Origin of the sequence: Azospirillum lipoferum 4B (genome assembly GCF_000283655.1) — a bacterium.
In the GTDB taxonomy this organism is placed as follows: domain Bacteria; phylum Pseudomonadota; class Alphaproteobacteria; order Azospirillales; family Azospirillaceae; genus Azospirillum; species Azospirillum lipoferum_C.
In genome coordinates, this window is the sequence record NC_016622.1 from 1,777,144 (window position 1) to 1,891,156 (window position 114,013).

A 114,013-nucleotide genomic window follows, 5' to 3' on the forward strand; every position below is an offset into this window, starting at 1 on the left:
GGACCGAGCGGCCGATGGCGGTCAGCCCTGGAAAGCCCAACCCCACCGGTGGCGGAACCGAAACGATGCTGAAGCCGTCGAAGGGATAGGCGCCGATGCGGGCGGCCCCGGCGGCAATCGCCTGCTCCGACAGGGCGAGATAGCCGTCGGCCAGCCCGGTCTGTTCGGGATGGCGGTAGAGACGCAGGCGCAGGGCTCCGGCCATCCGTTCCTCGACCGTCCAGGGGCCGGCGAAGACGGACGGCTCCTCGACGCTGCGGCTTTCCTCGAACACGGCGCGGTAGCCGGCGGCATCGCGCCCCTCCTCCACCAACCGCCCGGTGGCGACGGCGACATAGGGCGCCGGCACCCGCACCGACAGCCGCCAGCTGGGCGGCCCGTCCGCATCGGCGGCCGGCTCGGCTCCGGCGTCAGGAAGCCAGCCGCCCTGCCCCGGCAGGAAGGCGCCCTCCCGGTCCGACGCCACCCCGATCCCGGCGGTGAAACCCGGCAGACGGCCGCCATAGCGGATGGTCACCGCCCCGCCCCCTTCCGGCAGATTCAGCCGTAGCCGATCGCCCCGACGATCGACGTCAACAGGGCGGTCGCCGATCCGCACCTCGTGCAGGGTCAGCGCAGGGTCGAGCCGCAGCGTCCGTGTCCCGCCCGGCAGGGTCAGGCTGTCCACCGCCTCCATCCTGCCGGCGGCGGGATCGAGCGTCAGCTCTATGTCGTGGTGAAGCGGCGCGGCACCGGCTGGGGCGACGACGCCCAGGACCAGCGCCGCCAGGGCCATGGCCCGGAGTCGCGAGATCGTCATCATGCCCACGACTATAACGCCGAAACGGCCAGGAGCCAGCGGCAGCCGGCTCACTGCCCGTTCGTTGGAGGCTCAGGCGGCCCGGATGTTGGCGACGAAGCCTTCGACCTCGCCGCGCAGCTTCTCCGCGACCCCCACCAGCCGGTCGGCTTCGCCGAGCATCGCCTCGGCCTTGCCGCCGGCATCGACGGAAGCGTCGTTGGCACCGGCCACGTTCAGCGACACCATCTGGGCGCCCTCCGCCGCATTGTGGACATTGCGCGAAATCTCCGAGGTCGCCGCCCCCTGCTCCTCGACCGCGGCGGCGATGGTGCTGGCGATGCCGGTCATCTGCCCGATGATGCCGCCGATGTCGCGGATCGCCACGACCGCCGCGTCGGTCGCCTGCTGAATCTCCGAAATCTTCCGCTGGATGTCCTCGGTGGCTCGGGCGGTCTGGCCGGCCAGCCCCTTGACCTCGCTGGCGACCACCGCGAATCCCTTGCCATGCTCTCCCGCGCGGGCGGCCTCGATGGTTGCGTTCAGGGCGAGGAGATTGGTCTGGCCGGCGATGGAGTTGATCAGGCTGACGACTTCACCCACCTCGTTGGCGGCACGCACGAGGCCGTCCATGATCTGGTTGGTCTTGGTCGCTTCGTCGACCGCGCGATGGGCAATCTCGCTCGACACGCCGGCCTGCTTCCCGATCTCGCTGATCGAGCTGGTCAATTCCTCGGCGGCTGCGGCGACGGAACCGATGCTCGCCTTCGCCGAATCGGCGGCCTGGAACGCGGCGCTGCTGCGGTCGGTGGCGATGCCGGCGCTGTCGGTCAGGGTTCTCGCCGTCACCCGCATGGTTCCGGCCGAGGCCGTCACCAGCCGCACCACCTCGCCGATCGAGCGCTCGAAGGAATCCGCCAGCGAGGCGAGCAGAGCCGCGCGGTCCGCCTGCGCCTTCACCCTGATCTCCTCCTGCTGGAGGCGCAGGCTATGGTTCTCTGCGGCGCGATCCTTGAACACGCTCATCGCCGCTGCCATCTCGCCGATCTCGTCACGACGGCCGGAATCGGTCACTGTTACGTCGACGTCGCCGTCGGCAAGGCGGCGCATGACCTGGGTCAGCCGCGTCAGGGGCTTGGTGATGGAGCGGGCGATCAGCAGCGCCATGAGCGCCGCAATGCCGCCCAGCAACGCCGCGATCAGAGCGGCTTCGAGCGCATGGGCGCGGAAATCGGCCTCGATGTGGTCGACGAAGACGCCGGACCCTACCACCCACTTCCATCCGGGCGACATCGCCGCATAGGCAACCTTCAGGAGCGGCGCTTCATCCGCGTTCCTCTGCCAGGAAAAATAGACATGTCCGCCGCCGGCGCGTGCCGCCTCGCCCAGCATCCGGGCATAGGGTACGCCGTTCACATCGCGGACCCCACCGAAGTCGCGCCCCTCCAACTGCGGTTGAACCCCGTGAACCAGCAGCTTGTTGTCCGGGCTGGTGATGAAGAAATAGTCGGATCGGCTGCCATACCGCATGGAGCGGATGACATCGCGCGCCTTCGTCTGGGCGTCCTCGACGGACATTTCCCCCTTGGCCGAGCGATCCTCGAAATAGCGGACGACGCCCATTGCCACTTCCACCACGGCGCGGACCTTGTCCTGGTTGGCCACCTCCTGGGAGGTCCGCATCGACTGCAGCAGAAGCGCACTCCCCGCGACGAAGACCAGCAGCATAACAATCGGCAGGCTGATCAACTTCCTGTTTATAGTAATTCTCAATGTCATCTGAGACTCTCGTCAAAGGTCGTGCGTTTCCCAATCATCATAAACGCCCTCGACGCCCACGATGAAGATGCTTGAAACCCCAATTTTTGACAGAATCCAAGGGCGAAGACGTCTGGACGCGACTTTTGAATATACAGGCAATATTTTCTTATCCGTCAGCAGTACGAATCTGCTCCAACGCAAGGGTCAGAAGCCGGGCAAGCCTGTCGTCCCGGATCCCCAGATCATCCAGATGCCGGACCGTATTCGCGAGATAGTCGATGTTGGGACCGCGCTCACCGCAGCAGCCGCCGATCCGACAGACGACCGCAGCCTCGTCCAGGCCGCGGCAATATTGCGGATGATCGCGGTCGACGACGAAACAACAGGCGCGCACCGCCTCCAGCCCCTCGACCGACCGGCCGTCGCGCAACCGCACCTGCAGCAGCTTCGGCCGATAGACGCGGTTGATCATCTCCCGGTCCCACAGACAATCGAGCGTGGCCGGCACGTCGGCCGCCGCCACCCGGAATACCATGCCTCGGCAAGAGCCGCCGCGGTCGAGCCCGAGAACCAGCCCCGGCCGCTCCGGCGTGCCTCGATAACGGTGGGAGGCGACGCAGAAACTGCGGTGATAGCCCGGCAGCGTCGCGGCATGCCGCTCGACGAAGGGAAATTCCGGGTTCCACATCAGGGAGCCATAGCCGAACACCCAGAGGTCGCTGCCGGGTTCGACCGCGATGTCGGCGGACCAGGCGGGACGCGGAAGCTGCGAATCGGGAGCCATCGGGTATGGAGACTGTCCAGAGGCGAATCGGCGATGCCCAAACCTAGCATGCGCCTTCCGGGGTCGCTATAAGGGTACGGAGATGGAACGGACATGCCACCGATGCGACCCAACGCCACCACCTCCGCGCCGCGCCGCCTGCTGACCGGGCGCAGGATCGCCATGATCCTGATGCTGATGGTCCTGTTGCTGCCGGCCGTCGTCTATACCCTGTGGTGGTGGCAGGCGGCCCGCGCCGTGCGCGGCGGGCTGGAGGACTGGATCGCCGCGCAGCGCGACAACGGGACCGTGGTGGAGCATGGCGGCCTGACCGTCGGCGGTTTCCCCTTCGCCCTGCGGGCGGAACTGGAGACGCCGCATCTCGCCACCCGCGGCGCCGAATGGCAGGGCACGCGGATGGTGGCGGAGGCGGCTCCCTGGAACCCCACCCGGATCGCCCTGACCTTTCCCGGCGAACAGCGCCTGTCGGTGGTGCAGCCCGGCCAACCGCCAATCGACATCCTGGCCCCGCAGGGCGGCAGCGGCGACGTGACCATGCGGATGTCGGGCACGCTGGAGCGGCTGGCCCTGCGCTTCACCGGCCTGACCGCGCAGGTCGCCGGACAGACGGTGCCGGTCGCAGCATTGGATGTCGCCGCCGCCCAGCCGGACCAGCCGCCGGCCGAGCGCACCACCGCCGGCCTGACGCTGACCCTGTCCGCCGACGGCCTGACCCTGCCCGACGGCTTGCTGCCCACGCTGGGCCGCGAGGTGAAGCGGACGGAGCTGACCCTGCGCGTCATGGGCACCCCGCCCCGCCCCGAACCGGCCAGCCTGTCGGCCTGGAGCCGCGACGGCGGCACGGTCGAGGTGGACCGGCTGGCGCTGGACTGGGGGCCGCTGGGAGCGGTGCTGTCGGGCACGCTGGCGCTGGACGCGCAGTTGCAGCCGCAGGCGGCCTTGACAGCCGAGATCCGCGGCGCCCCCGCCATTCTGGACGCGGTGAAGCCGATGATGCGCCCGAACGAGGCCGCCATCGCCCGCACCGTCCTGACCATGCTGGCCCGCCCGACCGGCCCGAACGGCGAGCCGGTGGTCACCGCCCCCGTCACCGTGCAGGACCGCGCCCTGTTCGTCGGCCCGCTGCGCGTCGCCGCCCTGCCCAGGGTCGTCTGGTGACAAAAGCGGGGCATGCCCGCGCGGAACCGGCGGAAATGCAACACCTGCCCGGACCGATGACGAATTCGTGACTCCGCCCCCTTGTTTCACACTCCGCATCGGGTCAAATTGACGCAGTTCCTGTCGCGGCTGCCATGGTGCGTCGGTCGATGTGTCGGTTCCTTGCCTATTGCGGCGAACCTGTGTTCCTGGAAACGCTGGTCTGCACGCCCTGCCATTCCCTGATCGAACAGTCGATGCACGCTGCGGAGGCGAAGACCGAGACCAACGGTGACGGTTTCGGCGTCGGCTGGTACAGCGAGCGGACCGAACCCGGCCGCTATTGCGAGATCCGCCCGGCCTGGTCGGACGAGAACCTGCAGTCGATCTGCAGCCATGTCCGCTCCCACCTGTTCTTCGCCCATGTCCGGGCCGCCACCGGCACCGCGGTGAGCCGGGCCAACTGCCACCCCTTCAAGGCCGGGCGCTTCCTGTTCATGCACAATGGGCAGGTCGGCGACTGGCCCCGCCTGCGCCGCAAGGTGGAGGCGATGATCCCGGACGAGCTGTATGGCGCCCGCACCGGCACCACCGACAGCGAGGCGATCTTCCTCGCCGCTCTCGGCCAGGGGTTGGAGCGGGATTCGGTCGGCGCCTTCCAGCGCGTCCTGCACGCCATCCGCGACGAGATGCGGGCGCTGGACATCGCCTCTCCCCTGCGCTTCACCGCGACCTGGACCGATGGCGAGCGGGTGTGGGCGGTGCGCTGGGCGTCGGACGACAAGCCGCCCAGCCTGTACTGGCGGCGCGGCGACAACGGCCTGATCGTGGTGTCGGAGCCGGTCGATTCCCAGCGCGACCAGTGGCGCCCGGTCCCGCCCGGCGGCGGGCTGGTCGCACGCATCGGCGCGGCGCCGGAGATGTTCGTGTTTCATTGAGGGAATGCGGGAGCGGATGCCCCCTCCCTCCCACGCCTTCGGCAGGAGAGGGTGAGTTTACGAAGCGGCGGCAGTCCCCTCTCCCTCGAAGAGGTGGAGGGTTAGGGAGGGGGCAAATCCGCTGCCAAACCTTCACCCCCCCAGCAACCGCTCCTTCGGCAGCAGGATCGTCACCGCCGTCCCCCGCCCCGGTGCGCTGTCCACCTCGACGCCGCCGCCATGCAGCTCGGCGAAGCGCCGGACGATGGGCAGGCCCAGCCCCACCCCCTCATGCTGGCGGACCAGCGAGCGTTCGGCCTGGGTGAAGGGGTTGAAGATGCGGCCCATCAGCTCCGCCGGGATGCCGGGACCGTCGTCGCGCACGGTCACGCCGACGAAATCGCCGCGGTCCTCCACCGCCAGCGCGACATGGCCGCCGGGCTGGGTGAACTTCACCGCATTGTCCAGCAGGTTTAGCACCATCTCGCGCAGCCGGCGGCGGTCGAGGCGCATGCGGAAGGCCGGACAGGGATGGACCGTCACCGCCAGCCGCTTGGCGGCCGCCTTCGGCGCCAGCAGGTCGGCGCAGCCGGCCAGCAGCTGGGGGACGTCGACGTCGCTCTCCTGGATCTCGATCGAGCCGGTCGAGCCGCGCGTGTAGTCCAGGATGTTGTTGACCATGGTCAGCAGCGACCGGCCGCTGTCCTCGATCAGCTTCACATATTCCAGATAGTCGGGATGGCCCAGCTTGCCCATCCCCTCCCCCGCCAGCACGTCGGCGAAGCCGATGATGGAGTTCAGCGGCGTGCGCAGCTCGTGGCTGACCACCGCCAGGAAATCCAGCTTGGCGCGGTCGGCCTTGCGCGCCGCCTCCAGCGCGTCCGACAGCTCGGCCGTGCGTTCCGACACCCGGCGTTCCAGCTCGCGGTTCTGCTCCGCGGCACGGCGGTAGAGCTTGCGGATCTCCACCATGTTGCGGACGCGGTGCAGCAGTTCCCAGGCGATGAAGGGCTTGGTCAGGAAGTCGTTGGCGCCAAGTTCCAGCGACTTGCGCCGGGTTTCCTGGTCGGTCTGGGCGGTCAGCACCAGCACCGGCACGTAATCGTCGCCGAAGACCGGCTTCAGCCGCTCCATCAGTTCGAAGCCGCTCATGTGCGGCATGCGGATGTCGATCAGCAGCAGGTCGAACGCCTCGGCCGCGCAGAGGTCCGGCACCTTGCGCGGATCGGTCTCGCCGAGAACGCGGGTGTAGCCGTCGTGACCGAGGATTTCGCGCAGAAGATCGACGTTGGACTGGTTGTCGTCCACGATCAGGATGCTGGCGTCCCTGACCTGCTGGGCGAGCGCCGGGTCGAACTGGCTCCTGTTCATTGGGGAGCTTGCACCTTTGACCATCCATACGGGCAAATAGATTTGCCTCCGAACGGATCAAATGCAAATGAAATGATCAGGAATGGTTGTCTGCGGCGCCACCCCGGTCAGGCACGCTTCTCCCAGCCGCCGCGCTCGGTCTGCTGCCAATAGGTCAGGGCGTGGCCGGCGGCCTTGCAGGCCTTCCAGCGCTGACGGGCGGCAAGCACCGCCTCGTCGTCGTTGCCGTCGAACAGGTCGCAGACGAGGTCGTAGCTGTCCATCCGGTCGCTGACGCAGCCGTCCACCGTGACCAGCACGGTGGCGCCGTTGGGGTTCTCGTCGGCATCGGTCAGCCACACCGGCTGCTTTTCGGCGAAGCCGTCGCGCGCCGCCCCGTGCGGCAAGAAGGAGCCGGGATCGTAGGTCCACAGATGCTGGTTCAGCATGTCCACCCGCTCCGGCGAACCGGCGAGCACGACGGCGCGCCAGCTCCGCTCAAGAACCTTCTCCAGGATCTTGGGCAGCGCCTGCTCCATCGTGCGCCGTTGCAGGTGGTAGAAGCGGACTTCGGTCATGGCTCCTTCACGCACGCCTGTCAGCCTTCGTGGAAATCCGCCACGAAGCGGTCGAGCAGGCGCACGCCGAAGGCGGAGGCGCCCTTCGGCACGGTCGCGCCGTCCTTCTTCGCCCAGGCGACACCGGCGATGTCGATGTGCGCCCACGGCACGTCGTTGACGAAGCGCTTCAGGAACTGCGCGCCGACGATGCTGCCGGCGCCGCCGCCCGACCCGGTGTTCTTCATGTCGGCGGCCGGCGATTCGATCTCCTTGTCATAGGCGTCGCCCAGCGGCATGCGCCACACCGGCTGGCCCACCTTCAGGCCGGCGGCCGTCAGGTTCATGGCGAGGTCGTCGTCGTTGGCGAACAGGCCGGCATGCTCATGGCCCAGCGCCACGATGACGGCGCCGGTCAGGGTGGCGAGGTCGATCATCAGCTTGGGCTTGTAGACGTCCTGCGCGTACCACAGGCAGTCGGCCAGCACCAGACGGCCTTCGGCGTCGGTGTTGATGACCTCGATGGTCTGGCCCGACAGCGAGGTGACGATGTCGCCCGGACGCTGCGCCGTGCCCGACGGCATGTTCTCCACCAGACCGACGATGCCGATGGCGTTGACCTTCGCCTTGCGGGCGGCGAGCGCATACATGGTGCCGATCACGGTGGCGGAGCCGCCCATGTCCCACTTCATGTCTTCCATGCCGGCCGCACCCTTGATGGAGATGCCGCCGCTGTCGAAGGTCACGCCCTTGCCGATGAAGGCGACCGGGCGCTTGTCGTCGGCATCCGGGTTGCCGTTCCAGCGCATGACGACCACGCGCGGCTCGAAGGCGCTGCCCTGGGCGACGCCCAGCAGGGCGCCCATGCCGATCTTCTTCAGCTTCTTCTGGTCGAGGATCTCGACCTCGACGCCGAACTGCTCCAGTTCCTTCGTCTTCTCGGCGAGGGATTCCGGATAGATGACGTTGGCCGGCTCCGACACCAGATCGCGGGTGAAGCGGATGGCGTCGGCCAGCGTGTCCAGCTTCTTGAAGGCGGCCTTGGCGGCACCCTCTTCCTCGACCAGCAGCGTCAGCTTGCGCAGGCTGGGCTTCGGCTCCTTCTTGTCGGCCTTGCGGTCGTTGGTCCGGTACTTGTCGAACTTGTAAGAGCGCAGCTGCGCGCCGAAGGCGATCTCGGCCGCCGCGGCGGCGGGCGACTGCGTGGCGCCTTCCGGCAGCTCGACCAGCAGCGCCGCCTCTTCGGTGGCCTTGTCCAGGGCGACGGCAATGGCGCCGCCGGCGGCCTGGAGGATCAGGTCGGTGAGGTCGGCACCCTTGCCGATGCCGACCAGCAGGATGCGGTCCAGCTCGGTCCCGGCCGGGGCGAGGAGCGTCAGCGTCTCGTCCTTCTTGCCGGTGAAGCGGCCGGCGGCCATGGCGCGGGCCAGCGCCCCGCCGGTCTTCTGATCGAGCTCGCGCCCGAGCGGGCCAAGACCGCGGTCGGCGGCGACGGTCACGGCGAGCACGCCGGAGGCAGGCAGGGACGGCTTGGCGAAGGAGAACTTCATCTGGTCCTCTTGGGAGGTGGGGCGGATATGCCCGGACGAATTCAGCGGCGGAAAGCCTACCCCACCGATAAGGAGCGCGCCACCCCGGCTGTCAAGGGTGGGAGGGTTCCTCGCGATGCCCCCTCCCTCCCGCTTCGCGGGTCCCTCCCTCCCCCGCTTTGCGGGAGAGGGTGGACTTGCAATGCGGCGGCAGTCCCCTCTCCCGTGATCGGACCGGCCTTCGGCCGGCCGAGAGCGGGGGAGGGTTAGGGTGGGGGCAATCGAAGCCGACGCCCCCACTCACTCACGCATCGATCGCCTTGCCCAGCTCGACCGGATCGACCTCGCCCTGCTCCAGACCGACGTCGGACACGTTCTCCTCCGACACGCTCTCCTCCGCGCGGCGTTCCAGCACGGCGGCGAAGAAGCCGTCGGTATCGTGCTTGGCCGGCGTCAGGCGCAGATACGGACCCTCGACCGGCGGGGCGCCGGCCTCCTCCTCCGCCCACACCTCGGCGACGGACTTCACGATGAAGTCGTGGTGGGTCTGCAGGAAGGCCTCGACCTGCGCTTCGTTCTCGTCATGCAGCATGGAGCAGGTGGCATAGATCAGACGCCCGCCCGGCTTCACCAGACGCGCGGCGCTGTCCAGGATGTTGGCCTGAAGCGGCAGCAGCTGTTCCAGCCCCGGGCCGAGCTGGCGCCAGCGGGCATCCGGGTTGCGGCGCCAGGTGCCGGTGCCGGAGCAGGGCGCATCCACCAGCACGCGGTCGAACTTGCGCTTGTGGCGCTTCACCCAGGGGTCGCGCTCGCTGGTCAGCGGATGGGCTTCGATGTTGTGCAGGCCGGCGCGGCGGAAGCGCTCGGCGGCGCGCTTCAGGCGCTTGTCCAGCACGTCGCAGGCGACGACACGCCCCTTGTTCTTCATCAGCGCGGCGATGGCCAGCGTCTTGCCGCCGGCCCCGGCGCAGAAATCGACCACCTGATGGCCGGGCTTCGGCGCGACCGCCAGCGCAACCAGCTGCGAACCCTCGTCCTGGATCTCGACCAGACCGTCCTTGAAGGCGTCGACGCTGCCCAGCGGTGGCCGGCCCTTCACCCGCAGGCCGAGCGGCGACCAGCGCGTGGTCTCCGCCGTGATCTGCGCCTTGGCCAGCGCCTTGATGGCGCTCTGCTGGTTCGCCTTCAGCGGGTTGATGCGCAGGTCGAGCGGCGCCGCCTCCAGCAGCTTCTCCATCTCAACCCCGAAGCGGTCGCCCAGCGAGGCGCGCATCGGCGCTTCCGCCCATTCCGGACACTCCACCCGCACCGTCTCCGGCATGTCGGGATGGTCCATCGTGTGGCTTTCCAGCTTGCCGACCATCGCCAGCTCGTCGTCGGTCAGGCGGGCGGGGGCGAATTTGCCGCCGCTGAACATCTCCAGCACCACGCCGGCGTTGCGGTTCTCTTCCAGCAGCAGATAGGCCAGCACGCGGGCGCGCGGGGTGGGACGCTCGTAGCCCGCCCACTCGATCCACCAGCCGAGCCGCGCGTGGCGCCGCAGGATCGCGTAGGCCATCTGGGCGACGGCAGTGCGGTCCTTCGACCCGATGTAGCGGCGGTTGCGGAAATAGGCGCTCATCACCGCGTCGGCGGGGCGAGGGGTCTCGTCGATCTCGGTCAGCAGATCGATGACCGCCTGGAGGCGGGCGGCGGGTGTCATGGCGTCTGGTCCCTTGGGGTGTCTCATGGCGGCGAACAGGACCGGGGCCGGCATGGTCCGGGTCGATGATCCGGGGTTCGGGCGGTCCTTCGCGTATGGGCTGTCGATACCGCGTTTGCCGCGCGCTGTCACGCGTCCCCGCCGCGCGGCTGCCCAGACCGCGACTCGGGAAGGCCGCTCGGCACCCTCCCCCGTGACAAGCGGCCGCGACCTATCCGAAAGTGCAGGTTGGATATTGACGACTCGGGGTAACCACCGGCACAAACGTTCGGGTGATGTGACCTTCGCGTGACCGGTGCGGCCCCTGCGGCCGGCGGGCGGCCGGGTCTTCGACGGAAATGATGGATCTTTGCGGCGGAGTTGCGCGATGGCGGCTGCGGCTGGGGTGGCGTGTGTGCGCGTGTTGAAGCGGGCCGGAAGGCTGTCGCTGGTCGCGGGCCTTCTGGCGACGCTGGCGGCCTGTGCCGGCACCACTCAGATGGTCGAGGGCCAGCGCCCGACGGCACAGCGCCCGACGCTGGATCAGGTGGCCCCCGACTTCCGCCATCTTGCCGGCTGGATCGACGACGACCATGCCCAGGCGGTCCCCGCCCTGCAGCGCACCTGCGGCTGGGTGAGGAACCAGCCGCCCGGCAAGCCGCTGGGGCCATTGCGCGCCGCCGGCACCACCGACGACTGGCGCGCCATCTGCGCCGCCGCCCGCGACCTGCCCCCCGGCGACAGCGAGGCGGCGCGCCGCTTCTTCGAGGCCTTTTTCGCCCCGCGCGACGTCGCCAACGGCGAGGATGGCCTGTTCACCGGCTATTACGAGATCGAACTGCGCGGCAGCTGGACGCGCACCGAGCGCTACAACGTCCCGCTCTACCGAATGCCGCCGCGCGGCAAGCGCGGCCTGCCCACCCGTGCGCGGATCGAAGCCGGCGCGCTGAAGGGCAAGGGGCTGGAGCTGATGTGGGTGGATGACCCGGTCGACGCCTTCTTCCTGGAAATCCAGGGCTCCGGCCGAGCTATCATGGCCGACGGGTCGGTGGTGGGCATCCATTACGGCGGCCAGAACGGTCACAGCTATTATCCCATCGGCCGCCATATCATCGACCGCGGCGACGCCACGCCGGAACAGATGTCGCTGCAGCTGATCCGCCGCTGGCTGAAGGACCATCCGGCCGAGGCCCAGCGGGTGATGAACCTCAACCCCTCCTACGTCTTCTTCAAGGTGAAGCCAGAGGTCGGTGCCCGCGGCGCCCGCAACATGGAGCTGACGCCCGGCCGCAGCCTTGCCGTGGATGCCGAGCATATCCCGCTGGGCGTGCCGCTGTGGCTGGAGGTGCGCGACGCCCCGGTGCCGGGCGGCGCGATCAAGCGGCTGGTTGTGGCGCAGGACACCGGCGGCGCCATCAAGGGCCCGGTGCGCGGCGACCTGTTCTGGGGCCACGGTCCGCAGGCGGAGGAAGGGGCCGGCGTGATGAAGGCGCGCGGCCGCTACACCATGCTGGCGCCGCGCAACCTGTCGGTCGAGACCGCCCAGCGGAAGTGAGGACGGCGGAAGCGATGACGGCTGGAGGGGGCATCCGGCTGGAACGGCTGACCGACCTGCCGGACCGGGAGGCGGCGCTGGCGGCGCTGGAGGAGATCTTCTTCGCCTCCACCACCCGGACGGAGTTCGCATCGGACGCGGATCGCGCCGCCTTCCTCGCCACTTGGACCGGCTGGTACGTGGCCGACGCACCGCGCGACATCTGGATGGCGGTGGCGGGCGACGGGCTGGTGGTGGGCTATCTCACCGGCTGCAAGGACAGCGCGGGCACGCCGGAGCTTGCCCGCCGCATTCCGAAATATGAGGTCTTCGCCGACCATTTTGCCGCCTATCCCGCGCATTTCCATGTGAATGTCCGGCCGGGCTGGCGGGAGCACGGGCTTGGCCGCCGGCTGGTCGACCGCTTCGCCGAGGATTGCCGGGGCGACGGCCTGCCCGGCGTGCATCTGGTCACCGCCGTCTTCGCCCGCAATGTCGAGTTCTACCGGCGCGCCGGCTTCACCGACGCCTGCCAGCGCGGACCGCTGCTGCTCCTGGGCCGGAACCTGAAGACCTGACTCCATCGGCACGGCTGTGCTAGGCAGAAGGCATCTCCCTGCCGGAAAGCCCGTTGCCATGACCCGCCCGCCCCTGCTGATCGAAAGCCCGCAGAACCCGCAGTTCAAGCTGTGGGAATCGGCGCTGGAAAGCCGCGGGCTGAAGAAGAACGGCAAGTTCCTGCTGGCCGGGCTGAAAACCGTGCCGGAGGCGCTGCGCCAGCATCCCGACCGGTTCGAGCGCATCCTGTTCACCGACCCGGCGCAGATATCGTCCTGGCGCCTGCCTCCCGGAGTGGAGCCGGTGCAGCTCGCGCCTGCCCTGTTCAGGACGCTCGACGTGTCCGGCACCGGCTTCCCGCTGCTGGTCGGCGCGGTGCCGAAGATGCCGGCCATCGATCTGTCGCAGCCGCCGCAAGGGCTTGAACTGCTGTGCGCGCTGGGCGATCCCAGCAATCTGGGCGCGTTGCTGCGCAGCGCAGCATCCTTCGGCGTGTCACGGATCGTGCTTCTGGAGGGGGCGGCGCATCCCTTCCACCCCAAATGCCTGCGGGCGGGGTCCAACGCGCAGTTCGCGCTGACCCTGCTGCGCGGCCCGCGCTGGGCGGCGGTGAACGAGGCGGCGGGGCCGCTCTATGCGCTGGACGGCGGGGGAGAGGATTTGACCCGCTTCGACTGGCCGGCGGACATGCGGCTGATCCTGGGCGAGGAAGGCCAGGGCGTGCCGGCCGACTGTCCGGCGACGCGGCTGTCGGTGCCGACGACCGGCGCGGTGGAGTCGCTGAACGCCACCGTGGCGGTCAGCGTGGCGCTTTTCGCGCGGTTTGCGGCGGTGCGAGAATAGGACGGGCCCCCGAGACCGTCACCTCGCCAATTCTGGAAAGGGCGTTTCAGGCTCGATGGGCTGCTCCACATGATCGATCCACCGGCCGCCTTTCGCCAGGAGGTCCCTCTGCCGGTCCACCGCGACCGGCGCGACGTGCGGGCGGTGGAGTCGTTGGCGCGGCCGTTCCGCCGCCATGCAAAGGCGCTGGCGGGAGGCTGACCGCTCAGCCGCGGCCGGCGATCAGGCTGTCGGCCGCTGCGCGGGCTTCCGCCGTGACGGTGGCGCCGGACAGCATGCGGGCGATCTCCTCGCGCCGCTCGTCGCCGTCCAGTTCGGCGACGCCGGTGGTGACCTGCTCGCCCTTCTGCGACTTCTGAACCTTCAGGTGGACGGCGCCGCGCGCCGCGACCTGCGGGCTGTGGGTGACGACCAGAACCTGCAGGCCATGGCCCAGCGTTTCCAGCCGTTCGCCCACCGCCGCGGCGACGGCGCCGCCGATGCCGGTGTCAACCTCGTCGAACACCAGCGTGCCGACGGTGGAGGTCTGAGCCAGCACCACCTTCAGCGCCAGCATGAAGCGCGCAAGTTCGCCGCCCGACGCGATCTTGTTCAGCGCACCCGGAGGGGAGCCGGGGTTGGTCGCGACCTGGAAGGCGACGCGGTCGATGCCGGACGCGTTCCATTCCGGCTCGTCAAGCGGCTCGACCAGCGTGCGGAACTTGGCCTTTTCCATCTTCAGCGGCGCCAACTCGCCGGCCACCGCCACGTCAAGCCGGCCGGCGGCCTCGCGGCGGGCGGCGCTCAGCGCCTCGGCGGCCTTGTGGAAGGTGGTGCGGGCCTGCTCCGCCTCCTTCGCCAGCTTGGCCAGCAGGTCGCCCTGATCCTCGATCAGCAGCAGGCGGCCTGCCATCTCCTCGCGCAAAGCGGCCAGCGCGTCCACATCGACGCCATGCTTGCGGGCGGCGGCGCGCAGCGCGAACAGCCGCTCCTCCAGCTTTTCCAGCGCCCGCGGATCCATGTCGACGCCGCTGGAGACGGCCTGCAGGGCGGCGATGGCCTCCCCCGCCTCGGTCGCGGCGCGGTCGAGCGCGGCGATCACCGGGTCCAGCGTGCCGCCGGCCCGGTCGGCGATGCGGCTCAGCGTGCGGATGGCGGAGGACAGCGCCCGTTCGACACCGCGGTCGCCCGAAAGCTCCGCATAGGCGGCGTTCATGCCGTCGACCAGCTTTTCCCGGTGCATCAGCACCGCGCGGGTCTCCGACAGCTCCGCCTCCTCGCCGGCCTTGGGGGCGAGCGCGTCCAGCTCGGCCACCGCGTGGCGGAGATATTCCTCTTCGGAGCGGGCACGGGCGATGTCGGCGGCGGCGGAATGGCGCGCGTCCTCGACCTGCCTCCAGGCGCGGTAGGCAGCGGCGACCTGCGCCGCCTGCGCCGACAGGCCGGCATAAGCATCCAGCACGCTACGGTGGGTCTGCGGGTTCAACAGGCCATGGGTGTCGAATTGCCCATGGACCTCGACCAGTTCGGCGCCGAGCGACTTCAGCAGGCCGACGCCGACCGGCTGGTCGTTGACCCAGGCACGGCTGCGGCCGTCGGTGTTGACGGTGCGGCGGATCACCAGCGAGCCGTCACCTGAATCGGCGTCCAGCCCCTGTTCCTTCAGGATGGCGAAGGCGGGGTGGTCGCCCGACAGCTCGAATTCCGCGGTGACGGAGGCCTGATCGGCGCCATGGCGGACCAGACCGGAATCGGCCCGCGCGCCGAGGGCAAGCCCCAGCGCGTCGAGCAGGATCGACTTGCCGGCTCCGGTCTCGCCGGTCAGGGCGCACAGGCCCTTGCGGAAGGACAGGCTCAGCCGCTCGATCAGGACGACGTCCCGGATCGTCAGCGACACGAGCATGGAGCGTCCTAGAACAGGGAGTTCCAGGCTTTGCTGATCCACGACTTCTCGTTTCGCTCGGGACGCAGATTGGCGTCCACCAGCAGTGCGTAGCTGTCCGTGTACCATTCGCTGCCGGGGAAGTTGTGGCCGAGCACGGCCGCGGCGGCCTTCGCCTCGTCGGTCACGCCCAGCGCCAGATAGCACTCCACCAGCCGGTGCAGCGCCTCCGCCACATGGGACGTGGTCTGGTAATTTTCAACGACGACGCGGAAGCGGTTGATCGCGGCGGTATACTGATGCTGACGCAGGTAGAAGCGACCGACCTCCATTTCCTTGCCGGCAAGGTGGTCGTTGGTCAGGTCGATCTTCAGCTTCGCGTCGCGGGCATATTTGCTGTCGGGGAAACGGCGCACCACCTCCGACAGGGCGTCGAGCGCCTGCCGGGTCATCCGCTGGTCGCGGCGCACATCGGTGATCTGCTCGTAATAGCACAGCGCCCGCATGTAATAGGCGTAGTCGACATCCGGGCTGCCCGGATGAAGCTGGATGAAGCGGTCGAGCGCCAGGATGGCGTCGTCGTACTTCAAATCCTGATAGTGGGCGTAGGCGGCAAGAAGCTGCGCCTTGCTGGCCGACTCGGAATAGGGATGCTGCCGCTCCACCTCGTCGTAGAGCTTTGCGGCCTTCTTGAAGGCCTCCTCGCGCATCGCCGCGTCGGCTTCCGACAGAAGCTGGTCGGCCGGACGTTCGACATACGCGTCCTCCTTGGTGGAGGAGCAGGCGGTCAGGGCGGCGGACAGGAGGATGGCCGTCAGCGGCAGGCGGTACGGGCGAGGAAGCATCGTCGTCTTGGGCGCTTTCGAAGTTGCCCCTGTATAGCACGCCGGGGTGAGGGCGCCGCAAGCGGTAACGCGGGGGTGGGCCGGGCAATCGGATTTGAGGAGCGCAGATTTGGTCGAGCCCGTCTCCCCTCGCGGGAGAGGGGTTGGGGGGAGGGGGCGCAAATCTGGATCGCCACCAGCCTTGCGGCCGGGATCCCCCTCATCCCAACCCGCGGGTCGGCAAAACGCCCTTGGCATTTGGCCGATCCCGCCCCGCCAGGGGAGAAGGGCTTTTTCTCCCCCTACCCGAACAGCGCGTCGATGTCGGCCTGGCTGATGTTGCCGCTGTCGGGGGTGGCTTCGGCCGGGCCGTGCAGGTCGAGATTGTCGTCCTTCTTGGTGACGGACGGCGGCAGCGGCATCGCCTCGAACTCGCGCTTGTTCCACAGGCCCATCATGGCGTCGACACGCTCCTCGATGAAGGACATGGCGCGGACGACCTTGGTGATGCGCTGGCCGGTCAGATCCTGGAAGTTGCAGGCCTCGTAGATGCGGACGATGACGTCGACCATGTCGTTGACGCGGTCGTTGTGATAGCCCTCCGGCAAGGACGACTTCAGCTCCGACACCACCTCTTCCAGCTCTTCGGCGCAGGCCATGATGGTGTTGGTCGCGGCCTCCGTCGCGGCGACGACGGCGCTCAGTTCCTGGCTGGCCTGCTCGAACTTGTCATCGCCGGCCAGCGGGTGGCGGATGGCGGCCATCTCCACCTTGGTCGCCTTGATGCGGCCGGAGATGTCGGCGATCTCGACCTGGATCTGGTCGATCTGCGCCGCATCCATGGCGAGGAAGCGGTCGAGCTTGGCGCCCAGTTCGCTGACGGCCCGCAGCACCTCGGTGTTGTCGGCCTGCACCACCTGGGTCGGCACCGGAAGCGCCGCGGCGGCGGCGCCGTCTTCGATCAATGCCTGGAACGGGTGCCCGGACTTGCGGGCTTTCTGAAGCTCGGCCATGAAGGGCTTGGTCATCTGCTTCATCCTCGGTCCCGCCTCTCGGAAACGGCCGCCTATGGCCTGGGTGGTGAATATGTGTGGGATGGTGGAATGTCTGGTTGCGTACCGGGTCTGCGTTCTGGAGCCGTCGACCGCGCCACATGGGGCCATCGGCCTGCAGGGCGGGTCAATCGGGGGAAACCTAGAGGAAGAGCCCTGCCGGACGGGCCGGCACAGCTTCCCCGCCCTATCCGAAGAGAGCGTCGATGGCCGCCTGATCGAGCGGCACCGGTGGCTCCGCCGCTGCGGGCGGCGGGGGCGGTGCGGCCGGCTTGGGAGCGGCCTTGGCCTTCGGCGCCGCGCCGGGCGGCTTCGGCACCGGCTTCTTCGCCGGGGCGGGTGCCGGGGCCGGGCTGTCGAACATGCTGTCGATGTCGGCCTGACTCGCCTGTACCGGTGCGGCGGCGGGCGCCGGGGCGTCGAACATGCTGTCGATGTCCGCCTGGCTCGACTGTATCGGAGCGGCGGGCGCGGGGGCGTCGAACATGCTGTCGATGTCGGCCTGGCTCGCCTTCACCGGGGCGGGCGGCGGGGGCGGAGGTGGCGCGGGGGCGGGCGCCGGAACGGCGGCCGGGCTGTCGAACATGCTGTCGACATCGGCCTGGCTGACGCCGTGACCGTCCAGCTGCGGACCGTTCAGCAGATGCGCATCCGGCCGGCTGTCGGTCTGCTCCTCCTTGACGACGATGCCGGCCAGCCCATCCTCGCCCCAGATGCTGATCATGGCCATGACGCGCTGCTCGATGTAGCGGAGCGCGTTGACCACCTTGCTGGTGCGCTGGCCGGTCAGGTCCTGGAAGGAACAGGCGGTGAAGATGTCGTTCACCTGCGTGTCGATCTCGCCGCACATGGCGGGATCGGCCCCGCTCGCGCGCAGCTTTCCCGCCAGATCCATCAGCCGTTCGGCCGCATTCAGGATTTCGAAGGACGCGCGTTCGGTCGAGATGACGATGGCATCGAGTTCGTTCGTGGCGGAGAGGATCTTGTCGCCCGACCCGTCGGGCGGCCGCAGTGCCGCAACCTCCCGCCGCGCCTGTTCGATCGACGCCGCCATTTCCATCAGCTCGCGGCGCAGGACGCCGACATGCTTGCCGGCCTCCACCGCTTCGTTCTGCCGGTTCCAGGAGTCGCGGAACTCCTGGAGCATGGCGCGCACCTCTTCCGTCGCGGCCCCGAGGGACCGCCGGTGAAGCCGCCGCAGAAACGCCCTGCCCTTCGCCGATCGGGCGATGGCGTCCTCGATCTGCTCGAACTCCTCATCGGACAGCTGCGGAAGCTGCTCCAAACCGGTCCACTCCCCAAACTGGATTCGCCAGCCGCCCCAAGGACCGGGCGCCGGGCGGCATGTGCCGCCGCCCACCCGGACCGGTCACGATAAGCTCCGATCGCCCCTTGCGGGATTTGCCCTCGCGGGATCAGCCGCCGATGACGGCCTGGATCTTCTGCTTCAGCGTGTCGGCGTTGAAAGGCTTGACGATGTAGTTGTTCACGCCGGCCTGCTTGGCGGCGATCACGTTCTCGGTCTTGCTTTCGGCGGTGACCATGATGAAGGGCGTCGCCGCCAGCTTCGCATCCGCGCGGATTTCCTTCAGCAGCTGGAGGCCGGTCATCGGCTCCATGTTCCAGTCGGAAATGATGAGGCCGAACTTGCTCTCACGCAGCTTCGCCAGCGCCGACACACCGTCGCCGGCCTCGTCGATGTCGGTGTAGCCGATCTGGGTCAACAGGTTCCGAACGATGCGCCGCATGGTGGCGTAATCATCGACGACGAGGATCTTCATCTAGACGTCTCCGCAATAATCCGTTGCCGGTGTCTGACCGGCCGTTACGCCCACCCGGCGCGGGGGCTGCGCCGTAATCCGGGAAGTGATGCCGACTGTAGTGCCCTAACTGCCGCCAAAAGTCATCCCCTTGGGACACACTGCATCAGCCTGGTAAAGAACGTGTTACCACGCGGGACATCATCTTGCCGAATCAGGGTCATCCCCACGGCCGATCGCGTCCGGGGCGGACGGCCGCACCCGATTCGATGCAGTATCGCCCCCGATCACAGCGGCGCCGTGGCCCCGGCGAGCCAGCGGCGGGCCGCCTCGTCCAGCAGCGGAGACAGCGACTCGCGTACCCGCGCATGATAGGCATCGACCCAGGCGGCCTCCGCATCGGACAGCAGCGCGCGCTCGATTGCCGAGCGGTCGATCGGCACCAGGGTCAGCGGCTCGAACTCCATCATCCGGCGCTCCGCGCCGGTCGGCATCCCGCGCTCCGCGCCGGCAAGCGCGCCCTGCGGCTCCACCGGCTGCACGACGATCAGGTTCTCGATGCGGATACCGTAGGCGCCGGTCTTGTAATAGCCGGGCTCGTTGGACAGGATCATGCCCGGCTGCAGGGCCACCGTGTTGCCGACCTTGGAGATGCGCTGCGGCCCCTCATGCACCGACAGGAAGCTGCCGACGCCGTGGCCGGTGCCGTGGTCGTAGTCGAGCCCCGCCTGCCACAGCGGCAGCCGCGCCAGCGCGTCCAGCTGGGAGCCGGTGGTGCCGTGCGGAAAGCGGACGGTGGACAGCGCGATGTGGCCCTTCAGCACGCGGGTGAAGCGGTCGCGCATCTCCGCGGCCAGTGCCGGGTCCAGTTCGCCGACCGCCAGCGTGCGGGTGACGTCGGTGGTGCCGTCGAGATACTGCGCGCCGCTGTCCAGCAGGAACAGGCTGCCCGGCTCCAGCCGGCGGTCGGTCTCGGGCGTCACGCGGTAATGGACGATGGCGCCGTTCGGACCGGCCCCGGCGATGGTGTCGAAGCTGACGCCGCGGAACCGCTCATTCTCCCGCCGGAAGGCCAGCAGCCGCTCCACCACCGCCAGCTCGGTCAGCCCGCCCTTCGGCGCCTCCTCCGAGAACCAGTGCAGGAAGCGGACGATGGCGGCGCCGTCGCGGGTGTGGGCGGCACGGGTACCGGCCAGCTCCGCCGGGTTCTTGCAGGCCTTGGGCAGGGCGCAGGGATCGCCGTCGCGCTCCACCTTCGCACCGGCCAGATGCAGCCGGTCGACGATCCAGGCCGAGGTGCAGGTCGGGTCGGCCAGCACGCGGGCGGAGCCGCGGGCGACGGCGTCCAGCGCCGGCCCGAACTCCTCCACCGGCCGCACCCGCACCCGGTTGCCCAGATGGGCGCGGGTCGGCGGCGCCAGCTTGCGCGGGTCGAGGAACAGGTCCACCGACGCATCGGCCGACAGGATGGCGAAGGACAGCGGCAGCGGCGTGCAGGGCACGTCGGCACCGCGGATGTTCAGCAGCCAGGCGATGCTGTCCGGCTGGGTCAGCACCGCGGCGGCGATGCCCGACTGCCCCAGATCGTCGGCCAGCCGGGCGCGCTTGTCGGCGGAGCTTTCGCCGGCGAAGGCCTCGTCCTGCGGCACCACGGGGGTGAGCGGGGCCGGCGGCTGGCCCTGCCACACCGAATCGAGCGGATTGTCCTCGCAGGCGATCAGCAGGATGCCGGCGCGTTCCAGAGCGGCGCGGGTCTTCTCCACCCAACCGATGGTGTGCAGCCAGGGATCGAAGCCGAAGCGCCCGCCTTCCGGCAATGCCGCGACGATCCAGTCGGTCAGCGGATCCTCGACCAGATGCTTGTACTCGTACAGGTCGGACGGAACCTCGCTGCGAACCTGCAGGGTGTAGCGGCCGTCGACGAAGATCGCGGCGCGGTCGGATGTCACCACCGCGTTGCCGGCGGACCCGGTGAAGCCGGTCAGCCAGCCCAGCCGCTGGGCGCGCGGCGGCACATACTCGCCCTGATGCTCATCGCCGCGCGGAACGATGAAGCCGTCGAGTTCCCGGCGCTTCAGCGCGGCACGCAGGTCGGCCAGCCGCTGGGCGGGTCCCGGCCGGGCGGCCGGCGCCTCCGCCGCCAGGACCGCCTTCAGCGCCTGGAGCTGTTCGGCCAATGCCGGCGGCAGGGTCTCGCCCACCAGCACCAGCCACGCCGCCGGGTCCTCCCCTTCCGGCGCCGCCAGCACGCCGGCCAGCAGCGCGCGGACATCCGCGGGGGAGCGGCCGGTCCCGGCCTCGGTCAACAGGGTCGCAAGGGCGTCGTCGCCACGGTAAGCGCCGGAGGGAGTCGCGCTGGACACGGAACGTGTTCCTCGGAAGGGTGGAGCCTGTGGTCCCAGGCTAGGCACCCGGCCGGTCCGGTGCAAGCGGCGGGGTGGCGGCTATGCCGGTTGGGGTGGGGGTGCAAAAGCGAATGCCCCCTCCCCATCCCTCCGCCGCCCTCGGCCGGCCAAAGGCGGTCCGATGGCGGTGGAGGGGGTTGGACGCTGGTCAGCGGAACGTAAATGTCGAAGCGGCGGCAGTCCCCTCTCCCTCGAAGAGGGGGAGGGTTAGGGAGGGGGCACCCGAAGCAACACCCTCAAGCCGGCAACCCCGCGTCGTCCGGCAGACCCAGCCGCTCCAGCACGCGCTTGCGGGCCTCGCCGCGTTCGATGTCGGAGACATGCAGCAGGCCGCCGATGCGGCGCAGCAGGCTGGCCTCCAGATCGTTCAACACGCCGTCAGCGTAGGCGACCTCCCACAGCATCTCGACGATCCAGACGCGGCTGCCCGGCGGGCAGCGGTCCATGATGACGCTGATATAGCGGTGGTAGGGCGACACGTCCTCGGTGTCGAAGACGGCGGCGGACAGCAGGTCCTGCGCCTCTTCCTCGGTCAGGTGGAAGTGGCGCCGGGCGACGGCGATGATGCGGTCGCGCTCCGCCTGGGTGATGGTGTCGTCGGTGCGCGCGGCCTCGACCATCAGGGCGGCGGCGGCGGCCTGCAGGGCGTCCTCGCCCGGCTCGGCGCCGTCGTCGTCGCCTGCGAACAAGGACCGGATGCGGTTCAGCATGGTGGCTCCCCAGGTGAATGTCGAAACATCGTCACTAGGGGAAGTCGCAACCCGGTCCTTCGGTTTCAACGGCGCCTCGCTTAACGCTTGACCACAAGAGTGGTCCATTCCCCGACCGGGATGCGCGCGACCAGACGCAGGCCCTGGTTGCGGTGGGCCTGGATGACGTGGCGCTCCTGCCGGTTCAGCAGGCCGGCCAGCACGGCATAGCCACCCTTCTTCAGGTGGCGGCGCAGCTGCGGCGCCATGCGCGACAGCGGGCGGGCCAGGATGTTGGCGGTGATCAGGGTGTAGGGCTTGTGCCGGCCGACGATCCGGGTGTTGTAGCCGTCGCCGCCCTGGGCGCGGATGCTGTTCTTCGCCCCGTTCAGCGCCGCGTTGATCCGGGTGACGCGTACCGCCTCGGGATCGATGTCGACAGCGGTCACGGCGACGCGCCAGCGCTTGGCCACCGCCAGCGCCAGGATGCCGGAGCCGCAGCCCATGTCGAGCGCGCCGCGCCGGCCGCCGCGCGGCAGCTTCAGATGGCGCGACAGCCGGTCGAGCGCCTGCAGGCAGCCGTTGGTCGAGCCATGCTCGCCGGTGCCGAAGGCGGTGGCGGCATCGACCAGCAGCGGGATGCTGCCGGCCGGCACGATGCCCTCATGGTGGGAGCCGTGGACGAAGAAGCGGCCGGCGCGAATCGGCGGGAAGCCCTGGTAGCTGTGCGACACCCAGTCGATGGGCGGCAGGTTCTCGACCGCCAGACGCGGCTCCTCGATCCCCAGCGCCTTGGCCAGCACGGCGACGCGCGACTGCAGCCGTGCCTCGTCCGGGGCGCCGTACAGCGTCGCCTCGACCAGCCAGTTGCCGCCCTCCTCCAGTTCGAAGGTCGACACCGCATCGGCATGGTCGCCCACCGCCTCGGCGAAAGCGGGCGCATGGGCTTCGGGGACGACCAGCGCGATGCGCCAGAGCGGGGTTTGCGACATGACAGGGGCTTTCCGACGACGACGCGAGAAGAAGCGGCGTTTTTAGCATCAAGCCGGAAAGAGACCAAGGATTCCGGACAATGGCGGAACCCTTATCCGTGCGCGTCTACCGCCCCGACAGCCGGTCGGCGATGTCGTGCATGCCCTGGGCGCGCAGGACCGACTGACGGTGGCGCACCAGGCGGCGCTCCAACGCCTTCTCCATCGCCGCCCCGCCGAGCAGCTCGCCGTCCGCCCCCTTCAGCCGGTCGGCAAGGTCGCGGGTCAGCACCCCTTCCGCCTTCGGGTCGCGGCGGTCGAGCGGCTGGTCGCCGGCGATGCTCTGGCGCAACCGCTCCAGCAGGACGGCCCGGCTCTGCGGCGCGCGGCCCTGCAGGGCGAGGCGGCAGACCTGACGCAGCGAGGCGGCCATCGGCGCCAGCGCCGGGTCGGGATCGCGGTCGAACAGCGCGTCGGCCAGCGCGCAGAGCCCGTCATGCAGGCTGGGCTGCGTGCCCAGCAGCTCCTTCATCGTGTCGGCGGACCCCATGATGTCGGCGATCACCCCGTCCAGCAGCGCCAGATGCCGCGGCCAGACATCGTCGTCGATCATCGCCAGCAGCAAATCGAGCTTGCCGGCCAATGTCCCGCCACCCTCCAGATGCTGGCAGAGCAGGACCAGGAACAGCCCATCATGCCCCGCCTCCCCCACCGACTCCTCGATCCGGTTGCTGGTGCCGGGCAGGTCGGCGGAGTCGAAGCGCGGCAGGCGGCGCCGTTCGGCCAGCGCGTCGCGGGCAGCCCCGGAGACCGCCTCCACCAACTGCCGCAACTCGCGGGCACGGGCGGCATGCGACACGCCGTGAAGATCGGCATGATGGCGGGCCACCGCATGGATGGCGGCGCCCAGCAGCGCGCCCTGCTCCTCCAGACGGCGGAACAGCGGCCAGGAATGCAGCAGCTCGGTCGGGGTGATGCGCTGGGCATCCAGATAGGGGCGCAGCAGCCGGCCGATGACCACCCGGCTTTCGAATTCGCGCAGGTCCTCCGGCTTGCGGCAGAGCGGCGCCCCTTCCGCCGTGCCGCCCAGGGTCAGCCCCTTGCGCGTGCCCTGGGGGGAGGTCTTGTGCAGGATCACCGTTTCCAGCGACAGGCCGGCGATGGTGCGGAACTTCACCACCTTCGCCTCCTCCACCCCGGAGGCGGCCAGTTGGGAGCGGGCGGCCGACAGGGCCGCCTCCTGGTCGGTATAGGCGCCTTCGATGAGCCAGCGCCCCTCGCGACGGCTCTGCACCTCGTAACTGACGCTGCCCGTTCCGAACACGGCGGATTGCCTCCGGCTCTGTTGCAATGCTGCAATACTGGCCGGTGGCGGGGGCTGCGGCTGTGACGGCCGTCACAGTGCGGCAAACCGTCAGCCGGCCCCCTCAACCTGCCACCCCTCAACCCGCCTTGTCGGCGGGCACGACGAAGCTGTCCATCACCTTCTTATTGCCGGAATGGTCGAAGTCGATCTCCAGCTTGTCCTCCGACACGGCGACGACGGTGCCGTAACCGAATTTCTGGTGGAACACGCGCGCGCCCTTGGCGAAGGGCGCATCGGGCCGCGGCCGCGGCGCCACGGCATAGGCGCCCTGGTCCAGCGTGATGGTCTTCGGCGCCGGCGCCTGCCGGGTGGAGCCGCGGAACTGGAAGCCGCCGGCACCCCCGCCATAGCCACCTGCTGCCCCGCCGCCGAAACCTCCGCCGAAGCTGCCGCGCCCGCCGCTGCCGGCGAACAGGCCGTTGGCCGCCTCGGCCTCGACATTGTCCTGCGGGATTTCCTCGACGAAGCGGGACGGCACGGCGCTGACCCAGTTGCCATAGAGCCGGCGGTTGGCGGCATGGCTGACATAGGCGCGGCGGCGCGCGCGGGTCAGGCCGACATAGGCCAGCCGCCGCTCCTCCTCCAGCCCGGCGATGCCGGTTTCGTCCAGCGCGCGCTGGTTGGGGAACACGCCCTCCTCCCAGCCCGGCAGGAAGACATGGTCGAACTCCAGCCCCTTGGCCCCGTGCAGGGTCATCACCGTGACCTGCTCGATCCCGGCGGCCTCGGCATTCTCCATCACCAGCGCGACATGCTCCAGGAAGCCCGGCAGGTTCTCGAACTCCGCCATGGCGGTGATCAGTTCCTTCAGGTTCTCCAGCCGGCCCGGAGCCTCGGGCGTCTTGTCCTCCTGCCACATGCGGGTGTAGCCGGATTCGTCCAGGATGGTGCGGGCAAGCTCGGTGTGCGGCACCGTCGCCATCAGCGTGCGCCAGCGGAAGAAGTCCTGCAGCAGCCCGCGCAGGGTGGCGCGCAGCTTCGGCTTCAGCTCGTCCGTCTCGGTCAGCGCCCAGCCGGCCTCGGTCAGCGAGATGCCTTGCGCCCGCGCCGCGGTGTAGAGGGTCTGCATCGCCGCCGGGCCGACGCCGCGCTTGGGCAGGTTGACGATGCGTTCGAAGGCGAGATCGTCGTCGCCGGAATTGACCACGCGGAAATAGGCCATCGCGTCGCGGATTTCCTGCCGCTCGTAGAAGCGCGGACCGCCCAGCACCTTGTAAGGCATCCCCAGGGTGATGAAGCGCTCTTCGAACTCGCGGGTCTGGAAGCCGGCGCGGACCAGCACCGCGATCTGCGCCAGCGACGTGCCCTTGCGCTGCAGCGCCTCGATCTCCTCGCCGACCCAGCGCGCCTCCTCCTCGCCGTCCCACACCGCCTTGACCTTGACCGGCTCGCCGCCGTCGGCCTCGGTCCACAGCGTCTTGCCGAGACGGCCCTGGTTGTTGGCGATCAGGCCGGATGCCGCCGCCAGGATATGGCCGGTGGAGCGGTAGTTCTGCTCAAGTTTAATTATAGTAGCACCAGGAAAATCCGTCTCAAATCTAAGAATATTTCCAATTTCCGCTCCACGCCAGGCGTATATCGATTGATCCTCGTCGCCGACACAGCAAATATTCTTGTGAGCCTGGGACAGTATCCTCAGCCAAAGATACTGCGCGACGTTGGTGTCCTGATACTCGTCCACCAGAAGATACTTGAACTTACGATGATACTCCGCCAGCACGTCCGGATGGTTCTGGAAGATGGCGAGGTTGTGCAGCAGCAGGTCGCCGAAGTCGCAGGCATTCAGGGTGCGCAGGCGCTCCTGATAGGCGCGGTAGATCGCCACCACCCGGCCGCCGGCCACGTCGCCGCCGTCGGCGTCGCTCAGCCGGTCGGGGGTCAGGCCGCGGTCCTTCCAGCGTTCGATGGCGCCCAGAACCTGCCGGGGCGGCCATTTCTTGGAATCGATGTTCTCGGCCGCCAGAAGCTGCTTGATCAGCCGCACCTGATCGTCGGTGTCGAGGATGGTGAAGTTCGACTTCAGCCCGACCAACTCGGCATGGCGGCGCAGGATGCGCGCGGCCAGCGCGTGGAAGGTGCCGAGCCACCAGCCTTCCGGCTCGATCCCCACCAGATGGGCGACGCGCTCGCGCATCTCGCGGGCGGCCTTGTTGGTGAAGGTCACGGCCAGGACCTGGAAGGCGGCGGCGCGGCGGGTCATCAGCAGATGGGCGAGCCGGGTGGTCAGCACCCGCGTCTTGCCGGTGCCGGCGCCCGCCAGAACCAGCACCGGCCCGTCCAGCGCCTCCACCGCCGCCCGCTGGGTCGGATTCAGCCCGTCCAGATAGGCGAAGCGCTGTGCCGCGCTTGGAAAACCCGTGGCCGAAGCGGCGGTGGGGGGAGCGGCATGGCTCAACGGATCGTCGTCGTACGCGTCTGACATGGGCGGCCCGGCTTGGGGAAAAGAGGAAAAATCGGCTCAAGCATGGGAATGCTGTCTTGCGGTCGGAACGTATATAGCACAGAGCGCAGCGGCACGAACCCCGCGACAGACCGCGTTTCCCATTCGGGATTGCGCGGTTGCACGGCCAAGCCCAGGCCGAAGGGACGCCGTTCGGGATATAGGACTCCAACCATCGGACGGGGGAACAATCCTCATGCGACATACGCCGGCCGGCAATGAAGTCCCGCCATATCGCATCCGAGAAACACGACCAAATCAGAGCCAGTCGGTTAACGATTTCCCCTTTTCTATCACAGGTCTTTATTCCACCCGACCATCAAAGTTCGAATTATGTCCGCATCTTGTCTTATCCAGGCTTACGACATATGCCCATTGCTCGACGCGAAATTTACCTAAGCGAAATTTTGCGCGGCGCAAATCGGGGGTATCTATGGATCACAACGAGGCACCCCGCACCCTGAGGGGGGAAGCGGGCCGAACGCGGGAGCGGGCGGTCGGGGATGCCTCGAAAGCGCCATTCGGCGCCACTTCGATCGGAACGGAACAAAAGGCGGGCTGAGACCATGGATGCCATCAACGTTTTCCTCATCGATGCCAACAAGCTTTTCCGTGAAGGCATGAAGCGCCTTTTCGAGAGCACGCCCTTCAACGTCGTCGGCGAGGCCGGCAGCCTGCGCGAGGGCCTGACGGCGCTCGGCACCGGCACCACCCCCGACCTGATCCTGATCGATCTGCCGAGTGGCGCCGACGAGGAAGTCGAGGCGATGCGCACGCTGCGTGAGGGACACCCGTCGATCCGGATCGTCATCCTGACCAACGACCTGGACACCCGCCGCCTGTCGGCCGCGCTGGGCGCCGGTGCCGGCGGCTACCTGCTGAAGGACATCGCCTGCGAGGCGCTGATGCAGTCGCTGAAGCTGGTGATGATGGGCGAGAAGGTGTTCCCGACCCATCTGGCCGAGCTGCTGGTCAGCGGCCGCACCGAAGACATGGGCACCGAGCTGCCGACCCGCCGCAAGGGCCTGTCGCAGCGCGAGGTGCAGATCCTGCGCTGCCTGCTGAACGGCAACAGCAACAAGATGATCGCCAACCACCTGAGCATCACGGAAGCCACCGTGAAGGTTCACCTGAAGAGCCTGCTGCGCAAGATCAACGCGTCCAACCGTACCCAGGCCGCCATCTGGGTGCTGAACAACGGCATCGGCGACCAGGCCGCCGAGACCGGCGTCGCCGCCACCGTCTGATCCCCTCCAACTCCAGCGTTTCGCCAAAGGTCTCGCCCGCTGTCCGTCCCGCCCGCCCCTTCCATCCGGGGCAGGCGGTCGGCGGAGCGGCGCGGTGCCGTTTTCCGATTCCGGCCCCTTTCCCGATTCCCGCGTCGCGGTTGCGGAAGGCACCGGCATAGAGGAAGCGGTCTAAGACCAAAAGCGAACTACAGCGTCGGATTGTCCGTGCCTATGTGAACGTCCGGGCCGATGACGCCATCCCGGTGTGCCATCGCCGCAACCTTCCTGGAAATGCCCGCGATGAACGTGCTGATCGCCGACGATCACCTGTTGTTCCGAGACGGTCTGCGCCGCCTGCTGGCGCAATTCGACGCCGACATGACATTCTTCGAGGCCAGCACCTATGACGAGGTGCGGGCGCTCTGCGACGGGACGAGGCCCTTCGACCTGATCCTGCTCGATCTCGGGATGCCGGGCTGGACCGGCTTCTCGGCGCTGGGCGACATCCATGCCAGCCTGCCCAAGGCCCTGCTGGTGGTGGTGTCGGGATCGGAGAAGCGCTCCGACCTTCTGGCCGCGCTGGAGAACGGTGCGGCCGGCTACATCCCGAAATCCTCCAGCGCCAAGGTGCTGCTGGGCGCGCTGCAGCTGGTGCTTGCCGGCGGCATCTATCTTCCCGAGCAGGCGATCCGCGGCGGCGACCGCGTCGACCAGATGCAGGGCGGCTACGGCGGCGGCTCTGCCGGCGACCAGACGGACGAGTCCGCGGCGCTGGGCAACGGCACCGGCGACCAGCTGACGCCGCGCCAGCGCGACGTTCTGGCCCGCCTGCGCGACGGCAAGTCCAACAAGCAGATCGCCCATGAGCTGGGGCTGACGGAAGGAACCGTGAAGGTCCACGTCACCGCCATCCTGCGGCATCTGGGCGTGCGCAACCGCACGCAGGCCGCCCTGACGGCGCAGAGCCTTTAGGCCGTTAAGCGTTTCTCTTCCACGGTCATGCCTGCGAAGGCGCTACGGGATGCACAGGTCCTGGAGCGGCATTAAGTCTTTGGAACCAAAGGGACTTTGCGTCATCCCCGCGAAGGCGGGGATCCAGGGTTTTCCAAGCAGAACCAATGGGCAAGCCTGGATCCCCGCCTTCGCGGGGATGACGCTGAAAGAAGTGCCGACCCCTTGGGAAACGGGCAAAGTCCTCAAAGTTAGCGCCTATGCGCCTTTGCGGGAATGATGACCGACAAACATTCATCCCGGCGCGATTCCCTACCTCTGCGCCCGCTCCACCGCGGAGACCAGGGCCAGCAAGGCGCCGCGCAGTTCGGCGGCATGGGTGCGCGGGCGGACAGCGGCGGCATCGGGCACCGCGACGACGGTCAGCGTCCGGCAGCCGGTCAGCCGGTTCTCCAGCAGGGCGAACAGTCCCGCCGGTTCGCTTCCCTGCATCAGGGTCACCGGCACCCGCACCGCCGGCAGCTCCGCCTCCAATTCGCCGAGGCGGTCGGTCAGGTCCATGGGCCGCGGCCGGCCGAACCGGACGGACAGGGCGTTCCAGCGCCGCCGCAGCGGCGAATCGGCCCCGACATCGTCGACGATCATCACGCCGCCGACCCGATCGGAAAAATCCAGCGCCGCGACGATGGCGAGCGGTGCCGTCATCGCACTCGCCACCAGCACCGGCCGCCGGCCGCCCCGCTCCACCAGCATCGACGACAGCCGCGCCGCGGCGGAGGCGGGCAAGGTCAGCCATTCCTGGCCCGACGGGACTTGGTCGAGCAGGCGCCACCAGGCACCCTTGCCGGGATGGAGGAAGATCACCCGCCGGCCCAACGGATCGCCCGCCCGGTCCGCCGTGCGGTCGCCGGCCATGCCGAGACCGATGCCGGCATCCATCCGGTCCGACGCCGTGCCGGTCACCGCGAAGCGGACGGACTCTGCCCGTCCGGTGCGGACGGTGGAGGGCTGGGTGTGAAAGAACACGTTCGGGTTCCCCGGTGCTGGCGTTCCGCGATGGGACGGTCCCACCGCCGAAGCAAACCCTAACGAAGCCGAACGCAAGTCGTCCCGTACGATAAATCGGGCAAAACCCTTAACACGGCCCCAAGAGCCGCCTTGCCCGCAAAAGGTTTCAGCCGCCGCCGAAACGGCTCAAAAGCAAACCAAATTCCATTACTTGCCGGTGCTGTTTTTTTTGGCCGGTGCTGCTTTTTTGGCCGGCGCCGTCAAAGGCTGCTCAATGCAGCGTCACCTCCATCTCCTCGCCGTCCGGCGCCACCGCCATCGGGCGGCGCAGTTCACCCGCTAGGCTCCGCCATTCCGGCGCCCCGCCCAGCTGTTGCAGCAACTGCGCGGTGAAGGCGAAGACGGCATGCTCCAGCGGCCCGTTGTCCTCGGCATGGGCGTTGACGGTCAGGCAGGACTCGGCCGCGCTTTCGAAGATGGCGGCGGCGGCGCTGCTGCCCGGCCCGTGATCGGGCAGCGGGATGGCCTTCGGCTTTTCCCCGCTGACGCGCAGGCGCGACAGGTTGTCGGCCAGCAGGCGGGTGCGGATGGCATTGTCGACCGCGGCGGCCATGGTGTAACCGGCCTCTTCCTCGACGGTGGCGCGCAGGACGCGCAGTCCGGCGATCAGCCCGCGGACGACGTCGCCTCCGCTGCCGCGCTTGGCCGCCGCCGCGACGGCGGTGCCGAGGATGGCGGCGACCACCGGCGACAGCGAATCGCCCTCGCGCGGCATGGTCGGCGCATCGTCGCCGGGGTCGGTGTTCAAAGCCTCGTTCATGCGGCCTCCGATCCGTAAGGTCCGGAAACGGGCGTCCCGCCGGCGGTACTGTCGGCGGAGGACCCGTCCGGACGCGTCGTCATGATGCCAATACCTGATCTGTGGACTCTGCGGATCCTGTTCAAGGCATGGATTGCGCGGACCTCCCCCTCTTTTGCGCCGCCGGACGGGGTGCCCCATCTTTGCGGCAGGTCCCGCAATCGAAAGCCGCCCCTCTGGTCCACGGCACGGGCCGTCCCCACATCTGCGGCGAAAGGGAGGGTTCCTGTCATGCCTCTGCTCAGTCTTCTTCTCAATGCGCTGTGGTTGATCACGGGCGGCATCTGGATGGCGCTCGGCTGGCTCCTGGCCGCGGTCCTGATGGCTCTGTCCATCATCGGCCTGCCCTGGGCCCGGTCCGCCCTGACCATCGCCTTTTACACCCTGCTTCCCTTTGGACAAACCGCCGTACGCCGGGATGAGTTCCGCGGGCGCGAGGACATGGGCACCGGCGCGCTGGGCTTCATCGGCAACGTGGTGTGGTTCGTGCTGGCCGGCTGGTGGCTGGCCCTCGGCCACCTGATCTCCGCGGTGGGGCTCGCCATCACCATCATCGGCCTGCCCTTCGCCTGGGCGCATCTGAAGCTGGCCCTGCTGGCGCTCTGGCCGGTCGGGACCGAGATCGTGCCGGCCGACGACGCCGACCGCCGCCGCATGCCGGGCCGGATCTGACTGTCCCGGATGTGACGGTCCGCACTGCCGCCGGCTCCCGCTCCGGTCAGGGCTTGGCTGGAGCTGGGGCCGGAACCGGGACCGGCAAGGCGCCGCCGGCTTCAAGCTCCCTCGCCGCTCCGCCCTCGCCCGCCGCCGCTTCCCGCGCCTTCATCGCCTTCAGCATCACCGAGGCGCGCCAGAATCCGAGGCCGGCGCCGTCGACGAAATGGACATGGCGGTCGGCGGTGACGTCGCCGACCAGACAGGTCACCGTGGTGGCATCGGCCCGCGCCGTGCCGTAGCGGATCGAACCGGCGGCGGCGGCACGGGCGAGCAGATGCTCGATCGCATCGGCCTCCTCCTCCGTCACGTCCAACACCAGCCGCGGACCGCCCGCCGATTTGCGGAAGTCGGTCCGCTCAGCCATCCGGCGGCGATAGGATTGCGGATCGAAATTGCGCAGCCTCCACCCCATCGCCAGCAGCACGGCGAGCAGGCCCGACCCGGCCAGCGCCTTGGCCACCCGGCCGGCACGCGCGCCGAATCCGGCCATGTCCCCGTCCCGGCTGCCGCGCGCCTCCATCCACAGCGACCGCCAGGCGGGCGGCCAGCGCGCCTCCAGCCTTTCGCCGCCGCCGAGCGGGGCGGCGCCGGCGGTGGGCACGATGGTCTCGATGGCGCGCTGGACGCGGGCCAGTTCCAGCAGCCCGGCCGCCCCGGGATCGACGGCGTCGACGATCACACACAGCACCGTGCCGCGGCGCGGCGGAACCGGGTTCCAGCGGCAGGACACCGCCTCCAGCCCTGGCAGCGGCCCCGGCCGCGGCGGCAGCCGCCAGCGCGCATCCTCCTTCACCCAGGCGTCGGCGGCCACCACCCCCGCCCCCAGGAACAGGCCGAAGCTGTTGCCGTTGCCGACATCCTGCAGGGCGGCCAGAACTTCCAGCCCCTGGTCGAGCAGGGCCCGCACCGGCACCAGACCGACGCGCAGCGGAACGTCCATCACCTCCGCCGACCAGTGGGCAAGGGCGGACAGAGCCGCCCGCGCCGCATCCTCGCGCCCCGGCGGAACGGCGGCGATGGCGCCGTCGCCGCCGAACTGGCAGGCCGCCGGCTCGCCCTCCATCCGCACCGCGTCGGACAGCACGGCGACCACCCCGGCGGCGACGAAATTGACGTCGCGGTGACGCCCCTGATCCGCCAGCCGGGTGCTGCCGGTGACGTCGGCGACCGCCAGCGACCAGCCGTCGCCCAGCGCCGCGTAGCGTCGCGGGTCCGAGGCGTCGGCGGCGAAGTCGCGGATCACCGGCAAAAATGGCATGGCGGCACCTCCGCTCTCCTGGAATGGGCCGGAGCCGGCCGCATTTCAGGCAGGATAGCATGGCCCCGGCCGTCGCGGCAGGACGCAGCCCCCCGATTGCAGGGCGCATCGTTGCCGCTGGGCCGTGTTTGCGGCGCGAAAGTTACGGCGCCGTAACCGATCCTTACGTCGTTAACCGTTGCTAAAGGAGATGACCCCGAAACTGACGGGGTATGTCGGTACGATTTTTTGGCTTCCGGAACGAGGGGACATCGCTCTTCATGTCTTGGCTGTCGATCTTCTCCGGGGGCAACAAGGCGTCCGGCGACGCGAAAACAAGCAGCGGACCGCAAAAGGAACGCCCATCCGCGCCGCCGACCATCGTCATCGACCACCATGAGTATGTGCCGGAGGAGTTCGTCCTCGGCTCCTTCCGCATCCGACCCTATGACGGCGACCTGATCGCCAAGCAGAAGTTCGATTTCCGCCTGCAGTTCGACCTTGGCGGCGATCCGGTGGACGTCTCCTGCATCGGCATGGTGGTGAAGCTGACGGAGGAGTCCGGCCTCGTCGCCCGCTACCAGTCGCCGCAACCCTTCTACGAACGCAAGCTGATCGACTATCTGAAGGCGCTGCGGGGCCTGTAATGCACTGGCTCCGCCCGAAGATGGTGGTGCCGCGCGCCGGCTGCCACTATATCTATGGGCATGCCGATCCGTCTTCTCCCTGAAACGCTCGTCAACCGCATCGCCGCCGGCGAGGTGGTCGAACGTCCCGCCGCCGCCGTGAAGGAGCTGGTGGAGAACGCCATCGACGCCGGCGCCACCCGCATAGACGTGGTGGCGCGCGACGGCGGCAAGTCGCTGATCGCCGTCACCGACGACGGCTGCGGCATGACCGCGGACGAGCTGGTGCTGGCGGTCGAACGCCATGCCACCTCCAAGCTGCCGGGCGACGACCTGCTCGACATCCGCTCCCTCGGCTTCCGGGGGGAGGCGCTGCCGTCCATCGGCGCGGTCAGCTGCCTGACCATCACCAGCCGCGCCCGCGGCGCCGACAGCGCCTGGAGCCTGACGGTGGATGCCGGGGCGAAGGGCCAGCCGCAGCCGGCGGCGCTGGCCCAGGGCACGCGGATCGAGGTGCGCGACCTGTTCGCCGCCGTGCCGGCCCGGCTGAAGTTCCTCAAGGCCTCGCGCACCGAATACGACCACATCGCCGATTGCCTGGAACGTCTGGCGATGGCCCATCCCGGCGTCGCCTTCACGCTCAGCGACGGCGGGCGCGGGGGATTGCGGCTGAGCGCGGCGCAGGGCGACCTGCTGGACGCCCGGCTGACTCGGCTGGGCGCTCTGATGGGCCGCGATTTCCAGGAGAATGCCGTGTCGGTGACGGCGGCGCGCGAGGGTGTGACGCTGGCCGGCTGGATCGGCCTGCCCACCCTGCACCGCCCGACTGCCAAGCACCAGCACCTGTTCGTCAACGGCCGCCCGGTGCGCGACAAGCTGATGGTGGGCGCGGTGCGCGCCGCCTATGCCGATTTCCTGCCGCGCGACCGTCACCCGATGCTGGCGCTGTTCCTCGACATCGACCCGCAGGAGGTCGACGTCAACGTCCATCCGGCCAAGGCCGAGGTGCGCTTCCGCGACCAGGGTCTGGTGCGCGGCCTGATCGTCGGATCGCTGAAGCACGCGCTGGCCGAGGCCGGCCACCGTGCCTCCACCACCGTCGGCCTCGCCACGCTGGGCGCCCTGCGGCCCGAATCGGCGGGAGAGACCGACGGCCAAAGGGATGGGGGCTTCACCCCCTCCCCCCTGCCCTACGGCCGTTCCGGCGGCGGCGGAGGTTCGGGCGGGAGTTGGGGCGGGAGTTGGGGCGGCTCCTACACGCCGGCCGCCGTGCCGCGCGGATTGGCGGAGCGCTCCGCCGCCTTCCAGGCGCCGACCCAAACGGGGCTGCCGCCGCTGCAGGGCCGTCTCAGCGGCTTCGGCAACGGCTTCGCCCCGTCGGCCCGCCCGCCGGAATACCGCACCCCCGACCCGTCCGCGCAAAAGCCCGAGCCGCCGCTCGACAGCCATCCGCTGGGCGCGGCGCGGGCGCAGGTCCACACCACCTACATCGTGGCCCAGACCCGCGAGGGCATCGTCATCGTCGACCAGCACGCCGCCCATGAACGGCTGGTCTATGAGCGGATGAAGACCGCCCTGCTGGAAGGCGGCGTGAAGCGGCAGGCCCTGCTGATCCCCGAGCTGATCGAGCTGGACGAACCCTCCGCCAACCGCCTGCTCGCCCGCAGCGCCGAACTGGCCGAGCTGGGTCTGGTGATCGAGGGCTTCGGCCATGGCTGCGTCATGGTGCGCGAGGTTCCGGCCCTGCTCGGCCAGTCCGACGTGAAGAACCTGATCCGCGACCTTGCCGAGGAACTGTCCGAACTGGGCGACGCCCTGTCCCTGAAGGAACGCCTTGAGGAGGTCTGCGCGACCATGGCCTGCCACGGGTCCGTCCGCGCCGGCCGCACGCTCAGCGTCGACGAGATGAACGCATTGCTGCGGCAGATGGAGGCGACTCCGCACAGCGGCCAGTGCAACCACGGCCGGCCGACATACGTGGAGCTGAAGCTGGCGGATATTGAGAGGTTGTTTGGGCGGAGGTAGGAAGCCTGCATAAGCACCTAATAAAAGCAAAAAGAGAGCAATAAAAAGTTAAGGGACGATCACTCGTTAACCGCGATCCGAAACTCTCACGAGCCTTTCTTTAGCAAAAGCCAGTATTTTTTGCATTTCTGAAGATAGCTTGCGGATTTGATTCCAATCCACATCACCACCCTCAGCAATCGCCATCAAATTCTGGTTAATTATCTTGTAATCTTTGGGGGTTAATGAGATAATATTGTGAGCATACAAGTCACTCTGTATTGTTGATAGGTCGGCTTCTTTCATCTCTTTACGCCTCCATCCAGGAAAACGGTATGAGAGAATTCGAAGCCATCTAGCCCATATTCTTCCCAGAACTGCATCCTGGATACCTGGATCAGATTTATTAAGAGATTCAATTTGTGATAGCGCAATTTCAATTTCTGCCTCCAAGGCATTCCAATTCCTAGCCGTAGCTCCTTTCATTTTTCTTGCACGAAATCTATCTGCCGACCCGTCCAAGAATCTAATTTCGATATCGGAAAATACATCATTATTTTCTAATACTATTCTCTGCAAGTCTTCAAAGCGATCACCAGCTTTTTTGTTGTAGAGTTCTGTATCAGGGCTTGGCCACCCGACTCTATCGCGATTTGCAATTTCGACAATCAGAAGATGCGGTCGCGCAAGACCAACGCTTTCACCACCCCCTTTGTAGTCTACTACTATATCAGCCTTTATATCATATTTCAGTAGACGATCCCTGTTCTCGAGATTTTTGATTTGTCCTATACGGACATCATGGAAAACCTCAGCCCCTCCGACAGAGTACTGCCCAATCAGGAGCTTAATTTGGTCACTCTGCTTCATTGCTAAATCCTAGTTCTTTGATTTGGCGGATTGTCAATCCGAACGTAAATTGCGGCAGCGCCAAGCCTTGCATCTTGCAAAGCATCAAACTCACTTCTGGTGAAGGCTGATCCAGTTAGTCTCGTATGAATCGCCAAATCTGTTCGACGACTGCGAACTTCTTCGACATACCTGTCATCATCTATTAAGCGCGTTGGATTCCGTGTCCGCCCAACATATAATCCTTGAAGCGCATCCATAATTGGCTTCAAAATATTGTCAACATCCTTCACGGGATCCGTTCTTCGATAGTATCGAACACGTACCGTGCACAAGCCAGGTACTACAATTGTTCCCGGAGCCACTCCACTGACGCTAGCGTTATAGACATCTGCTCTCCAGGCGTTATACGCAGAAGTCCCATATCTATTTACCGTAACGGGTGTACCGGCAAGGCGGAAGTCTTTTAAAGGAGGAGCCATCTTTAACTCGCAATTTTTTGCGTTGCATAGCATCTTCCTAATCCAAAAGAAATATCGCAAATTGCCGAAGAGGCCAGGATCGAGCAACAATGGGAAGATCACTAGGAAGGTGCTGGGCTAGCCGTTCGAAATGGCGCCGCCGGCAGCGGAGTCGTGCTGGCCGATCAGGTGAAAAGCCTCGACCGCCGCGTCCGCCAACTCGACCCGGTCGGCTCGGTGCCCGAGGCGGTGCTCCAGCAGGTGCTTGCCAAACTGGCGCCCCTGCTGTCGCTCCGCCTCTGACACCGGCCACCGAACGGCAGTGTCAAGCAATGGCAAATCTTGCTCCCACCACGGGAGCGCTATAAACTCCCTCCATGCGGATCATTTCACGGCGAACTCTGCGGGAGCACTGGGAGAAGCCTGGCCGGAGTGACAGCGAGGCGCCGTTGACGGATTGGTTCAACGTCGTTCGCAACGTCGACTGGCCGGATACGGCAGCCGTCAAGGCTCAGTTCCGCTCGGCGTCTTTCGTGGGTGACCGGGTGGTCTTCAACATTGCCGGCAACAAGTACCGGCTCGTTGCCGGGATCGATTACCGGTATCGCACGGTTTATGTGAAATGGGTCGGCACGCATCGGGAATACGACGCCATCGACGTGAGGACGGTGTAATCATGGACATCCGCCCAATCCGGTCCGATGAGGACCACGCCACCGCCCTGGAGGAGATCGAACGCCTGTGGGGCGCCGATCCCGACACCGACGACGGTGCGCGGCTCGAAATCCTGATGATGCTGGTGGACGCCTATGAAGAGGCCAACCATCCGATTCCGCCGAGCGACCCGATCAGCGCCATCGAGTTCATGATGGACCAGCGCGGGCTAACCCGGCACGATCTGGAACCGATGATCGGCAGCCGCGCCCGTGTCGCCGAAATCCTGAACCGCAAGCGGGCCTTGACCTTGCCGATGATCCGGCGGCTGTCGGAAGGGTTGAAAATCCCCGTCGATATCCTGGTGCGCGACTATCCCGTCCAACGGGCGGCCTGACCAGACTGCCAAACACCAACGGGCGGCGCTCCCTTGCGAACGCCGCCCGCCTCCCCTCAATACCCCACCGTGAACCGCTTGCGCTCGTGCTTCGGCGTCTCGATCTCGTCGGCCAGCGCCACGGCGAAGTCCTCGTAGCTGATCCAGCTGCGGCCGCTCTCGTCCGCCAGCAACCCATCGGCCCCCAGCCGGAACTTGGCTGTCCGCTCGCCCAGCACGAACTCGGCGGACGGCGACAGGAAGGTCCAGTTCAGGTCGGGCTCGGCCTTCAGGCGGTCGAGGAACTCGGCGCCCTTGGTGGCTTCGGCGCGGTAGGCTTCGGGAAATTCCGGCAGGTCGAGCACGCGCACGCCCGGCGCCACCTCCAGGCTGCCGGCGCCGCCGACCACCAAATAGCGCGGCACGCCCGACGCCTTCACCGCGCCGATCAGGCTGTCGGCATCGCCCAGCAGGAACATCACGGCGCTGACCACGGCGTCATGGCCGGCCAGCAGCGGGGCCAGCGTCGCGGCATCGTTGGCGTCGCCGGTCTTCACCGTCAGGCCGGGGGCGGCGGCGACCTTGGACGGATCGCGAACGATGGCGGTCACGGCATGCCCACGGCGGAGCAGTTCGGCCTGGATACGGCTGCCGGCGCGGCCGGCGGCGCCGATGATGGCGATGTTCATGGCAGGTGTCCTCTGACTGGGTTTCCAATGGTGACTTGATGCCGGTTTGGAAATCTGGTGTAAAGAAGGCACCTTTTCGTGACATGGTCACCCGTGTGTAACCGCCGGGCGGCCCGCTTGGGAGTGGATGGGGATGGACAGGACCTTGCTGGGGCTGGGCGGCAAACGGCCGTCGGAGGTGGATCAGCTGCCCGACGCCTATGCCTCCGGCTGCCCGACGCGGCAGGCGCTGGACCGCATCGCCGACAAATGGACGGTGCTGATCCTGGGTTTGCTGGAAGGCGGGCCGATGCGCTTCAACCAGCTGCGCCGGGAGATCGAGGGCATTTCGCAGAAGATGCTGTCGCAGACGCTGAAAAGCCTGGAGCGCGACGGGCTGGTCAGCCGCAAGGTCTTCGCCACCGTGCCGGTCACCGTCGAATACGCCATCACCCCGCTGGGCGCCACGCTGGCGGAAACGCTGGTGCCGCTGCGCATCTGGGCCGAGACCCACATCGCCCAGCTGTTGGAATCGCGCGCCGCCTATGACCGGGACGAGAGCGACGCCCCGGCCCGGCTGGACGTCGCCTAACCCCCCTCGCCGGGTTTCTTGTCCGCCTCCGTCCGGCGCAGCAGGTAATCCAGCCCGCCGACGCGGAACCAGCGATAGCCGTAGGCTTCCAGCACCAGATCATGGCGCCCCTCGCTGTCGGGCTCGCTGTGGTCCTCCGACAGCAGGTTGACCAGCCGGCAGGCCTCGCCGTGGCCCTCGACGTCCAGCAGGATCTCGCAGGGCTTGTCCGACAGGTTGTGCAGGACGACCACCCCGTTGTTGCGCCAGTCATAGCGCAGAGCCAGCACCTCCGGCCGGCCGGTCTTCAGGATTTGGAAGTCGCCCCAGCCGATCTCCGGGCATTCCTTGCGCATGCGGATGATGCGCTCGGTCCAGTTCAGCAGCGATTCGGGGTCGCGGCGCTGCACCGCGGCGTTGATCCGCTCATAGCCGAAGACCCCGCCGGCGATCACCGGGATTTCCGGCCCGTCCGACTTGGTGAAGCCGCCATGCGGTTCGTCCGACCATTGCATCGGCGTGCGGGCGCAGTTGCGCTCCGGCAGCGACAGGTCGTCGCCCATGCCGATCTCGTCGCCATAGCGGATGACCGGCGTCCCCGGCAGGGTGAACATCAGGCTGTAGGCCAGCTCGATCCGCCGCCGGTCGTCGTGCAGCATCGGCGCCAGCCTCCGCCGGATGCCGCGGTCGTAGAGCTGCATGCATTTCTCCGGCCCGAAGGCGGCAAAGACGGCTTGGCGCTGCTCCTCCGTCAGGCGGCCGAGATCCAACTCGTCGTGGTTGCGCAGGAAACAGCCCCATTGGGCGGTGGCCGGGCGCGGTTTCGTCACCTTCAGCGCCGTCACCAGCGGCGCGGTGTCGGCGGTGGCCAGCGCATAGAACAGAGTCTGGTTGACCTGGAAATTGAACATCATGTGGCAGCGGTCGCCGTCGTCGCCGAAGTAATGCAGGTCGTCCTCCGGCAGGATGTTGGCCTCCGCCAGCAGAACGGCATCGCCGCGGCGCCACTGCACGAATTCGCGGAAACTGCGCAGCATGCCGAACTGCTCTTTCGGCTCGGTCACCTCCGCCCCCTTCTCGGCGATGATGAAGGGAACGGCGTCCATGCGGAATCCGGCGACGCCCAGCTGGATCCAGAAGCCCATGATCTTCAGCAGCTCGGCATGCACCTCCGGGTGGGCTGTGTTCAGGTCGGGCTGGAATTTGTAGAAGCGGTGGAAGTACCAGGCCTTCGCCTCGCGGTCATAGGTCCAGGTCGATTCCTGCACGCCGGGAAAGACCATGCCGGTGTCGGCATTCGCCGGCTTCCTGTCTGACCAGACGTACCAGTTGCGATACTTGCTGCCCGGATCGCTGCGGGCCGCCTTGAACCAGGGATGCCGGTCGGAGGTGTGGTTGATCACCAGATCGATGATGACCCGGATGCCGCGCTGCTCGCAGGCATGGGTGAATTCCACGAAGTCGCCCAGAGTGCCGTATCGCGGATCGACAGTGTAGTAGTCGGCGACGTCATAGCCGTCGTCCTTCATCGGCGATGTCTGGAACGGCCCCAGCCAAATGCAGGTCACGCCCAGCCCGTGCAGGTAATCCAGCCGGCGCAGCAGCCCCTGGAAATCGCCGATGCCGTCGCCGCTGGCGTCCATGAAAGTCGACAGCGCCAGATTGTAGATCACCGCATTCTTGTACCAGAGGTCCCCGATCATGGCCGTTCCGTCCCGCGTCGTGCCGGTGGCGATCGCCGTCCCGATGCGGGATCGACAGGCGGGCAACAGCGGCAAGGCCGTTTTGGTTGCGGGGCAATGTTGCTGAACTGACTGACCATTTGGGTCGGTAGCACTGCGTCAAAGTTGCAGGTCAGGCACCCGGTATCTGGCATGCAAAACTTTTTGCGAAGGTATGCCAGTTTCCTTATGTTGCGTTACAGCATGGCCCTGGCTTGGCCGCCGGAACTGAGCTTCCGGCAGCGATGCTTTTCGGCCTCATGCGCTGTTGTCCCTTGTCGAACCCCTCTCCCCTCGGCCCTCCCTTGGCCCCTCGCTTGCGATAAGGATGCCCCGCCATGATCGAGACCCAGGCCCTTCTGTTCCTCGCGCTGACCGGCATGATCGGCCACGCCGTCTACATGGCCAGCGGCCGGGGCGGCTTCACCGTGATCGAGCCGGAGAAGGAGGAGACGGAGGAGGAGACCATCCTGTTCACCTCCGACCGGTTCCAGCAGACGCCCCAGAAGAAGCCCGGGACCGAAAAGGGCGAGGATCGTCCCTTCTGGCTGGAATGACGGACGGACCGGGACCGCTCGTCGCGTCCCCGGCCCGTCGCCTGTCTTCTCTCCTAAGTCGACCCCTCAGGCCGATCCCTCAGGCCAAGCCCTTGCGCTTGTGCTTTCAGCCGTTGGCCGCACCCGTTGCCGCTCCGACCGGGACGGTGCGGGCGATGTCGCCCTGTTCGGCACGGCGAGCCAGCTCCTCGTTGCGGGCATGGTGGCGGGCCAGCATCGGCTTGAGAACCAGCAGCGCACAGGCCGCGGCGGTGAGGTCCATGGTGGCGGTGACGTACAGCACGGTCGCCCAGGTGCCGGTGGCTTCCATCAGCAGGTTGCCCAGCGGGACCAGCAGGGCGGCGACACCCTTGGCGCAGTACAGGACGCCGTAGATCTTGCCGGCATGCTTGGTGCCGAAGGTGTCGGCCGAGGTGGCGCTGAACAGGCTGTACACTTCACCCCAGGCCAGGAAGACCATGCCGCTGAGGATCAGGAACATCATCGGGTCGTGGCCGAACTTGCTGAGCATGATGATGCCCAGGCCTTCCAGGGTGAAGGCGACGAACATGGTCGCCTCACGGCCGATGTGGTCGGAGATGAAGCCGAACAGCGGACGGGAGATGCCGTTCATCACGCGGTCCAGCATCAGGGCGAAGGGCAGAGCCGCCATGGTGATGCCCAGGACGCTGACCGGGGTCTCCTTCACGCCCAGATCGTGGGCGATGACGCCCAGCTGGGCCACCGCCATCAGGCCGCCGGTGACGGTGCCGATGAACATCGCCCACATCACCCAGAACACCGGGGTGCGGATGGCTTCGCCCAGCGTGTAGTCGCGGCGGGTCTGGGCGACCTTGGTGGAGGCCTTGACGTGCTCCTTCTGCGGCATGCGCAGGAAGAAGGCGGCGGCGATGATGATCGCGCCCTGCAGCAGGCCGAACCAGAAGAAAGTGGTCTGATAGCCGCTGCTGTGGATCATCGCGGAGATCGGCAGGATGGTGAGGGCCGAGCCGGCGCCATAGCCGCCCGCCGTCAGGCCGACCGCCAGACCGCGCTTTTCCGGGAACCACTTCAGCGCGTTGTTGACGCAGGTGGCATAGACGCAGCCGACGCCGATGCCGCCGATGGCCGAGCCGACATACAGCATGCCGAGCGAGCCGGCATAGCTGTCGATGACCCAGGACAGGCCGGTGAAGAAGCCGCCGGCGCCGACGATCACGCGGGGGCCGTACTTGTCGATGAAATAACCCTCGATCGGCGTCAGCCAGGTCTGCACGACGACGAAGATGGTGAAGGCGGTCTGGATCGAAGCGCGCGTCCAGCCGTGGGTCGCCTGGATTTCCGGGACGAACAGCGTCCAGGCATACTGGATGTTGGCCGCAGCCACCATGCAAACGATGCCGACGACGATCTGCATCCAGCGGACGGTATCGGACACCGGCGCCTGTGCCGCCGCCGGTTGTGAATTCATATGAGCCATCGTGCCTCCCAATGATCTTGCCTGAGCCGGTGGCGCGGCCCCTCTCCCGGGGACCGGCGCACCAATCACGATTGCGGAATGACCCGGACGGACCGCTCTTGCTGACGGTTCCATTCCGGAACTCGGCGCGGATGCCGACAATCGCTCGGAGTTCGATTGTCCCGGTTTCGGCATGCCAGATATGAAATCTGGTATGCCAAAACCGGGGACAAAAAGACCCGGACGGACGGTCCGACGCCGTATACACACCTGCTGACCAAGTAAAACTTACGTCTCGTGCCGCTTCGAATGTCCGGTCCACATCGGTTCTTGTGTCCGATCACTCGGTGCGACGCACATCCTGTAAAAAGAAGCCGTGCCGGTACCTGCACGGCCCCCTCGAACGAGGGTGTGCAGTCTTAGGAGATAGATAGATGCCGCCGTTTCCATAGAGGAACCGCATCGGCGACACATAATCTTTTGCTCGGATTGTTTTGGAACTCAACAGTCCATTCGGGCTTTCCGTATCATGGAAAAACACCGGAGAGCGCCTTGGGACAGGCAGGGCTCTTCGTCACCCGGCCGATGGGCGCGGGCGCGGAAAATGAAACTCGGACCGGGAGGAACGGAAATGGGCGGGCCACGCCGCCGATGGGTCAGGCCGGGCGACGGACCGTCAGGAAAGCGACGCGGGTGTCGCCATAGCGGCGTTCATCGACGGCGCTGAAGCCGTCGGGCAGAGGCAGGGGGTCGCGTTCGGCCACCTCGACCACGGCGAGGGCGCCGTCGGCGAGCCAGCCGGCCTTCAGCAGCCCGTCCAGCGCACGCGGCGCCAGATCCTGGCCATAGGGGGGATCGAGGAAGGCCAAGGCGCAGGCCCGCGGGGCCGGCGGCGGCTTGGTGGCATCGGCGCGCAGGATCCGCGCATTGCCGGCTTCGCCCAGGGCATCGACATTGGCGCGCACGGCGTCCAGCGCCGGCCGGCCCATGTCGAGGAAGCCGCACCAGGCGGCCCCGCGCGACAGGGCCTCCAGCCCCAGCGCACCGGTTCCGCAAAAGGCATCGACGACCGCCGCGCCCTCGAACTCGGGCGCCCAGTTGGCATGGGCCAGGATGTTGAAGATGGCTTGCCGGGTGCGGTCGGTGGTGGGGCGGGTGTCGCGCCCGCCCGGTGCCACCAGACTGCGGCCGCGGTGCTTACCGCCGACGATCCGCACGCGGGCGCTCCGTCCGTCCGCCGGCACCGCCGCCCGACCTGTCGCCGCCGGCCTTCGGACCACCCTTCGGCGCCGAACCGGCGGCCTTCGGACCCGCGGACCTGGAGGCCGCCGATTTCGGAGCGGCAAATTTGGCGTCCCTCGGCTTGTCGTCCCGGGGCTTCGCATCCCGGGACCTTGCCCCCTCGGAACGGGCGCCCTCGGAACGCGGGCCGTCCGACTTCGCGGCACCGGCCTTGAACCCGCCGGGCTTCGCCCCCCGCGGACCGGCAGCACCGGCCGGCTTGGCGGCATCGCGGCCTTCCGGCTTGCCGGGCCGGCCGGACTTGGCCGCAGCGGGCCCCGACTTGCTGAGCGACAGCGTGCCGCGCCGGGCGGGCTTGGTCTCTTCAACACGGGCAGCTTCGGCCTCGTGCCGCTTGGTGGCGGACCGCGGCGCACGCTTCGGAGCGGCCTTGGCGTCGGCCTTCGCCGCTACGGTCTTCCCCGGCGCGGACTTGGCGGGGGCAGACTTGGCGGGGGCAGACTTCACCGCCGCGTCGGCTCTCGCCTTGGCACGCTGCTTGGTGCCGGATTCGGCGGGCTCCGCCCCTTCGGGGGTGCCGAAGAAGGGGGCGATCTGTTCGCGGACGACGCGCTTCGGCACCTCCTCGACGGCGCCTTCCTCCAGCTTGCCGAGCTGGAAGGGACCATAGGCGACGCGGATCAGCCGGTTCACCTGGAGCCCCAGCGACTCCATCACCTTGCGGATCTCGCGGTTCTTGCCTTCCTTCAGGCTGACGGTCAGCCAGGCGTTGCGGCCCTGGATGCGGTCCAGCACGGCCTCGATCGGGCCGTACTTCACGCCTTCGATGGTCGGGCCCTTCTCCAGCGCCGCCAATTGCCTCTCGTCCACCTCGCCGAAGACGCGCACGCGGTAGCGGCGGGTCCAGCCGGTGGCCGGCAGTTCCAGGAAGCGGGCCAGCTCGCCGTCGTTGGTCAGCAGAAGCAGCCCCTCGGTCGTCAGGTCGAGGCGGCCGATGGAGACCACGCGCGGCAGGTCGGCCGGCAGCCGGTCGAAGACGGTCTCGCGCCCCTTCTCGTCGCGCGCGGTGGTGACCAGCCCGGACGGCTTGTGGTAGCGCCACAGGCGGGCGGGTTCCGGCTCCGGAATGACCTTGCCGTCGACCTGGACGATGTCGCCGGGGCGAACCACGCAGGCGGGGCTGTCGAGCACGCGGCTGTTGACCGCGACGCGGCCCTCGGCGATCCAGCGTTCGGCGTCGCGGCGCGAGCAGAGCCCAGCGCGCGCCAGTCGCTTGGCGATGCGTTCACCGCCATTTGTGGCGGAATCGGATTTCTTGGCAGTATCGGAGCGGTCCATGGCCGGACCATAGGGCCTGGACGCGCCGCCCGCAACACGAGTTCGGCGCCCGGACACCGGAATCCGGTTGACGCGCCCGGCGGGCGGTTGGCACCCTGCCCGGCCATGCCCTCTCCCCGCTATATGGACCTCGCCTTCGCCGCCGCCGAGGCCGCCGCCGCGCGCGGCGAGGTGCCGGTCGGCGCCGTCGTCGTCGATCCCGCGACGGGCGCCGTACTATCCAGCGCCGGCAACCGGACGGAGGAGCTGTGCGACCCGTCGGCCCATGCCGAACTGCTGGCGATCCGCGAAGCCTGTGCGCAGCGCGGCCAGCCCCGCCTGCCCGGCTGCGACCTGTATGTGACGCTGGAGCCCTGCGCGCTATGCGCCGCCGCGATCAGCTTCGCCCGCATCCGGCGGGTCTATTACGGCGCCTACGATCCCAAGGGCGGCGCGGTGGACCACGGTCCGCGCTTCTTCACTCAGCCCACCTGCCATCACGTGCCGGAGGTCTACAGCGGCATCGGCGAGACACGGGCCGGGGCGCTGCTGCGCGACTTCTTCAGGGAGCGGCGGTGAGCCCCCAGCCGGATACGCACGCGGCGCAATGTTGTTTTGAAAAAGTAGCAATAAAATTTCTCGAAGCCATTCGCAATCGACCCCGGCTCTTCACCAAGAGGCCAAACGAAAAACTCGCTCTACCATACAACCGGGCGAAATCCATACGCACAAGACAATATAGTCTGTTAAGTGTTTGTTTAGCGAACATATGCGCATGATGGGCTGACCGCTTCCAGCCATCAGGAGTTACGAATGTTTTCGTTCCGCAAGCCGCAGGAAAATCAAGCGGCCGAAGAGTTGGCCCTGCTGGGCCGCCATGCGGGAGTCGGGCTTTGGGACGCGGTCATCCACAATGGCGATCCGATGCACGCGCAAAGCAATTGGCATTGGTCGCCGGAGTTCCGCCGGCTCGTGGGCTTCGACCGCGACGACAAGACGGGCTTCCCCGACAAGGTCGGTTCCTGGGCCGACCGGCTGCATGCGGACGATGCCAAGCCCACCTTCGATGCCTTCATGGCCTGCCTGAACGACCGCAGCGGCCGCACCGGCTATGACGTGAACTACCGGCTGAAGGTGAAGGACGGCAGCTATCGCTGGTTCCGCGCCATCGGCGGCGTCGCCCGCGACAGCAGCGGTCTGGCCCTGCGCGCCTGCGGCTCGCTGATCGACATCGATGCCGAACGGCGGGAGCTGGAGCGGGCCAAGCTGCTCGACCGCCACGCCGGCGTCGGGCTGTGGGACGCGGTCTTCCACAATGGCGACCCGATGCATGCGCAGAGCCGCTGGCACTGGTCGCCGGAGTTCCGCCGGCTCGTCGGCTTCGACCGTGACGACAAGGCGGGCTTCCCCGACAAGGTCGGCTCCTGGGCCGACCGGCTGCATCCGGACGACGCCAAGCGCACCTTCGACGCCTTCATGGCCTGCCTGAACGACCGAAGCGGCCGCACCGGCTACGATGTCGATTACCGGCTGAAGCTGAGGGACGGCAGCTATCGCTGGTTCCGCGCCATCGGCGGCGTCGCCCGCGACGGCAGCGGTCTGGCCCTGCGCGCCTGCGGCTCGCTGATCGACATCGACGGGCAGAAGGTTGCCGAGTTGCGGCAAGCCGAGATGGACGGCGAGCGCCGCCGCAGCGTCACCAGCCTCGCCGAGACGCTGGACAGCGAGGTCGGCACCGCCGCCGACCGCGCCACCGCCAACGCCCAGACCGTCGCCGCCGCGACGGAGGAGCTGTCGGCCTCGATCTCCGACATCAGCACCCGCGCCAACGAGGCCTCCGGCGCCTCGCTCAAGGCTTCGGAGGAGGCGAGCCGCACCAACGCCGCGGTGGAGGCGCTCGTCACCTCGGCCGAGCGCATCGGCGCCATCACCAAGCTGATCAACTCCATCGCCTCGCAAACCAACCTGCTGGCGCTGAACGCGACCATCGAGGCCGCCCGCGCCGGCGACGCGGGCCGCGGCTTCGCCGTGGTGGCGAACGAGGTGAAGTCGCTGGCCCAGCAGAGCGGCAGCGCCGCCGACGACATCGCCGCGCAGATCGCCTCGGTCCAGCAGGAGGCGCTGCACGCGGTGGATGCCATCCGCCGGATCGGCGCCATCGTCACCGACGTCCAGCAGATCTCCACCACCATCGCCGCCGCCGTGTCGCAGCAGGAGTCGGCAACCAGGGAGATCGCCCACAGCGTCACCCGCGTGGTCCGCGACATCGAAGTGGTGTCGCAGAACATCGCCAGCGCATCGGAACGGCTGCGGGCGTGAGGCGGAAATGAACAAGGGGGCGCAGCGATGCGCCCCCGCATCTTTGTCGAACAGGTATGTCGCGGCCTATGTCAGAGAGCGGCCGTCAGGTCCCGTTCACACCGGAACCCCCTGCTCCCTCACCGTCCGGATCAGCGGATGCTGGGACGTGCGCAATGTCCGCGCCGACCAGACGAAAGGCTGGACGATCCTGCCCGCTTCCATGGTCGGCACGAAGGCGATGTCCATGACGCGGTCGGCTTCCTCCAGCGGATCCGCCGGTTCGTCCTTCAGGATCACCGCCAAATCCAGATCGGACTCGTCTGTGTAATCGTCGCGTGAACGCGACCCGAACAGCAGGATGGACTCAAGGCGGGAGCCGAAGACGGCTTCGGCCCCCTGGCGGAATGCGGCGATGGCCGCGCGGGTCTGGGGAGCGGTGTCCATACCGGAGCACACGGCATCTGTTGGGACCAAGCTAAAAATAGCCCTTCTCGGACTGCATTTGTAGCTCCCTTACCGCCCCACCGCCCGCCAGCCGATGTCGCGGCGGCAGAAGCCGTCCGGCCAGTCCAGCGCGTCGACCGCCTTGTAGGCCGCCGCCTGCGCCTCGGCCACCGTCGGCGCCAGCGCGGTGACGCCCAGCACCCGACCGCCGACCGACAGAACCCGGCCATCCTCGGCGCGCTTGGTGCCGGCATGGAACACGGTCACATTCTCAACCGCTCCGGCCTTGTCCAGCCCGCGGATCTCGGTGTTCTTGGCGTAGTCGCCCGGATAGCCGTTGGCCGCCATCACCACGCACAGGGCGGTCCGGTCGTGCCAGCGCAGGTCGATGCTGTCCAGCACCCCGTCGGCCGCCGCCACCAGCGCCGCCAGCGCGTCGGACTTCAGCCGCATCATCAGCGTCTGGCATTCCGGGTCGCCGAAGCGGACATTGAACTCCAGCGTCTTTGGCACCGGGCCGGCCGGCGTCTGCATGATCATCAGCCCGGCGAACAGCACGCCCTTGAACGGCTTGCCTTCCGCCGCCATGCCCTTGACCGTCGGCAGGATGATCTCGCGCATCACGCGGTCCTGCAGGTCGGGGGTCAGCACCGGGGCCGGGGAATAGGCGCCCATGCCGCCGGTGTTGGGGCCGGTGTCGCCGTCGCCGACCGCCTTGTGGTCCTGGGCCGAGGCCAGCGGCAGCGCGTTCTCGCCGTCGCACAGCGCGAAGAAGCTGACCTCCTCGCCGTCCAGGAACTCTTCCACCACCACCTCGGCACCGGCGGCGCCGAAGCGGCCGCCGACCAGCGCGTCGTCGATGGCATCACACGCCTCCTGCTCGGTGCGGGCGACGGTGACGCCCTTGCCGGCGGCCAGCCCGTCGGCCTTCACCACGATGGGGGCGCCATGCTTGCGGACATAGGCCTTGGCGGCATCCGGATCCTTGAAGCGCTCGTAGAAGGCGGTGGGCACCCCGTATTTCGCCAGGATGTCCTTCATGAACCCCTTGGAGCCTTCAAGCTCCGCCGCCGCCGCGCTCGGCCCGAAGGCCTTGACGCCCAGTGCGGTCAGCCGGTCGACCAGACCCAGCACCAGCGGGCCTTCCGGGCCGACGACGACGAAGTCGATGGCGTTGTCCTGGACGAAGCGCACCAGCGCGTCGACATCCTCCGACCCGATGGGCACCAACGTGGCGACGTCGGCGATGCCGGCATTGCCCGGCGCGCAATAGAGCGCGTCGCACAGCGGCGAATTGGAAATGGCCCAGCAGAGCGCATGCTCACGACCGCCCGATCCGACGACGAGGACTTTCATGGGGTGGCGCTCCTTCCGCCTTGTTGCGAACTGCGCGCCTTGTATCATGGCGGCGTCCCAACTCAAGAGCGCCATGACCTCCGACACCGACTCCCTGCCCCTGATCGCCCCGGAACCGCGCCCCGGTTCCAACCTGCCGGAATTCACCGTCGGCGACCTCGCCCGCCGGCTGAAGCGCAGCATCGAGGAGGAATTCGGCTTCGTCCGCGTCCGCGGCGAGATCAGCCAGCCGAAGAAGCACAGCTCCGGCCACTGCTACATGCGCCTGAAGGACGACACCGCGGTGATCGAGGCGGTGTGCTGGCGCGGCACCATGGCGAAGCTGGCGGTGCGGCCGGAGGAAGGGCTGGAGGTCATCGTCACCGGGCGGATGACCACCTACCCCGGCCGCTCGCAATACCAGCTGATCGTCGAGTCGATGGAACTGGCCGGCGAAGGCGCGCTGCTGAAGATGCTGGAGGAGCGCAAGCGCCGGCTGGCGGCGGAGGGGCTGTTCGACCCTGCCCGCAAAAAGCGCATCCCCTTCCTGCCCGACGTGATCGGCGTCGTCACCTCCCCCACCGGCGCGGTCATCCGCGACATCCTGCACCGGCTGAACGACCGCTTCCCCCGCCATGTCCTGCTGTGGCCGGTCGCCGTGCAGGGCGAGCGCGCGGCGGCCGAGGTGACGGCGGCCATCGAGGGCTTCAACCGCATCCAGCCCGGTGGCCCGGTCCCGCGACCCGACCTGATCATCGTGGCGCGCGGCGGCGGCTCGCTGGAAGACCTGATGGCCTTCAACGAGGAGAACGTCGTCCGCGCCGCCGCGGCCAGCGCCATCCCGCTGATCTCCGCCGTCGGGCACGAGACCGACACCACGCTGATCGACTTCGCCTCCGACCTGCGCGCCCCCACCCCGACCGCCGCCGCCGAGATGGCAGTGCCGGTGCGCGGCGAGTTGCTGGCCCAGATCCTCGACGACGAGCGCCGCCTGCTGGCCTGCGCCTCGCGCGCGGTGGAGGACCGCCGCAACCGGGTGGAGGGGCTGGCGCGCGGCCTGGGCGATCCCCGCGCCCTGCTGGAGGGCCATGCCCAGCGGCTGGACGACCGGGCCGAACGCCTGAACCTTGCCGCCTCCGCCATGCTGGAGCGCCGCCGCACCCGCGTCGGCGAACTGGCCGCCAAGCTGCGCCACCCGCGCGAGAAGCTGGCCCAGGCCGGGCAAAAGCTGGCGTCGGAGAGCCGGGCGCTCGACTCAGGCTTGCGCCATGCCCTGACCACCGCCGCCGGCCGCTTCGACCGCATCGCGGGCCGGCTGTCGCTGTCCCCGGCGCGGGTGAAGCAGGAAGAGGGCGCCCGCCGCATCGCCGACCTGACCCCGCGGCTGGACCGCAGCTATGCCAAGGGGGTTGCCGACAAGGCGGTCAAGCTGGCGTCGCTGGGCCAGTTGCTGGAGAGCTACAGCTACAAGGGCGTGCTTGCCCGCGGCTTCGCCCTGGTCGAGGACCGCGACGGCCGCCCCGTCACCCGCGCCGATCAGGCGATTCCGGGTCTGGCCGTCAACATCGTCTTCGCCGATGACGCCAAAGTTGCAGCAACCATCGACGGCGGCGCGCCCAAGGCGGAGGCGGAGGTCAAGGCTGAGCCCAAGCCCGAGCCGAAGCCGGAGAAGAAGGCCAAGCCGCGGGTGGCGCCGGTGCAGGGCACGCTGTTCTGACGGCATAGCCCTGCCGGCCGCTGCCATCTGTCGCAGGCGGCGGCCCTTCCCAGGCGGCAGCCGCCGGGACTAAAGCCATCGGCTTCACAGGCCCGCTCCGGACACACCGAGGCGAGCCGTCCTCCGATGGCTGTTCGATGACGATTGTCCCGCGCGACTGCGACGTCCTGGTGATCGGGGGCGGGAACGCAGGGCTCTGCGCCGCCATTTCCGCCCGCCGCTCCGGTGCCGCCGTCACTCTGCTGGAAAGCGCGCCCAAGGCATTGCGCGGCGGCAACGCCCGTCATTCCCGCAATTTCCGCGTCATGCATGACCGGCCAACGCCCTGGCTGCAGGGCAGTTACCTCGCGCAGGATTACTGGTCCGACCTGGAGGCGGTGACCGATGGCGCTGCCGACGAAAGGCTGGCGCGCCTGCTGATCGCCGAGTCCGCCGGCATCGTCGGCTGGATGGGCGAAAACGGCGTTCGCTTCCAGAGCGGTGACGACGACGTCCTGCCCTATTCGCGCAAGACCGCCTTCTTCCTCGGCGGCGGCAAGGCGTTGGTGAATGCGCTCTACACCACCGCCGAAGGGCTGGGCGTCACCATCCATTACGACAGCGAGGCCTGCGCGCTTCATGCCAAGGACGGGCTGCCCTCCGTCACCGTCCGCCATCCCAAGGCGATGCGGGTGATCCGGGCGCGAGCGGTCGTCGTCGCCTCCGGCGGGTTCCAGGCCGACCGCGACTGGCTGCGCGACCAGTGGGGCGAGGCGGCCGACGGCTTCGTGATCCGCGGCACGCCCCATGCGACCGGCACCATGCTTCGGGCTCTGCTGGAGGACGGGGCGCAGCCGGTGGGTGTCGCCGGCCATTGCCACATGGTCGCGGTGGACAGCCGATCCCCCGGTTTCGATGCCGGTATCGTCACCCGGCTGGACGGAATCGCCCACGGCATCGTGGTGGACCGCGACGGCAGGCGCTTCGCCGACGAGGGCTCCCACACCGGGCCGACGCGCTTCTCGGTCTGGGGGGAGCGCGTGGCCCGCTGTCCGGGCGCCGTCGCCTTCTCGATCTTCGACGCGGCCATCGAGACACGCTTCCGCCCCTCCATCTTCCCGGCGATCCGGGCGGACGGCATCGGCGAACTGGCGGTGAAGCTGGGCATCGATCCGGCGGCGCTGGAAGCCACGGTGACCGGCTTCAACGCTGCCATCGGCGGCGACGGCTCCGCCATGGGCCTCCAGCCGCCGAAGTCGCGGCTGGCCACGCCGATCCGGGTCCCACCCTTCGGCGCCTACCCGATGCGGGCCGGCGTCACCTCCACCTGCCTCGGCGTACGGGTCGACGGACAGGCGCGGGTCCTGCGGGAGGACGGACGGGCCATCGACGGCGTTTTCGCCGCAGGCGTCATCATGGCGCCCAACATCCTCGGCCGCGGCTATCTGGCGGGGAGCGCCATGTCCATCGGGGCGGTGTTCGGACGCATCGCCGGCCTGGAGGCCGCGGCCCATGCCCTGCACTGACGACAGCCCGGACTCCATCGCGGCGGAGGCGCGGCGGGCGCTGGAGATCTGCAACGCCTGCCAATACTGCAACGGCTATTGCGCGGTGTTCCGGGCACTGAAATCGCGGCGGCAGGTGGGGACGGCCGACATGCTCTTTCTGGCAAATCTCTGCCACAATTGCCGGTCCTGCTATCACGCCTGCCAATACGCGCCGCCGCACGCCTTCGCCGTCAACCTGCCGAAGAGCCTCAGCCTGGTCCGGCAGCACTCCTACCGCGACCATGCCTGGCCGCCATTCCTGCGGGGAAGGCTGCGCTACACCGGCAAGCCGGTGATCCTTGCCGCCCTGTTCGCGGTTCTGGTCCTCTCGTTTGCAGCGTTCCTGGCAGTTCCGCCGGAAGCGCTGTTCGGACGGCATTCCGGCCCCGGCGCCTTCTACCGGGTGGTGCCGTGGGAGATCATGGCCGGACTGGCGGGAGGCGTCCTGCTGTGGTCGCTGCTGGCCATCGGCTGCAGCGTCGCCGATTTCTGGCGCAGCATGGGTCCGGCCCCCTCAGGCGTGCCGCTGCTGCCGGCGTTGCGGGAGACCTTGCGCGACGCCGCCACCCTGCGCAATCTGGGCGGCGGCGGGGCCGGCTGCGACGGTAGGGATGGCGGTCTGTCCCAGGCGCGGCGGCGCTGCCACCATGCGCTGTTCTACGGCGTGGCGCTCTGCTTCGCCGCCACCGGCGTCGCCACGCTGTACGATCATCTGCTGGGCTGGCAGGCGCCCTATCCGCTTTTCAGCCTGCCGGTCCTGCTGGGCAGCCTGGGCGGCGCCGGAATGCTGGCCGGCACGGCCGGGCTCGCCCTGCTGAAGCGCCGGGCCGATCCCGCACCGGTGGCCGAGAGCGTGACCGGCGCCGATTACGCGCTGCTGGTGCTGCTGTTCCTGACGGCGGCCAGCGGCTTCGCCCTGCTGGGCTTACGCGGGACGGCGGCGATGGGGCCGATGCTGCTGCTCCATCTCGGCATCGTGCTCGGCCTGTTCGCAACGCTGCCCTATGGCAAGTTCCTGCACGCGCCATTCCGCGTCGCCGCCCTGCTGCGGGCGGCGATGGAGCGGCAGGCAGAGGCCCGCAACCGGCCGCCCGCCTGAAGGACGGGCCGGCCGGGTAGCTGCCCTGCCTCAGACCGAACCGGCGAAGCGCCAGCGCAGGGTTTCGCCGCTGCGGAAGGGCAGCACGGCGTCGCCTTCGCTGACCAGGATCAGGTCGGGGGCGACCGTCGGGCGGCGCTCCAGCGCCACCTGCTCCTCGCTGACCGGCATGCCGTAGAAGCGCGGGCCGTTGAGGCTGGCGAAGGCCTCCAGCCGGTCGAGCGCCCCGGCCTCCTCGAAGGCTTCGGCATAGAGTTCCAGCGCATTGGCGGCTGTGAAGCAGCCGGCGCAGCCGCAGGCCGATTCCTTGGCGGTGACGGTGTGCGGCGCGGTGTCGGTGCCGAGGAAGAACGGCCCCTCGCCGCTGGTCGCCGCCTCGACCAGGGCAACCCGGTGCGTCTCGCGCTTGGCGATCGGCAGGCAATACAGGTGCGGGCGGATGCCGCCCTGGAAGATGTGGCTGCGGTTGATCAGCAGATGGTGCGCGGTGATGGTGGCGCCGATCCGGCCGCTGGCGGCATGCGCCCGCACGAACTGCACGGCGTCGGAGGTCGTCACATGCTCCAGCACGACGCGCAGGCTCGGGTGGCGTTCCAGCAGCGGGGCCAGGATGGTGTCGATGAACACCGCCTCGCGGTCGAAGATGTCGACGGACTGGTCGGTCACCTCGCCATGGATCAGCAGCGGCATGCCGATCTCCGCCATGCGCTCCAGCACCGGGGCGATGCGGGCGATGTCGGTGACGCCATGGGCGCTGTTGGTGGTGGCATTGGCGGGATAGAGCTTGGCGGCGGCGAACACCCCGTCCTCGAAGCCCTGCGCCAGATCGGCGGCATCGGTGCCGTCGGTCAGGTAGGCGGTCATCAGCGGAGTGAAGGCGACGCCGTCCGGCAAGGCCGCCAGGATGCGCTCGCGGTAGGCGACGGCATCGGCGGAGGTCGCGACCGGCGGCTTCAGGTTCGGCATCACGATGGCGCGGCCGAACTGGCGGGCGGTGAAGGGCAGGACCGCCTTCAGCATGGCGCCGTCGCGCAGATGGACATGCCAGTCGTCGGGACGGCGGATGACAATTCGGTCGTTCGGCATGGATCGGGTCCCGGCGCTGCTGTCGGATGGGGCGGTGAGCCTGGACGACGTTCTATCGCCATCGCCGCGGCATCTCAACAGAGGCGGTCCCCAGAGGCGGGACGCGGATCTGGACCGGCGCCCCACCCGCCGGCCGGCGTTGGCGGGTGGGGCTGGCCGTTCCAGAGAGCCTTACTGGATGTTGGTCGAGCTCTTCACCCCCAGGATGCCGTCGATCTTCGCGGCCTGCTCCGCCGTCACCGGCTTGCCGCCGATGCTGGAGAGCTGCTGCCGGGCCTCGGCCACGGCCTTGTCGCGGGCGGCGCCGTCCTTCAGCGCATGGGCGGCCAGCATCTGCTCGTGATACTTGCCGAGCTGGGCGGACAGCTGGTCGGACGGCTTGGCGCCCAGTTCCTTGGCGACGGCGTCGGCCTGGGTCTTGGTCACTTCGGCCTTCGGGGTCGCTGCGACCTGCTCATGCTTGCTCTTGCCGGCGTCCGCCTTGGTGGCGTCGGCCTTGGTGGCGTCCGCCTTCGGAGCCTCGGTCTTGGTGGCTTCGGTCTTGGTGGCCTCGCTCTTGGTGACGGCCTTCTGCTCGGCCTTCACAGCCGGGGCGGGGGTCGTCGTGGTGGAGTCGGTCGTCGCGGCGGGGGCCGGCGTGGCCGGGACGGCCGGCGCGACCGTTGCCGCACCCGCGCTCAGCACGGGGGCCGTCGCCATCAGGGCGACAAACGCAAAGGTCGAAACGGACGAGCGGATACGCGACCCAAAGACAGTGCCGGACATTTGGTTTCTCCATTTCGGTGAGCGATCCTCGTTGCGGGATCGTGCTTAGATGAACGCGGCCCCGCTGCCGTTCATTCCACGCCCTTCCAAAAAATTTTCGTGCCCCACGAAAAATTTTCCCCCGCGTTTTTGGGCGCAGGTGACGGGACCGGCGAAAGGGTCTAGAAAACACACGCTTTTCCTATTCCAAGCGCGGACCTTCTCCGATGAGCCTGATCACGCCCCGCACCCCGCCCGGAACGATGGAGCTGCTGCCGCGCCAGCAGGTGGCCTTCCAGCGCATGCTGGACACCATCCGCCGCGGTTACGAGCGGTTCGGCTTCGTCCCCGTCGAAACCCCGGTGTTCGAGACGGTGGACACGCTGCTGACCAAGTCGGGCGGCGAGACGGAGAAGCAGGTCTATTTCGTCCAGTCCACCGGCGCCATTCAGCAGGGCAACAAGCCGGAGCTGGCCCTGCGCTTCGACCTGACCGTGCCGCTCGCCCGCTATGTGGCGGAGCATGAGCGCGACCTCGCCTTCCCCTTCCGCCGCTACCAGATCCAGCGGGTCTATCGCGGCGAGCGGGCGCAGCGCGGGCGCTTCCGCGAATTCTACCAGTGCGACATCGACGTGATCGGCAAGGACAGCCTGTCCGCCCATTACGACGCCGAGATCCCGGCGGTCATCCACCATGTCTTCACCGAGCTGAACTTCGGCGGCTTCACCATCAACGTGAACAACCGCAAGATCCTGCTGGGCCTGCTCGACGGTCTGGGCGTCGCCGACGCCGACACCCGCGTGCTGGTGCTGCGCGAGATCGACAAGCTGGACAAGATCGGCCGCGACAAGGTGCGCGACAGCCTGCTCGGCCTCGGCGTGACCGAGCATGCCGCCGACACCATCCTGTCGCTGATCGCCATGAAGGGCACCAATGCCGAGACGCTGGCCGCACTCGGCGCCCTCGACATCGAGAACGCTATCTTCCGCGAGGGCGTGGGCGAGCTGACCACCGTCATCGAGGGGCTGAACGCCTTCCAGGTGCCGGAGGGGACGGTGCGCATCAACCTCGCCATCGCGCGGGGCCTCGATTACTACACCGGCACCGTCTACGAGACCTTCCTGAACGACCATCCCGGCATCGGCTCGGTCTGCTCCGGCGGGCGATATGAGAATCTCGCCAGCCACTACACCAAGTCGAAGCTGCCGGGCGTCGGCATCTCCATCGGCGCCACCCGCCTATTCTACCAGCTGATGGAGGCCGGCCTGATCAAGGACGCCGCCCCCACCGCCCAGCTGCTGGTGACGCAGATGGACCCGGCCCTGTCCGCCGATTATTTCCGCATGGCGAGCGAGCTGCGCGCTGCCGGCATCAACACGGAAATCCAGCTGGACGGCGGCAAGATCGCCAAGCAGATGAAATACGCCGACCGCGCCGGCATCCCCGTCGTCCTGCTCATGGGCTCCGACGAGAAGGCCCGCGGCACCGCCACCCTGAAGCATCTGGTCAAGGGCGAACAGGTCGAGGTCCCGCTGGCTGAACTGGCCGAGCGGGCGAAGGCGTTGCTGGAGGGATAAGAGGCACCACTTTAAATCCCCGTTAACCATGAATCCCCTACCGTTCCGGCCGACACCGATCATGTGGGTCGGGCGGCAGGGGACACGCATCCGGTATGGCAAAGGCGTGGGTGCAGGCGGGGCGCTGGGCGCGGCGGGCGGTGATCGGGGTCGCCTTGACGACCACCGTGGCCGCGGTCGGCTATGCCGGATGGCGCGAGATGGAAACGTCGCGGCTCCAGGCGCGGCTGCTGTCCGGCGTCGCCCAGTCGATGACCGTGTCCTTGCGCGAAGGCCCCAACCCGGCGGCGCGCTATCCCGCGCATGGTCCCTATAACGAACGCCTCGGCTACACCGCCCTGCCCGGCCAGCTCGACCTGCTGACCCGCGACATCTATGCCGTCGAACAGCAGGCGGTGCTGTCCCCGGCGCTCGACCGTTTCATGGCCGGCGGCGGCTTTCCGATCTACCGGGAAAAGACCCAGGCCGGCCTGACCCTGCTCGACCGCAATGGCGTGCCGATGTACGCCGCGCGCTATCCCGAACGGGTGTTCGACGGCTTCGACGACGTGCCGAAGCTGGTCGCCGACACCCTGCTGTTCATCGAGAACCGCGAATTGCTGAACGAGGACGAGCCGCGCCGCAACCCGGCGGTGGAGTGGGACCGTTTCGGCGCCGCGGTGGCGATGCTGCCTTTGCAGATGGTCCGGCCGGGCCAGCGCTCCCCCGGCGGCTCGACGCTCGCCACCCAGATCGAGAAATACCGCCATTCGCCGGACGGCCAGACCACCGGCGGCGTGGAGAAGCTGCGCCAGATGATGTCGGCCAGCATCCGCGCCTATCGCGACGGCGAGGACACCACCGAGGCGCGCCGGCGCGTGCTGGTCGATTACCTGAACTCCACCCCGCTGACCGCGAGGGCCGGCTTCGGCGAGGTGAACGGGCTGGGCGACGGGCTGTGGGCCTGGTTCGGCACCGACCTGTCGATCGCCAAGCGCGTGCTGGCCGAACCCGCTGCCGAGCCGCGCACCCTGCGGCTGAAGGCGCTGGCCTACAAACAGGTGCTGGCTCTGCTGCTGGCCCAGCGGCGTCCGTCCTATTACCTGATCCAGGACCGCACGGCGCTCGACCGGCTGGCCGATGCCCATCTGCGGGCGCTGGCCCAGGCCGGCGTGATCGACCCTGCTCTGCGCGACGCCGCCCTCGCCATCCGGCTGGCCTTCCGCGAGGAGGCGCCGTCGCCCCCCGCCACCTCCTTCATCGAACAGAAGGCGACCAACGCCGTCCGCGCCCGGCTGCTCGGCATGCTCGGGGTGCCCAGCCTCTACCAGCTCGACCGGCTCGACCTGACCGCGCAATCGACCCTGGATGCGGAAACCCAGGCCCGCGTGGTGGAGGTGCTGGGCAAGCTGAACGATCCCGATTACGCCCGCACGCTGGGGCTGACAGGCGAACGGCTGCTCGACGCCCGCAACAACGACCTGTCCAAGCTGGTCTATTCGATCACCCTGTACGAGCGGGGGCCCGAGGCCAACTATCTGCGCGTCCAGGCCGACAATCTCGACCAGCCGCTCGACATCAACGAAGGCGCCAAGCTCGATTTGGGATCCACCGCCAAGCTGCGCACGCTGGTGACATATCTGCAGATCGTAGCGGAGCTGCACAGCCGCTACGCCCATCTGCCCAAGGATTTCCTCGCCGATGTCGAGGACGAGGCGTCGGACAACCTGACGCGCTGGGCGGCCTCCTGGCTGACGACCGCACAGGACCGGCGCCTGCCCGCGATGCTCGACGCGGCGATGGAGCGGCGCTATTCCGCCAACCCGGGCGAGGTGTTCTTCACCGGCGGCGGCCAGCACAGCTTCGTGAACTTCAACAAGGACGACAACGGCCGCATCATGACCTTGCAGGAAGCGCTGCGCAGCAGCGTCAACCTGCCCTTCATCCGGCTGATGCGCGACATCGTCCAGTTCTATATGGACGAGGGGGCCGACGACGGCGCCGAGATCCTGCGCACGCCCGACCATCCCGCCCGTCAGGCCTATCTGGCCCGCTTCGCCGACCGCGAGGGCTCGGACTTCCTCAACCGCTTCTACAACGACTACCGCAAGCGGACGCCGGACGAGGCTCTGGTCCGGCTGGCGGCGCGGTCGCGACCGGTACCCTACCGGCTGGCGGTGATCTTCCGCACCGTGCGGCCCAAGGCCGGGCTGGCCGAATTCTCCGCCTTCCTGCGCGCCCGGCTGCCGGGAAGCACGCTGTCGGACGGCGAGCTGTCGGCGCTCTACGCCAAATACGGGCCGGGCCGCTTCCCGCTGAACGATCTCGGCTATCTCGCCCGCGTCCATCCGCTGGAACTCTGGCTGGTCGCCCATCTCCAGAACAATCCGAACGCCACGCGGGCCGAGGTGCTGGCCGCCAGTGCCGACGAACGCCAGGAAAGCTACCGCTGGCTGTTCAAGAAGGGCATGGCCGCCCAGAACACCCGCATCCGCATCGGGCTGGAGGAGGAGGCGTTCAAGCGCATCACCGCCCAGTGGCGCAGCGTCGGCTACCCCTTCGACACGCTGGTGCCGTCGCTGGCGACCTCCATCGGCAGCTCCGCCGACCGTCCGGCCGCGCTGGCGGAGCTGATGGGGCTGATCCTGAACGACGGGGTGCGCCAGCCCACCGTGCGCATCCGCTCGCTGCATTTCGCCGCCGGCACGCCCTACGAAGCGAAGCTGGGCCTAGGTCCGCTGAAGGGCGAGCGCGTGCTGCATCCGGAGGTCTGCGCCACCCTGCGCCGCGCGCTGATGGACGTGGCGCAGAACGGCACCGCCAAGCGGGTCTGGGGCTCCTTCAAGGATCCGGCCGGCACCGCGGTCCCGATGGGCGGCAAGACCGGCACCGGCGACCACCGGCTGGAGCGCTGGGGGCCGGGCGGCGTGCTGCTGGAATCGAAGGCGGTGGCCCGCACCGCCACCTTCGTCTTCTACATCGGCGACCGCTTCTTCGGCACCATGACCGCCTTCGTCCAGGGGCCGGAGGCCGACGACTACCGCTTCACCAGCGCCCTGCCGGCCCAGCTGCTGAAAAGCCTCGCTCCCGCGCTGCAGCCCCTGATCGACCAGGGCGCCACCCGCACCGCCGACACCCGCCCGGCGCCGGCCGGCCTGTAGGGTCGGCTTTGGTGACCGCGACAACCGCCGCCCCCTCCTGTTGAGGCTGTCGATACAGCGCAAACCGGAGGGGAGAAGGATGCGGGATCTGCAAGGCGCCGCCGTCGTGGTGGCCGGAGCATCGAGCGGAATCGGGCGGGCCACCGCACTGGCCTTCGCCCGCGAAGGCGCCCGGCTGGCGCTGGCCGCCCGCCGGGAGGAGCTGCTGGAGGAGGTGGCGGAGGAGTGCCGCCGCTTGGGCGCCGGCGCCGTCGTCATCCCCACCGATGTCACCGATGCCGACGCGGTGAAGCGCCTCGCCGAGCGTACGGTGGAGGAATTCGGCTCCATCGACATCTGGATCGCCAATGCCGGCGTCGGCGCGGTCGGCCGCTTCGAGGATACCCCGGTCGAGGCGCACCGCCGGGTGATCGAAACCAACCTGCTGGGGCCGCTCCACGGCGCCCATGCGGTGCTGCCGCTGTTCCGCCGCCAGGGCCACGGCACCTTCATCGCCACCGTATCGGTCGGTGCCTTCGCGCCCGCTCCCTATGCCGCGGCCTATGCCGCCAGCAAATACGGTCTGGACGGGCTGCTGGAAAGCCTGCGGGCCGAGCAGGTCGACAGCCCCGGCCTGCATGTCTGCGGCGTCTATCCCGCCTTCACCGACACGCCCGGCATGATGCACGGCGCCAACTACACCGGGCACGAGCTGTCGCCGGAAGGCCCGATCTACGACGATCCCGAGGACGTGGCGGCGACGATGGTGTCCGTCGCCCGCCGGCCGCGTGCCAAGGCGATGGTCGGGGCGCTGACGCCGCTGGCCCGGCTCGGCCACGCCGTGGCGCCGCGTCTGGTGGAGGCGGTGGCCGGCTATGGCGCCCACCGTCATTTCGACCGCCAGCCCCCGGCGCCGCACAGCGACGGCAACCTGTTCCAGCCGGTGGAGCGCGGCCGGGACATCACCGGCGGCTTCTACACCCCACCGCCCGCCTGGGTCTCTCCCGTGCTGGTGGCCGGCGCCGCAGTCGCCGCCTTTGCCGCCTACCGCAGCCTGCGGCGGCATTGACCGCCCCTCCGGAATGGCGTCGACATCGGCTTCAATCGCCCTCTCCCGCCCCGGGAGAGGGTGTGACTAGCGATCCCCTGCGAAATCCCGCCACGCCCCTTGACGCAGCCCCCCGATTGCCGTAAGCACGCCGCGCACGCGTCGGCACCCCTGGAGGCCGGCGCCCTTTTCGTTTTGGAGCATCGTCATGACCAAGATCATTCCGCTCGGCGCTGAGACGCGCGAACGGGCCGGCAAGGGGACCGCCCGCCAGACCCGCCGTGACGGCCGCATTCCGGCCGTCATCTACGGTGGCAAGCAGGCTCCCCTGACCATTTCGCTCGAGAAGTTCGAGTTCACCCGCGTCCTGCATCAGCCGGGCTTCTTCACCCACCTGTTCGAGGTGACCGTCGACGGCACCGCCCATCGCGTCCTGCCGCGCGACGTGCAGTTCCACCCGGTGACCGACGTCCCGCTGCATGTCGACTTCCTGCGCGTTTCGGCCGACACCCGCACCAACGTGCAGGTTCCGGTCGAGTTCGTCGACCAGGAGAAGTCGGCCGGCCTGAAGCGCGGCGGTGTGCTGAACATCGTCCGTCACGAGCTGGAGCTGAGCTGCCCGGCCGACAGCATCCCCGAGCACATCACGATCTCGTGCGAGGGCTTCGACGTCGGCGACTCGATCCACATCTCCTCGGTCAAGCTGCCGGAGGGTGTGACCTCGACGATCACCGACCGCGATTTCACCATCGCGACCATCGTTGCCCCGTCGGGCCTGAAGTCGGACGAGAACGCCGCTTCCTAACCGGAGCGTTCGTTCTTCGACGATGGTTACAGTGGGGGGCTTCGGCCCCCCGCTTCGTTTTGTGGAGTTGCCTTTCAAAGGGTGAGGGACATGCTGCTTCTGGTCGGACTGGGCAACCCCGGCAACGAGTATGCCCGCAACCGCCACAACATCGGTTTCATGGCGGTGGAGACCATCGCCCAACGCCATCGCTTCACCCCATGGAAGAAGCGCTTCCAGGGCCAGACCGCCGAGGGCACCGTCGCCGGCGACAAGGTTCTGGCGCTGGAGCCCGCCACCTTCATGAACCTGTCGGGCCAGTCGGTGGTGGCGGCCCTGCAATTCTACAAGCTGAAGCCCGAGAACGTCGTCGTCATCCATGACGAGCTGGACCTGCCCCCCGGCAAGATCCGGGTGAAGAAGGGTGGCGGCCATGGCGGCCACAACGGCCTGCGCTCCATCGACGCGCATATCGGCAAGGACTACTGGCGCATCCGGCTGGGCATCGGCCATCCCGGCAACAAGGATCTGGTCAGCGGCTATGTCCTGCACGACTTCGCCAAGGCCGACCAGGGCTGGATCGACCCGCTGCTCGACGCCGTCTCCGACAACCTGCCCCTGATGGTGGAAGGCCAGCCGGAGCTGTTCATGAACAAGGTGACGGTGGCGACGCAGGCGCGATAAGCCGCCGCCTGCCCGTCCCCTCCCCCACTTCGCGTTTGCGCTTTGCCCCCCTTCGTAGGATAAAGCGCAACAATTCCAGCATTTCCGACGGCGAGCACCCACCCATGGGCTTCAATTGCGGCATCGTCGGCCTGCCGAACGTCGGCAAGTCGACCCTTTTCAACGCGCTGACCGCCACCCAGGCGGCGGAGGCGGCGAATTTCCCCTTCTGCACCAAGGAGCCGAACGTCGGCCGCGTCAGCGTGCCCGACCCGCGGCAGGACAAGCTGGCGGAAATCGCCAAGTCGCAGAAGGTCATCCCGACCCAGCTGGAGTTCGTGGACATCGCCGGCCTGATCCGCGGCGCGTCGAAGGGTGAAGGGCTGGGCAACCAGTTCCTCGCCAACATCCGCGAGGTCGACGCCATCGTCCATGTGCTGCGCTGCTTCGAGGACGACGACATCACCCATGTCGAGGGCAGCGTCGACCCGCTGCGCGATGCCGAGGTGGTCGAGACCGAGCTGATGCTTGCCGACATGGAAAGCCTGGAACGCCAGCTGACCAGCCTGCAGAAGAAGGCCAAGGGCGGCGACAAGGACAGCAAGATCAAGGCCGACCTGATGGAGCGCGCCCTGAAGGTGCTGCAGGACGGCAAGCCGGCCCGCGTGGTCGAGGTGTCGGACGAGGAGCGGCCGGTGTTCAAGCAGTTCATGCTGCTGACCGCCAAGCCGGTGCTCTATGTCTGCAATGTGGAGGAGGCGTCCGCCGCCACCGGCAACGCATTCTCCGCCAAGGTCGCCGAAAAGGCCAAGGCCGAGAATGCCGAAGTCGTCGTGATTTCCGCCGCCATCGAGTCCGAGGTCGCCCAGCTCACCGACCCGGCCGAGAAGGCGGAGTTCCTGGAATCGATGGGGCTGGAGGAAACCGGCCTGAACAAGCTGATCCGCGCCGGCTTCAAGCTGCTGGACCTGATCACCTTCTTCACCGTCGGCCCCAAGGAGACGCGCGCCTGGACCGTGCGCCGCAACGCCAAGGCCCCGGAAGCGGCGGGCGTCATCCACACCGACTTCGAACGCGGCTTCATCCGCGCCGAAACCATCGACTACACCAGCTATGTCACGCTGGGTGGCGAGCAGGGGGCGAAGGACGCCGGCAAGATGCGCCAGGAAGGCAAGGAATACGTCGTCCAGGATGGCGACATCTTCCACTTCCGCTTCAACGTTTAAGAAAGCGGGGTCTGGGGGGCGAGGGCTCAACCGCCCCCCTACTCCACCTCCGCCGTCACCCAACTGTCATATTGTCGTAACAATTCGCACACCCCACCCTTCAGTTAGGGGTGCGACCTGACCGCCCCGATCCGACAGAGGGGGTGCGATGCAGGCGACGCGGGTGCTGCTGGAACTGGCCGGGAATGTCGTGCTGCTCCTGTGGGGGCTGCACATGGTGCAGAGCGGGCTGACCCGCGCGCTGGGCGGCGACCTGCGCCGCATCCTGGGCGCCGGGCTGCGCAACCGCTGGACCGCCTTCCTGTCCGGCATGGGCATCACCATGCTGTTGCAGAGCAGCACCGCCACCGGCCTGATGGCGACCGGCTTCACCGCCAACGGGCTGGTGTCGCTGATGCCGGCGCTGGCGGTGATGCTGGGGGCCAATGTCGGCTCCACCCTGATCGTCCAGGTCCTCGCCTTCGACGTCACCCATGTGGCGCCGGTGCTGCTGCTCGGCGGCTTCCTTGCCTTCCGCCGCGGCGGCCGGACGCGCAGCCGCGACCTGGGCCGGGTCGCCATCGGTCTGGGGCTGATGCTGCTGTCGCTGCACCTGCTGGTCGCCACCATCGCTCCGGCAGAGAACGCGCCGATGCTGCGGCGGATGCTGGGCATGCTGACCGCCGATCCGGTGGTGGCGGTGCTGTTGGCCGCCATCCTGTCCTGGGCCGCCCATTCCAGCGTCGCCGCGATCCTGCTGATCGCCTCGCTGGCCGGCGGCGGGGTGATCGGGCCGGAGGCCGCCGTCGCCATGGTGGCCGGCGCCAATCTGGGCAGCGCGATCAATCCCATCGTCGAGGGGCCGGGCGGCGACGGCCACAATCCGGCGGCCCGGCGGCTGCCGGTGGGCAATCTGGTCAACCGCATCGCCGGATGCCTGATCGTCCTGCCGCTGCTTGGGCCGATCACCGCCGGGCTGCAGACGCTGTCGCCGGATGCCACCCGGCTGGCCGCCAACTTCCACCTCGCCTTCAATCTGGCGATGGCCGCGCTGTTCATCGGTCCGCTGCCCTGGTTCGCCCGGGTTCTGACCCGGCTGTTCCCGGAACGGGTAGCCGTCGCCGATCCGGGAATGCCGCTCTATCTCGACCGCAGCGCGCTCCGCGTCCCCCACCTCGCCATCGCCAACGCGGCACGCGAGGCGCTGCGCATGGCCGACGCGGTGGACAGCATGCTGCGCGGCGCCCTGGACGTGCTGCACAGCGACGACCGCAAGCGGGTGCAGGAAATCCGGCGGATGGACGACGTGCTGGACCGGCTGCATGACGCGATCAAGCACTATCTCACCCAGATCAACGTGGAGGATCTGGACGAACGCGACGCCCGCCGGGTGTCGGACGTGCTGACCTTCACCATCAACCTCGAACATGTCGGCGACATCGTCGACCGCAACCTGATGGAGGCGGCGTCCAAGAAGATTCGGCGCAAGCTGCGCTTTTCCACCGAAGGGGCGGCCGAAATCGCCGGCATGCTGGAACGGCTGAGCGAAACCCAGCGGCTGGCCGCCGCCGTCTTCGTGTCCGGCGACATCCGCTCCGCCCGCGCGCTGATGCGCGAGAAGGAAGTGATCCGCGACCTGGAGACCAGCGCCACCGAGGCGCATTTCGCCCGCCTGCGTGCCGGACGGACCGAAAGCGTGGAGACCAGCGCCCTGCATCTGGACATCCTGCGCGACCTGCGCCGCATCAACGCCCATCTGGTCGCCGCCGCCTACCCGGTGCTCGATCAATCGGGGGAGTTGCTGCCCAGCCGTCTCAAGCACGGGGCAACCCATGGGTGACGAACCTGCCCAAAGACGGGGTGAGGCGAGGCCCACGCTTCGCCCTTTTCTTGTCACCGCCCCAGTAACGTTAACTCTTTCGTAACCATCTAAAATTCGTCAAGCTCTTTCGCGACATGGTTAACAAACCATTGCCGTGGTTGTTATGCCAGGGAGTGCCGGGCATCGACCGGCGAAGGTTGGCGGAATGGAGCGGACGGTGGCGAACACGCGCGCGACGTCGAACGGGCCGGATACACCGGGGACATCCGACGCCGGATTCGTCGAGCGGGTCCGCGACGCCATCGACCGGCAGGAGCTGTCGCTGGTCTTCCAACCACAGGCCGACGTCTTCACCAACCGCCTGACCGGGTTCGAGGCGCTGTCGCGCTGGCGCCTGTCCGACGGCACCATGCTGCCCCCCGACGTCTTCGTGCCGATGGCCGAACAGGGGGAGGCAATCCACCTGCTGGGCGAATGGACCCTGCGCGAGGCCTGCTCGGCGGCGGCCGGCTGGCTCCGCGCCGGCATCGTCGACGTTCCGGTATCGGTGAACCTGTCGGCCCGTCAGCTCGACGATCCGGGTCTTGTGCTGAAGGTACTGGGGATCCTGGCCGAAACCGGCCTGCCCGCTGCGAACCTCAAGCTGGAACTGACCGAAACCGCGATGTTCAGCCAGACCGCCGACGCGCGGGAGGCCCTGCTGCAGCTGCGCGGCGCCGGAATCCGGATGGTGCTGGACGATTTCGGCACCGGCTGGTCGTCGCTCGCCACCCTGCGGCGGGTGCCGGTGGAAGCGCTGAAGATCGACAAGCAGTTCGTCCAGGCGATGGTGGAGGATCGCGACTCCGCCGCCATCGTCCAGGCGGTGGTGGCGCTTGCCCATGCCCTCGACCTCGGTGTGGTGGCGGAGGGGGTGGAGACGGCCGAACAGCGCCTGTACCTCCAGGCCTACCGCTGCGACACGCTGCAGGGCTATTGGCTGTCGCGCCCGCTGACCGCCGACGGCGTGGCGGAGTTCCTGGCCGAACGCAGCGTCGTCATCGGCCTGAAGCCGGGCGGGCCTTCCGCTGTTCCGCCGACATCAGGATGACCCGGCGGGTCTCGTCCCACTCCGTCAGGTCGCCGGCCTCATCGGCGGTGGCCCAGCAGGCTTCCAGCGCATCGTCGGCGCAGATCGGGTCGCCCTCCGCACTGTCCGCCGCCACCTCCACCAGCGTGTAGTGGTAATGGACGCGGCCCTCGGCATCGGGGGTGATGGCGTCCACCACGGTGACGATGCCGGTCGGCACCACCTCCAGCCCGGTTTCCTCCCGCACCTCGCGGATCGCGGTCTCGAACACGGTCTCGCCCACCGACTGCGCCCCGCCCGGCAGGCTCCATTGCCCCAGCCGCGGCGCCTTGCCCCGCCGGATCAGCAGGACCCGGTCCCCGCGCCAGACGACGACCCCCACCCCCACCCAGGGACGGTCGGGATATTCGCGGCTGGAACGGTCGGGCTGGGTGGAGGACATGCGTGGCTCCCTATCGATGGCTTGACCCGACGTTAACGCGATCCGACACTGGCACACCAGACGCGACGACGCGCCGCCGCCTTTTGCCGGCTCACATTCACAGCCCCATGGCCGTCCCATGAAGCTCAACGAAATCCGCACCTTCATCGCCGTGGCCGATGCGCAGTCGGTGCAGGAGGCCGGCAACCGGTTGGGGCTGACGCAGTCGGCGGTGTCGCGGCTGATCCAGCGGCTGGAGGCGGAATTGGGCGTCGTGCTGTTCGACCGGCAGACCAAGCCGTTGGCGCTGACCCGCGACGGGGAGCTGGCGCTTGCCCATGCGCGGCGCATCCTGGCGGCGGCCAGCGACTTCGCCGACGCGTTCGCCGGGTCCGCCGAACCGCGCGGGCTGCTGCGGCTGGGCGTGGCGCATGTGCTGACCGCGCTTGCCGCCGGACGGCCGCTGGACGATCTGCGCGCCGGCTTTCCGGGCCTGACGTTGCGGCTGCATTCCGACTGGAGCAACCCGCTGATCGAGCAGGTTCGCGCCGGTACGCTCGATGGCGGGCTGATCCTGATGTGCGAGGAGCAGACGCCGCCCGACGACCTGCCCGCCCGCCGGATCAGGACCGAGGATGTCAGCATCGTCGCCTCCCCCGACCGGTCGGTCGGCGCCGATCTGGCATCGATGAACGAACATGGATGGGTGTTGCAGCCCAACGGCTGCCGGTATCGCGAGGCGCTCCATCAAGCGCTGGCGCCGCTGGGACTGCAGCCGAACGTGACGGTGGAGGCCTACGACCAGAGCCTGCTGGTGTCGCTGGTCGCGCGCGGTGTCGGATTCGGGCTGGCGCCGATGGGCCTGATCGCGCCGATCCCCGGTGCCGCCCTGGTGCGGCCGGTCGAGCTGCCCGGCTTCCGGATGTCGGTGACCATCTGGCTGATCCAATCGCGGACGACCGGACGCATCGCCCCGGTGTTCGACCGGCTGGAGGAGGCGCTGCGGCGCGAGTTGGCCACCGCTCAGCCGGTGAAGCAGGCGATGGAACAGGTCGCCCTCTTGCATTCCGCCGCGGAATGACCCGGTTGCCGATTATGAATTTGCCGAACTGTTGATGCCTGCCTATCGTCGGAGGCGACACAACGCCACGATGCGTCTTCCGCTTCCGCGCTGCCGCGCCGGATTGGCACGCATCGGCACCCGACCCCGGAGGACGCCTTGACCACCGCCACCCCCGCACCGGCGCCCTCCTGGAGGACGCCAGCACTCGTCGTCGTCTGCGGCTGCCTGATCTCGATGCTGGCCTTCGGACCGCGGTCCAGCATGGGCCTGTTCATCGGGCCGCTTTCGGAAACCCGCGGCTGGGGCCGCGATGTCTTCGCGCTGGCGATGGCGATCCAGAACATCCTGTGGGGGGCCGGCGGCCCCTTCGCCGGGGCGCTGACCGACCGCTACGGCCCCGCTCCGGTGCTGGCCGGCGGCGGGCTGCTCTATGCCGCCGGGCTGGCGCTGATGCCCTACGCCACCACCAGCGTCGAACTGTACCTGACGGCCGGCGTGCTGATCGGGCTGGGGCTGTCCGGCGCCTCCTTCGGCATCATCATCGCCGGCTTCACCCGGCTGCTGCCGCCGGAACAGCGCAGCTGGTCGGTCGGCATCGCCACCGCGGCCGGCTCGATGGGCCAGTTCCTGTTCGCGCCGATGGGCCAGGCCTTCATCGCCGGCTTCGGCTGGCAGACCGCCCTGCTCCTGCTGGCGGCATCGATGATCGCGGTGCCGCTGCTGGCCGGCGTCTTTCCCGGCCCGAAGGGCATGACGGCGAGCGGCACCCCGGCGGTGACCGGCGCCAACATCGGCTACATCGCCGCGGTGCGGCAGGCCTTCCAGCATCGAAGCTATGTGCTGCTGGTCGCCGGCTTCTTCGTCTGCGGCTTCCAGCTGGCCTTCATCACCACCCACCTGCCGCCCTACCTGACCGAGGCCGGCATCAGTGCGTCGCTCGCCGCCTGGGCACTGGCGCTGATCGGCCTGTTCAACGTCATCGGTTCCTACGCATCCGGCGTGCTGGCGGGCAAGGTCAGCAAGCGCTATCTGCTGTGCGCCAACTATTTCTCGCGCGGCATCGCGACCGCCATCTTCATCCTGCTGCCGATCTCGTCGGTGACGGTGATCGTCTACGCTGCGGTGATGGGGCTGCTGTGGCTGTCCACCGTGCCGCCGACCTCCGGCCTCGTCGCGCTGATGTTCGGCACCCGCTACATGGGCACGCTCTACGGCTTCGCCTTCTTCAGCCATCAGGTCGGCGGCTTCCTGGGCGTCTGGCTGGGCGGCGTCCTGTATGAGCGCACGGGGTCCTACGACGTCGTCTGGTGGCTGGGCGTGGCGCTGGCCATGTTCGCGACCATCGTCCACTGGCCGATCGCCGAGAAGCCCGCACCATCGCTGGCGGCGGCCGAGGCGAAGGCGTAAGGTAGGTGTCATGAGCGACCGCCCCACCCCCTCCTCTTCCGGTCTCCCCATCGGCCACGGCCTTGCCGCGGCGCTGTTCGGCGGCGTCCTGCTGGTGTGGGCGGGGCTGATGGGGCTGTCGCTGCAACGTGCCGCCCTGCCGGACGCGACCGACGGCATGATGCTGGCGGTCTTCTCCCCCGGCACCAGCGACGCCGATGCCATGGCGGCGATGGCGCGGGCCGGGGGCGAGCCGGTGCGTTCCACCTGGCTCGGATTCGCCTGGGTCGCCCGCGGGACGGAGCCCGGATTCGTCGGCCGGCTGAAGGCGGAGGGCGCGCTCGGCGCCTTTGGGGAGCTTCCGGTCGGGCCGACGCTGGGCGGCTGCACCGCCACCCCGGTCGACACCGCCAAGATCGCCGCGACCCGCTTGCAATAGGCACCTCTTTCCACCCTGCGGAGCAGCTTGGGCCTCACCAACGGTGGACGCGCGTCCCTTGCGGTGTCATAGTGCGGCCCGCATTCGACCAGCCCCGTGTCCGCGGGGCCAGACTCCGGAATTCGTGAGCGACGATGAGCGAGCCGATCTCCCTGTTCACCAAACTGGCGAACATCCACATCCGTTACGTCACGTGGCGTCGGGGCGCCAAGGTCGGCAGCGACCGCTTCGGCAACGTCTATTACCGCAGCAAGGACACCAAGGCCGGCACGCGTGAGCGCCGCTGGGTCCTGTATGCCGGTGAGCCCGACGCCTCCAAGATCCCGCCGGAATGGCACGGCTGGCTGCACCACACCACCAAGGATCCGCTGCCCGAGGGGTCGAGCGCCTTCCACAAGCCCTGGCAGAAGGAACATCTGCCCAACATGTCGGGCTCGGTCCAGGCCTATCGTCCGCCCGGCCATGCGCTGGCCGGCGGGAAGCGCGTGCCGGCCACCGGCGATTACGAGCCCTGGACGCCGAACTGACCCCTGCCTGGGACTGACCCTCACGTCAGAGCGGAAAGCCCGGCCCCTTTCGGGCCGGGTTTCGTTTCTGGAACTCGCAGCAGGATAGCTCTATGCGCCGGAATGTGATCGAAACCGTGCTGGGCGGCGTCGTGCTCGCCGTGGCCGCCGTGTTCCTTGTCTTCGCCTACAAAAGCGCCGATCTGCGCAAGGTGCAGGGCTATGACATCACCGCCAACTTCACCAGCATCACCGGCCTGCAGGGCGGCGCCGACGTCCGCATCAGCGGCGTGAAGGTCGGCACGGTCACCGGACTGTCCCTCGACCCCACCAGCTATCAGGCGGTGGTCCACCTGTCGGTCGACAATTCGGTGAAGCTGCCGAAGGACACCGCTGCGGTCATCGCGTCGGAAAGCCTGCTGGGCGGCAAGTTCCTGTCGCTGGAGCCGGGCGGCGATCCCGACATGATCAAGCCGAACGGCAAGATCGAGTTCACGCAGAGCACGCCGGGCCTGGAACAGCTGCTGGGTCAGGTCATCTTCTCGCTGCAGAGCATGAGCAAGCCGGGCGAGTCGTCGAACGGCCAATCCTCCCAGCCGCCGGCACAGCCGCCGAAGCTGTAATCGCCAACCCTGGGCGTGGCCGGAACAGACGGCCACGCTCCGGCGTTCTTCCTGCTGTCCGGACGGCGACTGCCGCCGGATCCTGTAGCAGGAGGAGTTCGATGCGTCTTTCCCATTTGGCCGCGTTCGGCTTGGCCCTGGCGACCGCTGCCTGCGGCGCCGACATGCAAGAGAAAACCGCCAGCGAACGGCTTGGCGGTGCTGGCGCCGGTGCGGCGACCCAGAAGATCGAAGACCACGACACGGCCCAGAGCGGGTCCGGCTCCACCTACAGCGCCCCTGCATCGCGCAGCAGCGTCACGCGCTGAACCATCCGCCACGGACAACCCATCCCGGCGTCCCCGCCACTGGACGCTGACCCGCTTCCGGGCTAGAAGGCGGAGCGCCCCCGGCAGAACCCGCGCCGACAGGCAGGTCCCGGCCGCGAGGGCGCCGTCCGCAATAACGGAAGCGATCCGACGTGACGCGACTCTCAAGATGTTTCCGGCCGGCCGCCCGGTTGATGGGTACCGCGGCGGTGCTGGTCCCGCTGGCCGTCCAGGCTGCCCCGGTCCCGAACCAGATGTTGGAGCGGCCGGCGGCAAAGCTGCAATGGCTGGACAAGGTGACCGCCCGCACCTCCACCTTCACCATGAAGGTCGGGGAAACCAGGGCGATGAGCAGCCTGCGCATCACGCTGCGCGCCTGCCGCGAGAACCCGCCGATCGAAACACCGGAATCCGCGGCCTTCCTGGAGGTGACGGAAATCAAGCCCGGCGAGCAGGCGGAACAGGTCTTCAGCGGCTGGATGTTCGCCTCCAGCCCTGCCCTGTCGGCGATGGAAAACCCGATCTACGACGTGTGGGTTCTGGGCTGCGAGCAGTGAGGGCGTCGGGGAGGGTCGGGCTTATTGCCCCCTCCCCATCCCTCCCCCGCTATGCGGGAGAGGGGGTAGGACGCTTGCCGGCGTGACCTAATCGTCGAAGCGGCGGCAGTCCCCTCTCCCGCGATCGGACCGGCCTTTGGCCGGCCGAGGGCGGGGGAGGGTTAGGGAGGGGGCACGCGCCGCGATACCGATCCCTTACTCCGCCACCGCCGCGATGGGATTGCCCAGCGCCTTGTCCAGATAGTCGTCGACCTGCGTCGCCAGATCGTCGGTGCGGTTGACGAAGAAGTGGCTGGCGCCGGGGACCACGCGGTGGTCGATGCGGATGTCCTTCTGGTGCGACAGCTTGGTCACCAGCTTGCTCACCGCAGCCTGGGGCACCACCTCGTCCTTGTCGCCATGGATGATCAGGCCCGAGGACGGGCACGGCGCCAGGAAGGAGAAGTCGAACAGGTTGGCCGGCGGCGAGACCGACACGAAGCCGTCGATCTCCGGACGGCGCATCAGAAGCTGCATGCCGATCCAGGCGCCGAACGACACGCCGCCGATCCAGCAGACCGGCGCATTCGGGTTGTAGGTCTGCAGCCAGTCAAGCGCCGCCGCGGCGTCGGCCAGTTCCCCCTCCCCCTTGTCGTAGGTACCCTGGCTGCGCCCGACACCGCGGAAATTGAAGCGAAGCGCCGAATAGCCGCGCTTGGTGAAGGACTGGAACAGGGTGAAGACCACCTTGTTGTTCATCGTCCCATTGTGCTGCGGGTGCGGGTGCAACAGCAGCGCGACCGGGGCGTTCGGCTGCTTGCCGTGGGTGTAACGGCCTTCCAGGCGACCGGCGGGACCGTTGAAGAGCACTTCAGGCATGGGAACGACGTTCCTGACGCGGACAAAGGGTTGTTGGAACCGCCGCAGCGGCGAACCGGGGATGATCCGGCCTGCCGCCCCGACGCACGGGGCCTTACGAGCCCCTCACGGATTTTCCCGCTTTGGAGTGGGGTTTTTCGCACACAATTCTTGACCGTTTTGCTTGGTCATCATATATGCGTCGTAACGTCCTCCGGGGCAACCCGCCTGACCCGCCCGATCGGCCCAGCGCTAGCGGGACCGGCCGAAAGACCGGGTCCATGCCGGTCGGATCCGCAAGGTTCCGGACCGGAAGGTCCTGAACCGCAAGGTTCCGACCGGCCGAAGCCGGGCGCGGGCGACCGATGAGAGCGGCGGACTATACCACGGCGGGTGATGGCGTGTTCAAGCATCTTCGCGAAGAGATCGACGGGATCATGGCGCGCGACCCGGCGGCGCGGTCCCGGCTGGAGGTGGCGGTCTGCTACCCCGGATTTCATGCGATCGTGCTCCATCGCCTTGCCCGGCGTGCCCGCGACGCCGGCTGGCACCTGACCGCCCGCCTCGTCTCGCAGATCGCCCGCTCGCTGACGGGCATCGAAATCCATCCCGGCGCCACCATCGGCCGCCGCTTCTTCATCGACCACGGCATGGGCGTCGTGATCGGCGAGACGGCGGAGATCGGCGACGACGTCATGCTCTATCACGGCGTGACGCTGGGCGGCACCTCGCTCGATCCCGGCAAGCGCCATCCGACGCTGGGCGACGGCGTGATCGTCGGCGCCGGCGCCAAGATCCTGGGCGCCGTCACCATCGGGCGCGGCGCCCGCATCGGCGCCAATGCCGTCGTGGTGGCCGACGTGCCTGCCGACACCGCTGTCGTCGGCATCCCGGCCAAGCCGGTCACCCCGCGCGACCGGGCGGAAACGCGCAAGTTCATGCCCTACGGCACCCCCTGCGGCGAAATCCCCGATCCGGTGGCCCGCGCACTGACCGGCCTGCTCGATCAGGTGACGGCGCTGCAGGCCCGTGTCGGCGAGTTGGAGGCGGCGAACCCGCCATCGGCCGCAGCCTTACTACCCCGTTCAACACCCACACCGCTGGAAGCGGTGGCGTCCCACCCCGTCGGGATGCAAGAAGCCCAAGGAGAACCGCGATGAGACTCAGCACCAAGGGACGCTATGCCGTGATGGCGATGGTCGATCTGGCCGCCACCAGCCAGGGCAGCCCGGTCGCGCTGGCGGACATCGCGGAACGGCAGGAGATCTCGCTGTCCTATCTAGAGCAGCTGTTCGCCAAGCTGCGCAAGGGCGGGCTGGTCAAGAGCGTGCGCGGTCCCGGCGGCGGCTATCTGCTGGCCCACCCGGCCGATGCCACCCGGGTGTCCGACATCATCCTGGCGGTGGACGAACCGATCCGCACCACCCGCTGCGCCAATGGCACGCCGCAGGGCTGCCGCACCAACCGATCGCGCTGCCTGACCCACGACCTGTGGGAGGAACTGGGCAACCAGATCCACATGTATCTCAGCTCGGTCACCGTGGCCGACGTGGTGGAGCGGCGGATCATCGGCACCAGCGGCCTGAACCTGCTGCGCCCGGCCCCGGCCGCCGACAGCGCCGCGGTCGCCGCCGCCGAGTGAAGACGACCCTTTCCGGACACGAGCACGCCTGAAAAGTGACCACCCTACCCGCCAACCTGTTCCGGCGGACCGGAGTCTATCTCGACCACAACGCCACCGCCCCGCTGAAGCCGGAGGTGAAGGCGGCGATGGGTCAGGCGATGGATCTGGTCGGCAACCCGTCCTCCGTGCATGCCTTCGGCCGCAGCGCCCGGCGCGCGGTGGAAGAGGCGCGCGCCGCCGTGGCCGCGCTCGCCGGGGTCAGGCCGGCGCAGGTGCTGTTCACCGGCAGCGGGACGGAGGCCAACAACTTCGCGCTGCGCGGCTTCGCCGGCCGCCGGGTGCTGACCTCGGCCATCGAGCATGAATCGGTGCTGGCCGCCCGGCCCGACGCAGAGCGTTTCGGCGTGACCCGCGACGGCATCGCCGACCTGCAGGATCTGGAGAGCCGCCTGGCCGGTGGGGACGAACCGGCGCTGGTCTCGCTGATGCTGGTCAACAACGAGACCGGGGTGATCCAGCCGGTGGCGGACACGTCCAGGATCGCCCACGCCCATGGCGCGCTGGTCCATTGCGACGCCGTGCAGGCGGCGGGACGGCTGCCTCTGTCGCTGTCCGGCCTCGGCATCGACCTGATGACGCTGTCGGCCCACAAGCTGGGCGGCCCGACCGGCGTCGGGGCGCTGATCCTGGCCGAGGGGCTGGAACCCGATGCGCTGATCCGCGGCGGCGGCCAGGAACGGCGCAAGCGCGCCGGCACTGAGAATCTGCTGGGCATCGTCGGCTTCGGTGCCGCGGCGCGTCTGGCGCTGGACGGGCTGGCGGCGGCCGCCGACCTCGCCGCCCTGCGCGACCGGCTGGAGCGCGAGGCGCTGGCCGCCATGCCGCGCGCCCGCGTGATGGGCGCCGGTGCGGCGCGCGTCGCCAACACCAGCTGCCTGATGCTGCCCGGCCTGCCCGGCGAGACCCAGGTGATGACGCTCGACCTCGCCGGGGTGGCGGTCAGCGCCGGCTCGGCCTGCTCCAGCGGCAAGGTGAAGCCGTCGCATGTACTGGCGGCGATGGGCGAGGACGACCGCTCCGCCGCCAGCGCCATCCGCGTCAGCCTGGGCTGGACCAGCGACGAAGAGGCGGTCGACCGCTTCCTGACGGCCTGGACCGCGATGGCGCGGCGAAGCGCGCCCGCGAATGGCTGAGCCCCCGGTGCCGGCATGGCTGCGCGACCATCTGTCTCCTGTCCGGAAAGCCTGCATTCGCGCATTGCGCCGAATGCGGCTTCTGGGTATGACGCCGCGGAAGGCCTCTATGATGTCGGGCCGGATGGCGGCGGGGGTATGATGTCGGGTACACCATCCTATCGGCCGAGCCTTTCGGCGTTTTGACGGACAGCGCGCATGACCCGTTCCAAATCCGGCCCGCCCGGCAACAACAGCGGCGGAATTTCCGGCGCCATCGCCGGCGATCTGGAGCCCTGCGGCGCCTGCGGCCGCTCGGTGGCGCCGCGCGCCCTGTTCTGCCACGCCTGCGGTGCGGCGCAGCCGCCGCGGCCGCTCGACCCCTTCACCCGGCTGGGGCTGGAACGGCGCTTCGACATCGATCTGGAGCAGCTGTCGAAGCAGCATGCCGGCTTCACCCGCGCCATGGACCCGGAACGCTTCGCCGCCCGCGGCCCGCGCCAGCAGGCCAACGCCAAGGCCCAGGTCGACGCGCTGCGCGAAGCCTACGAGGTGCTGCGCGATCCCATCCGCCGCGCCCATGCGCTGCTGTCACTGCTGGGCGGCGCGCCGGCCGCGAGCGACGGGGCCGGGAATGGGGCCGATAACGGCGATGAGGAGATCGCCGACCTCGCCGCCCGGCTGACCCGTGCCGACGACGCGCTGGAACTGGACCGCATCGGCCTGGACCTCGGCCAGCGGATCGAGGCCTGCATCAAGTATCTCGCCCCCGCCTTCCGCAAGGCGCAGACGGCCTCCGGCCCGGACAGCCCGCCGGCCACCGATGGCGCCGCCCGCATCCTGGCCCGGCTGGAACGGCTGGAGGCGCTGGCAGCCGACGTCCGCGACCGCCGTGCCGCCCTGACGCCGCCGCGCCCCTGACCCGGCCTAACCCTTTCCAACCCCTGCCCTTTCAATCGCTAGGCAACCTTAGAAGAACGAGGACCCCATGCCCAAGATGACCTTCATCGAGCCCGATGGCAGCCGCCGCGAGGTGGACGCCCCGCTCGGCCTGTCCGTGCTGGAGATCGCGCACAAGAACAGCCTGGACCTGGAAGGCGCCTGCGAGGGCTCGCTGGCCTGCTCCACCTGCCATGTCGTGATCGAGCCGGAATGGTTCGACGTCCTGCCGGAAGCGCAGGAGGACGAGGAGGACATGCTGGACCTCGCCTTCGGCCTGACCAAGACCTCGCGCCTCGGCTGCCAGATCATCATGACCGAAGAGCTGGACGGTCTGGTCGTCCGCCTGCCGGGCGGCAGCAACAACGCGATGAAGTAACGGCGCGGGGGAACCCTGTTCCGGCCGCCGGAGACGGCGTCACGCGACGCAAGACCCGGCGGCCTCTTTCCCCTGCCCGTCCCCTGTTTCGATTTCCTACTTTCCCGGGCGCCTGCCCGTACCATATAGGGCGCCATGAACTCCCTCGGTCTTTCAAAGCGCCCCCAGGACACCCGCGTCGTCGTCGCGATGTCCGGCGGGGTGGATTCCTCCGTCACCGCCGCCGTGCTGCGGGAGGAGGGCTATGACGTCGTCGGCATCACGCTGCAGCTTTACGACCACGGCCTCGCCTTGCAGAAGCCGGGCGCATGCTGCGCCGGCCAGGACATCTACGACGCCCGTCAGGTCGCCGACCGCATCGGCATCCCGCATTACGTCCTGGATTACGAAGGCCGCTTCAGCCAGGACGTGATGGATGATTTCGCCGACAGCTATCTGCGCGGCGAAACGCCGATCCCCTGCGTGCGCTGCAACCAGCGCGTCAAGTTCCGCGACCTGCTCAACACCGCCCGCGACCTTGGCGCCGACGCGCTCGCCACCGGCCATTACGTCCGCCGCATCGCCGGTCCGCAGGGCGCCGAACTGCACCGCGCCGTCGATCCCGCCAAGGACCAGAGCTATTTCCTGTTCGCCACCACGCGCGAACAGCTGGAGTTCCTGCGCTTCCCGCTGGGCGGCCTGACCAAGCCGGAAACCCGCGCGCTGGCCGAGCGCCACGGGCTGGAGGTCGCCGCCAAGCCCGACAGTCAGGACATCTGCTTCGTGCCCAACGGCAATTATGCCGAGGTGGTGGCGAAGCTGCGCCCCGGCTCCGTCGAGCCCGGCGACATCGTCCATGTCGACGGCCGCGTTCTGGGCCGCCACAAGGGCGTCGTCCACTACACGGTCGGCCAGCGCAAGGGGCTGGGCATCGGCGGCATCCGCGGTCAGGAGGAGGAAGCGCTCTACGTCGTCCGCCTGGAGCCGGCCCGCCGCCGCGTCGTGGTTGGCCCACGCCGCGACCTCGCCCGCTCGCTGGTAATGGTGCGCGACGTGAACTGGCTCGGCCCCGATCTCGCCGACGGTGCGGGGATCGAGGTGTCGGTGAAGCTGCGCTCCGCCCAGCCGGCGGCCCCCGCCCTGTGGCGCGCCGGGCCGGACGGCAGCGCGCGCGTCGAACTGCTGGAGGCCCAGCACGGCATCGCCCCCGGTCAGGCCTGCGTCGTCTACCAGGGCGACCGCGTGCTGGGCGGCGGCTGGATTGCCGGCACCGCCGGAGGTGTGGCCGAGGGCGCCGAGGTGGGTGAAACGGTGGCTTGAATCAGGGGGTTAAGCGGTTTTCCGCCGACCGGCCGAAAAAAAACGCACCCCCCGAAAATTCCGCGTTGACAGGCCAACTCGCCCTATCCTATATAGCGGCTCCCGGCGGCAACGACGGGACACGATGGTAGCCAACGGCGGCGGAAACGCCAACAACGGCGAACACGATGGCAGCGTAGCTCAGTGGTAGAGCAGGGGAATCATAATCCCTTGGTCGGGGGTTCAAATCCCTCCGCTGCTACCATCAGAAAGGCCAGTCAATCCAACGGATTGACTGGCCTTTTGCTTTCTGGCCGACGCGGTCTTCGGGGGCGCCAGTAAGCACCCAGTAAGCACGCGGCCGACGAACTACCGGCGGGTTCCGATCACGGTCGGAATCGCCAGGCGCATGGCGACCGGTGTGTAGATGTCCACCGGTGCGCCGGGGGCGCGAATCGAGACGATCAGGGCGTAACGGGCCGGCGTGCTCCAGCGGTCCAGGAAGGGCTTCTCCTTCCACCAGCCACCGACCGGGAAGACGCCGATAGCGTCGCGCGACGCCAGCTCGGCCGCGGTTCCCCGCCACCAGTCCGAATGGATCGAGCCGCGGTCGCGCAGGGTGCCGAGCAGCCAGCCGTCGCCACCGGTCGCTGTGGCCGTGCCCCCTTCCTCCTCCTCACGGGCCGCCTTGTTGATACGGCGTCGGAAGTCGTCCAGCGGCTCGGTCGCGCGTTTGACGGCGAAACGCAGGGCGTGCGACGCGTAGCGGTGCCGCCGCGTCCAGCCGCGCTCGCCGGGATTGGGCTCGACGAAGTACGACAACGTAAGGCGCAGTTCCACGGGCAGTTCGCCAAGCGCCTCCAGTTCGTCGCGCGGCCAGGGCAGCCGGTGCAGGTTCATGTTCTTCATCGTCGCCGTGCTGCCGTCGCGCTGAAACGGCTGCACCTCGTCCTCGACCATGAGGGTAAGGTCGTTGCTGGCGCTCAGCAGAGCCCGCCCGAGGTCCGGCACACCATAACCATAGCGGCGCAACAGCGCCTGCATCTCGCGCTTCCCGCCACAGGCGTCGAACCGCGCCCGCATCGCCGGAGTCCATTCCGCGGCATGGACGATCAGCCCGCGCACCGTCTCCGGCCACAGCCGGGGCCGGGCCGTCCTGATCCGGGCGGCCATGTTGGCCGCCAGGGCCGTGGCACCGCTGGTGTCGCCCAGCGTGTCGAACAGGCGCCGCGCGGGCCGGTAATGGGTCGTCAGCAGTTGCAGGTCGTCGATGGCTTCCGGCGGAAAGCGGCCATCCCCAGCGAGATTGCCGCCTTCGAACGTCACCTCGGGCTTGATCGGCCATTGGCGCTCCCACAACACCGACGTCCGGCTGCGCGGTGAAAGGTCTCCCGCTGGAGCCAGAGGCGCCCAGCCGTCGTAAGCCGGATGGGTGATGGTAATCTTGTCCGTGCAGGCGCCGACCGTCAGCGCGTTCCACGCCTGGGCGGGGTCTTCGACCGGCTCCAGATCGTTCCGGTCGAGGTAGGCGGCCGGATCGAGGTCATCCCGGATGTTGCCGGCGGACACCACCACGAGGCGGCGCCCGGTTTCGTCGAAGCAAAGCTGATCGATGGCGGACGACCACGACGACGGCCTCCCGCGTGACGGGCTCGGGCTGGTCACCGCCATGCAAACGACTCGGTTGCGGAACGGCGCCTGCACCTCGGCGCGGGCGATGGCTTCACCGGTGAGCGCGCCGTACAACTCCGGCTCGTTGTCCGGAACGCCGTCGGGCGGCAGGATCTTTACACTTTCCAGCCGATGGGACAGGGTGACCGGATCGGCCGTCTCCAGGACCGCATGCAGGTCGCCGTAGAGTGCGGCCCCCGCCATGGCCGTACCGTGCCCCAACCACCGGCCAGCGGAGTCGGCCACGCCCCAATCAGGATTGACCGTGTGCAGGTCCTCGTCGGCGAGAGCCGGACGCAGCAGCGGGTGTCCCGCCGTAGCGCCGCTGTCGAGCAGGCAAACAGCGCTGGCAGCGCCATCCGGCGGCGTCAGGCGACCGAGAAGCTCATCCGTCCACTCCCGCTGGGCGGCCCCATCCATGGCGAGGAACATGGCCGGCGTGTCCTTGGCCGCCCGCAATTCAGCCACCGCGTCGCTGTTGCGCACCAGCCGGGTCATCGTGGCCTCATCGGCCAGGGCTAGCACCACGTCCCGTTCGGGAAAGCGGACGGCGTGCGGTTTCACAGGCACGTTCAACCGTCCGGCGACTCGCTCGAACAGCGGGCGTGTGTCGCGGCGCAGCCACACCTCCCACCAGATTGCCTGACCGGGGGGCGGATACAGCGCGTCCGCATCAGTGAACAGTGAGCGCACGGTGGCCACGCGCACCGTTTCCAGGCGGGTGACCAGAGCTTGGTTCTTCGGGTGGCCCTTGGCCGTCTGTTCGGTTCGATAGGCTTCCACCTTGTCCAGGTAGAACGACTCGGCGCCGGCCGGGATGAACACCGTGGCGGCAACCGGCCCGGCCGGATCGCCGGGATCGCGAACGGCGACGACCTCCACGGCCTTGCGGCGGTCGCCGAGCTGGTCGATGGCGGCCCGTTCGGCAGCGGCGATCTCGACCTCCAGATAGAAGCCCGGCCTGCCTTCCGCGATGTCGGGCTCCCGCGCCGCCATCTCGCGGCGTCCGCCCGCGAGCGCTTCGCCGATGGCCCGTTCGAGCGCCTGCGCGTGGCCCTCACGGTCGCGCAACGGCAGTGGACGGGGCGTGATCTTCTGCGGTGGGCGGCTGTAGGGCTCGGAGGTGCCGCCGCCTTCGACGTGGAGGTGCGGCCGGTCGCGCGGAGTATCGGGCATCGGCACGGTCTGCGGCTATTCCGTGGTGGCGCGCCGCTCCGCGATGGCCGCGAGCAACGCTTCGGTGGTGATCGTGATGCCGCCGTCGAGCACGGCGGCTTTGGCGGCTTCATCCGCAGCGCGGGTCGATTCGGCATGGCTCAGGCCGACGGCAGCCTCCGCGACGGCTTTCCAGTCGATCCAGTCCACCGTGAACGCGGCGAGACGCGCCTTGAGCAACCGCTCGATCAAGGTGGCGTCGGGCAGCGTGTACTCCAGGACGTCGTCGAACCGGCGGAACAACGCCCGATCAAGCAAATCCGCATGATTCGTCGCCGCGACGATCAGGCCCTGACTGTCGTCCTGCTCCAGGAATTGCAGGAAGGAGTTGAGAACGCGCCGGATTTCACCGACATCGTTCTCGGTCGTGCGGCGGGCGCCAAGCGCGTCGAACTCGTCGAAGAAGTACACACCCCGAGTCGCCGCCATCGCCTCGAACACGAGCCGCAGCTTGCCCGCCGTGTCCCCCATGAACTTGGAGATGAGACCGTCGAGCACGACGGTGAACAGCGGCAGCCGCAGTTCACCGGCCAACGCCGCTGCCGTCATCGTCTTGCCCGCCCCGGGCGGTCCGACGAGCAGGAGCTTGCGGCGCGGCACGAGGCCATGTGCGCGAAGCCGTTCCTGCTGCGTCTGTTCCAGAAGCGTACGCCGCAGGCGCCGCTCGACGCCGTCGGTCAGCACCATGCTATTGAGCCGCACGTCCGAATATCGGACAGACAACAGGTTCGCCAGCTCGCCCTTCGGCTGAACCAGCGGTACGGGGCCGCCGGGCCGCCGCTCGACCGCGCTCGGCCGGACCTTGGCTGCATCGATCAGGTCGCGCAGTTCCTGGGCCAGCTTGCCGTGTCCCTGGCGCGCTTCAAGCGCAGCAACCTGCATCGCCACCGAGAGGAACTGCTGTTCATCCCCGGCGATGTGGCTCTTGAGCAGGGCAATGATGTGGCGTGCGGCGGTCATAATGAGAACGATATAGGAACAAAGGGGTCAACACCAAGGATCGGCAGACGCGCTTGGCGCGCACGGAGTCTAACGGCTTCTTGCCACATTGTATCCTGCCATTGAGCGGCCCGTCGATTTTGGTGTGGATAACCATCCTGAGGGGGGACTCCAACCATGACATAGGCCATCCGCGCCAAGCTCCCCGCCAATGGAGCTTGGGTGAGAGGGCGCCAGAGGATCGAAATCGGCAATCCGGAACCCCCTGTCATCTGTTGCGGCACCGCGCCGAAAAGGGAGAGGGCCGGGAGGGGAACCATGACGGGCTTGGAAGCGGGAGGAAAGGCCTCCGGCCGGTCCGTCGCGGAGACCTGTCATGCCTCATGCCCTGCGAGACGCCCAGCCTGCTTCCGGGCGCGCCAGCCTGTACGCCGAGATCACCACCCGCATCATCGCCGAACTGGAAGCCGGGCGGCTGCCCTGGGTCCAGCCGTGGGGAGGCGCGGACACCGCCTCCCTCGGCCTGCCGCGCAACGCCTCTTCCGGCCGCCCCTACAGCGGCATCAACGTTCTGATCCTGTGGGGAGCCGTCTTCGCCGGCGGCTTCTCAGGCCAGACATGGCTCACCTACCGGCAGGCCCAGGCGCTGGGCGGCACCGTCCGCCGGGGCGAGCGCGGCACCACAATCGTCTACGCTGCCCGCTTCGTTCCCGACCGCGAGCGCCTTAGGGCGCGCGAGGAAGGTGAGACCGCCCAGCCGATCCCGTTCCTCAAGCGCTTCACTGTCTTCAACACCGACCAGTGCGACGGCCTGCCCGAGAACATCGCCCCGATGCCGCCGCCGATTCCGGCGGGACTGATCCTGCCGCGGGCCGAAGCGCTGATCCGCGCCAGCGGGGTGGAGGTCCGCATCGGCGGCGACCGGGCCTTTTACCATCTCCAGCACGATTGCGTGCAGGTGCCGGCTCCCCAGAGCTTCTTCGAGCCGGTCAACTGGCACCGCACAGCCCTCCATGAGCTGGGTCACAGCACCGGCCATCCCAGCCGGCTGGGCCGCGACCTGTCCGGCGCCTTCGGCTCCCGGAAATACGCGTTCGAGGAGCTGGTGGCTGAGATCGCCTCGGCCTTTCTCTGCGCGGCCCTCGGCATCGTACCCACCGTCCGCCATGCCGACTACATCGGCACCTGGCTGGAGGTGCTGCGCGAGGACGATCGCGCCATCGTCCGGGCCGCCAGTCAGGCCAGCCGAGCCGCTGATTATCTGCTTGCTTGCCTGCCCGAAGGCACCATGCCCGGAAGAGAGGAAGAGGGGGGTGGGGATCGGGGGGACGGGTGAGGAGATCGGGAGAGAGGCTCCCGGCCGCCCGTCGCGGAGATCATCCCCATGGCCGTCGCCAAGATCGTCCTCAGCACCTCGCGCGACATCCCCTTCAACAAGCTGGTGCTGTCCCAGGCCAACGTCCGCAAGCTCAAGGCCGGCGTCTCGATCGAGCAGCTCGCCGAGGACATCGCCCGGCGCACCCTGCTGCACGGGCTCACCGTCCGGCCGGTGCTCGACGCCGAGGGCAACGAGACCGGAGTCTATGAGGTGCCGGTCGGCGGCCGCCGCTTCCGGGCGCTGGAACTGCTGGTCCGGCAGAAGCGCATGAGCCGGACCCAGCCGGTCCCCTGCGTGGTGCGTAGCGGCGGCCTCGCCGAGGAGGACTCGCTGGCCGAGAACCTGCAGCGCGAGCCGCTGCATCCGCTCGACCAGTTCCGCGCCTTCCAGACCCTGCGCGAGGCGGGTCTGGGCGAGGAGGAGATCGCCGCCCGCTTCTTCGTCGCCCCCGCCGTGGTGAAGCAGCGCCTCAAGCTGGCCGCCGTCGCCCCGGCCCTTCTCGACGCCTACGCCGAGGAGCGGATGACGCTGGAGCAGTTGACGGCCTTCACTGTCACCGACGACCGGGCGCGCCAGGAGCAGGTGTGGGAGACGCTGTCGCGCGCCTACAGCCGCGAACCTTATCAGATCCGCCGGTTGCTGACCGAGGGGGCGGTGCGGGCCTCGGACAAGCGGGCGCTGTTCGTCGGGCTGGAGAGCTATGCGGCGGCCGGCGGCATGGTGATGCGCGACCTGTTCCAGCTCGACGACGGCGGCTGGTTGCAGGATCCGGCGCTGCTCGACCGGCTGGTCGCCGAGAAGCTGGAGGCCGAGGCCGCCATCATCCGGGCCGAGGGCTGGAAGTGGGTGGAGGCGGCGCTGGCCTTCCCCTATGGCCACAGCCGGAGCCTGCGCCGTCTGGCCGGCGAGCCGGTGCCGCTGACCGAGGCCGAACAGGCCACCTACGACGCGCTGCACACCGAGTACGAGGAACTGGAGAACACCGATCCAGCCGACCTGGAGGCGCTGGAGACCTCGTCGCAGCGGCTCAACGCCATCGACGTCGCGCTGCGGGAGCTGGAGGAGCGGCCGCTGGTCTTCGAGTCGGCCGAGGTGGCGCGGGCGGGGGTGTTCGTCAGCGTCGATGCCGAGGGCCGGCTCCAGATCGACCGCGGCTACGTGCGGCCGGAGGACGAGGCGCCGGTCGAGCCGGTGCCGGTGGCCGGCAGCAATGACGCCCCGGCAGCCGAACCGGTGAGCGGTGCCGGCGGCACTGTCGCGGCTCAACCCGCCGTCATCATCGGCGGCAGCCGGGTCTCGGCACCCGCGCCGATCCCCGCCACCGGATCGGACGGTGCGGATGAGGAGGACGCCATCCGCCCGCTGCCCGACCGGCTGCTGACCGAGCTGAGCGTCCACCGCACCCTGGCGCTGCGCGACGCGCTCGCGCGGGAGCCGGACACCGCCTTCCTGGCGGCGCTCCACGCGCTGTGCCTGCGCCTGTTCTATCACCGGGGCAGCGGCTCCTGCCTCGACCTGGAGGTGAAGAGCGCGACCTTCAGCGTGCAGCCGCCGGACCTCGCCGCCAGCGCCGCGGCGAAGGCGATCGACGCCCGCCAGCGCCTGTGGGCCGAGCAGTTGCCGCGGGAGCCGGACGAGCTGTGGACGGTGCTGCTGGGGTTCGACGGCGCCAGCCGGGTGGCGCTGTTCGCCCACTGCGTCTCTCTGGGCGTCAACGCCGTGCATGAGTCCTGGAACCGGGCGCCGCAGCGTGCCGCCCATGCCGACGTGCTGGCCGGGGCGGTCGGGCTGGACATGGTGGCGGCAGGCTGGACGGCAACGGTGGACAGCTATCTCGGCCGGGTGCCGAAGATGCGCATCCTCGAAGCGGTGCGGGAGGCGCGGGGCGCCGAGGCAGCCCGGCTGATCGACCATCTGCGCAAAGGCGACATGGCGAAGGAGGCCGAGCGGCTGCTCGCCGGCAGCGGCTGGCTGCCGGAACCGCTGCGCGCCCGGCCGGAGGAAGCCCCGACGGCCGGGGATGGAGACGTGGTCGATCATGGGGACGCGGTTGACAGCGGCGACAGCGTCGGCGGTGCGGGCACCGATGCTCTGCCCGCTTTCCTGACCGGCGCCGGTGGTCCGGGGGATGAGGAAGAGGAGGCTCCCGCCAAGGCGGCCTGATCGCGGTGTGGCGGAGTGGCGCCCGGCCGCTCCGCCTTCTTCCCTTCCTTCATCCGGAGGTTCGCCATGACCATGATCGCCGATGCCCGCGGTTTCCCCGCGGACGCCCGTGCCGCCGCGCGCGGAACCGCGGGCGCCGCCCTGTTCGCCGTCGCCGAGCGGCTGCTGCCCGACCTCGAACGCGGCCGTGCCATCGACATCGCAGCGTTGCGCACCGCGATGACGGCGGCCTTCGGCGGCACCGACGCCGAGGGCGCCTGGACCTGGAAGCTGGCCTACGATGCCGGCGAGGCCGCGCAGCTTCTGTTCCTCCGTCGCTTCGGCGCCGCCATACGCCTCCGGGCCGGTGACCCGGCGGCCTTCGCGGCGCTGCTGGCGCGGGTGGCGGCGCTGCTGCCGTCCCAGACCCGCCGCTCCGAGGAGAGCCAGGCCCGCCAGCAGTTCTCGACCCCGCTGCCGCTGGCTGCTGCGGTCGCCGCGGCCGCGGCGCTGACCCCGGCCGACCGTGTGCTGGAACCGTCCGCCGGCACCGGCCTGCTGGCCATCTTCGCCGAGCTGGCCGGGGCCTCGCTCGTTCTCAACGAGTTGGCGGACAGCCGGGCCGGCCTGCTGGAACGGCTGTTTCCCGGCGTGCCGGTAACCCGGTTCGACGCCGCCAGCCTGCACGATCACCTCGATCCGGCGGTGGTGCCGACGGTGGTGCTGATGAACCCGCCTTTCTCGGCCCTGGCCGCGGTGGACGGCCGGGTGGCCGACGCCGCGCTCCGGCACATCGCCGCGGCCCTGGCCCGGCTGGCCGAGGGTGGGCGTCTCGTCGCCGTCACCGGTGCCGGGCTGTCCCCGGATCATCCGGCGTGGCGGGACGCCTTCACCCGCGTGCAGGAGCGTGGCCGGGTCATTTTCTCCGCCGCCGTTGACGGCAAGGTCTACGCCCGCCACGGCACCACCGTCGACACCCGCCTCACCGTCATCGACCGCATCCCGGCCGAGGACCCGACCGTCTTTCCGTCCTCCTTGGGCACCGCCCCCGACGTTGCGACGCTGCTCGGCTGGGTCCGACAGGCCGTTCCATACCGTGCACCGATGGCCGCGTCCACAACGCCGCTCCGGCCGATGATGGCCCGGCCTGCGGCGGGACGAAAGGCGCGCCGGGCAATGCCCAGCCCCAGGACCATGGCGCCGATGGAGCCGACGGCGGTCGAACTGGTCTACGAGACGCGCGACTGGACGCCGCCCGCCGACGCCCGGCTCACCGCCGGCCTCTACGAGCCCTACGCACTGCAATCCATTGTCATCCCCGGCGCCCGGCCACACCCGACGCCGCTGGTGCAGTCCGCCGCCATGGCTTCGGTCGCGCCGCCCAAACCGCGCTACCGCCCGCATCTGCCGGCCGCCCTGGTCACCGGCGGCACCCTCTCCGACGCCCAGTTGGAGAGCGTCATCCTCGCCGGCGAGGCGCACGCTGGCCACCTCGCCGGCTTTTGGATCGTGGACGAGACCTTCGACAGCGTCTCGGCCGCGCCGGAGGGGGCCGATGGGGCGGTGCGTTTCCGCCGCGGCTGGTTCCTTGGCGACGGCACCGGCGCCGGCAAGGGCCGGCAGGTCGCCGGCATCCTGCTCGACAACTGGCTGAAAGGCCGCCAGCGCGCACTCTGGGTCTCGAAGTCCAACACCCTGATCGAGGACGCCCAGCGCGACTGGTCGGCCCTCGGCCAGGAGCGGCTGCTGGTGACTCCGCTGTCGCGCTTTCGGCCCGGCGTGCCGATCACGCTGGAACGCGGCATCCTCTTCACCACCTACGCCACGCTGCGCGGCGACGGCGGCGAGAACGCCGTGCCGCGCGTGCAGCAGATCGTCGACTGGCTCGGCCGCGACTTCGACGGCGTCATCGTCTTCGACGAGTCCCATGCCCTGCGCAACGCCGGCGGCACCGCCGGCTTCGGCGGCGAGGGCAGCGCCGGCACCCCGTCCCAGCAGGGCCGCGCCGGCCTGCGGCTCCAGCATGCCCTGCCGGAGGCCCGAATCCTCTACGTCTCCGCCACCGGCGCCACCACCGTGCACAACCTCGCCTATGCCCAGCGCCTCGGGCTGTGGGGCGGCGAGGATTTCCCCTTCGCCACCCGTGCCGAGTTCGTCCAGGCCATCGAGGCCGGCGGGGTCGCCGCCATGGAGGTGCTGGCCCGCGACCTCAAGGCCCTCGGCCTCTACAGCGCCCGCTCGCTCTCCTTCGACGGCGTCGCCTACGAGATGGTCGAGCACCGGCTGACGCCGGGACAGATCGCGATCTACGACGCCTACGCCGCCGCCTTCCAGGTCATCCACGCCAACCTGAACGCAGCGCTGGAGGCCAGCAATGTCACCGGAAGCGGCGGCACCCTGAACCGCGCCGCCAAGGCCGCCGCCCGTTCCGCCTTCGAGAGCGCCAAACAGCGCTTCTTCAACCACCTGATCACCGCGATGAAGACGCCGACCCTGCTGCGCGCGATCGAGCGCGACCTCGCCGCCGGCCACGCGGTTGTAGTGCAGCTTGTCTCCACCGGCGAGGCGCTGATGGAGCGCCGGCTGGCCGATCTGCCCACCGAGGAATGGGGCGACATCCGCATCGACGTCACGCCGCGCGAGTACGTGCTCGACTATCTGGCCCACTCCTTCCCGGTGCACCTGCACGAGCCCTTCACCGACGGTGACGGCACCCTGTCGTCGCGGCCGGTGTGGCGGGACGGCCAGCCGGTGCTGTGCCGGGAGGCGGTCGAGCGGCGCGACCGCATGATCGAGCGGCTGGCGGCGCTCGACCCGGTGCCGGGGGCGCTCGACCAGATCGTCCAGCGCTTCGGCGTCGAGATGGTGGCCGAGGTCACCGGCCGCTCGCGGCGCATCGTGCGCAAGCTCGACCCCGGCGGGCTGGAGCGGCTGGCGGTGGAGAGCCGCCCCGGTTCGGCCAACCTCGCCGAGACCCAGGCCTTCCTCGACGACGACAAGCGCATCCTGGTCTTCTCCGACGCCGGCGGCACCGGCCGCAGCTATCACGCCGACCTCGGGGCGAAGAACCAGAGGCTGCGGGTGCATTACCTGCTGGAGGCCGGCTGGAAGGCCGACGCCGCCATCCAGGGGCTGGGGCGGACCAACCGCACCAACCAGGCGCAACCGCCGCTGTTCCGCCCGATCGCCACCGATGTCCGAGGCGAGAAGCGCTTCCTCTCCACCATTGCCCGCCGGCTCGACACGCTGGGGGCTATCACCCGCGGCCAGCGCCAGACCGGCGGTCAGGGCCTGTTCCGCGCCGACGACAACCTCGAATCCGTCTACGCCCGTGCCGCCCTGCGCCAGCTCTACGGCCTGCTGCACGCCGGCAAGGTCGAGGGCTGTTCGCTGGGGGACTTCGAGGCGGCGACCGGGCTGTCCCTGAGCGACCGCGACGGTGGCCTGCGGGACGAGCTGCCGCCGATCACCACCTTCCTCAACCGGCTGCTGGCGCTGACCATCGGCTTGCAGAACACGCTGTTCGGCGTGTTCGAGCAGTTGCTGACCGCCAGGATCGAGGGGGCCATCTCGTCGGGCACCTACGACCGCGGCGTCGAGACGCTGGTGGCCGACAGCTTCACCGTCACCGGGCGGCGGACGCTCCACACCCACGCGGCGACCGGGGCGGAAACCCGGCTGTTCACCCTGGCCCGGCGCGACCGCAACCAGCCGATGGGTGCGGAGGACGCGCTGGAACGCGGTGCCGGACCGCAGGCCCGGTTGCTGGTGAACACGCGCTCGGGGCGGGCGGCGGTGGCGGTGCCGGCGGCGAGCCTGATGCTGGACGACGGGACGGTGGAGCGCCGGGTGCGGCTGCTGCGGCCGATGGAGCGGGTGACGGTGACGCTGGCCGAACTTGCCCAGAGCCAATGGCGTCCGGCCGAACCACCGGCCTTCTCGGCCGCCTGGGAGGCGGAGGTCGCCACGGTGCCGGACTTCTCCACCAGCACGCTCCACCTCGTGACCGGGCTGCTGCTGCCGGTGTGGCGGCGCCTGCCGGACACGAACCTGCGGGTGGTGCGGTTGCAGACCGACGCGGGCGAGCGGATCATCGGCCGCGTGGTGGCGCCGGACGTTCTGCCCGAGGTCGAGCGGAACTTCGGCGTTGGGGCCGGGGCGGCGGTTCCCGTGCCGTCGGTCGAGGAGGCCTGGACGCGGCTGCAAGGCGAGCGGGTGGCCCTGCATTTGGCCGACGGGCTGTGGCTGCGCCGGGTGACGGTGGCGGGCGCGCATCGCGTCGAGCTGTTCGGCTTCACCGGCGGGATGGTGGACCGGCTGAAGGCGCTGGGGCTGACGGGGGAGATCATCGCCTGGAGCCTGCGGCTGTTCGTGCCGGTGGGCGAGCGGGGAGCGGCGGTGTTCGCGGCACTGCTCGCACGGCACCCGCTGCTGCGCGTCGTCGAGCGGACGGTGGCGTGAGCGGCCGGCACCATGTCCGCGGCGTCGGAGATTGCGCAACGCCTCGCGCGGGAGGCCGAGGCGGTGTGCCGGCGCTACCTGCCGGTTGGCCGGCGGGAGGGCCACTACTGGCGGATCGGCGACGTTCAGGGCACGCCAGGGGGCAGCCTTTACGTCCACCTGCACGGCGTCGCCGCCGGCAAATGGGCCGACGCCGCCACCGGCGAGCACGGCGACCTGCTCGATCTCATCGGGGCGAACCGGGGGCTCGACCGCCTGCGCGACGTTCTGGCCGAGGCCCGGGCGTTTCTCGGCCAACCGAGGATCGGCCCTGGTCCCGGCGATCGTGAGGCGCCGGTGTCGGCCGGATCGCCGGAGGCCGCCCGCCGGCTGTTCGCCCGGTCCCTGCCGGTCGCCGGCACGCTGGCCGAGGCGTATCTGCGCAACCGCGGACTTCCGGACATCCGGAATTCCGGCCCCCTGCGCTTCCAGCCACGCTGCTGGTACCGGGATGCCGGGGACCGGTTCGTCGCCGGCCCGGCGCTGGTGGCGGCGGTCACCGACCTGGACGGCCGGCTCACCGGGGTGCAGCGGCTCTGGCTCGATCCCTCCGGCCGGGGCAAGGCGGCGATGCCGTCACCGCGCCGGGCGCTGGGGCACCTGCTCGGCAACGGCGTCCGCTTCGGCGTGGCGCGCGACGTGCTGGCGGCGGGGGAAGGCATCGAGACCATGCTGGCGCTGCGGCTCGCCCTGCCGGTCCTGCCTGCGGTGGCGGCACTCTCAGCCGGGCACCTTGCCGCCCTGCGGCTGCCGTCGGCGCTGCGGCGTCTCTACATCGCCCGCGACAACGACGCGGCCGGGCAGCGGGCCGTGGACCGGTTGGGCGACCGTGCTGACGCGGCCGGCGTCGAGGTCCGGGTGCTGGCGCCGCAGGCCAAGGACCTCAACGACGACCTGCGGGACCACGGTCTGGCGATGCTGCGGGCGCATCTGCGGGCGCAGCTCGCTCCAGAGGAGGGCGCAGCGGGCTGGGAGACTGGCGATCCGGGGCGCAACGGATAGGCAGGCGGGAAGCGGGCAAGTGTCGGGCGGGGCGCTGGTTGGAGCCGGGCAGCCCCTCCGGTCCGGGAGAGGCCGCGGCCACGGCCTTCCAGCGGGCGATCGGGCGGCAGCCGCGGCAGGACCGCAACGGTGGCGGTCAACTTTCTTCCCCGGCCGGCCAAGCCGGCCTTCCTCGCGAAACAAGAAAGCCGCCCGCCGCCGTCCTCCGCTCGCGCTGCGGCCCAAGAGGGTGCGGACCCGCCCCGCCCGCCGCGAAGGGATCGCCACGAAGGCCGCGATGGGCGCGGCCGGTCCCAGCCGAAGGACGATCCGTCATGGTCACCGCCCCCGACACCGACGACATCGAGCCCCGCCACGCCGCCTCCGCCACCGACCACGCGCTGGTCGAACTCCAGCTCTACGGCCACCGCCCCTTCCAGGACGATCCCGACCCCCGGCCGCTGCCGGACGAGACCGCCATCCGCGGTGCCTTGGCCGACGTTTTCGACGCCCTGGTTTCCACCCTGACGGACACCCGGTTGGAGCCCGATCTGGCCGACCTGCTGTGGTCCACCGTCAACCTGTTCCACCGCGCCGCCGACCGGGTGCAGCGTGAACTCGACGACAACGAGGACGCCCAGAAGCGCAGCCAGCGCGAGCAGGACGGTTCGGAGATCCGCTCGGTCGAGCTGGAGCGGCTGCTGGCCGAAGGGCTGACGCTGATCGAGCGTCGCACCGCCATGGAAATCTTCCGCGACCACGCCGCCGAGCTGTTCGAGGTCCACACCGGTTCCGCCTGGCGGCCGCGCGCCGGTTCGCTGGTCAGCCGCCGCACCCTGACGGCATCGCTGATCGACAGCCGCGACTTCCTCGCCGCCAAGCGCCGGGCCGAGACCGAGCCGCTGCTGCCGCCCGGTCCCCGCATCGCCTTCACCGGTGGCGTCGAGTGCAACGACCATCACCGCATCTGGGCGGTGCTCGACAAGGTGCGCGCCAAGCACCCGGACATGGTGCTGCTGCACGGCGGCAGCCCGAAGGGGGCGGAGCGGATCGCAGCCTGCTGGGCCGAGCATCGCAAGGTGGCGCAGGTGCTGTTCCGGCCCGACTGGGCGCGCCATGCCAAGGCCGCCCCCTTCAAGCGCAACGACCGGCTGCTGGAGGCGCTGCCGATCGGGGTCGTCGCCTTCCCTGGCTCGGGCATCGTGCAGAACCTGGCCGACAAGGCACGGGCGATGGGCATTCCGGTCTGGCGCTTCGGTGATGGTGGGGCGTGAGCCTCCGCCCATCCGGCGATCCGCAAAGACGCACTGCCGGATTTCCACAATTTATGAAGAATATATCATTAAATCTCAATTTTCCTCTTCTGAATTAATTTGAAATCTGAAAAAGCAAATCCCATCATACGTCGAGATTTTGGATTTTTTCGATCTTACTATTATAACGCAATCAGTCGCCCCTATATTTGACGCCATATCGCTTGAAATTGTTCGAGATATAAATTTCAACTCTTCAATATCTGCGGGAGTCTCTTTTGTCATATGTACGGCGACTACAAACACCCTATTTCCGACCTCCACCCGCCCTACTGCTGTATTGCCGCCACCTAATCCTCCACCTGATCGCCATCTCTTCACTCTTTGCTCAATCCCAGCCAGAACACCAGGATGTTGATTGAGAAGCGCTTCGAGTATATCGAAGCGGTGCTTTGAACTCTTAGTCGCGTATATTTCGGCCGCGATAAGTCGCCACCATGCCGTTAGAGTAACGCCGATGTTCTCAAAGCGAGTTCGATCACCTGGTACCGGTGACCGACCGCGAACCATAGCATCAGCCTGATGCATTATTATATCTGCGCCCGCCAAATCCGACCCGTTAATAGCAAAGCCATTTATTAGGTACATTGACAATAAATCTTGCTCATCTCCATGGAATTTTATCAACTCATCAATTGATGATCGTCTTGCTAGGTAATGAAACAAAGAGGCTTCTGTATCAAGTCTACTGCATATCATGCGAAGTTCACCAAGAGATAAGATTGGAGCCCAAGGAGTTTTTGGCTCTGATAGCTTAAGTTCTATATACCAATGGCGAGCACTGCTCAAATGAGCCATGTGTTCAATGCAAACTCCAAACATAAAAACAATCTTTGGTGTATTGTGATTGATGGGTAAGGCTTGTCCTTTCCGATCATGGAGCATTCCTGTAGCTAGAGATCCTGTAGACAGCAAGTCGCGCAAGCGACGAGCTTGAGTCCCTGGCGCAACAAATAATTCTCGGAAATTTTTAACGAGACTTTCTTTTCCGCCACGGCGGGTTGCATCTTTAATTCTCCCTGCTTTGGCCTCAAATATAAACACATGATTTCCAAGAATGGCTACTACGTCGTGCTCCCATGTCTTGTTTGTTGCTGGATCAGTCCATTTAACGCCACGATGCACGCTAGCAGATGGCAATCCTACTTGGAGAAGTCGCTCAATCTCATCCTCTAAATAATTGGCGCGCGCCAACGAATAAGCGGCATCCAATTTTCCGCCCTTTGGTATAGTTTGCTCAATTATCCAGAAAGGAAAACTAATAATGAGCCCCGGCAAGGGCAGCATGAGTGTATCATGGCTTATCTTAACAAAAGGACGCCGCCAAACCGGATTATTTAGGTGAACTCCCGATAAATCGTTTTCTGAAATTGATCCAGGGGTTAAGGCGAGAGAAAATAAAGCGTTAGAAACATTTTCGCCAAATTTGTCTACAAGGTCAGATCTATCAAAGCAGAACATAGGTGCATGCGCCGTCTCTGCTATCTGAAATATAGTAAATGCTCGTTCATCGTCCCTGCGCAAGTATTTTGAGCATCTATTCCAGAGCTTTGCTGCGATTGGTGTTTCTGAAAACAATTTATCTAGATCGACATTATCTAGGCGTCCGCCCAATAGTTCCCTCATAATATCAGATGATTTATATGCACGCTCTACTATTATCCCTATTAATGAAAATAGAGACCTTACCAAATCAGAGAGAGGGAAGCCAATTTCTTTTACAGCGGCGGCATCAATACGAGAAAAAATCTCCGGTAAAATTTTTTCTGCTTCATCGCTGCTAAAAATATTTCGATAGTAAGTAGTCTGCAGTCTTGTCAATCGTATAACTATATCGAGACCTTCATCGTTTTTTGATGGTGCAGGCCCTTGGCGAGCCCAAAGATCTTCGCCAAGTAGCTTCCATAATTTAATTATACTACGAGGCGAAGAAAGAACAGGCCGCCCCGTCCCCCAAGCAAGAATATAAGCTTGTAAAATCTCAGCTGCAGGTTGGTCAATAAAGCATGATCCGTCTTCTCTTTTGGGATCTGACAATAAATCAATAAGAAGCTGTTGTCCAGATTTCGCAAGAATAGATAATGCATCACGCCCAATAAGAGCGCTGCGAATTTGTTTCTGTATTTTTATGGGATCGCCCCGCTCATTAGGAGAGAAAGCATGAAGTTGCTTCAACGAAATGGCAGCGTAGCCGGGAATACTGGGAAAATTTTCCATATAACCAAAGCCTCACGCTATTATAAATAGTAAATACGCCAGACATCTCTTGGGTGGAACTTAGACTAGCTTGTAATGTTTTGCACGCTCGCTGTGGGTTCAAAAGCCGCAGTGATTTTCTCATAAATCCCGTATTGTCATAGGGTTTATAAGTGCTTCTGGCGGCTGTGCGGGCAAGCCCGCCCATCGGGCTCTCGTGAACCGAGCCACCTACGGCGTCTCGGCCCTCCGGGCTTCGATCCCTACCGCGGTCGTTGTTTTGGCGGAAGCGAGGGCGACGGGCCGGTGCATCCTTCAGCATCGGTGCGCGGGAGCAGCCAGTCAGGCAGGGAACGACCACCCGGTCATGCCGTTGGATCGCCGCTGAGGTCGGCCGCCTCGAAGGCCCGTTGAAGGCTGCCCGGTGCGTAGCCGCGCAACGATCTCCCGCCGCTCTCGAAACGGCGGACGGCCGGCACGGACAAGGTCGCCTTATCGGCCAGGGTCTCCTGGGACCATTGATGCTGGCTTCGGAAGGTTCGGCACTGTTCGGGTGCGCGTCCTATCTCCACCGCTCTATCGAGGCGCAATCATGGCCGGTCGGGTTGGTTCGTACCTCTTCTGCCGGTGTGGCCACCGCAGTGCGCCGATGGTGGAGCGCCTGGGAGCGCCCAGCATGACCATCCCTCTCCGGGTCGAAACCGCTGAGCCATCCGGCATCCCCAGCGGTCTGGAGTCCGGTGCGGCCAGCGCGGCTTTGTCTGCTGGCGACTCTGGCGCCAGGGACGGCTGCCTCGGCAGCCCGACCTCGATCCCGCAACCGGCGAACGCCAACCGTCTTCCCCGTCGTGCTCGGCCAAGGCCGGCGCGCGGCTTCCTCGCGAGGCAAGACGCCCGGCTCCCGCCGGTCCTCCGCTGCGCTGCGGCCCTTTGGGTGCGGGCCGGTCGCCCGGCGCCCTTTGATCGCCATCAAGGCCGCGATGGTCGCGACCGCACCCCATCAAGGAGACGACAGATGGCCCAGATCGGCAGCTTTACCCGCGGCGACGACGGTTCCTTCGCCGGCACGATCAAGACCCTCACCCTCAACATCAAGGCCCGCTTCGTTCCTATGGAGAAGGAGCACGACAAGTCCCCTGACCTGCGCGCCCTGTGCGGGCCGATCGAGATCGGCGCCGGCTGGCGGAAGGCCGCCAAGGACACCGGCCGGCCCTACCACTCGGTCAAGCTCGACGATCCCAGCTTTCCGGCCCCGATCTACGCCAGCCTGATCGAAGTCGATGGCGGTTACGCGCTGATCTGGTCCCGCTGAGGTGACACGCCGGTTGCAGCGTTCCGTCCGGGGAACTGCAACCGGCAGGTCTGTCCGTCTGGTCCATTACGGCCGCCGCGGTCCGACCTGCGGCATCCCCGTTTTCCCGAACGTTCTATCTGCCTTTTCAGACCTCCCAGCCTACCATGCCGGATCGCCCCGCATCGAGGACGAGCGGTGCCCCCAAAATGCTGCGCATTTCGGCTCCCCCGCTCGCCGGCCGGCCGGTCGCCTGTGGCGATCCTCGACCCGGACCGCTCCGGCACCGTGCGAGCCCTCCTGTCTTCAAACACAGGAGGGACCGATGCTGACCATCGACCGGCAAATCCAGGAACTCCGCATGGAACTGGCTGCTTGCTTCCTGACCCGTCGCGAGCGTGTCCAGGCCCGGCGGGAGCTGGACACCCTCCTCGCCCGGCACGCGGACCGGGAAGGCGCTTTCAAGACCCTGGCCGCCGACGACCCGGCGCCCGATTGAGGCGCTGTTTCCTAGGATGACCGAATCGGTGCGATGGTCCCTTCTTCGTCAACCGCGGCCGCATCCGACTCCAGCAACACACTCGCGGGCACGCCCAGCGCGTCGGCCAGTTCCTTCAGCACGGTGATGGTGGGGTTGCGGGCGCCGCGTTCGATGCCGCTGATGTAGGTGCGGTGCAGGCCCGACTCGAAGGCAAGCTGCTCCTGCGACCAGCCGCGCGTGCGCCTGATCCGCTGAACGTTGAGCCCGACCTGCCTGCAGATATCCATCCGGACAGCTAGCCGGCATGTAGCCTATCGGTCTACAGACTATGAGTAACATTTTGTTGAGAGCCTGCGCGTTACGGTCCATGCTGCACAGCCGGCGCGGGAGAAACGGTGCAACGGCATCCCGTAAGCGAAGGCGTGATGCAGGAGAAGGCTTCGTGAACGTCGTACCAGAGGCGAGACACAGGGGGCGCGGTCGCACGCCGAAGGTCGGGACCGGCCTGGACAGGGTGGACACCCATGTCGGCGGCCGGCTGCGGCTGCGCCGCACACTGCTCGGCCTGTCGCAGACCGAACTGGGGCAGAGGGTCGGCCTGACCTTCCAGCAAATCCAGAAGTACGAGCGCGGCGCCAACGGCATCGCCGCCTCGCGGCTCTGGCAGTTGGCGGACGTCCTCGATGTTCCGGTCAGCTTCTTCTTCGACGATATGCCCGACGTGGCGCCCCGTGCATCCGGGCTGTCCGATCCCGAAGCGCCGCCGATGGGGCGGCGGGAGACGCTGGAATTGGTAAAATGCTACTACCGCATCAGGGATCCGCGCGTGCGCCGTGGGGTCTTCGACTTGGTCAAGGCGACGGTGGACGCGGTCGAGGACGTGATCAAATGACGTCCGCCTCCTTCGGCCGATCCTTCTTCAGACGAACCCCTTCACCGCCGCCGTTCTCCGGGATGATTTCCACACCGGCAGCCTCCAGCGCTGCACGGAGGGCGCGAAGGGTGCGGATATGGAGCTGTCGCCCAGACTCGCGCTCAAAGTCCGCGATGGTCTTCTCACCGACCTCCGCAGCTTCCGCAAGCTGCTCCTGGCTCATACGGACCAAGCCCCGCCCCGCCCGGCATTGTGCGGGCGTTATGACGTCTTTTCTGTCGTTAGGCATCTTTTCTGTTGACCTGATTGCTGTCAAACGCCAGAATATCAGTTACCCTGCTTCCCGCAAAGGAGGTGAGCGTGTCTCCAAAGGCGCGAGCACCAAGGGCACGCCATGTGCCTCGCCGGACGAGCTTAGCTGCGGCAGCTCGCCTTCTGACGGTTGCCGTATCCGATCAACGGGACACCGACCCGCTCATTGCCCTCTGGCAGGACTGGCGGGAAACCTTCGCCTCCTCGCAGCGGCTGTGCCAGGAGGCCCAGCGCCTGGAACGGGAGCTGGCCGAAAGGATCGGCTTTCCCCGTGTCGAGGTCCCTCTTGAAGACCCGGAGCACCCCCCGGTCGTCGCCACCGCTGCTCGTCAGATCGACCGGCTGCTGGGGACGGCGCCGGCTGCACGGTCGTTGCGTCGGCGGCTGAAGCGCGACCTCGCCGCGGCACAGGCGCGCTGGGACGCCGAGGCAGCGGCGGTCGGCCTCTCCAGCGCCATCGAGCGGGAGGCCGCCGCGGACCGGCGGGCGGGCGAGATCCTCAAATCCGCCTCCCGCACACCCGCACGATCGATCCCCGGCGTGATCGCCAAGCTCGCCATCGCTGCCGAATGGGGCGAGCTGGAACCGGGAGCCGACGGCTACCCCTGGGACTTCATCCGCGGCGCCCTCGCCGACCTGACCGCGCTGACTGCAAGGGAAACGTAGTCCGGGTCGCTCACGCCCGCTCTGCGGTCCGAACCGACACCATACTTGCCCGGACGAATGGCCGATCAACGGAATAGGATAAAGGTTTAGCTAAAACCCACCGGATGCGCCGTTGGCGATCACCCACTATCGAGCATCTAAAGACACAGCGGCACTGTGATATCCAGGACGCGCCGCCGTCGTTCCGGATCTACGGATTTTCGGAAAGCCGCGCGAGGTGGGGGTGATTGGCGGGAAGTTCCAGAAGACCGCGGGGGAGTACCGGGAGCGCCGCCGTCAGGCGGCCGACAATGACGACCGTGGCCTTATGTTCCGCCCGCTCGATGGTGCCGAGATAGCTGCGGTCGATGTCGGCACGGCGCCCCCGCTCCTCCTCTTGCGTGGTGCCCTTGGCAAGGCGCAGGCGGCGGAGGTTCAGAGCCAGGATGTCGGGCATGTCCTCCATCGGCGGGATGGCGCGGGATTGCGGGACAGGTTTCCACCGAAGACATCGCCCGTTCGGATCCGGCCGGGCAATTCGGTGATCTTTCGGGGCCGGTCTTCGACACCGCTTCGGATCATGCCGGCATATTATAATATGCGCCCGCCCATAGCTTCGGTGCAGGCCACACAGAGGGGGGAGACCAGTCGATGACGAAGCCGCAGCTCGAACCGCCGGTGGCCGACGAACCGCCCGGTTCGGACAGTCTGACCGATTACGACCGCTTGCACCTCGTCACCTATCTGCGCCTACTCGACGCCGATGCGGAGGGGGCCGACCCGGACGAAGTCGCCCGCATCGTGCTGCGCATCGATCCCGCCCGTGAGCCCGACCGCGCCCGGCACGCCCACGCCACCCATCTGGCACGGGCGCAATGGATGACCCGCGTCGGCTACCGCCACCTTCTCCGCCAGGGCATGCACTGAAATCCGCATTGCCGGATTTCCGGAAATCCGCCGTTCCGAATGGCCGGATCGGCGGACTTTGCCGGTGAGTCTGGCGATGAGTCTGGCGCTGATTCCGCCGGTGTACGCCGTTCCCGCCCCGTTCTTCGCCATCGGCGCCATCGCAAATTTACGGCGGCAGGTCACTCTTCAACCTGGGCGTAACCTGACGCTGTCCACGCAGCGAAGGCACCATGACGGCGATGAATGACTGGCGAACATCGACCGCCTACCAGTATGTCCTGACCGTCCCCGCATCCTGTTGGGCGTGGGAGTTCCTGCGCCGCAACAGGGATTATCAGGCGGATGCGGCGGGACAGCTCGGCGAGCCGGCCTCCGCCGATGGAGCCGGCGATTGGGGGTTGCACAGTCCTGGAGGATCCGGGCAAGAGCGGGGCTGAGACCCTGGTGTTCTGGCGGTCCGAGGTGCTGCCGGCCCTGGTCCGGCTGTCGCCGGCCCCCAGGACGTATGCCGGTCCGGGCACCGACCTCGATCCCTGGTGGGGGATGTCGCGCCAAGCCATCTTCCACACCGCAGAGGGCTTCCACGTTGCGCTGGCCGAAGGGCCGCGCGAGCGTCGCTTCTGGATCGAGGGCAAGCGCCTGCCCGGACGCGGCACGCCGCTGCGGGCGCTGATCGCGCTGGACGGTGACCTCGACGCCCAGGTCGCAGCACTCCGCCGGTTCTACGAGGCGGTGACCAACCCGGCCGCTCCCCCCGACCTGACGCCGTACCAGACCCGCATGCTCATGCGCACCCTCCAGGCACTCGACGCCCACCTCGACGGCGCCAGCATCCGGCAAACGGCCGAAGCGCTGTTCGGTGCCGAGCGCGTCAACGCCGACTGGTACCGGGACACGCCGTTGCGCGATCAGGTGCGGTACCTGATCCGCCGGGGGCGTTGGCTGATGGAGGGCGGGTATCGGGAGTTGTTGCGGAGGGGGGCGCTGTAGTCCCGGTGCAGGAGCTGAAAGTGCGAAGACACAGACGGGAATTGCCGATTCATCCGCTTTGCGCGGATATCGTTGAAAAAGTCGGTTGTCGCCAGCGAGCCGCTATGGCGCCAGAAAAGGGTCAGCGGGGAACCTCCCCTCATGCCGGCCTGGGTTCCAGCATCGGGATGAGCTTGGCGAGCTTGCGGAGGTTCTGGGCGGTGGCTGCGAGGTGGAATTCGTCGCGCGCGCCGTTCGGCCCCCTCAGTCGCAACCGGTCCAGCCTCAGGATGCGTTTGAGGTGGGCGAACAGCATCTCGACCTTCTTCCGCTCGCGCCGCGAGGTGGCGTAGGCGTCCGTGGTGGCGATGGCGCGCGCCAAATCGCGGGCTCCTTCATGGATGGAGCGCGGGACCTTGCGCGCGGGCGTGTTCGGGCAGCAGCGCGGCTTGAGCGGACAGGGCGCGCAGTCCAGCGTGCTGGCGCGGTAGCGAATCATACCGTCCGTATCGGCAAGCGGGCGCGGCGTCCGATAGGTCTTCTGCCGCGGTCGAAGCTCCTTGCCGGTGGGGCAGACATAGGCGTCGGCCTCGTGATCGTAGGTGAAATCGGCCCGTTCGAAGGTCCCGTCGCGGCGTTCGGATTTGTCGAAGACCGGGATGTGCGGCTCGATCCCGCGCTCATGAACCAGCCAGCCCAGCATCTCGGCCGAGCCGTAGGCACTGTCGGCGGCCAGCCGCTCGGGATAAAGCGCGAAATGCTCCTGGGTGCGGTCGAGCATGGTGCGGGCGGCGCCGACCTCCGCCTGGTGGATGGCACGGCTCGCCTCGACATCGACGATGACGGCGTGGTCGAGGTCGATCAGGTAGTTGGTGGCATAGGCGAAGAAGGCATGGCCCTTGTGCGCCCCCGTCCATTGCGCGGTGGGATCCGAGCGCGAGACGAACTCGGGCTTCACCTCGCTGGCGGCACCCCAGGTGGCCTCGTCCAACGTGTCGAGATACTCCCGGACCGAGCGGCGGGTCGCCGCCATCGCCTCCCAGTCGACCTCCTCCGATCCCGCCGCCGAGCGCTACTTGTTGGCGTCCGCGCGGATCAGGCTGGCATCGACCGCGAAGCCGTCACCGCCGACAAGCCCGGCCTCCATGCAGCGCTGTACGGTCGTTTCGAACAGCTTCCGCAGGAGGTCGCTGTCCCGGAAGCGGCCGTGGCGATTCTTGGAAAAGGTCGAGTGATCGGGAACGGCCCCTTCCAGGCCAAGCCGGCAGAACCAGCGGTAGGCGAGGTTCAGATGCACCTCCTCGCACAGCCGGCGCTCGGAGCGGATGCCGAAGCAGTATCCGATGATGAGCATGCGGACCATCAGCTCCGGGTCGACCGAGGGCCGCCCCCATCTCACTGTAGAACGGCCGCAGATGGGCACGGATGCCGGACAGATCGACGAACCGGTCGATCGAGCGAAGCAGGTGATCCGATGGGACGTGCCGCTCGAGGCTGAACTCGTAGAACAGCGCTTCCTGCATCACCGTCCGCTCGCCCATCATCGCCGTGCCCTCCTTCTGCTAAGGAAGATTGAATCAGGGCCTCAAACGGCCGGCAACACCGACTTTTTCAACACTATCCGCCAGAAGTGGAAAACACCTTCCTGTAGCGTCAGCCCATCTCCTTAAGCATACCCTGAAGCTCGGATCGAAGATCGTCCCCCAGCCCGTGGTAGTATGTTGCCTATAACAAGCACTCTTAACCGAATGAGCGTCATCAGGCGCTGGAAGTGTGGGCGGGCCAGCTTTCGACCTTGACGGATTGCATCTGCGGAGCGTCAAGCCATTATTGATCGCCTTGCCATGCCGCGTCGCGTCGCGTCTTGATAGCGTCCGTCAAGATGGTGGAAATTCGTGTACCCGCTGAGGTTGCCATTGTTCAGGCGGCCTTGGGTGGAAAGGTGATGGCCGGTTGGCTTTCACTGGCCGGCGTCAGCTCGGCCATGGCCTCGACCTACATGTAGCGGTTCTGGGTCTGCCATTCGTCATTCTGTTCGAGGAGCACCGCGCCGATCAGTCGGATGATCGATGCCTCTCCTGGGAAGATGCCGACGACGTCGGCGCGGCGTTTGACCTCCTTGTTCAAGCGTTCCAAAGTGTTGGTGCCGTGCAGCTTGGTGCGATGCTGGGCGGGAAAGCCCATGTAGGCAAGCACGTCATGCTCGCTGCTGTCCATGAAGGAGGCCAGCTTGGGCCATCGGCCGCGCATCTGCTCGGCGATATGGCGGAAGGCTTGGTGAGCGGCTTCGGCGTCGGGCTGGAGAAAGGCCTGGCGCAGAGCGGCGGCGGCCATGGAGTTCTGGGCCCTGGGCACATAGGCGAGCGCGTTGCGCATCCAGTGGACTCGGCAGCGCTGCCAAGTGGCGCCCATGACACGGGCGATGGCGGCCTTCAGCCCTTCATGGGCATCGGAAATCACCAGCTTCACGCCCTTCAGGCCGCGGCCCTTGAGTTTCTTGAGAAAATCGCTCCAGAACACCTCGGCTTCCGAAGGGCCGATGTGTAGGCCGACGATCTCGCGCTTGCCCTCGGTGTTGGCGGCCACGGCGATTATGGCGGCGACGGAGACGATGCGTCCACCCTCGCGCTGCTTGAGGAAGGTGGCGTCCAGCCACAGGTAAGGCCAGTCGCCCTCCAGCGGACGGTCGAGGAAGGCGTTGACCCGCTCGTCGATGTCTCGGCACAGCTTGGAGACCGTCGACTTCGAGATCCCCGACAGACCCATCGCCTGGGTCAACTCGTCAACGCGGCGGGTCGAGACACCGCCGATCCAGGCTTCCTGGATCACCGCCACCAGGGCTTTCTCGCTGGTCTTGCAGGCCTCCAGGAAGGGCGGGAAGTAGCTGCCCTGGCGCAGCTTGGGGATGCGCAGGTTCAGCGTGCCCAGGCGCGTATCCAGCGCCCGGTCGCGGTAGCCGTTGCGGTAGGTCTGCCGCTCGGCGCTCCGTTCGTGACGCCCGGCGCCGATCTGGCCTTCGACGTCGGCTTCCATCAGCATCTGCAGCACCGTCTCGGCGACGGCGCGCAGAAAATCGCCGTCGCCGGCCTTCTGGAGCAGGTCTGCCAGTGCCATACTGTCCTCGGTCATTGGGGTGGTCCTTCGGGCAAGAGGAAGTGTCGCAACTCCACTCTAGCCGACCGGCCCAATGACCACCTCTTTCGCGCAAGCCGCCGCCCGGGGGTGGGGCATGCCCCACCCCCGGGCGATCACCAAATTTCCACCACGTTCGCGGACACTATCATGATCTGGCGGAACTGTTTGAAACCAGTTCGGGGGTGCAGAAGGACCCGGGCCGTGCCACGGACCTGATGCGCCGTGGAGCCGAGACGAACGACGAGGCCGGATACTCCACGCTTGCCTGCTATCATTACGGGGTTGCGCTGTGCGAGGGGCGCGGCGTGGCGAAGGCTCCAGAGACCGGGCTCCGCTAGCTGCGTCTGGCCGCAGCCGAAGGATCGAAGGATGCCGTCGAGTATTGGCGCAAGATCGGCGCCGCACGGTAAACGGCTGCACGGACTGACCGAACTGCGCCCGGATCGGGTGTCGCGGTACCCTGGGCCGGCCCATGTAATACCGCATACCGATCGCCGGGACCGATGCGCCAGCCGGCGGATCAGCGGGCATGGAAGCAGGTCGCCCCCATCTCACGCGTCCCGGTCTCGCGCGTCAGGTCAAGCAGCATCCCGACCACCGGCATATGGATGAAGCATCCGCGCACCGGGGATCCCGTCGCCTCCTCCACCATGCGGCGATAGAGCGACAGTTGCGGTGCGTGTGCCAGCGCGCGGGCGGCCCATTGGTCGAAAGCCCCCGGAAAGGCCTTGTGGTCGATGATCACCACCCCGTCGGCGGCATCCACCAGCAGGTCGATCCGCCCGCCGATCCGCTGGAGACCCAGGCGCCCATGCACGGGCACCTCCGTCCGCCAGCCCGCCCCCGGCCAAAGCCGTGACAGCGCGCGCCACAGGCGGTCACCGGCCTCCACCAGAGGAGCGGCGGCCGTCGGCTCGATCCCCCAGCGCTCCAGCAGCCGCGCGGCACAGGCCAGCCGATCCTCCGGCGCGGCATCCGGACGGTCGACCGCCAGGAAGGAGTGGATGGCCTCGCCAAGGCGCGTCACGTCGACGCCTCCGGCCAGCGGCAGGCGGTCCCCCAGGGCGATCGCCGCCGGAGCGCCGGCCGCGGCGACAACCGGAGCCGGGATGCCGAAATGGCTGGGAGCGAGGCGGAGCGGCGGATGATCGGGGACGGCGGCCGGCGCGGGCGGCAGCGAAAAGACGGCATGAACCGCAGCGGGCTGCGGCGCAGCACCGTCCTCCTCCGGGGCGGCGATGGTGATGGCGGTGGCCGGATGGGGCCGTCCGGCGGCATGGACGGTCACGGCGCCCTGTCCGGCCGGAAGTGCCAGCACCGGCAGCCCCCGTGCGTCGACAAGGGCGTCGAGCCAGTCCGTCTCCAGCCCGCCGGCCTTCGCAGGCCGTGCCGCCAGGATCAGCCGGTCTCGCGCGCGCGTCATGCCGACATACATCAGGCGCACGGCTTCGGCATGGGCACGGCGGCGGGCGACCGCCATTTCCGGTGCGGCGTCCGTGGCATCGGCGAGCGGGATCCGCGCGCGCTGCTTGTCATACGGCCAGGGCCAGAACCGCAGCCACCGACCGTCCAGCGGACACCAGGGGTCGACCGCCGCCCCATCCTCTGCCGCCGGCCCCTCCACCGTGAGGCCGAAGGCCGACGGTTCCGGCCCGCCCTGGAGGTCGAGCAGGACGACCATCGGCCATTCCAGCCCCTTCGACTGGTGATAGGTCATCACCTGCACGGCGTTGCGGTCGCCGCTGGGCGGCTGTTCGCCGCCCTTTTCGGCATCGGACAGAAAGCCGATCAGACCGCCGGCGGTCGCGGCGGCGCGGCGCGCCCGGCAATCGTCCTCGTAGGCCCTGGCAAGCCCGCGCAGCGCGTCGAGATTGCCAAGCCGTTCAGCGCCGCCGCCCCAGCGCAGGACCGCGTCGGTCACCGACCCGGCGGCGATCGCCACCTCCAGCGCCTCCACCGGTGTCAGGTGCAGCAGCCGGTCTCGGGCGGCGTCCAGGGCGCGCAGGACCGGCGAACCCTCCCGCGCGCGCCGGGCGGCGTCCGGCGCCAGCCAGGTCTCCAGCCAATCCGGCTGCCCCGCTGCGGCATCTTCGGCCGTATCCGGCATTGTCGCCAGATGGGCCAGCTCGACCATCGCCAGGGTGTCGCCGGGATCGACCAGATAGCGCAGGGCGGCAAGCGCCAGACCGGCCTCCGGCGTCGCGGTCAACCCGGAGCGTCCGATGGCGACCTTCAGCCCGGCGGCGGCGAAGGTGGCGGCCACCGCCGCGCAACGCTCGTTGGACCGGCACAGCACGGCGACGTCCGATCCGCGGAGCGCGCCATCCACACCCTCCGCAGCCAGCCGGTTGGCGACGCCACGGGCGAGGGCGGCCAGCGCCTTGTCCCAGTTCTTGCCCTCCAGCGTCCATATCTCCAGCGGCGACGGTTCGCCCGGCCGGTCGCTGCGGTCGCACTCGCTGACGATGGCCTGGTCCTGTGGAATGCCGGTGGGCGGAAAGGCGGCGCCGAACAGGTCGTTGTGGAAGGCCACCAGACCGGGACGGGAGCGGTAGCTGCGCGGCAGCCGTTCCAGCCACCCGCCGGTCGCCGGCGGCACCCGGGCGACGACGGCGCGGATCAGGTCGGGGTCGGTGCCGCGGAAGCCGTAGATCGCCTGCTTGGCGTCACCGACCCAGACGGAGCGGCGGACGATCCCCGCCAGTTCCAGGAACAGGGCGAGCTGGATCGGGCTGGTGTCCTGGAATTCGTCCACCAGCGCCAGTTCGAAGCGCTCCGCCAGCAGGCTGCGCACGTCGGAACGGCGCAGCAGGGCCAGGGCTTCCTGTTCCTGGTCGACGAAATCGACCAGACCCTGGATCCGCTTGAACTCCGCATAATCGGCCATGGCTTCGGCGGCGCAACTGAACACGCCGTCCACCAGGGCGCGCAGGTCGGCGTGCAGGCGGGGATGGCGGTCATGCGCCTCGGCGGCGGTGACGACGGCCTCAGCCACCCCCTTCCAGCGCGCCCCGGCGTCGAGCTTGGCAAGCCGCACCCAGTCGGCCCAGGCGAGCGGCCGGCCGTTGGCCAGCGCCGCCGCGGCCTCCTTCAGCAGGGCGAACGCATCCTGGGTCTTTTTAACCGTGACCTCGCCGCCGCCTTCGATGGCCGACACGGCGTCCCGCACCGCCCGCCCCAGCGCGGCGTCGAGAGCGGCACCATCAGCAGCCGGTGGCGGCAGCAGCGTCAGCAGCCCGTCGAGCGACCGCGCGGCCGACGCCGCCAGATCCGCCGGGGCGATGGCGTTCTGCCGGGCAAGCGCGCTGACCCTGCGGACAAGGTCGCGCCAGTCCTCCACCCGCAGGCGCCACGCCGCCGGTTCGATGGCGGAACCGTGGCGGCGGATCACGGTGTCGGCGGCGGCGGCGAACAGGGCGGCCATCCGGTCCTCGCCGATCACGTCGGCCACCGGGGATCGCCCCGCCTCCAGCGCGAAGGCCGCCGCGATGCAGCCGAAGACGGCGTTGACCGTGCCGATGGCGCCGGTCAGGACGTCCCGCGCGGCATCGCCATGCCCCTCCGCGATCAGGCGCTGGCGCACCCGTTCCAGCAGTTCCGCCGCCGCTTTGCGAGTGAAGGTGGTGGCCAGGATGCGCCCCGGCTCCGTCCCCGCCGCCACCGCGTCGCGGAAGGCGGTGGCGAGGCGATAGGTCTTGCCGGTGCCGGCGCTGGCCGTCACCACGTCGATGGGGGACAGGGATGGAAAGGAGGTGGCGGCAATCGGGGAATGGGTGCTCAAGGCTGGATGCTCCCGACGCCGCACAGGCGTCCGTAATCGCAGATGCGGCAGGGAGGGGTAAGGACGATGGCCGGCGGCCCGGCGCCGTCGCAGCCGGTATCGGCGATGCCCGCCGCCACGATCTCCCCGCTTCGCAGGCGGTCGAGCTGGCGGGTCCGGCTGTCCCAGGCGCTGCGCCAGACCTCCGGCAGGTCGCTGCCGGGAATGTGGGCATGGGCCGGAAAGGGTGCCGGTTCGGTGAACAGCAGGCGCTGCTGGGCCAGCATGAAATAGCCGGCAGGGACGGAGGTCGTCACGCCCCCGCCCACCAGCCGGCCATAGACGGCAAGCTGGATGGCGCGGCCCTCGGCGATCTCCTGCCGGCGGTGCCTGTCGGTCCTGCTCCATTTCAGGTCGAGGATGACCGGGCCGCCCGTTTCGTCCTCCAGAAGCATGTCCACCGTGCCGTCGACAACGATGTCCCCGGCGATGCCGCCGCCCATGTCGCCCGCCAGGGTTTCCTGAAACTCCACCTCGCAGCCGCGCACGGTCAGCCCGGCGCCGCCGATCAGGCCGGCCAGCATGCGCGCCGCGTCTGCTACCGCGGCGCGGGCGCGTTCCAGCTCCAGCCCCTGGCCCAGCCGCAGCAGCGGTGCCGCCAGAACCGGAAGCAGACGGTCGAACAGGGCGGCCGCCCGCCGCGCCGCCTCCTCCGCCGACCAGGACGGGCGTTCGGTGAACAGCTCCGCCAGGACGGCGTGGGTCAGCGTGCCAACCAGTTGCGATCCGTCGGGAATCCGGCGCAGGGCGCCCGGCCGCACCCCCGCGGCATATTGCAGCGTCCAGGCGAAGGGGCAGCCGAGCAGGCGGTTCAGGCTGGTCGCAGATTCCCGGTCCCGCATCGGCACGGCGTCGGCCGGCACCCGCCACAGCCGGCGCGGTTCGGGCGGACGGCCGCCGTCGAGCGCCGCACGCTGCACCACCCGCCCGGCCAGCGGCGTGCGGTCGGCCAGCAGCAGGGCCGATGCCTGCACCGCGCAGCCCCGGCCGTGCGTCAGGCGGTCCTGCGTCAGGTCGTGCAGAACCGGCTCGATCTCGTGCCAAAGCGGGTGGGCCGCCGCCGGCTCCCCGGCGATGGCGCGCGGTTTCACCAGGATCAGCCGTTCGGCGGCGTTCAGGACCGGCAGGCGCCATGCCCATGCCTCGCGCCGCAGAGCCTGCGTTGCCGCTTCCGGCAGGCAGCCGGCGGCGGCCAGCGCCGCCCGTTCCGCCCCGCTCCACGGTACGGCGGCCATGCCGGCGCTGCCGTCGAGGAAGCCCCACCAGACCACGGCGCGCGCCGGCCCCCAGATTTGCCCCGGTTCGTCCACCACCGTCCAGGGCGCTGCCTCCGCCCCGCCCGCCGGCACCGCCGCCCCGTCGGCGATCACCGAATCCAGCATGCGGTCGATCTGCGGCTTTGGAATGCGGGCCAGCCCGCTGGCGGCCACCACCTCGGCCATCGCGCCAGCCTGAGCGGCGACCACGGCCAGCATCTCGTCACCCTGCAGGGCGCGCCCGGCCGCCCAGTCGGCGACCCGGCGGCACAGGGCGGCGGCCACCTGCGCCGGGATGCCGTCGGCCTCGGCGATGCGCGGCATCTCAAGCCAGCCGCGCCACAGCCGCTCCTCCTCGGCAAGGCGGCGGGCGATGTCCCGCTCGGCAAGGCCGCGCTCCTCAAGCCGGGTGCGGCGGCGGCCGAGGGCGTCGCGCCATGCCTCCTGCCAGACCGGACCGCCGATGCCGGGGGCCTTCTGCAAGGCAGCCGCAAAGAACTCGGCCACGCCCATGGGAATCGGCGATTGCGGCAGGGTCAGCAGTTCCATCAAGCGGTGGACGTCCACCGGTTCCCATGCCGTGGCGAAGGCCAGCGGCAGCACCTGGACGGCGGCCCGCCAGCGCGACCGCCCCGCCCCGCCGACGCGCGGCAGGCCCAACCGGTGGCAGGCCTCGTCCAGCAGCATGGTGCGCTGGCCGCGGATGATCGCGATGGCATGGTTGTCCCCCGGCGCGGCTGCGAGCCAGCCGGCCACCGCTTCCGCCGCCAGCCATTCGTCGTCGGCCTCCAGCAGGGTCAGGGAGCCATCGCCCCGCCATGCGGCCCCTTCGGTAAAGCCGCCCAGCCGCCGCCCCAGCGCCGCAAGGTCGCCATTCCCCGCCGGTACCGGCAGCCGGCAGGGGCACACCGCCGTCCCGCCGGCCGCCAGCCGCCGCAGCAGGCGGCGCCACGGCTCCGGCAGAAGCTCTTCCGGGGTGGCGAGGCGCAGTTCCGTCAGGCAGGTCGGCCGCGGCGGCTCCAGGGCGGCGGTGACTGCGCGCAGGCGGTCGCCGGGTCCAGGCGCCAGCGCTCCGGGCGCGCGTTCGACCTCCGCCAGCGTGTCGAGCCGCCCCCCGCCGCCCGGCACGCTGCCGTCCCAGCCCGCCTCGACCAGCGAATCGCGCCAGCCCAGCAGCATGCGGGCGACCGACCATCCATCGGCGGCCAGCGACCGGCTGTAGAAGTGCTGCCCGTCATCGACCGCGCGCAGCCGGGCCAGATATTGCGCGATGCGCAGGGCGGGCGAAACCTCCGGCCCGCCAAGCGCCAGGATGGTTTCAAGAATGCGGATCAGCCCGGCTGGCCCGACGATGTCGGTGTCCAGGCTGGCGGCCGTGCCGTCAAGGGATTCCGGCCAGCTCGGCCCGTCCAGATGCCACCCGAACAGTATCCGCATGGATACACTCCCGCCTGATGCCCAGGGGGATGGTGGTGGGAGTCAAATGAATAAAGAGTTTAACGGGCGCTCGCAGAGAAGATCCAAGCACATCTGCATTCGCAGACAAATCATTCATATGAATGTTATTGCGCCATCCAAACGACCTTCTGTTGTGCCAAAGAACGCCAGCGGCGCAGATTTTCGGTTCTAGCGTTTGATCGCTGGTGTCAAAGCTTGACGAAACCCGATTAGTGGATCAAAAAAGGAAAAGCCGCTGATGAGCCCTCCTCAGGTTCCAGGCCTAAAGGGTTCATAACAGCGGCTTTTCACATACGCCGGAGTACTAGGATGAGAAACCACCTAAAGAAGATGATCACCCCCAAGCCTCCGTCCGGCCATCAGGCCGAGCGTCAGATGTATATCACGTTCTCCATAACGACGCAAAGGCGACGTTTGGAAGTGATGCTGGCAGCCAGCCTCTTTGAAGCTAGCGTTCGATTGATGGTGTCGATCGAGTAACGACCCACTTCCCATGCGCTTCCGTCCGGTCTCCGGGCGGAAGCGTATCGGGCCTCGTTGCCACAACCCTCGCGACGGTTAACGCCGCGGGGGTTGCGTCTTTAATCGAATATGGTCACAATATTCGCAACCCTTGCCTTTTATACTGGTCAGCATCTAGCATGCCGGTAGAAAATGAGCGCAAGGGATCGCGAAAGGCTTCGACGTGACCTCCTTCGATTCCTTCTTCGCCCGTGCGATGGGCGATTCCTGCCAGTCTTATGAATACCAACGGCGCTTGGCACTGGAGCCTTGGCCGGAGGTGATGATCGCCCCGACCGGGGTGGGCAAGACGGCGGCGGTCGTGCTGGGATGGCTGTGGCGCCGCCAAAACGCGCCGGATGACACGCCCCTGCGGCTGGTGCTGTGCCTGCCGATGCGCTCGCTCGTCGAACAGACCCGTGATCGCGTCGAGGACTGGCTGAAGAAGCTGGGCGCCCGCACCGACCCGTCCCTGCCCCACCCCGAGCATGGTCTGGCCGTGCTGATGGGCGGCGGGGAGCGGGAGAAGCAGCCGCCCGCCTGGGTGCAGACTCCCGAACGGCCGGCCATCCTGATCGGCACCCAGGACATGCTGCTCAGCCGCGCCTTGATGCGCGGTTACGGCATCAGCCGCTTCCGCTGGCCGGTGGATTTCGCGCTTCTGCACAACGATGCGCAGTGGGTGTTCGACGAGGTGCAGGCGATGGGCGCCGGGCTGGCGACCTCGACCCAGTTGCAAGGCCTGCGGACGGCGATGGGAACGGCCCGTCCCAGCCGGTCGCTGTGGATGTCGGCGACGCTGGATCCGGCATGGCTGGCGACCGTGGATCACAAGGCTCCCGACCGGGTCCTGCGGGTGCCCCACGATGTGCCGGCGGACCAGGACAATCCCGATCTCCGCCGGCTGATCGACGCCCGCAAGCATCTCCGCCCTGCCGCGACACGGCCGGCGGGCGCCGGCGCCAAGGACAGGGACGCGTACACCACCGCCCTGGCCGGCGAGGTGCTGGAGGCGCATCGGCACGGCACCACCACGCTGGTCATCCTGAACACGGTGGCGCGCGCCCAGGCGGTCTATGGGACGCTGAAAAAGCAAATGGGTGCTGCGGCCGGAGACAGGCTGCTGCTGATCCACGCCCGCTTCCGCCCGCGTGAACGGACGGAACAGCTGAAGCGCCTGACCGGCGAGGGGGCCGGGCGGGACCGCATCGTCGTCGCCACCCAGGCGGTCGAGGCCGGCATCGACGTCTCCTCCGCCCTGCTTGTCACCGAACTGGCGCCCTGGTCGTCGCTGGTGCAGCGGTTCGGGCGGGTCAACCGCTATGGCGAATGCCAGAACGGCGCCGAAATCCGCTGGATCGACCTGTCCCTGTCGAAGGAGGAGGATCCCAAGGGCGAAATGGCCCTTCCCTATGCGGCGGAGGATCTGGCGGCGGCGCGCGACCGGCTCGCCGGCCTCGACGACAACGACGCCGCACCGGCCAAGCTGTCGCCCACGGATCGGCCGCCACCGGTCCGCCATGTGCTGCGGCGCAAGGATCTGCTGGACCTGTTCGACACCGATCCCGACCTGACCGGCTTCGACATCGACGTCAGCCCCTTCATCCGCGATGCCAAGGACACCGATTTCCAGGTGCTCTGGCGCGACATCCCCGACGAGGCCACCGCGCGGCGGCAACCCCTGCCCGACCGGGACGAGCTGTGCAGCGTGCCGATCCGCCGGGCCGAGGACCTGCTGAAGGGCCGTCAGGGCTGGCGCCTGAACCCGCAGGCGAAGGGGAGCGATTCCACCTGGATGCGCCTGGACGGAAAGCCCTGGCCGGGCCTTGTCGTCATGCTGGACGCGGCGCAGGGCGGCTATGACCCGGACATCGGCCTCGCGCCGGAAATGACCAAGGAGAAGGTCCCGGTCCTGGCACCACCCGACGGGCCGGAGGACACGGCCACCGCCCCCCACATCGAAAGTCCCAACGACGACCGCGATTCGCGCCAGGATCACGCGGTCCTGCTGGCCGAGCATCTCGGCAACGTCGCGGCGGCGGCGGAGAGGCTGTGTGCCGACCTGCATAGAACGGTCGCGATGCCCGCACCGGACCATGCCGCGGTGGTGACCGCCGCCCGCTGGCACGATGTCGGCAAGGCGCATGACGAGTTCCAGGCGCGCATGGTGGAACCCGCCCGCCCGCCGGGCACGCTGCTGGCGAAGGCGGAGAAGTACGAGCGCGCGAAGGGGCGTCCCTATTTCCGGCACGAGCTGGCCTCGGCACTCGCCTATCTCGACCAGAATGGCGGCACCGCGAGCGCCGATCTGGTCGCCTATCTGATCGCCGCCCACCACGGCAAGGTGCGGCTGTCGCTGCGCGCCCTTCCTCAGGAGAAGCCACCGGCCGACATATGCCGCTTCGCCCGTGGCATCCACGAAGGCGACCCGCTGCCGGCGGTCGATCTCGGCGACGGCAGCCGGTCCGAAGCGCTGTCGCTGTCGCTGCGCCTGATGGAACTGGGCGCCGACGAGGACGGCGATCCGAGCTGGGCAAGCCGCACCGCCCGGCTGCTGGCGGACCACCGGCCGTTCCGGCTCGCCTGGCTGGAAAGCCTGGTGCGCATCGCCGACTGGCGGGCTTCGGCGGCCGAACAGGAGAAGGCCCGGCAAGAGAAGGCCGGTAAAGCGGTGGTGGGACGGGAGGATGGCGATGACGGGCGGTGAACGGCACGACCACGCGCTGACCGGCTGCGCGCCGATTCCGCTGGCCGGCTATCTGAAGGCGCTGGGCGTCCTGCGCCTGATCGCCGAACAGGCGGACGGAACCGCCAGCGGCTGGTGGCAGGGCGAGACCTTCCGCCTGCGCAGCCGGCTGGACCGCGACGCGCTGGTTGACTTCTTCCTGAACCGCTACCGGCCCAGCGCGGTGGTGGCGCCGTGGAACGGCGGCAGCGGCTTCTTCGACGGCGACAACCGCGACGGCTTCACCCCCTTGCGCAACAGCCCGGCGGCGCGGTTCTCCGGCCTGCGCGCCGCGATGGAGGTGTGCGAACGGGCGGTGGCCGATGCCGCTCTTGTCGAACGCCCGCAGGGCGAGGCGAAGCTGGCCTTCGTCCTGTCCTTGCGCGGGCAATTGCCGGACGAGGCGCTGAACTGGACCGACGCCGCGCTCGCCCTGTCGCGGGAGGAGCTGCTGTTCCCGCCGCTGCTCGGCACCGGCGGCAATGACGGGCGGCTGGACTTCACCAACAACTTCATGCGCCGTCTCGTGTCGGCGAAGACACCGCGCGGCCTGTTCGACGCCGACACCGGCGCGCCCCGTCCGGAGGCGGAACCGATGCTGCGCGCCGCCCTGTTCGGCGAGGCGACGGACGGGCTGACCGACGCCGCCATCGGCCAGTTCGCCCCCGGAGCCGCCGGCGGCCCCAACTCCACGGCCGGGTTCGAGGGTGCTCCGAACCTCAACCCCTGGGACTTCGTGCTGATGATCGAAGGGGCGCTGCTGTTCGCCGGCGCGCTGACCCGGCGCAACGAGAGCGCACGGCAGTCCGGCGCCAGCTTCCCCTTCACCGTCAAGCCGACCGGCGCCGGCTGGGGCGGGGTCGGCGTGGAGGATGAGGACGACGCGCGGGCCGAGTTCTGGGCACCGCTGTGGTCCCGCCCCGCCGGCGCCGGCGAGATCCGGCAGTTC

General features: G+C 68.3%; 97 protein-coding genes, 1 tRNA gene and 2 pseudogenes (2 of these 100 running past the window's edge). 58 read left to right on the top strand and 42 right to left on the bottom strand.

Features of this window, described 5'->3' with window-relative positions:
• From AZOLI_RS33595 to AZOLI_RS08280, 3 genes are all read right to left on the bottom strand, one after another.
• Nucleotides 1-802 carry the beginning of a M1 family metallopeptidase gene (locus tag AZOLI_RS33595; protein WP_044550667.1) on the bottom strand. The gene continues 1,160 nt to the left of window position 1, outside the view, so 802 of the gene's 1,962 nt are visible here — the first part of the coding sequence; its start codon is at nt 800-802; the stop codon falls past the left edge of the window.
• Between the two features lie 69 nt (nt 803-871).
• Nucleotides 872-2,527, bottom strand: coding sequence for a methyl-accepting chemotaxis protein (locus AZOLI_RS08275; RefSeq protein ID WP_162488023.1), 1,656 nt, complete (start codon nt 2,525-2,527; stop codon nt 872-874).
• 178 nt (nt 2,528-2,705) lie between these two features.
• Complete coding sequence (locus AZOLI_RS08280; protein WP_014248154.1) at nt 2,706-3,323, bottom strand: gamma-glutamylcyclotransferase; 618 nt, start codon at nt 3,321-3,323, stop codon at nt 2,706-2,708.
• Between the two features lie 93 nt (nt 3,324-3,416).
• On the opposite strand from AZOLI_RS08280, the gene AZOLI_RS08285 reads away from it, so the two are divergent.
• Nucleotides 3,417-4,481 carry a DUF2125 domain-containing protein gene (locus AZOLI_RS08285; RefSeq protein ID WP_162488024.1) on the top strand — a complete coding sequence of 355 codons (1,065 nt, stop codon included), beginning with the start codon at nt 3,417-3,419 and terminating at the stop codon, nt 4,479-4,481.
• Nucleotides 4,482-4,630: 149 nt separating this feature from the next.
• Nucleotides 4,631-5,398 (top strand): class II glutamine amidotransferase, encoded by a 768-nt coding sequence (locus AZOLI_RS08290; RefSeq protein ID WP_044549873.1) that lies wholly within the window; start codon nt 4,631-4,633, stop codon nt 5,396-5,398.
• Nucleotides 5,399-5,530: 132 nt separating this feature from the next.
• Here AZOLI_RS08290 and AZOLI_RS08295 read toward each other — a convergent pair whose 3' ends face one another.
• The 4 genes from AZOLI_RS08295 to AZOLI_RS08310 all read right to left on the bottom strand — a co-directional run bounded on the left by AZOLI_RS08295 (nt 5,531) and on the right by AZOLI_RS08310 (nt 10,515).
• Complete coding sequence (locus AZOLI_RS08295) at nt 5,531-6,748, bottom strand: ATP-binding response regulator (RefSeq protein WP_014248157.1); 1,218 nt, start codon at nt 6,746-6,748, stop codon at nt 5,531-5,533.
• A 107-nt stretch (nt 6,749-6,855) separates the two neighbouring features.
• A complete protein-coding gene (locus AZOLI_RS08300; protein ID WP_014248158.1) occupies nt 6,856-7,305 on the bottom strand; it encodes a DNA polymerase III subunit chi in 450 nt (149 codons plus the stop codon).
• A gap of 20 nt (nt 7,306-7,325) precedes the next feature.
• Nucleotides 7,326-8,834, bottom strand: coding sequence for a leucyl aminopeptidase (locus AZOLI_RS08305; protein ID WP_014248159.1), 1,509 nt, complete (start codon nt 8,832-8,834; stop codon nt 7,326-7,328).
• A 283-nt stretch (nt 8,835-9,117) separates the two neighbouring features.
• On the bottom strand, nt 9,118-10,515 hold the full coding sequence (locus AZOLI_RS08310) for an RsmB/NOP family class I SAM-dependent RNA methyltransferase (RefSeq protein ID WP_014248161.1): 1,398 nt from the start codon (nt 10,513-10,515) through the stop codon (nt 9,118-9,120).
• Between the two features lie 367 nt (nt 10,516-10,882).
• Between AZOLI_RS08310 and mltA the strand changes: the two genes are divergently transcribed.
• The 4 genes from mltA (at nt 10,883) to AZOLI_RS33600 (ending at nt 13,630) form a co-directional block, all read left to right on the top strand.
• Nucleotides 10,883-12,049 (top strand): murein transglycosylase A, encoded by a 1,167-nt coding sequence (mltA, locus tag AZOLI_RS08315; RefSeq protein ID WP_014248162.1) that lies wholly within the window; start codon nt 10,883-10,885, stop codon nt 12,047-12,049.
• Nucleotides 12,050-12,063: 14 nt separating this feature from the next.
• Entirely contained in the window at nt 12,064-12,606 is a 543-nt protein-coding gene (locus tag AZOLI_RS08320; RefSeq protein ID WP_162488025.1) for a GNAT family N-acetyltransferase, read from the top strand.
• Between the two features lie 58 nt (nt 12,607-12,664).
• On the top strand, nt 12,665-13,429 hold the full coding sequence (locus AZOLI_RS08325) for a TrmH family RNA methyltransferase (RefSeq protein ID WP_014248164.1): 765 nt from the start codon (nt 12,665-12,667) through the stop codon (nt 13,427-13,429).
• A gap of 69 nt (nt 13,430-13,498) precedes the next feature.
• Nucleotides 13,499-13,630: a hypothetical protein gene (locus AZOLI_RS33600; protein ID WP_014248165.1), complete on the top strand. Its 132-nt coding sequence runs from the start codon at nt 13,499-13,501 to the stop codon at nt 13,628-13,630.
• A gap of 4 nt (nt 13,631-13,634) precedes the next feature.
• Here AZOLI_RS33600 and recN read toward each other — a convergent pair whose 3' ends face one another.
• From recN to AZOLI_RS08375, 10 genes are all read right to left on the bottom strand, one after another.
• Complete coding sequence (gene recN / locus AZOLI_RS08330; protein ID WP_014248166.1) at nt 13,635-15,311, bottom strand: DNA repair protein RecN; 1,677 nt, start codon at nt 15,309-15,311, stop codon at nt 13,635-13,637.
• Nucleotides 15,312-15,319: 8 nt separating this feature from the next.
• Nucleotides 15,320-16,135 carry an outer membrane protein assembly factor BamD gene (locus AZOLI_RS08335; protein WP_014248167.1) on the bottom strand — a complete coding sequence of 272 codons (816 nt, stop codon included), beginning with the start codon at nt 16,133-16,135 and terminating at the stop codon, nt 15,320-15,322.
• A 281-nt stretch (nt 16,136-16,416) separates the two neighbouring features.
• On the bottom strand, nt 16,417-17,142 hold the full coding sequence (locus AZOLI_RS08340; RefSeq protein WP_162488026.1) for a protein phosphatase CheZ: 726 nt from the start codon (nt 17,140-17,142) through the stop codon (nt 16,417-16,419).
• A gap of 211 nt (nt 17,143-17,353) precedes the next feature.
• Entirely contained in the window at nt 17,354-18,451 is a 1,098-nt protein-coding gene (locus tag AZOLI_RS08345; protein ID WP_014248170.1) for a protein phosphatase CheZ, read from the bottom strand.
• A gap of 130 nt (nt 18,452-18,581) precedes the next feature.
• Entirely contained in the window at nt 18,582-18,947 is a 366-nt protein-coding gene (locus tag AZOLI_RS08350) for a chemotaxis response regulator CheY (protein WP_012974572.1), read from the bottom strand.
• Between the two features lie 266 nt (nt 18,948-19,213).
• The gene (locus AZOLI_RS08355) at nt 19,214-21,289 is read right to left on the bottom strand and encodes a M24 family metallopeptidase (protein WP_014248171.1); all 2,076 of its coding nucleotides are present in this window, start codon (nt 21,287-21,289) and stop codon (nt 19,214-19,216) included.
• 278 nt (nt 21,290-21,567) lie between these two features.
• A complete protein-coding gene (locus AZOLI_RS08360; protein ID WP_014248172.1) occupies nt 21,568-22,041 on the bottom strand; it encodes a TerB family tellurite resistance protein in 474 nt (157 codons plus the stop codon).
• 80 nt (nt 22,042-22,121) lie between these two features.
• The gene (locus AZOLI_RS08365) at nt 22,122-23,012 is read right to left on the bottom strand and encodes a 50S ribosomal protein L11 methyltransferase (protein WP_014248173.1); all 891 of its coding nucleotides are present in this window, start codon (nt 23,010-23,012) and stop codon (nt 22,122-22,124) included.
• Nucleotides 23,013-23,118: 106 nt separating this feature from the next.
• A complete protein-coding gene (locus AZOLI_RS08370) occupies nt 23,119-24,315 on the bottom strand; it encodes a hypothetical protein (protein WP_014248174.1) in 1,197 nt (398 codons plus the stop codon).
• Between the two features lie 118 nt (nt 24,316-24,433).
• Nucleotides 24,434-26,779: an ATP-dependent helicase gene (locus tag AZOLI_RS08375; RefSeq protein ID WP_014248175.1), complete on the bottom strand. Its 2,346-nt coding sequence runs from the start codon at nt 26,777-26,779 to the stop codon at nt 24,434-24,436.
• 584 nt (nt 26,780-27,363) lie between these two features.
• Between AZOLI_RS08375 and AZOLI_RS08380 the strand changes: the two genes are divergently transcribed.
• A complete protein-coding gene (locus AZOLI_RS08380; protein WP_014248177.1) occupies nt 27,364-28,044 on the top strand; it encodes a LuxR C-terminal-related transcriptional regulator in 681 nt (226 codons plus the stop codon).
• Between the two features lie 282 nt (nt 28,045-28,326).
• Nucleotides 28,327-28,998 (top strand): LuxR C-terminal-related transcriptional regulator, encoded by a 672-nt coding sequence (locus tag AZOLI_RS08385; RefSeq protein ID WP_014248178.1) that lies wholly within the window; start codon nt 28,327-28,329, stop codon nt 28,996-28,998.
• A 291-nt stretch (nt 28,999-29,289) separates the two neighbouring features.
• On the opposite strand, the gene AZOLI_RS08390 is transcribed toward AZOLI_RS08385, so the two are convergent.
• Together AZOLI_RS08390 and AZOLI_RS08395 are read right to left on the bottom strand one after the other, a co-directional pair.
• Nucleotides 29,290-30,003: an alpha/beta fold hydrolase gene (locus AZOLI_RS08390; RefSeq protein ID WP_014248180.1), complete on the bottom strand. Its 714-nt coding sequence runs from the start codon at nt 30,001-30,003 to the stop codon at nt 29,290-29,292.
• A 253-nt stretch (nt 30,004-30,256) separates the two neighbouring features.
• Entirely contained in the window at nt 30,257-30,805 is a 549-nt protein-coding gene (locus tag AZOLI_RS08395; RefSeq protein WP_014248181.1) for a hypothetical protein, read from the bottom strand.
• A 270-nt stretch (nt 30,806-31,075) separates the two neighbouring features.
• Between AZOLI_RS08395 and AZOLI_RS08400 the strand changes: the two genes are divergently transcribed.
• Nucleotides 31,076-31,516 (top strand): YccF domain-containing protein, encoded by a 441-nt coding sequence (locus AZOLI_RS08400; RefSeq protein ID WP_014248182.1) that lies wholly within the window; start codon nt 31,076-31,078, stop codon nt 31,514-31,516.
• A 46-nt stretch (nt 31,517-31,562) separates the two neighbouring features.
• Here the strand turns inward: AZOLI_RS08400 and AZOLI_RS08405 are convergent, their stop codons facing one another.
• Entirely contained in the window at nt 31,563-32,819 is a 1,257-nt protein-coding gene (locus AZOLI_RS08405) for a DUF3095 family protein (RefSeq protein ID WP_014248183.1), read from the bottom strand.
• A 260-nt stretch (nt 32,820-33,079) separates the two neighbouring features.
• Between AZOLI_RS08405 and AZOLI_RS08410 the strand changes: the two genes are divergently transcribed.
• Nucleotides 33,080-33,445: a hypothetical protein gene (locus AZOLI_RS08410; protein ID WP_014248184.1), complete on the top strand. Its 366-nt coding sequence runs from the start codon at nt 33,080-33,082 to the stop codon at nt 33,443-33,445.
• 60 nt (nt 33,446-33,505) lie between these two features.
• Nucleotides 33,506-35,449 carry a DNA mismatch repair endonuclease MutL gene (gene mutL, locus AZOLI_RS08415; RefSeq protein ID WP_014248185.1) on the top strand — a complete coding sequence of 648 codons (1,944 nt, stop codon included), beginning with the start codon at nt 33,506-33,508 and terminating at the stop codon, nt 35,447-35,449.
• A gap of 66 nt (nt 35,450-35,515) precedes the next feature.
• On the opposite strand, the gene AZOLI_RS32390 is transcribed toward mutL, so the two are convergent.
• The gene (locus AZOLI_RS32390) at nt 35,516-36,298 is read right to left on the bottom strand and encodes a hypothetical protein (protein WP_014248186.1); all 783 of its coding nucleotides are present in this window, start codon (nt 36,296-36,298) and stop codon (nt 35,516-35,518) included.
• 614 nt (nt 36,299-36,912) lie between these two features.
• On the opposite strand from AZOLI_RS32390, the gene AZOLI_RS32395 reads away from it, so the two are divergent.
• From AZOLI_RS32395 to AZOLI_RS08430, 3 genes are all read left to right on the top strand, one after another.
• Entirely contained in the window at nt 36,913-37,041 is a 129-nt protein-coding gene (locus AZOLI_RS32395; RefSeq protein WP_162488029.1) for a hypothetical protein, read from the top strand.
• Between the two features lie 74 nt (nt 37,042-37,115).
• Nucleotides 37,116-37,412 (top strand): type II toxin-antitoxin system HigB family toxin, encoded by a 297-nt coding sequence (locus AZOLI_RS08425; protein ID WP_044549879.1) that lies wholly within the window; start codon nt 37,116-37,118, stop codon nt 37,410-37,412.
• Between the two features lie 2 nt (nt 37,413-37,414).
• Nucleotides 37,415-37,789: a helix-turn-helix domain-containing protein gene (locus tag AZOLI_RS08430; protein WP_014248189.1), complete on the top strand. Its 375-nt coding sequence runs from the start codon at nt 37,415-37,417 to the stop codon at nt 37,787-37,789.
• Nucleotides 37,790-37,845: 56 nt separating this feature from the next.
• Here the strand turns inward: AZOLI_RS08430 and AZOLI_RS08435 are convergent, their stop codons facing one another.
• Complete coding sequence (locus tag AZOLI_RS08435) at nt 37,846-38,457, bottom strand: NAD(P)-dependent oxidoreductase (RefSeq protein ID WP_014248190.1); 612 nt, start codon at nt 38,455-38,457, stop codon at nt 37,846-37,848.
• A 133-nt stretch (nt 38,458-38,590) separates the two neighbouring features.
• Here AZOLI_RS08435 and AZOLI_RS08440 point away from each other — a divergent pair, with 133 nt between their 5' ends.
• Nucleotides 38,591-39,028 carry a winged helix-turn-helix transcriptional regulator gene (locus AZOLI_RS08440; RefSeq protein ID WP_014248191.1) on the top strand — a complete coding sequence of 146 codons (438 nt, stop codon included), beginning with the start codon at nt 38,591-38,593 and terminating at the stop codon, nt 39,026-39,028.
• Here the strand turns inward: AZOLI_RS08440 and AZOLI_RS08445 are convergent.
• A complete protein-coding gene (locus AZOLI_RS08445) occupies nt 39,025-40,710 on the bottom strand; it encodes an alpha-amylase family protein (RefSeq protein ID WP_014248192.1) in 1,686 nt (561 codons plus the stop codon). The genes AZOLI_RS08440 and AZOLI_RS08445 overlap by 4 nt on opposite strands.
• Before the next feature lie 356 nt (nt 40,711-41,066).
• On the opposite strand from AZOLI_RS08445, the gene AZOLI_RS08450 reads away from it, so the two are divergent.
• Nucleotides 41,067-41,285 (top strand): hypothetical protein, encoded by a 219-nt coding sequence (locus AZOLI_RS08450; protein WP_014248193.1) that lies wholly within the window; start codon nt 41,067-41,069, stop codon nt 41,283-41,285.
• A gap of 106 nt (nt 41,286-41,391) precedes the next feature.
• Here the strand turns inward: AZOLI_RS08450 and oxlT are convergent, their stop codons facing one another.
• The 3 genes from oxlT to AZOLI_RS33175 all read right to left on the bottom strand — a co-directional run bounded on the left by oxlT (nt 41,392) and on the right by AZOLI_RS33175 (nt 45,303).
• Nucleotides 41,392-42,735, bottom strand: coding sequence for an oxalate/formate MFS antiporter (gene oxlT / locus AZOLI_RS08455; protein ID WP_014248194.1), 1,344 nt, complete (start codon nt 42,733-42,735; stop codon nt 41,392-41,394).
• A gap of 644 nt (nt 42,736-43,379) precedes the next feature.
• Nucleotides 43,380-43,940, bottom strand: a complete 561-nt coding sequence (rsmD, locus tag AZOLI_RS08460) for a 16S rRNA (guanine(966)-N(2))-methyltransferase RsmD (RefSeq protein WP_044550675.1) — start codon at nt 43,938-43,940, stop codon at nt 43,380-43,382.
• Nucleotides 43,921-45,303 (bottom strand): pseudouridine synthase, encoded by a 1,383-nt coding sequence (locus tag AZOLI_RS33175; protein ID WP_014248197.1) that lies wholly within the window; start codon nt 45,301-45,303, stop codon nt 43,921-43,923. The genes rsmD and AZOLI_RS33175 overlap by 20 nt, the downstream gene beginning before the upstream one ends.
• A gap of 105 nt (nt 45,304-45,408) precedes the next feature.
• On the opposite strand from AZOLI_RS33175, the gene AZOLI_RS08470 reads away from it, so the two are divergent.
• Nucleotides 45,409-45,861 carry a nucleoside deaminase gene (locus tag AZOLI_RS08470; RefSeq protein ID WP_044549881.1) on the top strand — a complete coding sequence of 151 codons (453 nt, stop codon included), beginning with the start codon at nt 45,409-45,411 and terminating at the stop codon, nt 45,859-45,861.
• Nucleotides 45,862-46,095: 234 nt separating this feature from the next.
• Complete coding sequence (locus AZOLI_RS08475; RefSeq protein ID WP_014248199.1) at nt 46,096-47,601, top strand: methyl-accepting chemotaxis protein; 1,506 nt, start codon at nt 46,096-46,098, stop codon at nt 47,599-47,601.
• Nucleotides 47,602-47,697: 96 nt separating this feature from the next.
• Here AZOLI_RS08475 and AZOLI_RS08480 read toward each other — a convergent pair whose 3' ends face one another.
• Both AZOLI_RS08480 and purD read right to left on the bottom strand, forming a co-directional pair.
• Nucleotides 47,698-48,027 (bottom strand): nucleotidyltransferase domain-containing protein, encoded by a 330-nt coding sequence (locus tag AZOLI_RS08480; RefSeq protein ID WP_014248200.1) that lies wholly within the window; start codon nt 48,025-48,027, stop codon nt 47,698-47,700.
• Nucleotides 48,028-48,096: 69 nt separating this feature from the next.
• Nucleotides 48,097-49,383 (bottom strand): phosphoribosylamine--glycine ligase, encoded by a 1,287-nt coding sequence (gene purD / locus AZOLI_RS08485; protein ID WP_014248201.1) that lies wholly within the window; start codon nt 49,381-49,383, stop codon nt 48,097-48,099.
• Nucleotides 49,384-49,456: 73 nt separating this feature from the next.
• Here purD and xseA point away from each other — a divergent pair, with 73 nt between their 5' ends.
• The 3 genes from xseA to tcuB all read left to right on the top strand — a co-directional run bounded on the left by xseA (nt 49,457) and on the right by tcuB (nt 53,704).
• Entirely contained in the window at nt 49,457-51,079 is a 1,623-nt protein-coding gene (gene xseA / locus AZOLI_RS08490; RefSeq protein WP_014248202.1) for an exodeoxyribonuclease VII large subunit, read from the top strand.
• 137 nt (nt 51,080-51,216) lie between these two features.
• Nucleotides 51,217-52,584: an FAD-dependent tricarballylate dehydrogenase TcuA gene (gene tcuA / locus AZOLI_RS08495; RefSeq protein ID WP_014248203.1), complete on the top strand. Its 1,368-nt coding sequence runs from the start codon at nt 51,217-51,219 to the stop codon at nt 52,582-52,584.
• A complete protein-coding gene (gene tcuB, locus AZOLI_RS08500) occupies nt 52,571-53,704 on the top strand; it encodes a tricarballylate utilization 4Fe-4S protein TcuB (protein WP_014248204.1) in 1,134 nt (377 codons plus the stop codon). The genes tcuA and tcuB overlap by 14 nt, the downstream gene beginning before the upstream one ends.
• Nucleotides 53,705-53,734: 30 nt before the next feature.
• On the opposite strand, the gene pyrC is transcribed toward tcuB, so the two are convergent.
• Together pyrC and AZOLI_RS08510 are read right to left on the bottom strand one after the other, a co-directional pair.
• Nucleotides 53,735-54,790: a dihydroorotase gene (pyrC, locus tag AZOLI_RS08505; protein WP_014248205.1), complete on the bottom strand. Its 1,056-nt coding sequence runs from the start codon at nt 54,788-54,790 to the stop codon at nt 53,735-53,737.
• A gap of 171 nt (nt 54,791-54,961) precedes the next feature.
• Nucleotides 54,962-55,489: a hypothetical protein gene (locus tag AZOLI_RS08510; RefSeq protein WP_244442461.1), complete on the bottom strand. Its 528-nt coding sequence runs from the start codon at nt 55,487-55,489 to the stop codon at nt 54,962-54,964.
• Nucleotides 55,490-55,761: 272 nt separating this feature from the next.
• Between AZOLI_RS08510 and hisS the strand changes: the two genes are divergently transcribed.
• From hisS to AZOLI_RS08550, 8 genes are all read left to right on the top strand, one after another.
• Nucleotides 55,762-57,111, top strand: coding sequence for a histidine--tRNA ligase (gene hisS, locus AZOLI_RS08515; protein ID WP_014248207.1), 1,350 nt, complete (start codon nt 55,762-55,764; stop codon nt 57,109-57,111).
• 95 nt (nt 57,112-57,206) lie between these two features.
• Nucleotides 57,207-60,251: a transglycosylase domain-containing protein gene (locus AZOLI_RS08520; protein ID WP_014248208.1), complete on the top strand. Its 3,045-nt coding sequence runs from the start codon at nt 57,207-57,209 to the stop codon at nt 60,249-60,251.
• 79 nt (nt 60,252-60,330) lie between these two features.
• On the top strand, nt 60,331-61,299 hold the full coding sequence (locus tag AZOLI_RS08525; protein ID WP_014248209.1) for an SDR family oxidoreductase: 969 nt from the start codon (nt 60,331-60,333) through the stop codon (nt 61,297-61,299).
• Between the two features lie 187 nt (nt 61,300-61,486).
• The gene (locus AZOLI_RS08530) at nt 61,487-62,083 is read left to right on the top strand and encodes a 50S ribosomal protein L25/general stress protein Ctc (RefSeq protein WP_014248210.1); all 597 of its coding nucleotides are present in this window, start codon (nt 61,487-61,489) and stop codon (nt 62,081-62,083) included.
• 90 nt (nt 62,084-62,173) lie between these two features.
• Nucleotides 62,174-62,746 (top strand): aminoacyl-tRNA hydrolase, encoded by a 573-nt coding sequence (gene pth, locus AZOLI_RS08535; protein ID WP_014248211.1) that lies wholly within the window; start codon nt 62,174-62,176, stop codon nt 62,744-62,746.
• A gap of 104 nt (nt 62,747-62,850) precedes the next feature.
• Nucleotides 62,851-63,951 (top strand): redox-regulated ATPase YchF, encoded by a 1,101-nt coding sequence (gene ychF / locus AZOLI_RS08540; RefSeq protein ID WP_014248212.1) that lies wholly within the window; start codon nt 62,851-62,853, stop codon nt 63,949-63,951.
• 148 nt (nt 63,952-64,099) lie between these two features.
• Nucleotides 64,100-65,770: a Na/Pi cotransporter family protein gene (locus tag AZOLI_RS08545; protein WP_014248213.1), complete on the top strand. Its 1,671-nt coding sequence runs from the start codon at nt 64,100-64,102 to the stop codon at nt 65,768-65,770.
• A gap of 199 nt (nt 65,771-65,969) precedes the next feature.
• On the top strand, nt 65,970-66,842 hold the full coding sequence (locus AZOLI_RS08550) for a putative bifunctional diguanylate cyclase/phosphodiesterase (RefSeq protein ID WP_244442462.1): 873 nt from the start codon (nt 65,970-65,972) through the stop codon (nt 66,840-66,842).
• On the opposite strand, the gene AZOLI_RS08555 is transcribed toward AZOLI_RS08550, so the two are convergent.
• Nucleotides 66,790-67,263, bottom strand: a complete 474-nt coding sequence (locus AZOLI_RS08555; RefSeq protein WP_014248214.1) for an NUDIX hydrolase — start codon at nt 67,261-67,263, stop codon at nt 66,790-66,792. The two genes, AZOLI_RS08550 and AZOLI_RS08555, sit on opposite strands and share 53 nt — an antisense overlap.
• A gap of 118 nt (nt 67,264-67,381) precedes the next feature.
• Between AZOLI_RS08555 and AZOLI_RS08560 the strand changes: the two genes are divergently transcribed.
• From AZOLI_RS08560 to AZOLI_RS08590, 7 genes are all read left to right on the top strand, one after another.
• Entirely contained in the window at nt 67,382-68,323 is a 942-nt protein-coding gene (locus tag AZOLI_RS08560) for a LysR family transcriptional regulator (RefSeq protein WP_014248215.1), read from the top strand.
• Nucleotides 68,324-68,461: 138 nt separating this feature from the next.
• Entirely contained in the window at nt 68,462-69,712 is a 1,251-nt protein-coding gene (locus tag AZOLI_RS08565) for an MFS transporter (protein ID WP_014248216.1), read from the top strand.
• Nucleotides 69,713-69,722: 10 nt separating this feature from the next.
• Nucleotides 69,723-70,130 carry a hypothetical protein gene (locus AZOLI_RS08570; RefSeq protein WP_014248217.1) on the top strand — a complete coding sequence of 136 codons (408 nt, stop codon included), beginning with the start codon at nt 69,723-69,725 and terminating at the stop codon, nt 70,128-70,130.
• Nucleotides 70,131-70,264: 134 nt separating this feature from the next.
• Nucleotides 70,265-70,657 carry an NADH:ubiquinone oxidoreductase subunit NDUFA12 gene (locus AZOLI_RS08575; protein ID WP_014248218.1) on the top strand — a complete coding sequence of 131 codons (393 nt, stop codon included), beginning with the start codon at nt 70,265-70,267 and terminating at the stop codon, nt 70,655-70,657.
• A 92-nt stretch (nt 70,658-70,749) separates the two neighbouring features.
• Nucleotides 70,750-71,259: an outer membrane lipid asymmetry maintenance protein MlaD gene (gene mlaD / locus AZOLI_RS08580; RefSeq protein WP_014248219.1), complete on the top strand. Its 510-nt coding sequence runs from the start codon at nt 70,750-70,752 to the stop codon at nt 71,257-71,259.
• Between the two features lie 101 nt (nt 71,260-71,360).
• Nucleotides 71,361-71,567, top strand: a complete 207-nt coding sequence (locus AZOLI_RS08585; protein ID WP_014248220.1) for a hypothetical protein — start codon at nt 71,361-71,363, stop codon at nt 71,565-71,567.
• 194 nt (nt 71,568-71,761) lie between these two features.
• A complete protein-coding gene (locus AZOLI_RS08590; RefSeq protein ID WP_014248221.1) occupies nt 71,762-72,124 on the top strand; it encodes a DUF2155 domain-containing protein in 363 nt (120 codons plus the stop codon).
• Between the two features lie 195 nt (nt 72,125-72,319).
• Here the strand turns inward: AZOLI_RS08590 and AZOLI_RS08595 are convergent, their stop codons facing one another.
• A complete protein-coding gene (locus AZOLI_RS08595) occupies nt 72,320-72,982 on the bottom strand; it encodes an alpha/beta hydrolase (protein ID WP_014248222.1) in 663 nt (220 codons plus the stop codon).
• Between the two features lie 344 nt (nt 72,983-73,326).
• Between AZOLI_RS08595 and epsC the strand changes: the two genes are divergently transcribed.
• The 7 genes from epsC to AZOLI_RS08630 all read left to right on the top strand — a co-directional run bounded on the left by epsC (nt 73,327) and on the right by AZOLI_RS08630 (nt 78,618).
• The gene (gene epsC, locus AZOLI_RS08600; RefSeq protein ID WP_014248223.1) at nt 73,327-74,121 is read left to right on the top strand and encodes a serine O-acetyltransferase EpsC; all 795 of its coding nucleotides are present in this window, start codon (nt 73,327-73,329) and stop codon (nt 74,119-74,121) included.
• Nucleotides 74,118-74,603, top strand: a complete 486-nt coding sequence (locus AZOLI_RS08605) for an Rrf2 family transcriptional regulator (protein ID WP_014248224.1) — start codon at nt 74,118-74,120, stop codon at nt 74,601-74,603. The genes epsC and AZOLI_RS08605 overlap by 4 nt, the downstream gene beginning before the upstream one ends.
• Nucleotides 74,604-74,638: 35 nt before the next feature.
• Entirely contained in the window at nt 74,639-75,778 is a 1,140-nt protein-coding gene (locus AZOLI_RS08610; protein WP_014248225.1) for a cysteine desulfurase family protein, read from the top strand.
• A gap of 198 nt (nt 75,779-75,976) precedes the next feature.
• Complete coding sequence (locus AZOLI_RS08615; protein ID WP_014248227.1) at nt 75,977-76,678, top strand: molecular chaperone DnaJ; 702 nt, start codon at nt 75,977-75,979, stop codon at nt 76,676-76,678.
• A 67-nt stretch (nt 76,679-76,745) separates the two neighbouring features.
• The gene (locus AZOLI_RS08620; protein WP_014248228.1) at nt 76,746-77,075 is read left to right on the top strand and encodes a ferredoxin family 2Fe-2S iron-sulfur cluster binding protein; all 330 of its coding nucleotides are present in this window, start codon (nt 76,746-76,748) and stop codon (nt 77,073-77,075) included.
• A 135-nt stretch (nt 77,076-77,210) separates the two neighbouring features.
• On the top strand, nt 77,211-78,374 hold the full coding sequence (mnmA, locus tag AZOLI_RS08625) for a tRNA 2-thiouridine(34) synthase MnmA (RefSeq protein WP_044549893.1): 1,164 nt from the start codon (nt 77,211-77,213) through the stop codon (nt 78,372-78,374).
• Between the two features lie 169 nt (nt 78,375-78,543).
• Nucleotides 78,544-78,618, top strand: a tRNA-Met gene (locus AZOLI_RS08630).
• Nucleotides 78,619-78,722: 104 nt separating this feature from the next.
• Here the strand turns inward: AZOLI_RS08630 and AZOLI_RS08635 are convergent.
• Both AZOLI_RS08635 and AZOLI_RS08640 read right to left on the bottom strand, forming a co-directional pair.
• Nucleotides 78,723-81,200 (bottom strand): S8 family peptidase, encoded by a 2,478-nt coding sequence (locus AZOLI_RS08635; RefSeq protein ID WP_014248230.1) that lies wholly within the window; start codon nt 81,198-81,200, stop codon nt 78,723-78,725.
• A gap of 15 nt (nt 81,201-81,215) precedes the next feature.
• Entirely contained in the window at nt 81,216-82,199 is a 984-nt protein-coding gene (locus tag AZOLI_RS08640; protein ID WP_014248231.1) for an AAA family ATPase, read from the bottom strand.
• A 355-nt stretch (nt 82,200-82,554) separates the two neighbouring features.
• Between AZOLI_RS08640 and AZOLI_RS08645 the strand changes: the two genes are divergently transcribed.
• The 5 genes from AZOLI_RS08645 (at nt 82,555) to AZOLI_RS08665 (ending at nt 92,453) form a co-directional block, all read left to right on the top strand.
• Nucleotides 82,555-83,514 carry an ArdC family protein gene (locus AZOLI_RS08645; protein ID WP_014248232.1) on the top strand — a complete coding sequence of 320 codons (960 nt, stop codon included), beginning with the start codon at nt 82,555-82,557 and terminating at the stop codon, nt 83,512-83,514.
• A 48-nt stretch (nt 83,515-83,562) separates the two neighbouring features.
• Nucleotides 83,563-85,719, top strand: a complete 2,157-nt coding sequence (locus AZOLI_RS08650) for a ParB/RepB/Spo0J family partition protein (protein WP_014248233.1) — start codon at nt 83,563-83,565, stop codon at nt 85,717-85,719.
• 66 nt (nt 85,720-85,785) lie between these two features.
• Entirely contained in the window at nt 85,786-90,159 is a 4,374-nt protein-coding gene (locus AZOLI_RS08655) for a strawberry notch-like NTP hydrolase domain-containing protein (protein ID WP_014248234.1), read from the top strand.
• 63 nt (nt 90,160-90,222) lie between these two features.
• A complete protein-coding gene (locus AZOLI_RS08660; RefSeq protein WP_429725857.1) occupies nt 90,223-91,200 on the top strand; it encodes a DUF7146 domain-containing protein in 978 nt (325 codons plus the stop codon).
• Nucleotides 91,201-91,514: 314 nt separating this feature from the next.
• Entirely contained in the window at nt 91,515-92,453 is a 939-nt protein-coding gene (locus tag AZOLI_RS08665; RefSeq protein ID WP_014248236.1) for a DUF2493 domain-containing protein, read from the top strand.
• Nucleotides 92,454-92,528: 75 nt separating this feature from the next.
• Here AZOLI_RS08665 and AZOLI_RS32400 read toward each other — a convergent pair whose 3' ends face one another.
• Nucleotides 92,529-94,709, bottom strand: a complete 2,181-nt coding sequence (locus AZOLI_RS32400; protein WP_162488033.1) for a hypothetical protein — start codon at nt 94,707-94,709, stop codon at nt 92,529-92,531.
• 994 nt (nt 94,710-95,703) lie between these two features.
• Between AZOLI_RS32400 and AZOLI_RS08670 the strand changes: the two genes are divergently transcribed.
• On the top strand, nt 95,704-96,000 hold the full coding sequence (locus AZOLI_RS08670) for a DUF736 domain-containing protein (RefSeq protein WP_014248238.1): 297 nt from the start codon (nt 95,704-95,706) through the stop codon (nt 95,998-96,000).
• 304 nt (nt 96,001-96,304) lie between these two features.
• Nucleotides 96,305-96,478: a hypothetical protein gene (locus tag AZOLI_RS32865; RefSeq protein ID WP_014248239.1), complete on the top strand. Its 174-nt coding sequence runs from the start codon at nt 96,305-96,307 to the stop codon at nt 96,476-96,478.
• 11 nt (nt 96,479-96,489) lie between these two features.
• Here AZOLI_RS32865 and AZOLI_RS08675 read toward each other — a convergent pair whose 3' ends face one another.
• Entirely contained in the window at nt 96,490-96,747 is a 258-nt protein-coding gene (locus AZOLI_RS08675; protein ID WP_014248240.1) for a helix-turn-helix domain-containing protein, read from the bottom strand.
• Nucleotides 96,748-96,902: 155 nt separating this feature from the next.
• Between AZOLI_RS08675 and AZOLI_RS08680 the strand changes: the two genes are divergently transcribed.
• Entirely contained in the window at nt 96,903-97,352 is a 450-nt protein-coding gene (locus AZOLI_RS08680) for a helix-turn-helix domain-containing protein (RefSeq protein WP_014248241.1), read from the top strand.
• Here the strand turns inward: AZOLI_RS08680 and AZOLI_RS08685 are convergent.
• Nucleotides 97,345-97,557: an XRE family transcriptional regulator gene (locus AZOLI_RS08685; RefSeq protein WP_197541510.1), complete on the bottom strand. Its 213-nt coding sequence runs from the start codon at nt 97,555-97,557 to the stop codon at nt 97,345-97,347. The two genes, AZOLI_RS08680 and AZOLI_RS08685, sit on opposite strands and share 8 nt — an antisense overlap.
• Before the next feature lie 173 nt (nt 97,558-97,730).
• On the opposite strand from AZOLI_RS08685, the gene AZOLI_RS30315 reads away from it, so the two are divergent.
• Nucleotides 97,731-98,312: a hypothetical protein gene (locus tag AZOLI_RS30315; protein ID WP_014248243.1), complete on the top strand. Its 582-nt coding sequence runs from the start codon at nt 97,731-97,733 to the stop codon at nt 98,310-98,312.
• 190 nt (nt 98,313-98,502) lie between these two features.
• Here AZOLI_RS30315 and AZOLI_RS08695 read toward each other — a convergent pair whose 3' ends face one another.
• Nucleotides 98,503-98,748 (bottom strand): helix-turn-helix domain-containing protein, encoded by a 246-nt coding sequence (locus AZOLI_RS08695; protein ID WP_244442463.1) that lies wholly within the window; start codon nt 98,746-98,748, stop codon nt 98,503-98,505.
• 194 nt (nt 98,749-98,942) lie between these two features.
• Here AZOLI_RS08695 and AZOLI_RS08700 point away from each other — a divergent pair, with 194 nt between their 5' ends.
• The 4 genes from AZOLI_RS08700 (at nt 98,943) to AZOLI_RS30320 (ending at nt 100,190) form a co-directional block, all read left to right on the top strand.
• Nucleotides 98,943-99,218: a DNA -binding domain-containing protein gene (locus tag AZOLI_RS08700; RefSeq protein ID WP_014248245.1), complete on the top strand. Its 276-nt coding sequence runs from the start codon at nt 98,943-98,945 to the stop codon at nt 99,216-99,218.
• 76 nt (nt 99,219-99,294) lie between these two features.
• Entirely contained in the window at nt 99,295-99,447 is a 153-nt protein-coding gene (locus AZOLI_RS32405) for a hypothetical protein (RefSeq protein WP_162488034.1), read from the top strand.
• On the top strand, nt 99,440-99,637 hold the full coding sequence (locus AZOLI_RS33805) for a transcriptional regulator domain-containing protein (RefSeq protein ID WP_429725899.1): 198 nt from the start codon (nt 99,440-99,442) through the stop codon (nt 99,635-99,637). The genes AZOLI_RS32405 and AZOLI_RS33805 overlap by 8 nt, the downstream gene beginning before the upstream one ends.
• Entirely contained in the window at nt 99,543-100,190 is a 648-nt protein-coding gene (locus AZOLI_RS30320) for a DUF2285 domain-containing protein (protein WP_162488035.1), read from the top strand. The genes AZOLI_RS33805 and AZOLI_RS30320 overlap by 95 nt, the downstream gene beginning before the upstream one ends.
• 139 nt (nt 100,191-100,329) lie before the next feature.
• Here the strand turns inward: AZOLI_RS30320 and AZOLI_RS08710 are convergent.
• From AZOLI_RS08710 to AZOLI_RS08730, 4 genes and pseudogenes are all read right to left on the bottom strand, one after another.
• Nucleotides 100,330-101,713, bottom strand: a pseudogene (locus AZOLI_RS08710) (IS1182 family transposase).
• Nucleotides 101,714-102,089: 376 nt separating this feature from the next.
• Nucleotides 102,090-103,298: pseudogene (locus AZOLI_RS08715) on the bottom strand (IS256-like element ISAli7 family transposase).
• Nucleotides 103,299-103,824: 526 nt separating this feature from the next.
• Nucleotides 103,825-107,085 (bottom strand): UvrD-helicase domain-containing protein, encoded by a 3,261-nt coding sequence (locus tag AZOLI_RS08725; RefSeq protein WP_014248250.1) that lies wholly within the window; start codon nt 107,083-107,085, stop codon nt 103,825-103,827.
• On the bottom strand, nt 107,082-109,817 hold the full coding sequence (locus AZOLI_RS08730) for a PD-(D/E)XK nuclease family protein (protein ID WP_014248251.1): 2,736 nt from the start codon (nt 109,815-109,817) through the stop codon (nt 107,082-107,084). The genes AZOLI_RS08725 and AZOLI_RS08730 overlap by 4 nt, the downstream gene beginning before the upstream one ends.
• Before the next feature lie 706 nt (nt 109,818-110,523).
• On the opposite strand from AZOLI_RS08730, the gene cas3g reads away from it, so the two are divergent.
• On the top strand, nt 110,524-113,046 hold the full coding sequence (cas3g, locus tag AZOLI_RS08735) for a type I-G CRISPR-associated helicase/endonuclease Cas3g (RefSeq protein ID WP_014248253.1): 2,523 nt from the start codon (nt 110,524-110,526) through the stop codon (nt 113,044-113,046).
• Nucleotides 113,033-114,013: the beginning of a type I-G CRISPR-associated protein Cas8g1/Csx17 gene (cas8g1, locus tag AZOLI_RS08740; RefSeq protein WP_044549897.1), read on the top strand. The gene runs 1,353 nt beyond the window's last position; only the first 981 of its 2,334 coding nucleotides appear in the window; its start codon is at nt 113,033-113,035; the stop codon falls past the right edge of the window. The genes cas3g and cas8g1 overlap by 14 nt, the downstream gene beginning before the upstream one ends.

Coding starts and splice junctions, on each gene's coding strand:
- AZOLI_RS08645 (WP_014248232.1), top strand. CDS start 82,555: ATGCCTCATGCCCTGCGAGACGCCCAGCCTGCTTCCGGGCGCGCCAGC.
- AZOLI_RS08360 (WP_014248172.1), bottom strand. CDS start 22,041: ATGCTGAACCGCATCCGGTCCTTGTTCGCAGGCGACGACGACGGCGCC.
- tcuA (WP_014248203.1), top strand. CDS start 51,217: ATGACGATTGTCCCGCGCGACTGCGACGTCCTGGTGATCGGGGGCGGG.
- AZOLI_RS08575 (WP_014248218.1), top strand. CDS start 70,265: ATGAGCGAGCCGATCTCCCTGTTCACCAAACTGGCGAACATCCACATC.
- AZOLI_RS08635 (WP_014248230.1), bottom strand. CDS start 81,200: ATGCCCGATACTCCGCGCGACCGGCCGCACCTCCACGTCGAAGGCGGC.
- AZOLI_RS32865 (WP_014248239.1), top strand. CDS start 96,305: ATGCTGACCATCGACCGGCAAATCCAGGAACTCCGCATGGAACTGGCT.
- AZOLI_RS08395 (WP_014248181.1), bottom strand. CDS start 30,805: ATGAACGAGGCTTTGAACACCGACCCCGGCGACGATGCGCCGACCATG.
- AZOLI_RS08470 (WP_044549881.1), top strand. CDS start 45,409: ATGCCCTCTCCCCGCTATATGGACCTCGCCTTCGCCGCCGCCGAGGCC.
- AZOLI_RS08310 (WP_014248161.1), bottom strand. CDS start 10,515: ATGACACCCGCCGCCCGCCTCCAGGCGGTCATCGATCTGCTGACCGAG.
- AZOLI_RS08590 (WP_014248221.1), top strand. CDS start 71,762: ATGGGTACCGCGGCGGTGCTGGTCCCGCTGGCCGTCCAGGCTGCCCCG.
- recN (WP_014248166.1), bottom strand. CDS start 15,311: ATGCTCGTGTCGCTGACGATCCGGGACGTCGTCCTGATCGAGCGGCTG.
- epsC (WP_014248223.1), top strand. CDS start 73,327: ATGAGAGCGGCGGACTATACCACGGCGGGTGATGGCGTGTTCAAGCAT.
- xseA (WP_014248202.1), top strand. CDS start 49,457: ATGACCTCCGACACCGACTCCCTGCCCCTGATCGCCCCGGAACCGCGC.
- AZOLI_RS08605 (WP_014248224.1), top strand. CDS start 74,118: ATGAGACTCAGCACCAAGGGACGCTATGCCGTGATGGCGATGGTCGAT.
- AZOLI_RS08520 (WP_014248208.1), top strand. CDS start 57,207: ATGGCAAAGGCGTGGGTGCAGGCGGGGCGCTGGGCGCGGCGGGCGGTG.
- AZOLI_RS08325 (WP_014248164.1), top strand. CDS start 12,665: ATGACCCGCCCGCCCCTGCTGATCGAAAGCCCGCAGAACCCGCAGTTC.
- mltA (WP_014248162.1), top strand. CDS start 10,883: ATGGCGGCTGCGGCTGGGGTGGCGTGTGTGCGCGTGTTGAAGCGGGCC.
- AZOLI_RS08410 (WP_014248184.1), top strand. CDS start 33,080: ATGTCTTGGCTGTCGATCTTCTCCGGGGGCAACAAGGCGTCCGGCGAC.
- AZOLI_RS08340 (WP_162488026.1), bottom strand. CDS start 17,142: ATGACCAAGCCCTTCATGGCCGAGCTTCAGAAAGCCCGCAAGTCCGGG.
- AZOLI_RS08685 (WP_197541510.1), bottom strand. CDS start 97,557: ATGAGCCAGGAGCAGCTTGCGGAAGCTGCGGAGGTCGGTGAGAAGACC.
- AZOLI_RS08375 (WP_014248175.1), bottom strand. CDS start 26,779: ATGTCAGACGCGTACGACGACGATCCGTTGAGCCATGCCGCTCCCCCC.
- pyrC (WP_014248205.1), bottom strand. CDS start 54,790: ATGCCGAACGACCGAATTGTCATCCGCCGTCCCGACGACTGGCATGTC.
- purD (WP_014248201.1), bottom strand. CDS start 49,383: ATGAAAGTCCTCGTCGTCGGATCGGGCGGTCGTGAGCATGCGCTCTGC.
- AZOLI_RS08560 (WP_014248215.1), top strand. CDS start 67,382: ATGAAGCTCAACGAAATCCGCACCTTCATCGCCGTGGCCGATGCGCAG.
- AZOLI_RS08730 (WP_014248251.1), bottom strand. CDS start 109,817: ATGCGGATACTGTTCGGGTGGCATCTGGACGGGCCGAGCTGGCCGGAA.
- tcuB (WP_014248204.1), top strand. CDS start 52,571: ATGCCCTGCACTGACGACAGCCCGGACTCCATCGCGGCGGAGGCGCGG.
- AZOLI_RS08435 (WP_014248190.1), bottom strand. CDS start 38,457: ATGAACATCGCCATCATCGGCGCCGCCGGCCGCGCCGGCAGCCGTATC.
- AZOLI_RS08450 (WP_014248193.1), top strand. CDS start 41,067: ATGATCGAGACCCAGGCCCTTCTGTTCCTCGCGCTGACCGGCATGATC.
- AZOLI_RS08365 (WP_014248173.1), bottom strand. CDS start 23,012: ATGTCGCAAACCCCGCTCTGGCGCATCGCGCTGGTCGTCCCCGAAGCC.
- AZOLI_RS08400 (WP_014248182.1), top strand. CDS start 31,076: ATGCCTCTGCTCAGTCTTCTTCTCAATGCGCTGTGGTTGATCACGGGC.
- AZOLI_RS08665 (WP_014248236.1), top strand. CDS start 91,515: ATGGTCACCGCCCCCGACACCGACGACATCGAGCCCCGCCACGCCGCC.
- AZOLI_RS08570 (WP_014248217.1), top strand. CDS start 69,723: ATGAGCGACCGCCCCACCCCCTCCTCTTCCGGTCTCCCCATCGGCCAC.
- AZOLI_RS32390 (WP_014248186.1), bottom strand. CDS start 36,298: ATGAAGCAGAGTGACCAAATTAAGCTCCTGATTGGGCAGTACTCTGTC.
- AZOLI_RS08425 (WP_044549879.1), top strand. CDS start 37,116: ATGCGGATCATTTCACGGCGAACTCTGCGGGAGCACTGGGAGAAGCCT.
- oxlT (WP_014248194.1), bottom strand. CDS start 42,735: ATGAATTCACAACCGGCGGCGGCACAGGCGCCGGTGTCCGATACCGTC.
- ychF (WP_014248212.1), top strand. CDS start 62,851: ATGGGCTTCAATTGCGGCATCGTCGGCCTGCCGAACGTCGGCAAGTCG.
- AZOLI_RS08555 (WP_014248214.1), bottom strand. CDS start 67,263: ATGTCCTCCACCCAGCCCGACCGTTCCAGCCGCGAATATCCCGACCGT.
- AZOLI_RS08430 (WP_014248189.1), top strand. CDS start 37,415: ATGGACATCCGCCCAATCCGGTCCGATGAGGACCACGCCACCGCCCTG.
- AZOLI_RS08595 (WP_014248222.1), bottom strand. CDS start 72,982: ATGCCTGAAGTGCTCTTCAACGGTCCCGCCGGTCGCCTGGAAGGCCGT.
- pth (WP_014248211.1), top strand. CDS start 62,174: ATGCTGCTTCTGGTCGGACTGGGCAACCCCGGCAACGAGTATGCCCGC.
- AZOLI_RS08290 (WP_044549873.1), top strand. CDS start 4,631: ATGTGTCGGTTCCTTGCCTATTGCGGCGAACCTGTGTTCCTGGAAACG.
- AZOLI_RS08650 (WP_014248233.1), top strand. CDS start 83,563: ATGGCCGTCGCCAAGATCGTCCTCAGCACCTCGCGCGACATCCCCTTC.
- AZOLI_RS08385 (WP_014248178.1), top strand. CDS start 28,327: ATGAACGTGCTGATCGCCGACGATCACCTGTTGTTCCGAGACGGTCTG.
- AZOLI_RS08480 (WP_014248200.1), bottom strand. CDS start 48,027: ATGGACACCGCTCCCCAGACCCGCGCGGCCATCGCCGCATTCCGCCAG.
- AZOLI_RS08510 (WP_244442461.1), bottom strand. CDS start 55,489: ATGGCGACGGCCCCCGTGCTGAGCGCGGGTGCGGCAACGGTCGCGCCG.
- AZOLI_RS08475 (WP_014248199.1), top strand. CDS start 46,096: ATGTTTTCGTTCCGCAAGCCGCAGGAAAATCAAGCGGCCGAAGAGTTG.
- AZOLI_RS08295 (WP_014248157.1), bottom strand. CDS start 6,748: ATGAACAGGAGCCAGTTCGACCCGGCGCTCGCCCAGCAGGTCAGGGAC.
- AZOLI_RS08620 (WP_014248228.1), top strand. CDS start 76,746: ATGCCCAAGATGACCTTCATCGAGCCCGATGGCAGCCGCCGCGAGGTG.
- AZOLI_RS08380 (WP_014248177.1), top strand. CDS start 27,364: ATGGATGCCATCAACGTTTTCCTCATCGATGCCAACAAGCTTTTCCGT.
- mnmA (WP_044549893.1), top strand. CDS start 77,211: ATGAACTCCCTCGGTCTTTCAAAGCGCCCCCAGGACACCCGCGTCGTC.
- AZOLI_RS08305 (WP_014248159.1), bottom strand. CDS start 8,834: ATGAAGTTCTCCTTCGCCAAGCCGTCCCTGCCTGCCTCCGGCGTGCTC.
- hisS (WP_014248207.1), top strand. CDS start 55,762: ATGAGCCTGATCACGCCCCGCACCCCGCCCGGAACGATGGAGCTGCTG.
- AZOLI_RS08545 (WP_014248213.1), top strand. CDS start 64,100: ATGCAGGCGACGCGGGTGCTGCTGGAACTGGCCGGGAATGTCGTGCTG.
- AZOLI_RS08655 (WP_014248234.1), top strand. CDS start 85,786: ATGACCATGATCGCCGATGCCCGCGGTTTCCCCGCGGACGCCCGTGCC.
- AZOLI_RS32405 (WP_162488034.1), top strand. CDS start 99,295: ATGAGTCTGGCGCTGATTCCGCCGGTGTACGCCGTTCCCGCCCCGTTC.
- AZOLI_RS33600 (WP_014248165.1), top strand. CDS start 13,499: ATGATCGATCCACCGGCCGCCTTTCGCCAGGAGGTCCCTCTGCCGGTC.
- AZOLI_RS08280 (WP_014248154.1), bottom strand. CDS start 3,323: ATGGCTCCCGATTCGCAGCTTCCGCGTCCCGCCTGGTCCGCCGACATC.
- AZOLI_RS33805 (WP_429725899.1), top strand. CDS start 99,440: ATGAATGACTGGCGAACATCGACCGCCTACCAGTATGTCCTGACCGTC.
- AZOLI_RS08695 (WP_244442463.1), bottom strand. CDS start 98,748: ATGCCCGACATCCTGGCTCTGAACCTCCGCCGCCTGCGCCTTGCCAAG.
- AZOLI_RS08615 (WP_014248227.1), top strand. CDS start 75,977: ATGACCCGTTCCAAATCCGGCCCGCCCGGCAACAACAGCGGCGGAATT.
- AZOLI_RS33175 (WP_014248197.1), bottom strand. CDS start 45,303: ATGGACCGCTCCGATACTGCCAAGAAATCCGATTCCGCCACAAATGGC.
- AZOLI_RS32400 (WP_162488033.1), bottom strand. CDS start 94,709: ATGGAAAATTTTCCCAGTATTCCCGGCTACGCTGCCATTTCGTTGAAG.
- AZOLI_RS08285 (WP_162488024.1), top strand. CDS start 3,417: ATGCCACCGATGCGACCCAACGCCACCACCTCCGCGCCGCGCCGCCTG.
- AZOLI_RS08530 (WP_014248210.1), top strand. CDS start 61,487: ATGACCAAGATCATTCCGCTCGGCGCTGAGACGCGCGAACGGGCCGGC.
- AZOLI_RS08700 (WP_014248245.1), top strand. CDS start 98,943: ATGACGAAGCCGCAGCTCGAACCGCCGGTGGCCGACGAACCGCCCGGT.
- AZOLI_RS08405 (WP_014248183.1), bottom strand. CDS start 32,819: ATGCCATTTTTGCCGGTGATCCGCGACTTCGCCGCCGACGCCTCGGAC.
- AZOLI_RS08350 (WP_012974572.1), bottom strand. CDS start 18,947: ATGAAGATCCTCGTCGTCGATGATTACGCCACCATGCGGCGCATCGTT.
- AZOLI_RS08585 (WP_014248220.1), top strand. CDS start 71,361: ATGCGTCTTTCCCATTTGGCCGCGTTCGGCTTGGCCCTGGCGACCGCT.
- AZOLI_RS08525 (WP_014248209.1), top strand. CDS start 60,331: ATGCGGGATCTGCAAGGCGCCGCCGTCGTGGTGGCCGGAGCATCGAGC.
- AZOLI_RS08320 (WP_162488025.1), top strand. CDS start 12,064: ATGACGGCTGGAGGGGGCATCCGGCTGGAACGGCTGACCGACCTGCCG.
- mutL (WP_014248185.1), top strand. CDS start 33,506: ATGCCGATCCGTCTTCTCCCTGAAACGCTCGTCAACCGCATCGCCGCC.
- AZOLI_RS30320 (WP_162488035.1), top strand. CDS start 99,543: ATGCGGCGGGACAGCTCGGCGAGCCGGCCTCCGCCGATGGAGCCGGCG.
- mlaD (WP_014248219.1), top strand. CDS start 70,750: ATGCGCCGGAATGTGATCGAAACCGTGCTGGGCGGCGTCGTGCTCGCC.
- AZOLI_RS08675 (WP_014248240.1), bottom strand. CDS start 96,747: ATGGATATCTGCAGGCAGGTCGGGCTCAACGTTCAGCGGATCAGGCGC.
- AZOLI_RS08300 (WP_014248158.1), bottom strand. CDS start 7,305: ATGACCGAAGTCCGCTTCTACCACCTGCAACGGCGCACGATGGAGCAG.
- AZOLI_RS08445 (WP_014248192.1), bottom strand. CDS start 40,710: ATGATCGGGGACCTCTGGTACAAGAATGCGGTGATCTACAATCTGGCG.
- AZOLI_RS08640 (WP_014248231.1), bottom strand. CDS start 82,199: ATGACCGCCGCACGCCACATCATTGCCCTGCTCAAGAGCCACATCGCC.
- AZOLI_RS08440 (WP_014248191.1), top strand. CDS start 38,591: ATGGACAGGACCTTGCTGGGGCTGGGCGGCAAACGGCCGTCGGAGGTG.
- AZOLI_RS08335 (WP_014248167.1), bottom strand. CDS start 16,135: ATGCTTCCTCGCCCGTACCGCCTGCCGCTGACGGCCATCCTCCTGTCC.
- AZOLI_RS08670 (WP_014248238.1), top strand. CDS start 95,704: ATGGCCCAGATCGGCAGCTTTACCCGCGGCGACGACGGTTCCTTCGCC.